The organism is Streptomyces sp. NPDC051662 (genome assembly GCF_040681655.1).
Lineage (GTDB): Bacteria > Actinomycetota > Actinomycetes > Streptomycetales > Streptomycetaceae > Streptomyces.
In genome coordinates, this window is sequence record NZ_JBFAZD010000001.1 from 172,298 (window position 1) to 287,640 (window position 115,343).

Consider the following 115,343-nt stretch of genomic DNA (forward strand, 5'->3'; position numbering starts at 1 on the left):
CGACGGGCGACGGGCGACGGGCGACGGGCGACGGGCGACGGGCGACGGGCGACGGGCGACGGGCGACGGGCGACGGGCGACGGGCGACGGGCGACGGGCGACGTACTCTTCGCCGCCCGGTCGGCGAACGCCCTGCACCGGCTCCTCGACGTGCTCCCCGTCTTCGCCGGTGACGACCGGATCCGGCGGCTCTTCACTCTCGTCCCCGGCTCCGATTTCGACGTCGACGCCCTGGCGGCCATCGAGCGGGTGCACGCCCGTACCGTCCCCTGGGACGAGGCGTGCCGACGCCCGTTCGATCTGATCCTCGCCGCCAGCCCGAAGGGCGATCTCGGTCTGCTGGGCGGTGACCGCGTGCTGCTTCCGCATGGAGCGGGGTTCAACAAGACCATCCGCGGCGAGGGCTCCGGCGACTCCGCCTCCGGTCTCGATCCGGCCTATGTGCTGCCGGGCGGTCGCCCCGTGTCCACCCTCTACGCACTGGCCCACCCCAGCCAGGTCGCGCGTCTGGCCGCCGTCAGCCCGTCCGCCGCGAGGCGGAGCGCGGTGGTCGGTGACCCCACCCTGGATCGGTTGCTCGCATCCGTCTCCCACCGCGACCGCTATCGCGCGGCCCTCGGAACCGGCGACCGCAAGCTGATCGTCCTCATCTCCACCTGGGGCCCCGAGTCGCTCCTCGCACGGCGCCCGGGACTCCCTGCCGAGCTCGCGGTCCGACTGCCCCATGACCGCTACCAGCCCGCACTGATCGTGCATCCCAACGAGCGCAGCCGGACAGGCGCCCTCGATCTCGCGGAACGCCTTGCCCCCGCCCTCGACGCCGGGCTGATTCTCGCCGGCCCGTACGAGGAGTGGGCCGCGGTGCTCGTCGCCGCCGACGCGGTCATCACCGATCATGGCTCAACGGCTCTGTACGCCGCCGCTCTGGACCGTACGGTGATCGCCGCGTACGACGGAGGCGACGAGCTGATCCCCGGCAGTCCGATGGCCGAACTCCTCGGCCACAGCCCGCGGCTGGCACAGACCGACCATCTCGGAGCCGCGTTCGAAACCACCCTGGACGCCGCACTCGACGCGCACCGTCCCGACGCCACCCGCGCGTTCGCGGATACCGCCTTCGCCGAGCGCGAGCGTGGTCACGCGCTGGAGCGGCTGCGCGAGGAGGTGTACGGGCTGCTCGGACTCGACCCGCCGCCCGATCCGGCGACCGCCCGTCCCCTTCCGCCGCCCGCCCCGCCCGCCCGCGTACCGGCGGCCTTCGCGGTACGCGTCCACATCAGCGGCACCGAGGTGCGGGTCGAGCGGTATCCCGCTCACACGGACGCGCCCGCGCATCACCTCGCCGCTGAACACGGCATGGCCAGTGAGCGGCACGCGCAGAGTGCGGGGCTGCTCTACCGCAGGGCCGAGCCGCCCGGGGCCTCCCCGCACCGCGCCGTCCCAACGGTGGCCGGGTGGACCGCCGACATTCTGGACAGCTATCCGGGGTGCCGCACCGCCTCGGTCGTCCTGTCGGCGTCGTCGCTCTGTGTGGTGCGCACCCGCTCCGGGGCGTTGCTCACCGTCCGTATCTCCCCCTGCCGGGAGACCGACCGGATCGTGCACGCCGATCCGGCCGCCGTGCTGAGCGCCGTCCACGCGTGGCTGGCCATGCGTCCCGGACCCTCCGCCGCCGATGCCACCGCCGTCGCGATCGACTGCCGGATCGGGGGGCGGCTCTTCCCGGTCCGGCTCTCCCCCACCACTTCGGACGAGGACCAACTCACGCTCTAGACAAGGCCGTTCCGCTGCCGGATCACCCGGGCTTCCGCACGGTGTCCCCGCGCCTCGGCCGCGCGCCCCTCCTCCTCGGCGAGCTGCGCGAGCGCGTCCAGAATCCCCGTCTCGTCGTGGTCGGCGCCACGCTCCCGCGCGCTCTCCAGCGCCGCCGTGTACAGCTCGTGTGCCGCGCCGCGCCGGCCCAGACGGTGCAGTACACCGCCCAGCGCGAACCCGACGCGTGCCGTGAGGCGTGCGCGCCCGAGCCGCCTCGCCAGCGTATGCGCCTCCGCCAACAGCTCGGCGGCCCGGTCCAGTTGACCGAGTTCGGCGATGGCCTCGCCCAGCCGATAGGTCTGCAGCATGACGCCGTACTCATTGCCGATCGCCCGGTGGACCTCGCGCGATGCCTCGAAATCGGCCGCCGCCGCGGCCCAGTCGCCACGCGCCGACCTCAGCATGCCGTGGAACTCGACGACCGACGCGCCCAGTTTGCGGTACCGGTCGGACTCACCCAGGGACCGTGCCGCGGTGAGCGCCCGGGCCAGCTCCCGCTCCGCCTCCGCGAACTCTCCCCGCTTCCACAGCGGGCGCGCCAGTTGGCAGCGCAGCCGTACGGTCAACGGAATGTGTCCGGCCCGCTGAGCCGCGGCCAGGGCGGTACGGAACGCCTCGATACCGTCGGCGTAGTGCGGGTGGTCGAGGTAGTGGGTCCACAGGGGCTCACCGAAAGCCGCGGCCTCGGTGTCGTACCCGCGCGCGTAGGCGAGGTCCACGCAGTCGTACAGCGCGTGACGCTCGGTCTCCAGCCAGCGAAACGCCCGTTCCTTCCCGACTGTCGCGTCGGGTGCCGCGCCGGGTGCCGCGCCCTCCTCATCCTCGAACCGGACATCGGGGGCGCCGGCGACGGGCTCGACCGGGTCCGCGAAGGTCATGCGCGTACCCGCCGCGTACCGGTCGGCGCGCTGTGCCTGCCGCAGGAGCCAGCGCACCATGCGCAGCCGCCACTCGGCCCGCTCTTCCTCCGTGCTGTCGTCGGCCCGGCGCCTCGCGTGTGCGCGCAGCAGTTCGGGCAGGCGTTTCCGGTCGTCGCCGGTGTCCGACACATCCCTGGTGTCGAGTAAGCCGGCCGTCTCCAGCTCCTCCAGCGCCCGGTCCGCGGCGTCCCGTCCCCGGCCCAGGATCGCCGTGGCCGCCTCGGGCGTGAAGGATGTCCCGGGGATGCTCGGCAGCATCCGGTAGAGCAGCGCCGCCTCGGGGCCGAGCCCTCGATAGGCGGCGTCCCACAACACCTCCACCATCGGGATCCCCTTCCCGTGCAGTTCGTCGGTGAGCTCGTCGATCAGCCTCGGGAGACGACTGCGCCGGTGCTTGCGGATCCACCGGCCGGCGACATGCAGGGCCGCGGGCAGACCGCAGCAGAGACGGATCAGCCGGTCGGTGGCCTCCGGTTCCGCGTCCAGCCGCGCGTCGCCGGCGATACTGCGCAGCAGCTCCATGGCATCGGGCGGATCCAGCGGGGGCAGGGCGAGATCGATCGCCGCGCCGTTGTCAAGGTCGTACAGCGGCCCATGACTTGTGGCGATCACCACGCTGTCGCCGGACGCGGGCAGCAGCGGTACGACCTCGGCCGCGTAGCGCGCGTTGTCGACGACGATGACGAGGCTCTTGCCTTCCGTCTTCGTCCAGTACTGCTTGCACCGGGCCTTGAACGACGGCTTCAGCCAATCCGGTTCCACCCCGAGTGAACCGAGCAGATCCCCGAGAGCGTCGCCGATCTCCACCACGCCGCCACGCCTGAGGTCGTCGAGGTCGACATAGAGGACCCCGTCCGGGTGGCGTGGCCGCAGCGTACGGGCCAGCCGGAACGCCAGCTCCGTCTTCCCCGTGCCGCCGAGCGCGCTCAGCGCGAACAGCAGCGGGCGGGACTCCCCGTCCCGCTCCGCGACAGCCGTGGCGGCCAGGGCCTGTTCGCGCCGCCGCCCGACGAAGTGCGGTACCGGCGGGGGGATCTGATACGTCATGGTCCATGTGTACCAGCCGCCTCGGCCGCGCCATGGGCCGATCGCGAAGACCTCGGCGGAATCGGACCAGTCCAGCGGGGACCGCCGCACCGGGCGGCGAGGCGGACTCCGCCGGTTGTCCCTGCCCCGTCTGCCGATATCGTGCGTGCGCCGACAGCCGGTGGAGGAGTGTCGTCCGACGAGGGTGCGAGGAGCGAGTGATGGGTACGTCGGCGGGACCTGCCGGAGCGGGCGGGCTGAAGCGGCATCTGGGTGTGTTCGACGCCGTGGTGATCGGGCTCGGAGCGATGATCGGCGCGGGGATCTTCGCCGCGCTCGCGCCGGCCGCGTCGGCGGCCGGGTCCGGGCTGCTGCTGAGCCTGGCGGTGGCCGCGGTCGTCGCGTACTGCAACGCCACCTCCTCGGCGCGACTGGCCGCCCGCTATCCGAAGTCGGGCGGTACCTACGTCTACGGCCGCGAGCGCCTCGGTGACTTCTGGGGCTATCTGGCCGGCTGGGGCTTCGTGGTCGGCAAGACCGCCTCCTGCGCGGCGATGGCCCTGACGGTCGGCGCCTACGCGTGGCCCGGCCAGGCGCACGCGGTCGCGGTGGCCGCGGTGGTGGCGCTGACCGCGGTGAACTATGTCGGCGTACAGAAGTCCGCGTGGCTGACACGGGGCATCGTCGCGGTCGTGCTGGCGGTCCTGGCCGCCGTGGTCACGGCCTGTCTGACCGGTGGCACGGCCGAGTCCGCGCGGCTGGACCTGGGCGCGGACGCCACCTTCGGCGGGGTGTCGCAAGCGGCGGGGCTGCTCTTCTTCGCGTTCGCGGGCTACGCGCGCATCGCCACCCTCGGCGAGGAGGTACGCGACCCGGCCCGGACCATTCCCCGCGCGATCCCGCTCGCCCTGGGCATCACACTGGCCGTCTACGCGGCCGTCGCCCTCGCGGTCCTCTCGGTGCTCGGGCCGGACGGCCTGGCCGGGGCCGCCGCGCCACTGGACGAGGCGGTGCGGGCCGCCGGGGCCCCCGGGCTGGTCCCAGTGGTGCGGGCCGGGGCCGCGGTGGCGGCGCTCGGCTCGCTGCTCGCGCTGATCCTGGGTGTCTCCCGTACCACGCTGGCCATGGCCCGTGACCGCCAGCTGCCGCACGCCCTGGCCGCCGTCCACCCGCGCTTCGAGGTGCCGCACCGCGCCGAACTCGCGGTCGGCGCGGTCGTCGCCGTGCTGGCCGCCACCGTCGATGTGCGCGGCGCGATCGGTTTCTCGTCCTTCGGTGTGCTGGTCTACTACGCCGTCGCCAACGCCTCCGCCTGGACGCTCACCCCGGCCGAGGGGCGCCCCGCCAGGATCGTGCCCGTCGTGGGCATGGTCGGCTGCCTGGGACTGGCCTTCGCGCTGCCGGCGGACTCGGTCCTCTGGGGAGTGGTGGTACTCGCGCTCGGCGCCGCCACGTACGGCCTTCGCAGGGCGGCCACCCGGCGCTGACCAGAGTCTTGTGGTCCGTTCGCTCCGGCCCGGTGTTCTCGCGGGCGGGCGGGGCCGCTCGGACGGGGGTCAGGGCCGGTCAGCCCTTGGAGCGTCGCGTCCGGTGGGCCCACGCTTGACGTGGGGCGGCACGGCCCTGCCCTCGACACGGCCGTGCCCGGATTCCGGAGCGCAGGAGGGACCATGCACCACACACCGCACACCGTGAGCGAGGTGATGACGCGCCCCGTGGTCGCGGTGAGCCCGCGGGCCGGGTTCAAGGAGATCGTGGCGACCATGGCGCGGTGGAAAGTGAGCGCCGTGCCCGTGCTGACGGGCGACGGGCGCGTGGTCGGGGTGGTGTCGGAAGCCGATCTGCTGCCCAAGGAGGAGTTCCGGGACGCGGACCCGAGCCGTCTGGAGCAGCTGCGCCGTCTCGACGATCTGCGGAAGGCCGGCGCGCTGACCGCCGAGGAGCTGATGAGCGTGCCCGCGGTCACGGTCCGGGAGGACGCCCCGCTGGCCGGGGCGGCGCGGACCATGGTCCGGGGGAGGCTGAAGCGGCTGCCCGTCGTCGACGGCGAGGGCATGCTCCGGGGGATCGTCAGCCGTCGCGACCTGCTGAAGGTGTTCCTGCGGTCCGACGAGGACCTGGCCCAGGAGGTACGCACGGAGGTGGTCGACCGCCTGTTCCTGGTGGCCGGAGAAGAGGTGCGGGTCAGCGTGGCGGACGGCGTCGTCACGCTCAGGGGCCGCGTCGGCGACACCGCGCTGGTACCGGTGGCGGCCCGTATGGTGCGGGCCGTCGAAGGGGTCGTCGATGTCGAATGCGATCTGGTGGGGCCGGGTGCCCCGGCCACGGCGCCCCCTCAAGCGGGAGCCGGGCCCTGAACACGGAGACGGATCAGCACGGGCCATAACGGATCAGCACGGACCGGAACGGATCAGCACGGAACGGATGGGGTCTGACAGGGCCCGGCCGACCGCCCGGATAACCCGGCGCGCGTAGCCGACGGCGTCTCGCCGGGGAATCCGCTAGTGCGCCATGTCCCGCCGTCCGGTGTCACCGCGAACCCCTCGTACCCGTCGAGGGATTCCAGCCAGTCCCGCGCGGTCTCCCCCATGGCGAAGGCCGCGGTCGCGTACGCGTCGGTCATGGTGAGCCGGGCGCCGACCACCGTGACGGACGCCGGGCCGACCGCCGGTGTGCCGTGGTGGGGGTTGAGGATATGGGCTCCGCGTTCCGTCTCGCCCGAGGTGGCGATGGCCAGGCCGCGGCCGGTGACGACGGTGCAGAGCTCACCGGGGCGCAGGGGGTGCGCGATCCCGATGCGCCACGGGGAGCCGGGCGCCGCCTCGCCGCCGAGTTGCAGGTCCCCGCCGCCGTTGACCGAGGTGTTGTGCGCGCCCGCCTCGCGCAGGATGCGCGACGCGCGTTCGATGGACCACCCCTTGACCAGCCCGGACGGGTCGAGGACGCCGCCCGCGAGATGGCTGAACCAGCCGCCGGTGTGCCGTACGGCCCGCTTGCAGAGGTTGAGGACCTCCCGTACCTCGGGGGAGCACTCGTCGAGTCCGATCTCACCGCGCGAGAGACGGCAGATGACGCTGTCGGGCCGGTAGGTGGAGTACACCTCGTCGACATGGTGCAGCCAGCGCACCGCCTCGCGCAGTGCGACCTCGATGGCGGGTGTGTGCGGGTCACGTATGTCGAACGAGAAGACGGTGCCCATCACGTGCTCGACATGGCGCCATCCACCACGCCCGGGCCGTGTGCCCGAACGCGAACCCGTACCCGTATCCGTATCCGTACCCGTATCCCTAGCTGTATCCGTGCCTGTTTCCCTGCCTGGATCGGAGACCATCAGACACCGGCCCTGTCGAGTGCGCTCTGCAGGGACTGGGTATAGCCCTGACTGGTGTAACTGGCGCCCGAGACCGCGTCGATGTGCGCGCTGTGGGCGGTGAGCGCCTCTTGCGTCAGACGTGGCACCGCGTAGGCGGTGATCTGCTGGTCGCGGCCGGACCCGGAGGGCACCTGGAGCACCTTGACCGCGCTGAGTTCGCCGCCCCGGACGGTCGCGGCGACCTGCACCGTCCCGTACTGGGTGTCGACGGGGTCACCGGTGTAGGTGCCGTCGACCGGTCGCGCGCCGTTCGCCGGGGGCGCGGACCGAGTCGGCGACGGAGCTGTCGCGGCCGGCGGTGTGCCGCCACCGAGCACGGAGGCCGGAGTGGTGTGGTGCGGCTTGAGTGCGAGCAGGAGGACGACCAGGGAGCAGGTCGACGCGGCGGTCAGAACGGCTCTGCGCACGGTGTTCTCCTCAGAACTCGAACGATTCGTGATGGATGTGACGGCGCGGCACACCGGCGCCCCGCAGGGCGTGTGTGGCGGCGTCGGTCATGCCGGGCGGGCCGCACAGATACACCTCGTGCGCGGCGAGACCGGGCACCAGCCGGCTCAGCGCACGGGCCGTCAGCGGCGAGAAGTACGCGGCCGGTTCGTCCACCACGTAGTGCACGACTGCGCCGGGGGCCGCGGCTATCGCGTCGAGTTCGCCGCGCAGGGCGAGGTCCTCCGGGCGGCGGGCCCGGTAGATCAGCGTCACCTCGCCCGGGAGCGTCTCGAACAACGCCCTCAACGGCGTGATCCCGACACCGCCCGCCAGCAGCAACACCTTCCGCGACGCGCTCCGGGCCGCGGTGAGCGAGCCGTACGGTCCCTCGGCCCACACCCGGGTCCCCGGCCGCAGCCGCGCCAGCGCCGCGCTGTGCCCGCCCGCTTCCTTCACCGTGATCCGGAGACGGCGGGCGAGGGGCGGCGCGGAGAGTGAGTACGGATTGGCGGTCCACCACAGGCCCGGTGCCAGGAAGCGCCAGCGGAAGAACTGCCCCGGCCGTGCGCCCAGTTCGTCCAGGCGCTCGCCGGCGAGATGGACGGATACGACGCCCGGCGCCTCGTAACGGAGGTCGGCGACGCGCAGCCGGTGGCGCAGCGCCCGCCGTACCGGGACCAGGAAGCGGTACCAGCCGATGAGCGCGGCGACTCCGAGATACAGCGTGTACCAGGCCGCCTGGGCCGGCCGGTTGGCGACGAAGTCGGCGCCGTTGCTCAGCTGGTGGAAGAAGGCGAGGAAGAGGGCCAGATAGGTGGCGAAGTGCAGGTAGTGCCAGACCTCGTAACGCATCCTGCGCCGCGCGGCCCGCGCCGAGACGCATCCGGTGCCCACCAGGAGCAGGAACGCGGCGGTGGCCTTGAGCATGTCCGGGTAGGCGCGCAGGAGTGTGGTCGTCTGGTCCACCACGCCGGAGTGTGCGGTGAGGGAGTAGCCCCAGATGATCAGCAGGGTGTGGGCGAGTACGAGTGAGATGGTGTACCGCCCGCCCATCGCGTGCCAGCGCGCGAGCCGGTCGCTGCCGACGCTGTGGTCAAGGAGCGGTATCCGGGCCATCAGGGCGACGAGAACGGCACAGGCGTAACCCGCCAGGAGTCCGGTGATCCGGCCCGCGTCGGTCAGCCACTCGCCCGCGCCCACGACCGACGCGGTATCACTCCACCACAGGGCGAGGACACCGGCGGCGCCGATCCAGATGGCTCCCAGCGTCACCGCGGGGACGGCCGAACGTGGCCGCCGCGGCAGCGCGCGTTCCGTGGTGCGGCGCGCGTGGGTCGCGCTGGTCATGGGCCCTCATTTCGCCGGTGGGCCACCGGCCGTCGTTCCCGCCGGTGACCGCCCAGCCTGGCAACCCAACCTCTGAGGACCTTCTGAGTGGACGCGCTCCGGGCATATTCAGAGGAAACTCAGAGCGAGCCCTGAGCCACCTGCTCCGTGGCACGGGGGATGCTGTACGGACCATGGACAACCACAGCCACCCGCCCCGTCTGTACGGCAGCGACGGCGGCCCGGTGCGAGTCCTCGTCGTCGATGACGAGCCGGATCTCACCGAGGTCCTCGCCGGCGTGCTGACGGGCGAGGGCTGGGATGTGCGCACCGCCGCCGACGGCACCTCGGCGGTCGCCGTCGCCCGCGCGTTCCGTCCGCACGCCGTCATCCTGGACTGGATGCTGCCCGACATGGACGGTCTGGGGGTGCTGCACCGGCTGCGCGGGGAGCTGGAGCACGTGTGTGTCCTGTTCCTGACCGCGCGCGACTCCGTCGAGGACCGGATCGCCGGGATCACCGCGGGCGGCGACGACTATGTCACCAAGCCCTTCAGCCTGGAGGAGGTACTGGCCCGGCTGCGCGGACTGCTGCGGCGGGCCGGCATGGCGCGCGAGACGGACGGTGACCGGCTCCTGGTCGTGGGGGACCTGGTGATGGACGAGGAGGCCCGGGAGGTCACGCGGGGCGGCGATCTCGTCGAGCTGTCCCGCACGGAGTTCGAACTGCTCAGGTTCCTGATGCGCAACCCCCGCAGGGTGCTGTCGAAGGCGCAGATCCTCGACCGGGTCTGGTCCTACGACTTCGGTGGCCGCGCGCACGTCGTCGAGCTGTACATCAGCTATCTGCGCAAGAAGATCGACGCGGGGCGCCCCGCGATGATCCACACCGTGCGCGGCGTGGGCTACGTACTCAAGCCGGAGTCCTGATGGCCTCTCCCCCGCGACGGTCGCTGTCGAACGTCTCCCTGCCGCCGCGTACTCTGCGCGGTCAGCTGACCGCCGGGCTCGTCGTGCTGCTCGCCCTGGCCTGCCTGGCGGTGGGCGTCACCACGGCCTTCGCACTCGAAGGCTTCCTCGTCCGCCGCCTCGACCAGCAGCTCTCCGCGTCCGGGGGAAAGTTCGCGGCGAGCCTGGAACACGAGGCCACTCCGGACAGCGACAACCGCCCCGACACCCGCGGCCAGTCGAAGGGCACCTTCGGGGCCCGCCTGCTGCGGGGCACGACCACCCAGGCGGCCGTCGTCAGGAGAGAGGGCGACGTCTCGGAGGTACGGCTCACCACGGGCGACCGGCGGGCGCTCGCCGAGCTGCCCATCGACGGAGAGGGTCATACGCTCCGGCTGTCCGCGCTGGGGCACTACCGGCTCGCCGCCTTCAAGGGCGACGACGGCGATGTGCTGATCACCGGACTGCCGCTGCGCCCCGTCGAGGAAACCCTGCACCGGCTGGAGTGGGTGGAGGGAGCGGTCTTCGGCGCGGCCCTGATCGTCACCGGCACCCTGGCGGCGCTGTGGGTACGGCTGTCGCTGCGCCCGCTGCGCCGGGTGACCAGCACCGCGGCGAACGTGGCCCAGCGCCCCCTCGCCAGCGGCGAGGTCGCCATGCCGGAACCCGTACCGGTCACGGACCCGCACACCGAGGTGGGTCAGGTCGGAACCGCGCTCAACCGCATGCTCGGCCATGTCGGCAACGCCCTGGAGCGACGGCAGGCCAGTGAGGAACGTCTGCGCCACTTCGCCGCGGACGCCAGCCATGAACTGCGCACGCCCGTGGCCAACATCCGCGGCCACGCGGAGCTCGCGCTCCGGCACAAGGGCCCCGTACCGGCCGAGGTCCGGCGGGCGCTCGACCGTATCCAGTCCGAGTCGGTGCGGATGAGCCGCATGGTGGACGACCTCCTGCTGCTGGCCCGTATCGATGCGGGACGGGCCCTTGAGCGCGGGCCCGTGGACCTCACGCGGCTGGTACTCGACGCGACGGACGACGCGCGGGCCACCGGACCCGGCCACCGGTGGCTGCTCGATCTGCCGGAGGAGGCCGTGACCGTCACAGGCGACGAGCACCGGCTGCACCAGGCCGTCGGCAACCTCCTCGCCAACGCCCGCTCGCACACACCCTCCGGTACGCGGGTGACCGTCCGGCTGACGCCCGACGAGGACGGCATCCGGCTGAGCGTGGCGGACGACGGCCCCGGCATCCCCGAAGAACTCCAGCCCGAGATCTTCGGCCGTTTCGTACGCGCGGACATCAGCCGCTCGCGCGCGGCGGGCAGCACGGGACTGGGGCTCGCCATCGTGTACGCGGTGGTCTCCGCGCACGGCGGCACGGTCGGTGTGGAGAGCGCCCCCGGGCGCACCGTGTTCACGGTGACTCTCCCCGTGTCGCCGCCCACGACTCATGGTCCGGAGAACCGGGAGCGTGACGCCGGCGCCTGACGGGCGAGCGCGAGGCGGGTGAGCCCGGGAAGGGAGCCCCGAGGGACCTGGACGGCCCATGCGCGGGCCCCGTTCGGCCCTGGTCCGCCCGCCGGAGCCCGCGCCACGATGGTGGGGTGGCGCCACGATGGAGGGGGCGCGGGCCCACGACGGCGTGGAGGACTGGCATGGACAAGGCACGGGACTTCTCGGCGCGGCAGCCGATCCGGGTGTTTCTGCTCGACGATCACGAGGTCGTCAGGCGCGGGGTGCGGGATCTGCTCGACGCGGAGCCGGACATCGAGGTGGTCGGTGACGCGGGCTCGACGGACCACGCCCTGGCCAGGGGCCCGGCGCTCCGGCCCGACGTCGCCGTTCTCGACGTACGGCTGCCGGACGGTGACGGGATCACGGTCTGCCGGGAGCTGCGGTCGCGGATGCCCGGCCTGGCGTGTCTGATGCTCACGTCGTTCGATGACGACGACGCGCTGCTCGACGCGATCATGGCCGGGGCGGCGGGCTATGTGCTGAAGGAGATCAAGGGGTCGGATCTGGTGGACGCCGTGCGTACGGTCGCCTCGGGCCGGTCCATGCTCGACCCGGCCACGACGGCCCGGCTGATGAGCAGTCTGCGTGGCGAGGACACGGCGGAGGAGCCGCGGGAGCCCGACGCGCTGTCCGGGCTGTCCCCCCGCGAGCGCGAGATCCTCGGGCTGATCGGCGAGGGGCTGACCAACCGGCGGATCGGCGAGCGGCTCTATCTCTCCGAGAAGACGGTCAAGAACCATATTTCGCGGCTGCTGTCCAAGCTCGGTGTCGAACGGCGGATCCAGGCCGCCGTCCTCGCCACCCAGGCCGCCCCGCACTCCGCGGGCCCCACCCGCGAAGGCCACTGAGCGTTCAGCAGGGGTCGACGGGCACGGTCCATACGAGGCGTGTGCCGCCTTGGCCGCCCTGGTGACCAGCCGCTTCGACCGTCATCCGGCCGCCCAGGGTCTCGGCCCTCCCGGCCAGGTTGTCCAGGCCGCTTCTGGGACTGTCCGGTGCGATGCCGATCCCGTTGTCCGAGACGGCCAGCGTCAGCCGGTGATCGCGGACGACGAGGGACACCTCCGCGCCGGTGGCGCGCGCGTGACGTGCGACATTGCTCAGCGCCTCGCCCAGGACGGCGACGACATGGTCGGCGACCGCCGATGGCACATCCGTGTCGATGAGCCCCTCCATACGCAGCGACGGGGTGAAGCCGAGAGCGCGTACGGCCTGTTCGACCACCTCCGTGGCGCGGACCCGTAGCCCCTGCCGGGTACGCCCCGTGTCATGGGCGCGCAGACCGAAGATCGTCGAGCGGATGATCTTGATGGTCTCGTCGAGATCGTCCACGGCGCGCAGCAGCCGTTCGCGCGCCGCCGGATGGTCCACGAACCGCAGGGTGCTCTGGAGGGTCATGCCGGTGGCGAAGAGCCGCTGGATAGCCAGATCATGCAGATCGCGGGCGATCCGGTCACGGTCCTCCAACAGGGTGAGCTGCTCGGCGGAGCGCCGTCGCCCGGCGAGTTCCATGGCGAGCGCCGCCTGTCCGGCGAAGGCCAGCAGGGGTGCCGTCTCGGCCACGGTGAACGGGACCTTTCCCCGGAGCCTGGCCAGCAGCAGCACCCCGCGCACACCGTCCCGGGCGACCATCGGCACCGCGACGGCGGGCCCCAGACCGCCCCACCGCACGGGACCGGCGGCGCTCCTCGGATCCATCTCGACATCCACGCTGATCAGCGGCTGTCCCGCGTGCAGGGCGGCCCCCACGAACGAGCCCTTCCGGGGCAGCACCAGTCCGTTGTGTGCCTCGGCGTCGACTCCGGTGGCGAACGCGATCCGCAGTACGTCCCCGGTCTCGTCCGGCAGTGCCAGCGCCCCCAGGTCGACGGAGAGGATACGGCGCGCGTGATCGACGACCAGGGGAAGCACCTGGGTCTCGTCCGCTCCGGAGAGCAGCCCCGCGACGATCTCCGCGTTGGCCTCCAGCCAGTGCTGCCGGTCCCGGGCCTTCTCGTACAGCCGCGCGTTCTCGATGGCCACCCCGGCGGCCACGGCGAGGGTGGACAGGACGGTCTCGTCCTCGTCGTCGAAGTCCTCGCCGCCCCTCTTCTCGGTGAGGTAGAGGTTGCCGAACACGGTGTCACGCACTCTGATCGGCACTCCGAGGAACGAGTGCATGGGCGGATGGCTGGACGGAAACCCGTATGACTCCGGGTGGTCCGAGATCTCGGAGAGCCTCAGGGACTCGGGGTGACGGATCAGCTCACCCAGGATTCCATGGCCCTCGGGCAGCCGGCCGATGGCGTCCATCTCGTCCGGGGTGAGGCCGACGGGCAGGAAACGGGAGAGCGTCATCCCCTCGCCGATGACGCCGAGCGCGCCGTACTCGGCGTCCACGAGCACCACCGCCGCTTCCACGATGTGCCGCAGCACCTGTGACAGGTCCAGCTCGCGCCCCACCGACAGGACGGCTTCCAGCAGGCTCTGCATCGACTGCGGCGTCCCGTGCTGGACAGCGTCGAGCTGGGCCTGCAACTCCTCCGGGAGGACGTCCAGCCGTCTCGGGGCACCATCGGCCCATCTGTTCCCGTCGTCGCCCACGGTCCCTCCGTCGCGGCCGGGCCTCGAACCGCTGACCGGCCGCACTTCCACCGTAAGCGCTGACCGGGGGGACGGCCCGGACGGAAGGACTCAGACCCGGTGGCCGTGGTGCACCTGGATCCGGCGCCCGGTGACCTGCGTGGGGCTGATGGCGATCCACAGACCCCGGTCGCCCCCGGCCCAGGCGGTGGTGTGTGCCAGCTCCTCCAGCCGCCGTACCCGCTCGGCCTCGGTGACCGACTGTGCCGCACCGACCACGAGAACGCTCCAGCCCTGGCTGAACGCCTCGTCGATATGGTCCACCTCGAAGGCGACCTCGTGGCCGGCGGCTGCCGCCGGGGCGGCGTCCGGAGCGGTTCTGTACGCCACCAGCTCACCGTCGACCGTGTAGTTCACGGGAAAGATCGCGGGCTCGCCCTCCCGGGTCACCGCCACTCTTCCCACCCCGTGGGTGGACAGCAGCGTCCGGGACTCCTCGGCGCTCAGCGTGATCATCTCGGGGTGGTATCCGGCCCTGCCGATTCCGGGCGGGAGATCCGTCGTCGCGCCGGTCAGCTCCGGGACGGTGGTCTCCAGCGCGTCGGCGAGGCGCAGCAGGAAACCGATTCCCGGCGCCGCGGAGTGCTCCTCCAGATACTGGATGTAGCCGGGTGCCGAGCCCGCCCGTACGGCCACGTCCTCGCGCGTCAGCCCCAGTTCCTGCCGCCGTGCCAGGACCCGCCGGCCCAGGTCGGCGCGGTGCGGGACCTGGCCCCCGGGCTGGAACCCGTCGTCCGTCGTCCTGCCCGTCGTTCTGTCCGTCATGGTGGCTCTCCCGGGGGTCGGTGGTGTTCCTCGTACGCCCGGCCTGTGGCACTGGGGGCTGTGCGCGTCGGGGTTCCGGCGTCGGGGTGTGCGCGTCGGGGTCTCGGCGTCGGGGTCTCAACGGTCGCTCCGGTGCGACCACTTGGGCTCGACCTCGGCCCATTCCTTCTCCCACCGCGCGTCGAGCCGACGGTCGAGCGACCGGTGGAACCCCACCGCCGCGCCGCTCACGAGTACGGCGGCCGTGCTCGCGGCCACGATCCCCGCGGTCACTCCGGAGGTGAGGCCCACGGACGAGTTCTCCGGGGGCAGGGTGATCCGGTCGGACCGGTCCACCCAGACACGGATGGCCGCCCCCTTCTTCTGCCCCTCGATCACCACGGTCCTGCCGGTGTGTTTCCCGCTCCCGTCTGTCCAGGTGACCGGTGCGCTGCCCACCGCGCCTCCTGGGACCGCACCCGGTGCGAGACGGCTCGCGTTCGCCGTCAGATGGGCCGTGACCTGGTGCTTCTCCAGGTTCTGGGCGTGTGTGATCCCTTGGTAGTGGTCATAGGTGAGGGTGCCTGCCCCCCATCCCGCGAGCGGGAGGCCAATGATCAGTACGACGATCAGAAGCATATGGACGAAGACCCGCAGCCGGTCGGCAGGCCGACACAGCGGATTGTCCTTCCTGGCAGTTCGCGGTGGTCCCGGCCGGCGCTTCCGGTGGTGCCCGGGGTCCCGTGGATCCGGTGTCCGCATGGTCCGGCCTCCTGAACTCGCGCTCATTGCCCGGCGCGCTGCGCACTGGGGGACAGATGTTCCGTGAGCCACGCACGGGCCAGATCCGCCACGGCTTCGAGCGCGCCCGGCTCCTCGAAGAGATGGGTCGCCCCCGGCACCACATCGAGACGGTGCTCGCAGCGCATACGCTCGGCGGCCCGGCGGTTCAGGTCGAGCACCTGCGTATCGGCGCCGCCCACGATGAGCAGGGTGGGTGCCCGTACGTCGGCGAGCGCTTCGGCGGCCAGATCGGGACGGCCACCGCGGCAGACCACGGCCTTGATGTCCGCGTGCGGTTCCGCGGCGGACAGGAGCGCCGCCGCGGCGCCCGTACTGGCACCGAAGTAGCAGACCGGCAGGGCGTGTTCGGCTGCCAGCCACGCGGTGACCAGGGTGAGCCGCCGGGCCAGCAGCGGGATGTCGAAGACATTGGCCCTGTCGCGTTCCTCCTCGGGGGTGAGCAGGTCGAACAGCAGGGTGCCGAGGCCCGCCCGGTTCAGCCGTGCGGCCACCGACCGGTTACGGGGACTGTGCCGGCTGCTGCCGCTGCCGTGGGCGAAGACCACCACGCCCGTTGCACCGTCCGGCAGGGTCAGATTTCCGGGCAGCCCGCGGCCGTCGACGGTCATCTCGACTTCCCGTTCGAGGACGGGTCCGGCTGGGACGGGTCCGGCTGGGACGGGTCCGACGGGCGGGGCGTCATCCGTGCGACCGCCGCCTGCCTCCGTACCCCCACTCCCCTCCATGGCGCTCTTGGTGGCGCCCCCGGAGGAGGCCAGGAGGTCGTTGAGCAGCTCGATGACCTCGGCGTCGCTGGTCTGGGAGAAGTCCGTGTACCACTGGCCGACCGACCCGAAGTAGTCAGGCGAGTACAGGCACACCACCTCGTCGGCCTCCCCGCTCAGCTCCGCCACCGCTCCGGGCGGGGCCACGGGTATGGCCAGCACCACCTGGGCCGCACCGCGTGCCCGCGCCACCTGGCAGGCGGCGGAGGCGGTGGAGCCGGTGGCGATGCCGTCGTCGACGATCACCACGGTCCGCCCGGTGAGCGCGGTGGGCGGTCGCTCCGCGCGGTAGGCACGAAGGCGCCCCTCCAGCGCGGTCCGCTCGGTCAGCTCCACCGCGCCGCGCTCGCGCGGCCCGAGCCGGGCGGCCCTGACCACATCGTCGTTCAGGATGCGTACCCCGCCCTCTCCTATGGCGCCGAACCCGAGTTCGGGCCTGGACGGCACTCCGAGCTTGCGTACGGCGATGACATCCAGTGGCGCGCCGAGCGCCCGGGCCACCTGGTACGCCACGGGGATCCCGCCACGCGGCAGCCCCAGCACCACAGGGTCGTGGAGCCGCAGCCTCGCCACTTCTCCGGCGAGCTGTATCCCGGCGGTCGTTCGGTCGGCGAAGCGCATGCCCGCCTCCTCTCCCGAAGCCCCGCTACCACCGCACCACGCGGACCATCCGCGCCGACAGGGGCCAAGAGACCCATGGCGGTACCGTCCGGCCCTGTCCCCGGGTCCCCGGGCAGGAGCGCTCGGGACCGGGCGGTGACCGCGGTTGCCGATGGGGAAGCGCTCGCCGATGCTCGGACTCAGGGGCGCCCGCGCGGCCGGCCGGGGCCCGGAGGCCTGCCGGAACGACGCCGTCATGGAGGCAGGACGCCATGAGTGATCGTGAGCGACCATGAGTGACACGGACCCGGCCGACGACACGGGCGGGGCCCGTCCCCTGCGGGCCGGTCTCCTGGAGACGCTGCCGGCCGCCGAACGCCGGCGGCTGACCGAGGCGCGGCCGGGCGTCGAGCTGGCGTCCCGGCCGATGCTGGCGACCCTGAGCGACCGCCGGGAGTTCGACAACGAGTGGATCTTCGAGCGCAAACTCGACGGGGTCCGGGTGCTCGCGGTGCGGGACGCGGGCGGTGTACGCCTGCTGTCGCGCAATGGAGTACGGCTGAACAGCACCTATCCGGAGATCGTGGACGCCCTCGCCGCGCAGGACCGGACCGATTTCACCGTGGACGGCGAGATCGTCGCCTTCGCCGGCGGCCGTACCGACTTCGCCCTGCTCCAGAAGCGGATGGGGCTCTCCGACGCCCGTCGGGCCCGTGCCACCGGAGTCGCCGTCACCTACTGTCTCTTCGACCTCCTGCGGCTCGACGGCGCCGATGTCACCGGACTCCCCCTGCGCTCACGTAAATCCCTGCTCCGCAGAGCCCTGGTCCACCGGCCCCCGCTGCGCTTCATCACCCACCGCAACCACGGCGGCCAGGAGTTGCTCGACGAGGCGTGCGCCCGGGGCTGGGAGGGGCTGATCGCCAAACGGGCCGCCGGCCGCTACCAGCCACGCCGGTCCCCCGACTGGCTGAAGCTCAAGTGCCTGCGCGCCCAGGAGTTCGTCGTCGGGGGCTTCACGGAACCAGCCGGTTCGCGCGTCGGCTTCGGGGCGCTGCTCCTCGGGTACTACGACGGCGGCCGGCTGCGCTACGCGGGCAAGGCGGGTACGGGGTACGACCGCCGCACCCTGCTGAATCTGCGGCGTCGGCTCGACGAACTGGCCGTGGACCACTCGCCGTTCGTCACCCCGGTCCGCGAGCGCGCACCGCACTGGGCGCGCCCCTCACTCGTCGCCGAGATCGAGTTCACCGAATGGACACGGGACGGGATGCTGCGCCACCCCCGGTTCCGCGGGCTGCGCGACGACAAGGATCCGGCCGAGGTGGTACGGGAACGAGCCGCCTGACCGGCGACGGCCGCTCACGCGCCCGGTCCCGCCCCGCCCGGTCACCTCACCGTCGACAGGGGCGCGGCGATGTCCTCCAGCGACCGGCCCTCGGCCCGTACCGCGAGGAACGCCGCCACCAGCCCCGCCGCGCACATGAGTCCGGCGCCGATCCGGAAGGCCAGCGCCGTGTCCCCGACCACCCCGGACGCCGTGAGCTCCGCGAAGACCAGCGGGCCGCTGATACCGCCCGCCGCCGTACCGAGCGCGTAGAAGAACGCGATCGCCATGGCGCGGGTCTCCATCGGGAAGATCTCGGAGACGGTGAGATACGCGCTGCTGGCGCCCGCCGAGGCGAAGAAGAGCACCACGCACCAGCACGCGGTGAGTGTCGTGGCCGTCAGTGAGCCGCGGTCGAAGAGCCAGGCGGTCCCGAAGAGCAGCACGCCCGACAGCAGATAGGTGCCGGAGATCATGATGCGGCGGCCGACCGTGTCGAAGAGCTTGCCGAGCAGCAGCGGGCCGACGAAGTTCCCGGCGGCGATGACCGCGAAGTAGTAGCCCGTGTGTCCCGTCCCGACGCCGAAGAACGTGGTCAGGATCGCGCCGAAGCCGAAGGTGATCGCGTTGTAGAGGAACGCCTGCCCGATGAAGAGCGACAGGCTCAGCACGGCCCGCCTGGGGTACCGGCGGAAGACCGTCCTGGCGATCAGACCGAAGCCGACGGTCTCGCGCTCACGGATCGTGATCTCGCCGGCCGGCGGGGGAAGTTTTCCGTGTTTCTCCGCCTCGATGCTCCGTTCGACGGAATCGACCAGCTTCTCCGCCTCCTCGCCGTACCCGTGGATGAGCTGCCAGCGAGGGCTCTCCGGTACGTGCCGTCGTACGAGGAGGATGACCAGCCCGAGGACGAAGCCGAGCCCGAAGGCGAGGCGCCACCCCAGGTCCTCGGGGAGCAGCCCGGTGTTCAGCATCAGGATGGACAGCAGCGAACCGCCCACGGCCCCCAGCCAGTAACTGCCGTTGATGATCAGGTCGACACGTCCCCGGTACGCGGACGGGATCAGCTCGTCGATGGCCGAGTTGATGGCCGCGTACTCGCCGCCGATACCGAATCCGGTGAGGAAGCGGAAGGCGAAGAACCACCAGGCGTCGAAGGACAGCGCGGTCATCGCGGTCGCGCCGAGGTAGACCGCGAGGGTCACCATGAAGAGCTTCTTACGGCCGTAGCGGTCGGTGAGCCGGCCGAAGAACAGCGCGCCCGTGCACGCGCCCGCCACATACAGCGCGGCGGCGACGCCCGTGACCTGCGCCGATGTGATCGCCAGACCGCTGCCGGGCTCGGACAGACGCCCGGCGATATTGCCGACGATCGTTACTTCGAGGCCGTCGAGAATCCAGACCGTGCCGAGACCGACGACGATCATCCAGTGCCAGCGCGACCAGGGCAGCCGGTCGAGCCGTGCCGGTACGGCCGTGGTGATGGTCCCCGGCTCCGGTGCGGCAGGCGGCGTCATCGCTTCCCTCCCGCCGTCGCGTACGTCCGTGCGTCGCGTCACGTACGTCGCACTGCACCACTATCCGACGGCCGTCCCCGTCGCGCCGGTTCTACCGGCGGACGGACAGCCAGCGCAGGGACGCCAGTCCGAGCCCGGTCATCATGCCCTCCAGCCTCGGGTCACCGGTGGAGTCCATGGAGCAGGCCGCGGCCAGGAGGAACCCCGCCTGTGCCGAGATGAGCACATCGACCGCCTCGGGGTCGACACCGGTCAGCAGCGGATGGCGCGCGGCGTACGGTTCCGGGTTGATCCCCGAGAGCGCCACGCTGCCGAGCAGCATCACCACGTCGGCGTACGCGGGCCCGATCCAGGCGTGCGGCCAGTCCACGACGACGACACGGTCGTCGGCGAGCAGCACATTGAACGGGTACAGATCTCCGTGCGTAAGGGTTTCTCCCGCGGTGGCCTCGCCGAGCCGCGCCTCCAGCGACAGGTGCTTCTCCAGTTCGCGGGCGGTCCCCGGCGCGATCTCGGTCAGCTTCGCCAGCGCGCGGGGATGGTTCACCAGCCGCTCCCAGCCGCCCAGTCGTGGCGCCGGGAGGGCCGTCGGGAGCCGTGGCGCGGGGGTGAGCCGGCCGGAGAGATCGGTGAGGGCGGCGAGGACCCGCTCCAGTTCGCTCTCGCGCCACGGCTGCGCGGGAAGCGTTCCCTCGATGTCCTCGAAGACGAGCGCCACCCATTCACCGTCGTCGTAGGAGCCCAGCAGCCGCGGCACGGGCACCCCGGGCGGCAGCGCGGCCGACACCGCGCCCTCCCGGCGGTGGAACGCGCCCACGGCGGTCGCGGCGACCGTATCGACGGCCTTGGCGAACGCCCTGCGGCCGTCGGACAGTTCCAGCCGGACGGCGAGGCCGTCGGAGAACCCACCCCGCTGGCTGGTGGCCGCGGTCACGGTGCCGCCGAGTACGTTCTCGATCCCGGCTTTCACCGGTCGCGGCAGGCTCTCCCACGGAATGCGCCGGCTGCCGGTGTGCGAGGGAAGGGGCCGCTCGGAAAGAGGCATGGGTGTGCCCCAGGAGGTGTGGTTGGTTGGCATGTACTCAGCTTAGGGGGTGCCCGGTCGGTCATCCGCTCTCCTCGTCTCCCTCCGGCTTTCCCTCCAGCGGCCTCAGCCTCGCCATCTCCGCCGGGGCGAGCCGCTCCACCACCTCCGCCAGCGCTACGCACGCCTGCTCGATCTTCACCCGGGTCTTCATCTGCTCGGTGACCACCGCCGCCACCAGCAGCGAGGTCAGTGCCACCGTCCCATTGAGCACCTGAAGGCTGACCAGCCGTTCCGTGAGGCTGTGGTGGGCGAAGGCACCCCGGCTCCTGTTCGCCTCCAGGATCACCATGACGGAGACGAACAGCGCGTACGGCGCGCTCCCCGCCAGCTGGAAGCGCAGCGCCGCCCAGATGAGGACGGGGAAGAACAGGAAGATCAGGGTGAGGGAGTTCGTGATGGCCAGCGGGGTGATGATGAGGGCGGCGAGCACCACGGCCGTCCCCTCCACCCAGCGGTCGGTCCGCAGGGGCAGCCGAATACGGGGGATGAGCAGCAGGAGGGGCGTGACCAGCAGAACCCCCATGGCGTCGCCCGCCCACCACGCCAGCCAGGTCGGCCAGAAGCCCACCGGGAGTCTGCCGTTGAGCACCAGCATGCCCGTACCCAACGTCGCGCTGATCAGCATCCCGGCGAGGGCGCCCAGGAACACCAGCGCCATCCCGTCCCGCAGCCGGTCCAGCTCGATACGGAAGCCCACCCGGCGCAGCAGCAGATAGGAGCAGAGCGGTGCGAGGGTGGCGCCCGCCAGGACCCCGGGGGTGACAACGGTCAGCGGGTCGAGCGTCACGAGATGAAAGAAGACGCCCAGGGTGATCCCCGGCCAGACCCCGACGCCCATCAGGAACAGACAGGCCAGGGCGATGCCGGTGGACGGCCAGAGCGGTGAGACGTCCGCGCCCTCGACCCGTACCACGCCTTCCATCCTGCCGACGCACGCGCCCGCGTAGTAGGCGACAGCGACGCCGAGGATCCGGAGAAATGCCACCGACAGACCCCGGATCTTCTCGCTGCGCGCCACAACAGCCATCAGACAACGCCCGTCGCCCGCTCCCGCCATGACACGCACCGTCGGCGCGCAGACGTCACCCTCCGCCGGGTCAGCTCTGCTCGAATACCCGTTCGTCCTCGTAGACGAGGCTGCCCGAGTCGGTATAGGTCGCCACCGTGACGGTGGATACGACGCGCAGGCCCAGCTGCTCCGCGCACTCCCCCAGTTCGGCGCCGCCGCAGTCCGCGAGCACAAGGGTGAACGCCTGTCTCTCGTCCATGATGTAGGGCTCTCCATAGCCCAGTTCCGCCGCCGCCTCGGGGTCGCTCCGCGCGATCTGCCACGCACGGTGCATCAGGAGTCCGGGGTCCTCGATCACGAGCTGCCGGGTCTCGTTGACGGTGATGGCCGGCCGGGCCGCGGCGGCGGGGGTACGGACCGGGCGGCAGGTGACGCGGGCGGGGTCGATGGCATGGGCGGGGCCGGGGAGGCTCGCACCGGCACCGGATACCCGGCGTGACAGAGCGGACATGGGTGGCTCCTGTCGAGGAGGATCAGCGGTCGCCCGTGGTGAGGGTGGCCCAGGACCGGGCGCGGTACGGGCAGGGGAGTGCGGTGGTGCGCCCGTGGTCGGCCGCCAGCGCGGAGATGACGTCGAGGCCCCTGCCGTGATCACCGGCCAGCTCATGCGGACGGCTGCTCTCGGCCGGTCCCCCGTCGTCCACGGCGATATGAACGCTGCCGTCGGGACGGCGTTCCAGATGAGCGCGGATGGGGCCGCAGGCGTGCAGTACGGCGTTGGTGACCAGCTCCGACATGACCAGCAGGGCGTCATCGACGATGCCGTCGGCGGCCGGATGCGACCAGTCGGCCAGCGTGGCGCGGACCCACTGCCGGGCGCGCCGGCACGAGTGGTCGCCGCGGTCGAGGCTCAGGGACGTACGGCGGGCGTCGTTCCCGGCGTCACGGGGAGACCCGTCCTGTGAGGACCGGTCGTCCCGTGACGTCTGGTGCGCGACCCAGGCGGTCCCCCGGGCCGGGACGGCGTCGAGCAACCGTACGCCGCTCATACGGGCACACAGCCCGCCTCGGGCTTCGATCGGTTCGCTCCCGGAGGATGCGGCTGGGGCAGATGGGGACATACTCATCACTGTCGGAGCACCGTGCCGGATATGCAACGTGCGGAGTGTGCACGGTGAGCAAAATGCGCACGGTGTCGCACACCCACTGGATCCGGGAGCACCGGAGAGGAGAGGGGGCCGATCATGAGACCGAGGTCCGGCCCCACGGTGCACCACGCGGTCCTGGCCGCCCGGCTCCTGTCGCTGCGTGTGGGCGCCGGTCTGTCCGTGACCCAGGCGGCGGCGTCACTGGGCGCGCACCGGACGACGGTCATGAGGATCGAACGGGCCGAGACGGCGCTCGACGCGGGCCAGGTCCGGACACTGCTTGAGCGTTACGGGGCCGGCCAGGAGGAGATCAGGCAGTTCCTCAGCGAGCTGGCCACCGCCAATCTGCCGGGATGGTGGCACCCCTGGCGCGACGTGATGGACCCGTGGGACCTCGACTTGATGAACGTGGAATCCGCGGCCCGTCTGGTCCGTGTCTGGCATCCCGCGCTGGTGCCCCCTCTGCTGCGCACCCCCGCGTACGCCAGGGCGGTGGAGGACACGCTCGGGCCGGACCGTTCACCGGCCGATCGCGCCAGACGGGTCGAACTGCTGACCGAGCGGCGGGCCCGACTGGCGGAGCGGGGGGCACGGATCTGGTCACTGATGACAGAGGCGGCTCTGCGTACGCGCGTGGGCGACGGGGGCATCATGGAGGAGCAACTCGCCGCGCTGCGTGAGGCCGCCGACCGCCCGGACGTCATCCTTCAGGTAGCACGGCTGACCGATCCACCGCATCCGCTCAGCGGCGTGGCCGCGCTGACGCTGTACCGGGTGGATGTGCCCGAGATCCCTGACCATGTCGTCCGGGACAGCCCTGTCGGACCGGCCGACGTCTGGAGTGACACACGGACCGTGACGGCGTACCGGACCCTCATCGACCAGGCGTGCGCCGCCGCCCCGCATCCGTCGACGCCGCTGCCGTATCCCGTGCCCCTTGGCTGAGTCCGACCCGAGTCCCCCCGCCGAACCTGAGCCCCCATATCTGACCTGACCTCCCGTTTCTGACCAGTGACCGAAGGGATCCACCGTGCCGGATGAGACTCCGCGTCGTATCGACACCTCCGTTCCGCACTCCGCGCGCATCTGGAACTACTGGCTGGGCGGCAAGGATCATTTCTCGGCCGACCAGGAGGCCGGGGACGCCTATCGTGAGGCCTATCCCCTGATCGAGTCGTTCGCGCGGGAGTCGCGCGGCTTCCTGCGGCGCTCCGTCACCTATCTCGCGGCGGAGGCGGGGATGACGCAGTTCCTCGATCTCGGCGCCGGGCTGCCGACGGTGAACAACACGCACGAGGTCGCGCAGCGCATCGCCCCCACGGCGCGCGTCGTGTACGTGGATCACGATCCGCTGGTCCTGCTGCATGTACACGCGCTGCTCACCTCGACCGCCGAGGGCGCGACCGCCTATATCGAGGCGGACATGCGGGACACGGACGCGGTGCTTGAGGGGGCGGCGGAGACCCTCGACATGTCACGGCCGATCGCGCTGGTCATCTCGGACGTGCTCGGCCACATCGTCGACTTCGACGAGGCCCTCGCCCTGGTCAGGCGGCTCGTGGACCGGCTGCCGGCCGGCAGCTATCTGGCCCTGAGCCACGCGGCCGCCTCGGACGAGGGACACGCGGCGGCGCAGGACGCGTACAACGCGTCCGGGGCCGTCCCCTACATCCTCCGCACCCCCGAGCAGATCGTGAGGTTCTTCGACGGGCTGGAGGTGGTCGAACCGGGGGTGGTGTCCTGGCCGAACTGGCACCCCGACGCCACCACCACGTCGGTCGCCGAGCGGGGCGGCTGGGGAGGCGTCGCCCGTATCCCCTGACCGCCTGCCCCTGACCGTGTCCAGCGCATGCGCGCGTACCCCGTCTCGCCGAAGCTGTACGGATGGACAATGACGGGCTGGTCGCGCGCCGGCTGATCGAGGCGGCGGCCCGCTCGGGCGCCGCGCTGATCGCGGAGACCGCCGCCGCGGTCTCGGGATGGGCAGTCCTGGTGGACCCGACCGCGGGTGCCGTCTACAGCTCGCCGGAGCGCGCCGCCGCGGCGGGGATCAGCGCCGTGGCAGGCGCCAGGAACACGGCGGCGCGGTCCGCTGACGCCGACAGCGATACGACGGTCCGGCAGGTGGTGGGCGCCGCGCTCGTGGTCCACGCCGGCCCGGACGTCTCCGCCCGCCGGGTGGAGCTTGTGACCCGGACCACGGCCGGGCTGCTGGAAGTACGTGCCCGCCGCGCCGAAGAGCTCACGAGCACGGAGATGCGGCTGCACGCCGTGGTGACACGTCTGCTGCTGCGGGGCGAGATCGGTCTCGTGGCGGAGGTCGTCGGCGGTCTGGCCTCGCACGCCACCGTCTACCGGCTCTCCGCCGGGGCGGATCCGCAGGCCGCGTACCAGGCGGTGTGGCGCGCGCTGCTGCCCACCGGTGCCCGGCTGGGCGCGGCCAGGCTCATCACCCTGCTCGACGGTGAACTGGTCGTCGTCGCCCTCCATGACGCCGCGCGGGACGACGGACGGGTCCTGCGGCTCGTCGCCCGCTCGGCGGAGCGGCACGGGCTGCTCGGCGGGGTCGCGGACCCCGCGCCGCTCGACATGCTGGCCGCGGCCTTCACCGAGGCCGGGCAGGCCCGCGCGGGGGCGGCGGTGGGCCGCCGGCTGGTCCCCGCGGCCGGGCTCGGAGACCGTGCCCTGCTGCGGATCATCCCGCCCGACCGGCTCGCCGCCTGGGCATCGTCCCTGCTGGGCCCGCTCACACCGCCCCAGCGCCAGGCACTGGAGGGGTGGCTGCGTACCGGTTCGGTCGGGGCCACGGCACAGATGCTGGGGATCTCCCGCGGCACCACACGCTCACGGCTGCGGACGGCGGGCGAGCGGCTGGGAGGTCTGGACACACCACTCGCCCTGGCGCGGCTCTCCCTCGCGCTGCGCGCCCCGGCCGCCGGGCCCATGGAGTCGGCCGGGTCCCCCGACGCGGGCCCGCCCGCCGCGCTCCCCACGGAGCTCGTGGACGCCGCGTCGGCGCGCCGTTGGGCCACCGAACTGACCCGGCCGCTCGACACACCGCAGCGGATCGCCCTGCGCGTCTGGCTCAACCATCTCGGCAGCATCGCCCCGGCCGCCGAGGAGTTGGGCCTGCACCGTACGACGCTCGGGCGGTGGCTGGAGCGGATCGGCCGGCTCCTGGACGTGGACCTGTCGGCCGCCACCGTCCGCGCCGACCTCTATCTGGCGCTGGAGACCCTCGCCGGCCCGGATGACACCGCCGGCGCGCTGCCACGCCGGGGAGGCCGTACGTACCGGCGGCCGGGGGATCTCTGAGGAGGGCACGACTCCCACCGGCGGGGCGCCGTCGACACGGCGATGGGGCGCCGGACATAGCATTCGCGTCCATGACGACGTCGGCACCTGAGATCATCCGCCCCTTCCATCTCGACATCCCCCAGAGCGAACTGGACGATCTGTGCGATCGCCTGGACCGCACCCGCTGGCCCGACGAACTGCCAGGAGTCGGCTGGGCCTATGGCGTCCCCCTCGACTACCTCAAGGAACTGGCGGGTTACTGGCGGCACGAGTACGACTGGCGGGCCGCGGAAGCCGCACTGAACACCTGGCCGCAGTTCACCACGACCATCGACGGTGCGAACATCCACTTCGCCCATGTCCGGTCACCGGAGCCGGACGCGACCCCGCTGATGATGACGCACGGCTGGCCGGGCTCGATCGTCGAATTCACCCGGATCGTCGGTCCGCTCACCGATCCGCGCGCGCATGGCGGTGACCCCGCCGACGCGTTCCATCTGGTGCTGCCGAGCATCCCCGGGTTCGGGCTGTCCGGCCCGACGAGGGAGACGGGCTGGGAGTTCCGGCGGGCGGCCGGCGCCTTCGCCGAGCTGATGCGGCGCCTCGGCTACGAGCGGTACGGAGTGCAGGGCGGGGACTGGGGAGCGGCCATTTCCCGGGAGATCGGCCGGACCCGGCCCGAGCTGGTCATCGGCGTCCATCTGAACCTGCTGCCGAACGCGGCGGCGACACGGGAACCCGCCCCGGACGAACTGGACGCCCTGCCCCCGCGGGAGCGCGAGCGCATACTCGCCTCCTGGGAACGGGCCCAGGAGTGGAGTCGGAACCGCCAGGGGTACGCCGACATCCAGTCCACCCGGCCGCAGACTCTGGCGTACGGCCTGACCGACTCACCGGTGGGTCAACTGGCTTGGATCGCGGAGAAGTTCAAGGAGTGGACCGACTCCCGGGACCGCCCCGAGGATGCCGTCGACCGCGACCAGCTGCTCACGAACGTGATGCTGTATTGGCTGACCGGCACGGCCGGTTCGTCGGCCCGTATCTACTACGAGCGGACACACGCCGACTACTGGGGCACACCGCCCGAACCGTCGACGGCGCCGACCGCGCTGGCCGACTTCGCGCGGGAGAACTCCATCCCGCTGCGGCATATCGCGGACCGGACGAACAACATCGTGCAGTGGACGGAGTACGACCGGGGCGGGCACTTCGCGGCCATGGAGCAGCCGGATCTGCTGGTCGGCGACGTACGGCGGTTCTTCCGGACGGTCGGCGGGGCGCCCGTCGCGTGACGGCCGGCCCCATGGTCGGGGTCACCAGGGCAGGGGGCCATCGATGTCGAAGTAGCCTCCGGTCGGTCCGTCGGGGCCCACCCGCGCCATACGGACGATGATCTCGGCGCCCTCCTCGACGGTCTGCGTGCCGCTGTGCCTGTTCAGGTCCGTCGCGGTGTAACCGGGCTCCACCGCGTTGATCCGCATGTCCGGGAACGCCTTCGCGTACTGCACGGTGACCATGTTGAGCGCGGCCTTCGACGCCGGGTAGGCGACCCCGGGATAGGCGTATGTCGGTGTGCCCACCGCGGAGACCAGCGTCTTCGAGGCCAGGCCGCTGCTGACGTTGACCACGACCGGCGCGGCCGACCGGCGCAGCAGCGGCAGGAACGCGTGGGTGACGCGCACGACGCCGAAGACGTTCGTGTCGAACAGCGGTCGCAGCATGTCCGCGGTCACCTCCGCGGCGCCGACCGCGTTGCCTTCGATGCCGGCGTTGTTCACCAGCACGTCCAGCCCGCCGTCGGCCTCGACGGTGTGCGCCGCGGCGGCGACGGAAGCGTCGTCGGTGACATCGATGACGACCATGCGCGCGCCCAGCCGCTCGGCGGCGCGGCGCCCGCGCTCCGGGTCCCGGCTGCCCACGTAGACGGTGTGGCCGGCCTCGATGAGACGGCGGGCGGTCTCGAAACCGAGACCCTTGTTCGCTCCGGTGATCAGTGTTGTTGTCATGCTTCCAGGTTCCGGCCGGACGGCGCGGTCGGCCAGTGGTCCTGCCTTCGGGCAGCGGCCCCTCCCGACATGCGTATCAGGGAGGTTCGGGGTTCTCTTGAGGTGCTGTCCGGCCGCGTACATCCATCAGCCACCCCCGTGTCCGGGGCCGGACAGCTCGACCGGCCGGCGGAACACCGCGCTGCGTCCGGGATGCGGCGGCACGTCGTACCGGGCAGACTGACGGCGCGGGGGACGACGGTCCAATGAGGCAGCCGACTGCCCTCACTGGACCGTCCCCCGTCCAAATGACGGACGAGACCTCGATCGCGACGCTGGCGGGCGAGGTGGGCAGCGTCCATCATGTGGTGTCCACGGCGTCGGCCAGGGCGCGCGGCGCCGTCCGGGACCTGACTCCGGAGGCGATCCTGCTGTCCTTCCACACGAACGTCGTGGGTCCGATCATGCTGGCCAAACACTTCGCGCCGAAGATGCCGAGGACAGGATCGTTCGTACTGTTCTCCGGGGTGGCCGCTCTCGAACCGGACCCCGGATATCTCGGGGTGGCGGCGACCAACGGCTCGGTGAACGTGGTGATCCGGTCACTGGCCGTGGAACTCGCCCCGCTGCGGGTGAACGCCATCTCCCCGGGAACCGTCGACACCGGGGCGTGGGACGGGCTGGGCGAGAAGAAGGACGCCTTCCTGGAGACGAAGTCCGCGACCAACCCCGCGCGCCGGATCGGCACACCCGAGGACATCGCCCAGGCCGTGCTCTTCGCCATGACCAACACCTTCATGACCGTGTGTCAGCGGCGGCCGGAGACCGACAGGCTATTCCTCGCGTTCGAGCTCGGCCCGGGCACGCTCCGCGTCGAGGTCCTCCTGCGCGGCACGGTAGATATCGCCGGCCAGCTTGCGGGCGGCCTGGGGATCGTGCGCCGAGGAGACCGTCCGGATCCGGTCGGCCCATTCCTCTATGTCGCGAGAGTGTTCGGGTTTCTTGCTCACCTAACCTTTGTACCTTTTAGTGGGCTTCTCTGCCTGTCGTGGCGGCGGGCGGACCTGGTGTGCGGCGGCGGCCGCGCTGGGAGGATGGCGATGGCGACCCTGCTGTCAGTCAATGTGGGACTGCCGAAGGATGTGCACTGGCAGGGCAGGACCGTACACACGGGAGCGTGGAAGTATCCCGTCGACGGGCCTCGGATGGTGCGCCGCCTCAACATCGACGGCGACGGCCAGGGCGACCTTCAGGGCCATGGCGGGGAGCAGCGGGCGGTCCTTGTCTACCAGACGCAGTCGTACGCGTACTGGCGCGAGGTTCTGGAGCGGGACGATCTCGAATTCGGCCGGTTCGGGGAGAACTTCACCGTGGACGGGCTGGCGGACGACGAGGTGTGCGTCGGCGACCGGTACCGGATCGGCGAAGCCGAGTTCGAGGTGACCCAGCCGCGTGTCACCTGCTACCGGGTCGGCATGCGGCTGAACGAACCGCGTATGGCCTCCCTGCTGGTCGCCCACCACCGCCCCGGCTTCTATCTCCGTGTCATCACCGAGGGCCGGGTCCGTGCGGGAGACCGGATCACACGGACCCGCACCGGCAAGGGGTCGCTCAGCGTCGCCGACATCGACGCCCTTCTCTATCTCCCGGGGGCCGATCCGGCCACGCTGCGCACCGCCCTGAGCATCGAGGCGCTCAGCCCCGGCTGGCGGCAGTCGTTCGAGGACATGAGCCGCCGGCTCGACCAGCCGCCCGGCCCCGCGCCCGCCGCGCCGGGCTGGCAAGGCTTCAAGCGGCTGCGTGTGAGCCAGGTCGCCACCGAGACCCCGGTGGTCTCCTCGTTCTACCTGCGGTCCACGGACTCCCAGCCACTGCCGACGGCCATGCCGGGCCAGTACCTGAGTGTGCGGATCCCCCGAGAGGGGCGGCAGAGTCCGGTGCGTTCGTATTCGCTGTCCTCCGCTCCCGGCGCCGCCGAGTACCGGATCAGTGTCAAACGCGAGGAACACGGCGAGGTCAGCACCTACCTCCACACGCGTCTCAAGAGAGGCGATGTCATCGAAGCCGCCGCCCCGCGCGGGGCGTTCGTGCTGACCGAGGAGCGCACGCCCGTGGCGCTGTTCTCGGCGGGCATCGGCATCACCCCCGTGCTGGCGATGCTGTACGAGCTGGCCGGCGAGCGGAGTTCCCGCGCCGTGTGGTGGGTGCACACCGCGCGCGAACCCGGGCAGTACGCCTTCGCGGAAGAAACCCGGCAGCTGCTCGCGCGGCTGCCCGGCGCCCGCGCCTTCGTCTACTACACCGCCCCGGATCTCAAGGTCACCGAGGGGCCCTACGTCACCCACGGTCGTATGACCAGCGGAAACATCCGGGAACTGGGCATCCCCGGCGACGCGCACGCGTACCTGTGCGGACCCACGGGCTTCATGTCGGACGTGACATCCGCCCTCCAGCTGGCCGGGCTGAGCGGTTCGAACATCCACACCGAGGTCTTCGGCGCGCTGACGGCCATCAATCCGGGCGTCACCGATCGGGTCACCGGACGCCCCCACCAGCCGCCCGGCCCCCAGGGCACGGGGCCGTCCGTCACCTTCGCCCGCAGCGGACTGTCCACCCGCTGGTCGGACCGGTACGGAACGCTGCTGGAGCTGGCGGAGGCCTGCGACATCCCCACCCGCTGGTCCTGCCGCACCGGGGTGTGCCACACCTGTACCACTCCCCTGCTCACCGGCCAGGTCCAGTACACAACACAACCCCTGGAGGATCCCGCCTCGGGTGAAGCGCTGCCGTGCTGCAGCATCCCCGCCACCGATGTGGTTCTTGATCTGTGAGCCGACCGGACCGCGGACGGCGCTGCTCCGGTCTGCTGGAGGCCGGCCCAGGTCAGCACCGACTCAACCGCCGAACGACGCGCCTCGGCTGCCTGAAGGGACCATTCGAGCCTCCCGCCCGAGAGGTCGGGAACGCTGCTGACGCCCTGAAGGAATTCGCCCAGGCACGCCGGGGTGTCGCGTGCTGCACTGTAACCGACCGTTCAAAGCGACCTTGGAGGTTGGCATGAGCAGCGTTGTGCATCACCGCACCGCCACCGTCGACGGCATGGATGTCTTCTACCGGGAGGCCGGAGACCCGCGGGCGCCGGCGCTCGTACTGCTGCACGGCTTCCCGACCAGCTCGCACATGTTCCGGAACCTGATTCCGGCTCTCGCCGACACCTACCGTGTGATCGCGCCCGACATGATCGGCTACGGGCAGTCGGCCATGCCGACGGTCGACGAGTTCGACTACACCTTCGACTCCCTCACCGAGGTGACCGCCGCCCTGCTGGAGCAGCTGGGTGTCGACCGGTTCGCGGTCTACGTGCACGACTACGGAGCGCCGATCGCCTGGCGGCTCGCCACACGGTCGCCCCGGAGCATCACCGCGATCATCACGCAGAACGGCAACGCCTACACCGACGGGTTCGTCAAGGCGTTCTGGGACGGGCTGTTCGCCTACGCCGAGCACCCGACACCCAAGAACGAAGCCCCTCTCCGTAGCGCCCTGACCCTCGAACTGACCCGCTGGCAGTACCTGAACGGGGTCGCGGATCCGAGCCTGGTCAGCCCGGACGGCTGGACCATCGACCAGTCGCTGCTGAACCGCGCGGGCAACGACGCCATCCAACTCGCGCTGTTCCGCGACTATCCGGCCAATGTCGCTCTCTACCCCCGACTGCAGCAGTACTTCCGCGACAGCCAGGTGCCGCTGCTGGCCGTGTGGGGGGCCAACGACGAGATCTTCGGCCCCGACGGCGCCCGCGCCTTCCAGCGCGACCTGCCGGACGCGGAGATCCACCTCGTCGAGTCCGGGCACTTCGCCCTGGAGAGCCATCTGGGCGAGATCACCGGCCATATCCGCGACTTCCTCGCACGCGTCATCTCCTGACACGTACAGCCCGCGCGCCCCGACGCGACCACACGTCGGCACGGAACGCGAGCGACTACATCGCCGCGGTACGGGCCGGAAACCTGACCATCTCCCGGGCCCGAACGCGGAAAACCCCACCGAAGTGGGGTCTCAGCTGGTGTCCGAGGGGGGACTTGAACCCCCACGCCCGATAAAGGGCACTAGCACCTCAAGCTAGCGCGTCTGCCATTCCGCCACCCGGACGAGTGGTCGAACCGCGGTCTGTGGCCGCGGCGACACAGACAACGATACCAGGGGTTCGAGGTGGCTCTCACCCGTATATCCGGTGGTCAGGGGTCCGTGGCCGGTCACGCTTCGGGGCTTCGAACCCCTCGTACGAGGCGCCGGACACGGAACGTCGTGGACTCCGCACAGAACGTCGCGGAGGGGGCGGAGTGGTGCCGAGCGCTCCCCTCGGGGGTGATGGGGAGCGCTCGGCACCGTAGGGGTTATGGCATCAGGTGGTAGTCCGGGAAGTTGCCCGGCGGGCGCTCTCCCGGGGGACCGTCCGTCACCGCTCGTACGAGGAGTTCACCGCCGACGAACGCGCCGCGCCAGGAGTGGCCGAAGCCGCCGAACAGTTCGTCGCGGTCCCCGCGGGAACGGGGTTTGCCGTGGCCGGTCTTGAAGGCGCGGATCTGGGTGGAGAGCCGGGCGTAGGTGTCCGGGTCGTCGGTGGAGAGGGTCGCGACGAGGGCGCCGTTCGAGGCGTTCATCGCGGCCAGCAGTTCCGCCTCCGTATCGACCAGGACGATCGTGTCGACCGGGCCGAAGGGTTCCGCGTGGTGCAGCGGGGAGGACGGGGGCGGGTTGAGCAGGGTGACGGGCGGGAGGTAGGCGCTGGTGTCCTGGCCGGGCAGGAACAGCCCCTCCTCCAGTGCTCCCTGGTGCAGTGGGACGGCGCCGCGGCTGATCGCCTCGGACACCTGGTCGTTCAGTTCCTTGGCCTTGGCCGCGTTGATGAGTGGTCCGAAGTCCAGTTCCGGCAGCGGGTCATCCGGCCGCTCGACCGCGAGGGGATGGCCCAGGCGGATGGAGCGTACGGCGGGGAGATACGCGGCCAGGAAGTCCGCGAACAGCGAGCGTTGGACCACGAAGCGTGGATACGCCGTGCAGCGCTGCTTGCCGTAGTCGAAGAGTTTCGGGATGACCGCGGTCAGTGACGGCCAGTCGCTGAAGTTCCAGATGCCCCAGGTGTTCAGGCCCTCCTGTTCGAGGATATGCCGTTTGCCCAGGTCAGCGACTGCTGTGGCGATTCTGGCGCCGGTGTCGCGACCTCCGACGAAGGAGACGCAGCCGATCTCGGGCGCGCGCACGAGCGCCTCGGAGAGTTCGCCGCCGCTGCCGCTGACCAGCGTGAGGGGCACACCCTCACGGACGGCGAGCGCGCAGGCCAGGGTCAGACAGGCCACTCCCCCGTCGGTCGGCGCCTTGGCGATCACCGCGTTGCCGGCCAGGGCCTGCACCAGCATCGCGTGGATCAGGACGGACATCGGATAGTTCCAGCTGGCGATGTTGGAGACGGGGCCCGCCAGCGGGGTCCGGTCCGTGAGCATCGGTTCGATGCCGTCCACGTACCAGCGCACGCCGTCGATCGCACGGTCGACGTCGGCCTGGGCGAGCCGCCACGGCTTGCCGATCTCCCAGACGAGCAGGAGGGCGAGCAGTTCACGGTGTTCGGTGAGCGCGTCGAGCGTGGCGGTGACGCGTGCCTTGCGCTCGGACAGTGGGACATCACGCCAGGCGCGGTGTGCGTCCAGACAGGCGCGCACCGCCCGCTGGGCGGTTTCGGAGTCAAGCCGGGGCGGACCGGCGATGGGGCCCCCGTCGACCGGGCTGGTCGCGGGCACGGCGCGGCCGTCGGACTTCCAGGACGCTGCCCAGAGGTTACGCACACGGTCGTCCTGGAACGCCTCGGGCGCCACGGCGAGGCAGCGGTCCCATGCGTCCGACCAGGCTGTGCCCGGCTTGAGTATCAGTGAGGAAGTGGTGAGGGTGGGTGCCATTGAGGGTCTCCGCTCTAGCGTGGCGGGAGTTGCATGGCTCGGCTCTCGTCCGTAGTCAATCGTGATCCGGATGGGGGGAGGCACACACTCCCTTCAATTATGAGCGACGTCACGTGACATCGCGAGACGGTCGAGTACCAGCCGCGCGGTCTCCGAGGGGGTGGAGCCGACCCGCACGCCGACCGCCTCCAGGGCCTTCTTCTTGGCCTCCGCGGTACCGGAGGAACCGGAGACGATCGCGCCGGCGTGCCCCATCGTCTTGCCTTCCGGCGCGGTGAATCCGGCGATGTAGCCGATGACCGGCTTGGTGACGCGCTCGGCTATGTACGCCGCGGCGCGTTCCTCCGCGTCGCCGCCGATCTCCCCGATGAGAACGATCAGTTCTGTGTCCGGGTCGTCCTCGAAGGCGGCGAGGCAGTCGATATGGGTGGTGCCCACGACGGGATCGCCGCCGATGCCGACGGCCGAGGAGAAGCCGGTCTCCCGCAGCTCGTACATGAGCTGGTAGGTCAGGGTGCCGGACTTGGAGACGAGTCCGATCCGGCCGGGCTTGGCAGCGATGTCCGCCGGGATGATGCCCGCGTTGGACTGCCCGGGGCTGATCAGTCCGGGACAGTTGGGGCCGATGATCCGGGTGCCCCGCTTCTTGGCGTACGCCTGGAAGGAGACGGCGTCATGGACGGGGATGCCCTCGGTGATCACGACCGCGAGCCCGATCCGCGCGTCCGCGGCCTCGATGACGGCGGCCTTGGCGAACGGTGGCGGTACGAAGACAACGGTGACGTCCGCGCCCGTCGCCGCCATGCCCTCGCTCACCGAGCCGAAGACGGGTACGGCACAGGGGGCACCTCCCCGGCCCTCAGGGCCGTGGGGGACGTCGAAGTCGACGGTACGGCCTGCCTTGCGCGGGTTCACACCGCCGACGATGTCGGTCCCGGCGGCGAGCATCCGCCGGGTGTGTTTCATGCCCTCGCCGCCGGTCATGCCCTGGACGAGGACCTTGCTCTCCTTGGTCAGGAAGATCGCCATGGTCTGTCGCTCTCCTTATCCCACGTATCCCACATATCCGATCGCTATCCGACGTTCGCCAGGACGGCGGCCTGCCGGGCCGCTCCGTCCATGGTGTTGACCTGCTCCACGAGTGGATGCGCGCGGTCCGCGAGGATCACACGGCCACGCGCCGCGTTGTTGCCGTCGAGGCGCACCACGAGCGGTTTGGTCAACCGCACGGATTCCAGGGCCTGGACGATGCCCTCGGCGACGGCGTCGCAGGCCGTGATGCCGCCGAAGACGTTCACGAACACGGACTTGACCGCCGGGTCGGAGAGGATGACCGTCAGACCGTCCGCCATCACCTGGGCGGACGCCCCTCCCCCGATGTCGAGGAAGTTGGCGGGGCGGGCGCCGCAGCCGGCGACCACATCGAGGGTGGACATGACGAGGCCCGCGCCGTTGCCGATGATGCCGACCTCGCCGTCGAGCTTGACGTAGTTGAGCCCCTTGGCCGCCGCCGCTGCTTCCAGCGGGTCGCCGTGCTCCTCGCTCGCACGGTCGCCCCAACGCTCTTGCCGGAAGCGCGCGTTGTCGTCAAGGGTAATTTTTCCGTCGAGGGCGAGAATCAGCCCTTCTTCGGTACGGACCAATGGGTTGACTTCGACCAGAAGGGCATCCTCCCGGACCACCACCCGCCAGAGCGCCCGGAGTACGGGGACGGTCTCGGGGGGCAGCTGAGCGGCCCTCGCGATCTCCGCCGCCTTTGCCTCCGTAACCCCTTCCGCGGGGTCGACGGGGACCCTCGCGACCGCCTCCGGGCGGCTCGCCGCGAGCTCCTCGATATCCATGCCGCCCTCGGCGGAGGCGATCGCGAGGAAGGTGCCCGTGGCCCGGTCGAGGACGTAGGAGACGTAGAACTCAGATGCAATATGCACTGGTTGGGCCAGCATCACCTTCCTGACGGTGTGGCCCTTGATATCCATGCCGAGCATCTGACGGGCGGTCAATTCGGCCGCGGCCGGGTCGATCGCGAGCTTCACCCCGCCCGCCTTGCCCCGGCCTCCGGTCTTCACCTGTGCCTTGACGACCACCCGGCCACCGAGCCGTTCGGCGGCGAACCTGGCCTCCCTCGCCAGCTCCACCACCTCGGCCTCAGGCACCGCGATGCCATGGTCCGTGAAGAGTTCCCTTGCTTGGTGCTCGTACAGATCCATGCCGGCTCCCTTTTTGACGAAAGTGCCGCACGCCCCCTGGACACCATCCGCAGGATGCGGGATAACAAGCTTCATACAGTATTCGTCGACTGTATGCAATGTACCGCGAGGGCGATGGCCCTCCCGTATGCGAAGGGACAGGGGCCTCCTCATGCCGGACAGAAGCGAGCGAAGCGCACGCCCCCGTACCCATGGACCACACCAGGTACAAGTAGAGGAGCCCCTCGATGACTCAGGCTCTTGAGACCGCCCGGACGACCGCGTCGGCCAAGGCACTCTCCGGCGTACGGGTACTGGACATGACGCATGTTCAGTCCGGCCCCTCCGCGACCCAGTTGCTCGGCTGGCTCGGCGCGGACGTGCTGAAGCTGGAGGCTCCGACCGGCGACATCACCCGTAAGCAGCTGCGCGACATCCCCGACGTCGACTCGCTGTACTTCACGATGCTCAACTGCAACAAGCGGTCCATCACCCTCAACACCAAGACCGAGCGCGGCAAGGAGATCCTCACCGAGCTGATCCGCCGCTCCGATGTCATGGTGGAGAACTTCGGCCCGGGCGCCGTGGACCGCATGGGTTTCACCTGGGAGCGCATCCAGGAGATCAACCCGCGGATCGTCTACGCCTCCATCAAGGGCTTCGGCGATGGTCCGTACACCAACTTCAAGGCGTACGAGGTCGTCGCGCAGGCCATGGGCGGCTCGATGACCACCACCGGCTTCGAGGACGGGCCCCCGCTCGCCACCGGCGCGCAGATAGGCGACTCCGGCACCGGTGTCCACGCCGTCGCCGGCATACTCGCCGCGCTCTTCCAGCGTGAGCACACCGGTCGCGGCCAGCGTGTCAATGTCGCGATGCAGCACGCCGTCCTCAACCTCTGCCGGGTCAAACTCCGCGACCAGCAGCGGCTGGCGCGCGGGCCGCTCGCCGAGTACCCCAACGAGGACTTCGGCGACGACGTACCGCGCAGCGGCAACGCGAGCGGCGGCGGACAGCCCGGATGGGCCGTCAGATGCGCGCCGGGCGGCCCCAACGACTATGTGTATGTGATCGTCCAGCCGGTCGGCTGGCGGCCGGTCACCGAGCTGATGGGCCGGCCCGAGCTGGCGGACGACCCCGACTGGGCGACCCCGGAGGCCCGGCTGCCCAAGCTCGGCAAGATGTTCCAGCTCATCGAGGAGTGGACGAGCACGCTCCCCAAGTGGGAGGTGCTGGAGAAGCTCAACGCGCACAACATCCCGTGCGGCCCGATCCTCTCCACCAAGGAGATCATCGAGGACGACTCCCTGGCGGCCAACGAGATGGTCGTCGAGGTCCCGCACCCGCAGCGCGGCACGTTCACCACGGTCGGCAGCCCGCTGAAGCTCTCCGACTCCCCGGTTGACGTGGTCACCTCACCTCTGCTCGGTGAACACAACGAGGAGGTGTACGTCGGCGAGCTCGGTCTCGACGACGAGGAACTGCGACTGCTCAAAACGAACGGAGTCATCTAGCGGTGGACATCACTGAGGAGCGTCAGAAGGCCGTACGCGCTGTCCTGGACGCCGCATTGGCCGAGGGACGTACGGCCCTGACCGCGCCCGAGGGCAAGAGCGTCACCGACGCCTACGCCATCCCCACCCCGGCGGAGGGCCTCGCCGAGAACGCCGACGAGGCGGTGGCCCTCGCCGACCGGATCGGGTTCCCGGTCGCGCTGAAGATCGTCTCGCCGCAGATCACGCACAAGACGGAGGCGGGCGGCGTCATGACGGGCCTGCGCTCGACCGCGGAGGTGCGCGGGGCGTTCACCGGAATCGTCTCCAACGCGCGGGCGTACGACCCGCAGGCGCGGATCCTCGGCGTACAGGTGCAGCAGATGGTGCCGGCCGGCACCGAGGTGCTCGTCGGTACGGTCACCGACCCGACCTTCGGCCCGATCGTGGCCTTCGGTCTCGGCGGTGTCCTGGTGGAGGTGCTCAAGGACGTCACGTTCCGGCTCGCACCGGCGTCCAGGGACGACGCGCTGTCGATGCTCGACGGGATCCGCGCGGCGGAGATCCTGCGCGGGGTGCGCGGCGGCGCGGCCGTCGACCGGGACGCGCTCGCCGATCTGGTGGTGAAGGTATCGCGGCTCGCGGCCGACTTCCCGGAGATCGCCGAGGTCGATCTCAATCCGGTGTTCGCCTCGGCGACCGGGGTGACGGCCGCGGACGTGCGCATTCTGCTGGCCTCCGAGAAGCCGGTCAGGCGTCGTACGTACACCCGCGAGGAGATCCTCGTCTCGATGCGGCGGCTGATGAAGCCCGCGTCGGTGACGGTGATCGGGGCCTCCGGCGAGCCGGGCAAGATCGGAAACTCGGTCATGCGGAACCTGATCGACGGGGGCTTCCCGGGAGAGATCCATCCGGTGAACCCCAAGGCCGATGACATCCTCGGCCGTAAGGCGTACAAGAGCGTGATGGACGTTCCGGGCCAGCCCGATGTGGCCGTCTTCGCGATCCCCGCGGCCTCTGTCCCCTCGGCCCTCGAAGAGGTCGGCCGCCGGGGCATCCCGAACGCCGTGCTGATCCCCTCCGGCTTCGCCGAGACCGGCGAGCACGAACTCCAGGCGCGGATCGTGGCGATCGGCGAGGAGTACGGCGTACGGCTGCTGGGGCCGAACATCTACGGCTACTACTCCACCTGGCAGGACCTCTGCGCCACCTTCTGCACCCCGTACGACGTCCGTGGCGGTGTGGCGCTGACCTCGCAGTCCGGCGGCATCGGGATGGCGATCCTCGGCTTCGCCAGGAGTACGGGAACGGGTGTCTCGGCGATCGTCGGCCTCGGCAACAAGTCGGACCTCGACGAGGACGATCTGCTGACCTGGTTCGGCGAGGACCCGAACACCGAGTGCGTCGCCATGCACCTGGAGGACCTGAAGGACGGCCGGGCCTTCGTGGCGGCGGCGCGCGCGACCGTACCGAAGAAGCCGGTCGTGGTCCTCAAGGCGGGGCGTACGGCGGCCGGCGCCAGAGCGGCGGGCTCGCACACGGGCGCGCTCGCGGGTGACGACGCCGTCTACGACGATGTGCTGCGGCAGGCGGGCGTCATCCGGGCGCCGGGCCTGAACGAGATGCTGGAGTACGCGCGGGCGCTGCCCGTGCTCCCCACTCCGCTGGGCGACAACGTCGTCATCATCACCGGCGCGGGCGGCTCGGGCGTACTGCTCTCCGACGCCGTCGTCGACAACGGCATGTCGCTGATGGAGATCCCGCCGGACCTCGACACGGCGTTCCGCGCGTTCATCCCTCCCTTCGGCGCGGCGGGCAACCCGGTGGACATCACCGGGGGCGAGCCCCCGGCCACGTACGAGGCGACGATCAGGCTCGGCCTTGAGGACTCGCGGATCCACGCGCTGGTGCTGGGCTACTGGCACACGATCGTCACTCCTCCCATGGCCTTCGCTGAACTAACGGCCCGGGTGGTCGAGGAGTTCCGCGCGAAGGGCATCCAGAAACCGGTGGTGGCGTCCCTCGCGGGCGACATCGAGGTCGAGGAGGCCTGTCAGTACCTCTTCGAGCGCGGAGTGGTGGCCTATCCGTACACCACCGAGAAGCCGGTCGCGGCGCTCGGTGCGAAGTACGCGTGGGCGCGGGCCGCGGGGCTGCTGTGACACATCCACCAGACTTCCACCGGCCGGTCCTGGGGCTGCACCCCGGACATGACACCGCCGTGTGGACGCGAGCGGCGGGGCTGTTGACCGCCACTCGGAAAAAGATCATGACACACCGTCAGAAAGATTCGGTGTTAAGCCCGTTGGGAGGAAGTCGATGACCTGACCAAGTCGGGTGGCACGAAAGTTCGGACAGGGGGCGCTGGCCAGTTCTTTCGATGCAAGGGGTGTCTACACCGCATGACTACCACTCAACTCTCCAGCACCGTCCCCTTCAAGGAGGTGACGGATGCCAACGGCCGTGTGTTCCGGATCGGTGAGTCCGACCGGGACATCATGGGCCGTGCGCGATGGACGATGGTGCTCTTCCCGTGGATCGGGATGATGGGCATCAGTTCGTCGGAGTACGCGTTCACCTCGGCTGAGGACACTCTGCACGAGGCCCATCTATGGAGCAGCGGGCACATATTCTGGCTGATGGGCGTCTGGATATTCTTCCAGGCGGCCGTGGCCTTCCCCGCGGGGCAGCTCCGTGAGAGCGGCAAGCTGCCCGCCCGGTACGCCATGATGCTCGGCGCGCTGGGTACGCTCCTCGGCTATCTCTCACTGGCCTACGCGCCGCATGTGATCGTGGCGTACATCGGCTTCGGTATGTTCAGCGGCATCGGCGCGGGTCTCGTCTATGCCACCTGTGTGAACATGGTCGGCAAGTGGTATCCGGAGCGCAAGGGAGGCAAGACCGGCCTCGTCAACGGCGGTTTCGCCTACGGCTCGGTGCCCTTCGTCTTCCTGTTCACCTCGTACATGGACCTGAGCAACTACCAGACGGTTCTGGTGGCTGTCGGTGTCATCTGCTGTGCTGTCGTCGCGGTCTCCGGCTGGTTCTTCAAGGACCCGCCGAAGTACTGGTGGCCCTCCGAGGTCGACCCGCTGAAGACGTCGGAGGACCCGAGGATCCGGCGTGCGCTGGAGAAGAACCCGCCGGCGGTGAAGCAGTACACGCCGAAGGAAGCGGCACGTACACCCGTGCTGTGGATGATGTGGTTCTGCCTGCTCTGCACGGCGGGTATCAACATCTTCGGAATCGCGTTCCAGGTGCCCTTCGGCAAGGACATGGGGTTCGCGGGCGGGATCGTGGCCACCGCGATGTCGCTCAAGGCGATCGTCAACGGCACGGGTCGCGGTGTCATCGGCTGGATCTCCGACCGGTACGGACGCCGTAACACCCTGATCTTCGTCTGCCTGGTCCTGGGCACCGCGCAGTTCGGTGTGCTCGTCTCCGGGTCCATGGGCAGCATGCCGTTCTTCCTCTTCTGCTCGATGGTCTCCGGCTTCGGTGGCGGCGCGATCTTCCCGCTGTTCGCCGCGATGACGGCGGACTACTTCGGAGAGAACAACAACGCGTCCAACTACGGCATGGTCTACAGCTCCAAGCTCATCTCCGGTCTGGTCGGTTCCGGTATGGGAGCCGTCGTGGTGGCCGCCTGGGATTACGAAGGCGCGTTCATCATCGCCGGAAGCATCGGACTCGCCTCAGCGGTACTGGCACTGTTCCTCAAGGCGCCAGGAAGGCCGGACAGCAAGAAAATCGAAGCAAACCCGAACCCGATTGGCCGTGAAATCGCTTAATGTCAGCAGAACCTCTTTCCGGTGGGTCCGCGTCGGCTACGGCCGACGCGGGCTACCGCGAAATCACAGATGATCGTGGCCGCGTCTACCGCATCGGCGAGACCGACCGACAAATACTCGGACACTCCCGAAAGTTCATGGTGTACCTGCCATGGGCGGCCATGATGGCCATCAGCGTCTTCGAGTACGCCTTCGGCTCAGCCGAAAGTGTCCTCTCCGCGGCGCATGGCTGGTCCCAGAGCAACACCTTCTGGATCCTCAGCATCTGGGTGTTCTTCCAGGCGGGTGTCGCCTTCCCGGCAGGCTGGCTGCGGGAGAAGGGGATTCTGACAGCGCGCGCCGCCACACTGATCGGCGCCGCTCTCTCCTTCGTGGGCTTCCTCTCCATCTCGCACTTCAACAACGTGTCGGCCGCGGTCCTCGGATTCGGCCTGCTCGGCGGTGTCGGATCCGGTCTCATCTACGCCACCTGCATCAATATGGTGGGCAAGTGGTTCCCGGAACGCCGTGGTGGAAAGACGGGATTCGTCAACGGCGGATTCGCCTATGGCGCGGTGCCGTTCATCTTCATCTTCAACTACGCGTTCAACCTCGGTAACTACCGGACGGTGCTCGACCTGATCGGGGTCTATGTGCTGGTCATCGTCGCCGTCTGCGCCCTGTTCTTCAGGGATCCCCCGCAGAACTGGTGGCCGGCGGATATCGACCCGCTGAAGATCGCGGCGAACAGCAAGAACGCGAAGACCCTCGCCAAGAACCCTCCGGCGGCGAAGCAGTACCGGCCCATGGAGGCCATCAGGACGGGCATGCTCCCGCTGATCTGGGTGCTGCTGGTGATCACCGCCGGGGTGTCCATCTTCGGTATCTCCTTCCAGGTGCCGTTCGCCAAGGACGTCGGGTTCGGACCACTCGTCGCCGCCTCGTCGGCCGGTGTGCTGTCCGTCGTCAACGGCGTCGGGCGAGGAGTTGTCGGCTGGCTGTCGGACCTCTGGGGCCGCAAGAGCACACTGATCTTCGTGATCACGGTGCTGGGACTCGCACAGTTCGGCGTCCTGTGGGCGGGAAACACGAAGAACGAGATCCTGTTCCTGGTGTTCGCCTTCATCTCCGGCTTCGGCGGCGGGGCGTTCTTCCCGCTGTTCGCGGCGCTCACACCGGACTACTTCGGTGAGAACTACAACGCCACCAACTACGGTCTCGCCTACAGCGGCAAGCTGATCAGCGGGCTGTTCGGAGGCGGGCTCGGAGCGATGGCGGTCCACTCCTGGGGCTACAACGGCGCGTACATCCTCGCCGGCGGACTGTCCCTCGTAGCCGCGGCCATGGCCATGCTGTTGCGTAATCCCGGTCAATCGCCGGACAAGAGCGCTCCCCCCGTGCCGCAACCGGCCGGCGGGTGACCGTTCGCGAGTAAGCGGCCCTCCTCGCGGCTCACTACCGAGCCGCGAGGAGGGCCGCCGCCGTGTGATCACACCACTGTGCCGTCACACTGACATATGTGCCGTATGGACTACCGGCGTTCGCGCAGGGAGTGCAGATGCGCGGACGACTTCTTGGCGAAGAGGAGGGAGTCCACCGGCTGGTCGTGCTCCACCTGCCAGTGGTGGTCACGGCGTCCGCCGCGGGTCTTGTTCACCGCCGATATGAAGCGCTGGTAGTCGATGTCACCGTCACCGACGTCCACCATGCGGTAGCCGTCGCGGGCGGCGATGTCCTCGATGCCGTCCTTCACGTGGAACAGCGGGTAACGGTGCGGCTGCTTGAGCACATAGCGCAGCGGGTCGAAGGGCGCGGGCTTGCCCTCGGGGGTCTTGCTGAAGCGGAACTGCTCCGCGAACGCCCAGTAGATGTCCATCTCCAGATAGACCAGGCTGGGGTCGGTCTCGGCCAGCAGAACGTCGTAGAGACGGACGTTGGGCTGGTCGGAGGCGAAGGAGAACTCCTCCGCGTGGTTGTGCTGGTAGAACTTCATGCCACGCCGCTTGGCCGCGGCCCCATAGGCGTTGAAGTCCGCGGCTGCCCGCTTCCAGCCGTCCACGGTCGATCCGTAGCGCCACGGGCCCGACGCCGTACCGATGTGGTCAAGACCCAGCTCCTGGGCGTCGTCCAGGACCTTGGTGAGGTTCTGGGCGAAGCTGTAGGCGTTGGGGTTGTTGTCGTCGTAGTAGTTGACATGGCTGCCGATGCCCTTGAGCCCGTGATTCCTGGCCAGCCGCTTGAGCTGGGGCAGGGTGATCGCGCCCGCGGATCCCTGGGTGTATCCGGCGAACTCGACCTCGTCGTAGCCGAAGCGCTCCAGCTCCTCGAAGACCTTCGCGAAGCCGATCGTGGAGACCTTGTCACGCAGTGAGTAGAGCTGGATGCCGAGCCGGCCGGGGGGCAGGACGGGCTGGCCATGGCCGTGGCCATGCCCGTTTCCCTTGCCCTGGGCGGCGGCGGGGGTCGCCGAGGCGCCGAGGACGGCGGCGGCGGTCGCGCCCGCGGCGACGCCGAGCATATTGCGTCTGCTCAGCTTCTGGGCGAGCTCTGGGTCGGCTGACTTCTTGCGGCTCATTGCGGAACTCCTTCTTTCAGTGCAGTCCGGCAAGCTGGAGGAGAAGGGATTTGACGTCGGTGGCCGCGACCCGGTCACCGACAGCGCGGGGGGTGGAGCACAGGATGAGCGGACCTTCGTCGTCGCTCTGCGGCAGCCGGCCATGGCTGCCGCGGATGGGCGAGGCGTCCAGGGGGACGACCGCGAGGCGGTAGCGCATACCGAGCTTCTTGCGGGCGATCGCCTTGGCCGCCTTGAGGCGTACATACGGATCGAGGGGGTCCATGAACAGCTCGACGGGGTCATAGCCCGGTTTGCGGTGGATCTCGACCAGCTGGGCGAAGTCGGGGGCCCGGTCGTCGTCGAGCCAGTAGTAGTACGTGAACCACGCGTCGGGCTCGGCTATGGCGACCAGCTCACCCGAGCGGGGGTGGTCCAGGCCGTGCGCCTTCTTGCCCTCGTCGTCCAGGAGTTCGTCGATCCCGGGGAGATCCTTCAGTGCCTCGCGCGTGGCGTCAAGGTCCTCGGGGCGGCGTACATAGACATGGGCGAGCTGATGGTCCGAGACGGCGAAGGCCCGGGAGGCCATCGGGTCGAGATACTCCATGCCGTCCTGGGTGTGCACCTCAAGGAGCCCGGCCCTGCGCAGGGCCCGGTTGATGTCGACGGGCCGTGAGACACGCGTGATGCCGTATTCGGAGAGCGCGACGACCGTACGGCCCTCCGCCCTGGCGTCGTCCAGCAGCGGGGCCATGGCGGTGTCGAGTTCCGTCGCCGCCCGGTGCGAGCGCGGGTCGTCGGGGCCGTAGCGCTGGAGGTCGTAGTCGAGATGCGGCAGATAGCAGAGCGCCAGATCGGGCCGCCGGGTGGTGACGATATGGCGGGTGGCGTCGATGATCCACTGCGAGGAGACCAGATCGGCGCCGGGTCCCCAGAAGTGGAAGAGGGGGAACGTACCGAGCTTCTCGGTGAGTTCGTCGTGCAACGCGGGCGGCCGGGTGTAGCAGTCGGGTTCCTTGCGGCCGTCCGCGTAGTAGACCGGCCGCGGGGTGACTGTGTAGTCGGTGTCCGCGCCCATCGCGTACCACCAGCAGATGTTGGCGACCGTATAGCCCGGGTGCGCGCGGCGCGCGGCGTCCCAGAGCTTGTCGCCGGAGACGAGGCCGTTGTGCTGGCGCCAGAGCAGCACATCGCCCAGCTCGCGGAAGTACCAGCCGTTGCCGACGATGCCGTGCTCGGCGGGGAGTGTGCCGGTGAGGAAGGTGGACTGCGCGCTACAGGTGACGGCGGGCAGCACTGTGGAGAGCGGTGCCTGGGAGCCGGACGCCGCCAGCCCGCGCAGGTTCGGCATATGAGCGAGCAGCTGGGGCGTGAGCCCGACGACATCGAGAACCAGCAGCGGGTTCGGGGCCGGAGTCTCGGCCTGGGTCTCTTTCATGGCAGCTCCTTCAGGCCGAGGTCGGTCAACAGATCACGCGCCAGGGTGAGTTCGGCCGCGATCCCGTCGGCGAGCTGTCCGCGCGAACGGGGCCGCAGCTCCTGCGGCAGCGCCTGCCAGGTGTAGGTCTCGACCTCCAGATGACGGGTGCGCGGATGCGGGCCGCCGACGAGCCGGGCCAGGGTGTCGCGGAGCACCGGAAGGGTGGAGGTGAGCGGCGCGGCGGGCGGCGCGTGCAGCGGGACATGGAAGTGCGCGCGCCAGGGGGCTCCGTCGGGCAGCACATCGCCGGCCAGCGCCTCGGCCAGATCGTCCGTACCGCGCAGTCCGGCGGCGGTGCGGGTACGGGTCTGGTGCAGGAAGCGGGGCTCGGCGAAGGAGGCCAGCGCCTCCCGTACCTCCGGCAGATGCGGCTGCTCGGCGTGCAGGGCGGCGGAGAGCTGGGCCTTGGGGATGGCGATACGCGCCGCCTCCAGGGCGCCGAGCGCGCCGGCCGGGTCCTCGAAGGAGGTGGCGAGATGGCAGGTGTCGATACAGATGCCGATGCGGTCACCGGCGATGTCAGTGAGCGGGCCGATCGCGTCCGCGGTGGTCTCGACGGTGCAGCCGGGCTCCGGTTCCAGCGCGATCCTGATGGACTTGCCGGTCAGTTCCTCCAGCGCGTCCAGCCGCTCGGAGAGCGCGGACAGCGCCTGCTGGGCGGTACGGGCCGCGGCGTCGTCCCAGGGGGTACGCCAGCCGAGCGGGAGGGTGGAGACGGAGCCCTCGGTGACATCGTCGGGCAGCAGCGCGGCCAGCAGCCGGGCCAGATCGCTGGTGTGGGCGAGCCGCTCGGGGTCGCTCCAGTCCGGCTTGTACACGCGGTACTTGACCTCTTCGGCGCCGAAGCCCTCGTACGGGAAGCCGTTGAGCGTGACGACCTCAAGACCGCGCCTGTCCAGTTCGGCGCGGAGCCCGCGCAGCACCGCCGGGTCGTTGATCAGGGCCTGGGCGGCGTCCTTGGCGAGCCACAGGCCGATGCCGAGGCGGTCCCGGCCGAGGCGTCTGCGTACCGGCTCGCAGTGGTCGCGCAGTTGGGCCAGTACGCCGTCCAGGGTCTCGGCGGGGTGGACATTGGTGCAGTACGAGAGGTGGACGGTGGAGCCGTCGGGGTGGCGGAAGCGCATGCTCTCACTCCCCTCCGCGCAGCACGGAGTTGCCCTCGTGCAGGGCCTCGGGCGCGGGGACGTCCAGCTGGAGTCGGCCGCTGAGCCCGTAGAAGGCCACGGGGTTGCGCCACAGGACCTGGTCGACGTCGTCCTCGCTGAACCCGGCGGCGAGCATCGCGTCGCCGACCTTCCGGGTCTTGAGCGGATCGCTGTTGCCCCAGTCCGCGGCCGAGTTGACGAGAACCTTGTCGGTGCCGTGCTCCTTGAGGACGGCGACCATCCGGCTCTCGTCCATCTTGGTGTCCGGATAGATCGAGAAGCCGAGCCAACTGCCGCTCTGCGCGGCGTCCTTGACGGTCGTCTCGTTGAGATGGTCGAGCAGCACCCGGTCCGGGGCGAGTGCGGATTCCCGTACGACGTCGATGGTGCGGCGCAGCCCCGACAGCTTGTCGCGGTGCGGGGTGTGGACGAGCGCGGGCAGCCCGTGATCGGCGGCCAGCTGCAACTGCGCGGCCAGGGCGGTGTCCTCGGCCGGGGTCATCGAGTCGTAACCGATCTCGCCGACGGCGACGACTCCGTCCTTGACCAGATAGCGCGGCAGTTCGTCGAGGACGGGGGTGCAGCGCGGGTCGTTCGCCTCCTTGGGGTTGAGGGCGAGCGTGCAGTGGTGGGCGATGCCGTACTGGGCGGCGCGGAACGGCTCCCAGCCGAGCAGCGCGTCGAAGTAGTCGAAGAAGCTCTCGGGTGAGGTGCGGGGCTGTCCGAGCCAGAAGGACGGCTCGACCAGGGCGCGGACACCGGAGTCGTACATCGCCCGGTAGTCGTCCGTGGTGCGGGAGGTCATATGGATGTGGGGGTCGAAGATGCGCATCAGGACTCCTCGCCGGTCAGGGTCAACGCATGGTGCAGGTCGGCGGGTACGGGACGGCCGGCGGCGGTGCGCTCCGCCGCGAAGTCGGCGAGCATCCTGGCCAGTTCGGTGTCTCCGTGGGCGCGTGCGGCCAGGCCCTCGACGGCGTCGACCGGCACACCGGTGAAGAGGCACTTGAGGACGGCGTGCCGCCAGGCGTGGGGGTCGAGATGGGCGGCGGCGTACGGACCGACGGCGGCGGCGACCAGCCGGGTGTCATTGGTCCGCAGGGCGTCCTCGACCAGCGGCAGCCCGCCGGGTCCCGTGACGCGGTGGGGCAGGGCGAGCAGGACGGCGCGCCGCTCGGCGGCGGTGCCCCGCTGGTAGAGCCGGGTCAGGGTGGCGAGTCCGGCGCCCGCCTCCTGGAGCAGCAGGATACGGACGGCGTCGGCGTGGTCCCGGCCGCAGTGCCGGCCCGCGGCGGCGAAGCGCAGCTCCCAGGGAGCGGCGGCAACGTTGTCGTCGTCAGGGGCGGCGGTGGCCTCGGCGAGGGCGTCGTCCAGCCAGGACCTGGCGGGCGCGTCGAGCGCGAGGAGCAGTTCCTCGCGGGCGGGGGTCATCAGGACACCCCCTGTGCGCGCAGGAAGTCCAGCGAGGTGCGGGCCAGTTCGGGTCCTGCGTGGGAGTGACGGGGCAGCTCCACGACGGTCAGGCCCTCGTAGCCGGTCGCGGCCAGCGCGGCGAGCACGGGCGGGAAGTCGATCTCGCCGTCGCCGAACGGCAGATGCTCATGCACACCGCGTCGCATGTCCTCGATCTGCACATGCCGCAGCCAGGGCGCCGCGTCCCGTACGCAGTCGGCGGGCGACGCGGGCTCCAGGCACTGGCAGTGGCCGATGTCGAGGGTGAGCCCGAGTGGTTCCGGGTCGCCGAGCAGCTGTCTGAGCCGGTGGAATCCCGCGATGTCCGAGACGAGATGGCCGGGTTCGGGCTCGACGGCGAGGGGGATGTCGGCGGCCTCCGCCGCGTCGAGGACCGGGCCCATCGCCTCTTCGAGCCGCTTCCAGGCGGTGTCGGTGTCAGTGGGGCCAGGGACGACTCCGCTGAAGCAGTGGACGGCGTGCGCGCCGAGGTCGGCCGCCACCCGCACGGCCGTGACCAGCAGGCGCGTACGGGCGGCGCGGTCGTCGGGGTCCGGGTCGAGCAGTGTGGGGCCGTGCTTGCGGCGCGGGTCGAGTATGTAACGGGCGCCGGTCTCGACGGTGACCCCGAGGCCCAGCTCCGCCAGCCGCCGGGCGACCCGCTGGGTGCGGGCGGTGAGATCGGGGGCCAGCGGGTCGAGATGCATATGGTCGAGGGTCAGCCCGACGCCGTCGTACCCGAGATCGGCGAGCAGTCCGAGAGCGTCGTCGAGGCGCAGATCGGTGAGCCCGTTGGTGCCGTATCCGAAACGCAGACTCATGTGGGGCTCACTTTCCGTGCGAACGTGCGGGCCAGCGGTACGAGTCCCATGACACCGAGCGCGACCCCGGCCGACCCGCCGCGCGCGGCCAGCGCGGCCTGGAGCGGGATCATCGCCCGGATACCGCCGCCGACGGCACGCTGGGTGAGCGGTGGCGACGGGTTGAGCGCGGCGTGCAGCAGGGGCCGCCCGGCGGTCCCCGCGTAGACGAGGGCGAGCGCCCCGGCGAGCGCGGGGCCGGCCTGGGGGCCGGCGACCGGGGCGGGGGCGGGGCCCGTCGCCCGGCCCGCGCCGGTGGTGGCGCGACGCAGGGCTTCGCGCGGACCGCCGCGCGACGGGCCTCCGGCGGGCGACCTGCCCGCCAGCGTGCCCAGCACGCCGGTGGCGACCAGCGCGGCGAGTGGCGCGGCCGTCGAACCGCCCTGCGCCTCGCGGCGCGAGACGGTGGTGACGGCGACGGTGTGCGCGCCGACGAGAGTGGCCGAGGGAAGCGCGGTACGGAGAGCGGCCCAGCGGCCGGTGGCGCGCACGGCTCCGGCGCCCGCGCCCACGCCGCCGGTCGGCGGACGGCCCTCTGTACGGGACGACGTGTGCGTGGGGCCGCCGGGCGACGGGGGCGACGCGGCGTACGCGGGCCCCCGGGCCGGCGCCGCGGCGCGCTCGCCTCCGCGTACCGTCGCCGCGGCGCGCTCGCCCCCGCGTACCGTCGCCGTCGCGCCGAGCAGCACGTCAAGCGCCCTGGCCGCGCCCATCGCCACCGGGCCCGCCGCCGTGTGTTTCAGGCGCAGGTCGTACGCCCAGACCGTGGCCGCCAGGGCCGTGCCCACCGCCAGGGACGGACGGCCCGCGCGGGCCGCGAGGGCGAGGCCCGCGGCCGTCAGGGCGCCCGCCGCCGCGAGGGCCGCCGGCGGGGAGACGCGGCCCGACGGGATGGGGCGGTGCGGGCGGTCGATCGCGTCTTCCTCGCGGTCCGCCCAGTCGTTGAGAGCCATGCCCGCCTCGTACAGGCAGAGCGAGGCGCCCACGGCGAGCGCGGTGGAGCGATTGGGGCGTACGCCGAGGGCCGCGGCCCCGGCCAGCGCGTCGCCCGGGACGGTGAACAGGGCCGAGACACGGAGCAGTTCGGCCCAGGCCCGCATGCGTCCGCGCAGGCTCACCTGGTCTCCTTCAGCCGCTCGGCGAAGGCGAGCAGCGCGTCGAACTGTTCGGCGAGCGCGGCGGGACCGCCGTCCGGATCCTTGAAGTAGAAGCCGAGTCCGGGCAGCGGTCCGCTCAGCCCGGCCTCGTGCGCGCGGGACACCAGCCGGGCGAGGTCGAGTACGAGCGGCGCGGCCAGCGCCGAGTCGCACCCCTGCCAGATGGTCTGGAGGATCATCCGCGAGCCGAGGAAGCCGTCGAACGCGATGTGGTCCCAGGCGGTCTTCCAGTCGCCGAGCGCCGGGACGTCGTCGATATGGACCTCTCCCTCGGGGGCCGTGCCGAGGGTGTCGGCAAGTACGCGTTCCTTGCCCGCGTTCTTGGCCGCCGCGGCGGCCGGGTCGGCCAGCGCCGCTCCGTCCCCGCCGCCCAGCAGGTTCGTACCCGACCAGGCCCGTACGGTCAGGGCGCGCTGGACGAACATGGGGGCGAGCACGGAACGGAGCAGCGTCTGGCCTGTCTTGCCGTCGCGGCCGGCGTGGGGAAGTCCGCCGGCCTCGGCGGCCGCCGTGAGGGCTTCGGTGCGCAGCCCGGTGGAGGGCGTGAAGTTGACATACGAGCAGCCGGCCCGGATCGCCGCCGCCGCGTAGAGCGAGCTGGCGGGGAGCCGTGGATCGTCCGGGGCGGGCTGGGGTTCGGTGGAGGAGACGTTGATGACGACGGTACGGGCCACGCCGGTGCGGCGCGCGAACTCCCGGAGGTCGTCGGCGAAGGAGTCGATGATCTCCTCGTCGCTCCTGGTGTCACCCGGCTGGGGGCCGCCGGCCCGTATCTCCCGGTCGGCGGCGGCCAGTTCGGTGTGGATCGCGGTGGGCAGACCGTGCGGCAGGACGCCCGCCGCGGTCAGCGCCTCGGCGCGTTTGGGCAGCGGACAGCTCGCCGTGTCATGTCCGCCGAAGACGAGCGAGGAGAGCGCGGGCAGGCCCGTGCCCGCGAAGGGCGCGGTCTCGGTGACCATGCCCGTCGCGGGGTGGAGCCCGGCGGTGACCGCCGCGCATCCCGCGACGGCCGTCGTGGCGACGGAGCCGCGTGCTCCGACGAACCAGACTCCGGTGCGTACTGCAGTCGATTCTGTGCTGGTCGTCGTCGCGGGACTGGTCGTCGTCACGGGGCTGCCTCCCTGCCGGTGGTGTGGTGGTTGGTGGACGGCGGGCGGGGGGTACGGCGCCTCCCCGCCCGCCGCCGGCTGACGGGCCGCCCCGTCCCAGAGGCCTCTGGCTCTTAGAGGTCTCTAGGCGGCAGGCAGCTCCTTGAGCTGGATGTCACGGAAGGACACCTGGTCATCGGCGCCGTGGTTCTGCAGGCCGATGTAGCCGTCCTTGAGACTGCGCTCCGGGTCGGTGTTGGTGAAGTCGTTGATCTTCACGCCGTTGAGGAAGATCTGCAGACGCTCACCCTGGACCTTGATCTCGTAGTTGTTCCACTGGCCCGGGGGCCGCAGAACCTGGTCCCTGGCCTTGATGTTGGCCGACTTGAAGCCGTAGACGGAGCCGGTGGTGCGGTCGGCGGAGTCGGTGGCGTCGATCTGTATCTCGTACCCCTTGTTGACCGCGGACCACGGGTCGTCGGAGGCCGGGAAGCCCACGAAGACACCGGAGTTGTCGTCCCCGTCCATCTTCCAGTCCAGCTTCAGGGAGTAGGACTTCAGCTCCTTGGCCTGGTACCACAGCAGACCCATGCCGCCCTCCGTGCGCAGTTCACCGTCCACGACGTTGAACTTGCCCGGTCCGGCCTGCTTCCAGCCCTCCAGGGTCTTGCCGTTGAAGAGATCCCGGTAACCGGTCTTCGGCTTGCAGTCCGCCTTCACCTGGCCGGCCGCGTACCGCAGGCCGCCGAGCAGGTGCTGACGGAAGGCGTCGTCCGCGTACGACTCCTTGGTGTGGCCGCCGCCGGTGTAGAAGGCACGGCCGCCCTCGTAGGTCTGGCACCAGGCGATCGGGTGGTCGCCCTTCATATTGCCGCCCTGGTAGGTGGTCTCGTCCAGGGTGGCGAGGACGCGGGCCTGATCCCGGGGGTTGGTGCGGTAGTTGTACCACTCGTCGGTGCGCTGCCACTCGTCGCCCAGATGAGCGGTCGACGGGTGGTCATGGTCCTCGACGCGTACGGTGGCGGGCTGGATCTGCGGGTGGGAGTCGAAGTAGGCCCCCACCAGACCGCCGTAGAAGGACCAGTCGTACTCGGTGTCCGCCGCGGCGTGCACGCCCATGTAGCCGCCGCCGGTGGCGACATAGTTCTCGAACGCCTTCTGCTGGTCGGCGTTGAGGACATCACCGGTGGTGGAGAGGAAGACCACCGCGTCGTACCTGGCCAGGTTGTTGGTGGTGAACTGGCCGGCCGCCTCGGTGGCGTCGACGGTGATCCCGGTGGTCTTGCCGAGCTCCTTGAGCGCGGCGATGCCCGCGGGGATCGAGTCATGACGGAATCCGCCGGTCTTGGAGAAGACCAGGACCCGCTTCTCGGTCTTGCCGGGTACGGCCGTGGAGAGCTGGAAGTCGTCCAGGTCGTACAGCGCGCCGGCGCCGCCCTTGAAGACCAGGAACAGCTCGGTGGTCTGCTTGGGTACGGAACGCAGCGGTACGTCGATGTCCTGGAAGGTCTCCCAGCCGCCGGTGACCGGGATCGGCGCGGAGCCGAGCAGGTTGCCCGTGGCCGATCCGGTACGTACCTCAAGGAATCCGCCGGCGCCGCCGGAGGAGATCCGGGCGGTGAGCGTCTTGGACCCGGTCAGGTTGTACGGCTTGAAGGAGATCCAGTCACCGTTGTCGATGTCGCCGACGGTCTTGCCGCCGTTGGCCGGTGCCTTGTCGTAGATCTTGATGCCGGAGGAGGCGTTGAAGTGCTCGGCCTGCCGGTGGCGCGGCTGGAGCTGCGCCTGGTCGTGCGTGGTGAGCGCCGCCTGGCCGCCGCCCCCGCCGTCGGTGTACTCGGCGTCGATCACACCGAAGATATTGGCGTTGGGGTCGTGCTCGGTGTCGGCGGGCGCGGTGATGGTGCCCTCACAGCCGTTGGCCGAGGTGATCGGGTGGCCGTGGCTGTCGTGGCCGAGGATGTAGCGGACGACGACCTTGGAGCAGTCGATCGGCCCGTCCTCGGGGTCGGTGACCTTCACCTTGAAGGGGATGGTGTCCCCGAAGTTGAAGAGGTGCCCGTCGTTGGGGAGTTCGAGTGTCACCTTCGGCGCGGTGTTGCCGACGACGATCCGGACGGACGCGCTCGCGGTGCGCTCGGTCGGGTCGGTGACGGTGAGCCGCGCGGTGTAGGTGCCGTTCTTCTTGTACGTGTACGAGGGGTTGGCCTCGGTCGAGGTGCCGCCGTCGCCGAAGTCCCACGCGTAGGCGAGGGTGTCGCCGTCGGGGTCCTGGGTGCCCGCGGAGGAGAAGGTGACCTTCAGCGGGGACTTGCCGGACGTCTTGGAAGCCGCCGCCTCGGCGATCGGTGACTTGCCGCCCGTCGAGTTCTCGATGCGGTAGAGCGCGGAGTGCTCGTCACCGCCGAACCAGGACAGGCCGTAGTCGAGTACGTAGAGCGCGCCGTCGGGGCCGAACTCCATGTCCATGGGCTGGGTGCCCGACCACGGGAACGGGTTGATCTTGCTGACCGTGCCGTCCTCGCCCTGCTCGATCCGCTTGATCCACTGGCGGCCGAACTCGCCGGCGAAGAAGTCGCCGTCGTACTCCTCGGGGAACTTGACCGGGGAGTCGAGGTCGGCGTCGTACCGGTAGACCGGTCCCGCCATCGGGGACTCGGAGCCGCTGCCGAACTCGGGCAGGCTGCCGCCGTCGTACGGGATCCAGGCCGGCTGGGCCGGCGGCAGGTCGGTGAGGCCCGTGTTGTGCGGCGAGGTGTTCTTGGGCGCCGCGCAGTCGAAGGCCGCGCCGGATGCCTTGGTGGCGAAGTCGTAGTCGATGAACGGGTCGTTGTCACCCGTGCAGTACGGCCACCCGAAGTTGCCCGCCTCGGTGACCCGGGCGAACTCCACCTGGCCGGCCGGACCGCGGGTCGGGGAGGCGGCGCCGGCGTCGGGTCCGTAGTCACCGACGTAGACGATGCCCGTCTTCTTGTCGACGGAGATACGGAAGGGGTTGCGGAAGCCCATGGCGTAGATCTCGGGCCGGGCCTTCTCGGTGCCCGGGGCGAAGAGGTTGCCCTCGGGGATGGTGTACGAGCCGTCCTCGGCGACCTTGATGCGGAGCACCTTGCCGCGCAGGTCATTGGTGTTGCCGGAGGAGCGCTGGGCGTCGAACGCCGGGTTGCGGTCCGGCCGCTCGTCGATCGGCGTGTAGCCGTCGGAGGCGAACGGGTCGGTGTCGTCGCCGGTCGACAGATACAGATTGCCGTCCGCGTCGAAGGCTATGTCGCCGCCCACGTGGCAGCAGGTGCCGCGCGAGGTGGTGACATCGAGGACCTTCTTCTCGCTCGCCTTGTCGAGCGTGCCGTCCTCGTTCAGGGTGAACCGGGAGAGGCGGTTGTAGCCGTCGAACGGGGCGAAGTCGGCCGCCGTGCCGTTCTCGGGGGCGTCGCCCGCCGGGGTGTCCAGCTTGGGCGCGTAGAAGAGGTAGATGGCCCGGTTCTCGGCGAAGTCGGGGTCGACTCCGACGCCCTGGAGACCCTCCTCGTCATGGCTGTAGACATCCAGCGTGCCGGAGACCATGGTGTCGCCGCCGGCGTCGGTGATGCGCAGTGTGCCGTCACGCGAGGTGTGCAGCACCCTCCGGTCGGGCAGGACCGCGAGCGACATGGGCTCGCCGACCGCGTCGGCGCCCTTCGCGAGGGTCACCTGCTGGAAGCTCTCTTCCGCGTGCGGCTCATCCGGATGCGCGGCGGCGGGTACGGCGCTGAGGCTCGATCCTGCGAGCAGGGCGCCCGTCAGGAGTGCGAGGAGGGTTCTGGCTCGGGGGCGTTTTCTGTGCACGAAAGTCCTCCACAATGGGCTGTTCGTACGTGCGGGTTGCCAAGGGAGCGCGGAGGAGCGCTCTCGCCTCCCGGGGGCGGTGCTCGTCCTGCACCGGATCCCCGGGGGGAGGTGGCTGTGTCACCGACGTGCGCCGTCACATCGGAGACCACCTGTGTCCTGTACTTATGCGGTGTGTCTATGTCCTGTACATCTCAGTGGACCGTAGCTGTGTTCGTCCGTGTCCGAAAGACCTTGCGCAGAGGAGAAGTTGCCTTTTTCCTCCCTGAGGACAAAGCCCTTTCCGGGCAGGACTGACCGCCCGGTGGCGCTTTCCGCCACCGGGCTGCCCGCCCTCTCCCCGGAGCCCGATCCGGAGAGAAGCAGCTACTCGCCGCCGCCGAAGGCCGCGTCGAACGACGCGGTCGGCGGGTCGAAGTCGAAACGCTTCAGGTCCGCGAGGGCCTCGGGCGCACCGGCCAGCCGGTCCATGCCCGCGTCCTCCCACTCGACCGAGATGGGGCCCTCGTACTTGATCGACCGCAGCATCCGGAAGACGTCCTCCCACGGGACATCTCCATGGCCCGCCGAGACGAAGTCCCAGCCGCGCCGCGGATCGCCCCAGGGCAGATGCGAACCGAGCCGGCCGTTGCGGCCGTCCAGGCGCTTACGGGCCTCCTTGCAGTCGACGTGGTAGATCCGGTCCCGGAAGTCGTAGAGGAAGTTGACCGGGTCCAGGTCCTGCCAGACGAAGTGGCTCGGGTCGAAGTTCAGCCCGAACGCGGGCCGGTGGCCGACGGCCTCCAGCGCTTGGTGCGTGGTCCAGTAGTCGTACGCGATCTCGCCGGGGTGCACCTCGTGGGCGTAGCGCACCCCCTCGGCGTCGAAGACGTCGAGGATCGGGTTCCAGCGCTCCGCGAAGTCCTCGTACCCCCGCTCGATCATGCCGGGCGGCACCGGCGGGAACATCGCCAGCAGATGCCAGATGGACGAGCCGGTGAAGCCGATGACCGTATTGACCCCGAAGGCCGCGGCGGCCCTGGCGGTGTCCTTGATCTCGGCGGCGGCGCGCTGCCTGACGCCCTCGGGATCGCCGTCGCCGAAGATCCGGGACGGCAGGATGCCCTGGTGGCGTTCGTCGATGATGCTGTCGCAGACGGCCTGGCTCACCAAGTGGTTGGAGATGGCCCAGCACTTGAGCCCGTACTTGTCGAGCAGCTGGTGGCGGCCGTCCAGGTAGCCCGGATCCGCGAGTGCTTTGTCGACTTCGAAGTGATCTCCCCAGCAGGCGAGTTCCAGCCCGTCGTAACCGAAGTCACGGGCGAGCCGGCACACCTCCTCCAGGGGCAGATCGGCCCACTGGCCGGTGAACAGCGTGAACGGACGTGGCATTCGGACCTCCTCCTCGATGTGATGACCTAGGACTGCGGCACAGGCGTGTACACGGCGTTCTTCGCCGCGCTGTCCTCCACCGCGGCGAGCACCCGTTGCACCTGGAGCCCGTCCGCGAAGGACGGCACCGGATCGGTCCCGGCGGCGACCGCCTCGACCAGATCGCGGGCCTGGTGGACGAAGGTGTGCTCGTAGCCGAGCGCGTGGCCGGGCGGCCACCACGCCTCCAGATAGGGATGTTCCGGCTCCGTGACCAGGATCCGGCGGAAGCCGGAGGAGGCGGCGGGCTCGGTGTGGTCGTGGAACGACAGCTCGTTGAGGCGCTCCAGATCGAAGGCGAGCGAGCCGCGCTCACCGTTGATCTCCAGTTGGAGCGCGTTCTTGCGCCCCGAGGCCATCCGGGTGGCCTCGAAGGAGGCCAGCGCGCCCGAGGCGAGCCGGCCGGTGAACAGCGCCGCGTCGTCCACGGTCACCGGGCCCGTCTCGCTGCCCGCGGTTCCCGAGAGACCGGCGGTCGACCCGCTGAGCACGGGCCGCTCCTTGACGAAGGTCTCCGCGAGCGCCGAGACCCCGACCAGCCGCTCCCCCGTCAGGAACTGCGCCAGGTCGACGATGTGCGCCCCCAGGTCGCCGAGCGCCCCGGACCCCGCGCGCTCACGCTTGAGCCGCCAGGTGAGCGGGGCGGCCGGATCGGCCAGCCAGTCCTGGAGATAGGTGACCCGGACATGGCGCAGGGTGCCGAGCCTGCCCTCCGCGATGAGCTGCCTCGCGTACGAGATGGCGGGCACTCGGCGGTAGTTGAAGCCGACCATGGCCAGCTGACCGCGCGACCTGGCGTCGGCCGCGGCCCTGACCATGGCCTCGGCCTCGGCCACCGAGTTGGCGAGGGGCTTCTCGCACAGGACGTGCTTGCCCGCCTCCAGTGCGGCGATGGCGATCTCCGCGTGGCTGTCCCCAGGGGTGCAGATATCCACCACCTGCACGTCGTCGCGCGCGATGAGCCGCCGCCAGTCGGTCTCGGCCGCCGCCCAGCCGTGTCTGTCCGCCGCGGCGCGGACCGCGTCCGCGTCACGTCCGCAGACGGCGGCGAGCACGGGGCGCATCGGCAGGTCGAAGACGTGTCCGGCCGTGCGCCACCCCTGTGAGTGTGCGGCGCCCATGAACGCGTAGCCGACCATGCCGATGCCGAGTGTCGGTGGTGCACCGGCTTCTTTCTCCGACGCTTCCCTGGGGGTCATACGGAGTACTCCTCGTCTCTCGCTGGTGGGGGCGGCCATGACTGGACCGGTCAGCTGAAGCCCTGAGGCAGGTAGTCGTCGATGTTCGTCTTGTCGACCACGGCCGAGAACAGCGTGACCTGGGCCGGGATCTCCAGCCCTGACAGGCCGCTGATGCCCTTGCTCTGTCCGAGAGCGCGGGCCAGGTCGATGGCGGACGCGGCCATGATCGGCGGGTAGAGGACGGTGGCCTTGAGCACACCGTTGTCCGCCTTGATCGCGTCCATCGCGGCCTTGGCACCGGCCCCGCCGACCATCAGGAAGCCGTCCCGGCCCGCCTGGTCGATGGCGCGCAGGGCGCCCACGCCCTGGTCGTCGTCGTGGTTCCAGAGGGCGTCGAAGCTGGACTGCGCCTGGAGCAGCTGGGCCATCTTGGCCTGGCCGGACTCGACGGTGAAGTCGGCGGCCTGGCGCGCGACCTTCTTGATGTTCGGGTAGTTCTTGAGGGCGTCGTCGAAGCCCTGGGTGCGCTGCTGGGTCAGCTCCAGGCTGTCGGGCCCGGACAGCTCGATGACCTTCGCGTCGGGCTTGTCCTTGAGCTTCTCGCCGATGTAGTTGCCGGCGTTGAGACCCATGCCGTAGTTGTCGCCGCCGACCCAGCAGCGGTACGCCTGCGGGGAGGCGAAGATGCGGTCCAGGTTGATGACCGGGATCCCGGCGCGCATGGCCTTCAGCCCGACCTGGGTGAGCGCCTTGCCGTCGGCCGGCAGGATCACCAGGACGTCGACCTTCTTGTTGATCAGGGTCTCGACCTGGCCGATCTGGGCGGCGGTGTCGTTGGAGCCCTCGGTGATGTCGAGCGTCACATCGGAGTAGGTCTCCGCACGCGACTTGGCGTTCTCGTTGATGGCGTTGAGCCAGCCGTGGTCGGCCTGGGGGCCGGCGAAGCCGATGGTGACGGGCTTGCCCGGCTTGTCGTCGGAGGCGGGCTGGTCGTTGGCCGCGGGCTCCTTCTTCGCCGGCTCGTTGCTGGTGCAGGCGGTGAGGAAAGCACCCGCGCCGATGGCGGCGGTGCCGAAGAGCATTCCTCTGCGGCTGGTTTCTGGCATGACGGTTCAACCCTTCAGGTAGGGCGGTACGACAGTAAGCGGGTGCGAGACCGGAATCAGGACTCGCCGTTGCGCACGGTGCGGCGCTGGACCAGTACGGCGGCGACGATGATCGCGCCCTTGGCGATCTGCTGGACGTCGCTCTGCAGGTTGTTGAGGGCGAAGATGTTGGTGATCGTGGTGAAGACCAGAACACCGAGTACGGAGCCGACGATCGTGCCACGGCCGCCGCTGAGGAGGGTGCCGCCGATGATCGCCGCGGCGATGGCGTCCAGCTCGTAGAGGTTCCCGTTGGTGTTCTGGCCCGAGCCGGCCAGGACGATCAGCAGGAACGCCGCGATACCGCAGCACAGGCCGGAGAGCAGATACAGATAGAGCCGCTGCCTGCGTACGTCGATACCGGCGAGCCGCGCGGCCTCCGCGTTGCCGCCGACGGCGACGGTGCGCCGGCCGAAGGTCGTACGGTTGAGGATCAGCCAGCCGATGACCGTGACGGCCGCGAAGACCAGGACGAGCGGCGGGATGCCCAGGATGTACGAGTCACGGACCCCGAGGTCGAGGACCGAGTCCACGGTGACGATCTGGGTCTTGCCGTCGGTGATCTGGAGGGCCAGACCGCGGGCGGAGGCGAGCATCGCGAGAGTGGCGATGAACGGCACCATCCCGCCGTAGGCGATCAGCACCCCGTTGACCAGTCCGCAGGCCAGACCCACGATCACCGCGGTGAACAGGATGCCGGCGAATCCGTATTCCTGGGTGGCCAGGGTGGTAGCCCAGACGGATGCCAGCGCCACGATCGCGCCGACCGACAGATCGATCCCGCCGCTGGTGATCACGAACGTCATACCGACGGTGACCACACCGATCACGGACGCCTGAGTGAGCACCAGTTGGAGGTTGTTGGTGTCCAGGAACTGATCGGGCTTGGTGATACCGCCGACGATGATCAGTGCGGCGAGCACCCCGAGCAGGGAGAGGTTACGGACGTCGAGACGCAGCCCGAGAGCGCGCCAACCGCCCTTCTCCTCCGTGGACTTGGCGGACGCGTGGGTCGTGGCGGGCGGCGTGGGCGGCTGGGGCGTGGCCGCCGCGTCGGGCCCGCCCTGCTGCGCCTCGGAGGCAGGCTGTTTCATGACGTCGGGCTCCCTTCCATCACAAGGTCGAGTACACGGTGCTCGTCGAGCTCCTGGGCGGGCGCCCGGTGGACGACCTGTCCCTCGCGGAGCACCAGCACCCGGTCGGCGAGGCCCAGGACTTCGGGTACCTCGCTGGAGACGAGCAGTACGGCAAGGCCCTCGTCGGCCAGCCGGCGGATCACGGCGTACAGCTCGGCGCGGGCGCCGACGTCGACTCCGCGCGTCGGCTCGTCGAGCAGCAGCACCCGGCAGCCGCGCAGCAGCCAGCGGGCGAGGACCGCCTTCTGCTGGTTGCCGCCGGAGAGGGTACGGATACGGGCGTCCGGGTTGTCGGGGCGCAGGGAGAGTTCCCTGGTGGCCTGCTGGGCCGCCGTCCGCTCCGCCGAGTGGTCGAGCCAGCCGGCCCGGGAGAAGCGCGACAGCGATGACACCGACACATTGCGGGTGACGGATTCGAGCATCAGCAGGCCCTGGGCCTTGCGCTCCTCGGGTGCGAGGCCGAGCCCCGCGCGGACGGCGGCGCGCACACTGCCGGGCCGCAGCGGGGTGCCGTTGACGAGCACCCGGCCCGCGGTCGCCTTGCGCGCCCCGTAGATCGTCTCCAGGATCTCGGAGCGGCCCGAGCCGACGAGTCCCGCGAGTCCGACGATCTCGCCGGGCCGCAGTTCGAGATCGACGGGGGCGAACTCCCCTTCCCTGGCCAGCCCTTCGACCTTCAGTACGGGCTCGGTCCGCGCCGCGTCCGCCGTGGCGGGTGCGGGCCGCTCGGGGAAGACGTACTCGACGTTCCGGCCGGTCATCAGCGCGACGACCTCGCGGGTCGGGGTCTCCTTCGCGGGCAGGGCGACGGCCACGGTCCTGCCGTCCTTGATGACGGTGACCCGGTCGCCGATGCGCCGGATCTCCTCCAGCCGGTGGGAGATATAGATGACGGCCACGCCGTCGGCGGTGAGGGTGTCGACGATACGGAAGAGGTTGTCGACCTCGTCGGGGTCGAGGGCCGCTGACGGCTCGTCCATCACGATGAGCCGTACGTCGTGCGAGAGGGCGCGGGCCATCGACACGATCTGCTGCTGGGCGGCGGAGAGCGAGCCGACGGTCCGGTGCGCCTGGATCTCGGGGTGGCCGAGCCGCTTGAGCAGCGCCGTCGCGCGGGTCCTCGCCTCCCGGCCCTTGACCACGAAGCCCGCGGTGGTGGGCTCGTGTCCGAGGAAGATGTTCTCGGCGACCGTCAGCCCCTCGACCAGGTCGAGTTCCTGGTAAATGGTCGCGATGCCGAGCCGCATGGCGGCGATGGGCGATTTCAGTGTGACGGCCTCGCCGCGCCAGGTGATCACACCGCCGTCGGGCTGGTGGGCCCCGGCGAGCACCTTGATGAGGGTGGACTTGCCGGCGCCGTTCTGGCCGAGCAGGCAGTGGACCTCGCCGGCCTCGACCTCCAGGTCCACACCGTCGAGGGCGCGGACACCGGGGAACAGCTTGGTGATGCCGGACATGGTGAGCAGAAGATTCTCGGGTGGTGCAGGTGTTGGTGCCATGGCGTATCCCCTCGGCGGATGCGGCCGTAGAGCGGGCAGGGCAGAAAGTGAACAAAAGGTAGAAAGCGGGGCGGAGTTGGGCAGGGTGGAACCAGGTGTGGCGCAGCGGTGTTGGTGCGGCGTACGGATACGGCTCGTGCGGCTGACGCGGCCCGTGCCGGTACTGCGGCTCGTGCGTACTGCTGTTGTCACGGGTCGTGCGGCTCGTGCGTGGTACGGGTTCGTGCGGTGTCACGGATCGTGCGTGTCACAGGTCTTGCGTGTCACAGGTCTTGCGGTGTGCGGTTGGCGCGGATGGAGCGGTGGTGTCGCGTTGGTGTCCGGTGGTGCGCCGCCGGCCCTGGACGGGCGTCAGGCCGGCGAGAACAAGTGGTCGCTGATGAGCCGGGCCGCGCCGGTGACTCCGGCGGTCGGGCCCAACTCCCCCAGGACTATGGGGAGATTGCCGGTGGCCAGCGGCAGGGACTGCCGGTAGACCTGGGTACGTACGCTGGCCAGCAGCGTGTGACCGAGACCGGTCACCCCGCCGCCGATCACCACGAGGCCCGGGTTGAAGAAGCTCACGAGCCCGGCGATGACCTGGCCGACGCGGTTGCCGCCGGCCCGGATGAGATCGAGTGCGGCGGGGTCACCGGCGGCAGCGGCGGCGGCGACATCCACGGCGGAGAGCCGGTCCGCGGCCTCCAGCCGGGCGGCCAGCTCGGGCGAACGGCCGGAGCGCGCGGCCTCCTCGGCGTCCCGGGCGAGGGCGGCGCCGCTGAAGTAGGCCTCCAGACAGCCCTTGTTGCCACAGGCGCAGGCGCGGCCGTCCGACTCGACCTGGATATGGCCGATGTCACCGGCGCTGCCGGTCGTGCCGCGGTAGACCTCGCCGCCGACGACGATCCCGCAGCCGATACCGGTACCGATCTTGACGCAGAGGAAGTCACCGACCGAGCGTGCGACGCCCGCGTGCTGCTCCCCCATCGCCATCAGATTCACATCGTTGTCGACCATGACCGGGCAGCCGAGCTCCTGGCTGAGCGCCTCCCGTACGGGGAAGCCGTCCCAGCCCGGCATGATCGGCGGCGCGACGGGGACACCCTCGGGGAAGCGGACGGGCCCCGGTACGCCGATCCCGGCGCCGTCGAACTCGTCGGCGAGCCCGGAGACCTTGAGCTTGGCCGCCATGACGAGCACCTGCTCGAAGACGGCGACGGGGCCCTCGCGGACGTCCATGGGGTGGTTGAGATGTCCCAGCACCTCCAGCTCCGCGTTGGTCACCGCGACATCGATGGAGGTGGCGCCGATGTCGACACCGAGGAAGCGCAGGGCGGGCGCCAGCCGGATGTTGTGGGAGCGCCGGCCGCCGCGCGAGGCGGCGAGTCCGTCGGCGACCACCAGGCCGGTCTCCAGCAGCCGGTCCACCTCGACGGCGAGCTTGGAGCGCGAGAGATCGACCTGGTCACCCAGTTGCGCACGGGAGTTGGGGCCACCGTCGCGCAACAGCCTGAGCAGTCGCGCCTGATGCGCGTTCGCGGGTCGTGCGGTCATACGTCTCACGCGCCCCTCCCCGCCTTCTCGGCCTATGCGTCGGGCTTTCGAGGGAACGTAGCAGCGCTTGCCCGCAGGGGGAAGAAGTTGAGCGGGAATCGGTCCCAACTTTCTCCACACCGAGGACAAAGCCGTTTTGAGGCGTCGCTTTCGCGGCCCTTCGCACCTACTTTTCGAATAAGGGGGGAATGCCCGGACTTGGGGCGATCAGGACTCTTGCCGGTGGTGGTACGTGTTGCGCGTGTGCTCCGTGTGCGCCTTCATGACTTCCGTCGCGCGCTGTTCGTCGCGCGTAGAAATCGCGGCGATGAGCTCCCGGTGCTCGATCCAGGACTGCTTGCCGCGCTGACGGGCGACCGGCGTGTAGTACCAGCGCACCCGGCGGTCCACCTGCGCGGCCAGCTCCGCCAGTACGACATTGCCCGCCAGCTCCATGACCTTGGCGTGGAAGGCGGCGTTGGTGGCGACCGTCAGATCCCTGTCGTCGTCGGCCACCGACTGCTCGCCCTTGGCGCACAGCGCCTCCAGCTCGGCGATCCCCGCCGCGCCGGAGTTGGCCGCCGCCAGCCGGGCGGCCTCCGCCTCCAGGAGCGTACGGACCGACAGGAGCTGGTCCGCCTCATCCTCGGTCGGCTCATGGACGAAGGCGCCCTGCGCCGGGCGCAGATCCACCCAGCCCTCGGTGTTGAGGCGCTGAAGGGCCTCACGCACCGGCTGCCTGGAGACCCCCAGATGACGCGCGAGTTCGCTCTCGACGAGGTGCTGACCGGGCTGGAGCGCCCGGGTCGTGATCAGTTCGAGCAGGGCCTCGTACACACGTTCACGCAGTGGTCCCGGTCGTTCGAGTTTAGGCACGGCACCTTGCGCCAACTTCGCGGACAACATCGCGTCCCCCTCCTGGCCGGCAGTGTCATTGACTGTAGCGATGGACCGATGTCACCAGGGGTGATGAGCATCAAGACATTGGCTATCGTCTACAGTCTACCGAGAACAGGGGGATTTATGGGCAACGGATGACTTGACCCGCGTAGGACAGGTTCCCCCCGAAGCCGAAGAGCAGTACAGGCGCACCCGATGGAATCTCACCGCGGTCCACGAGTTTGGACAGGGCCATCGGGATCGACGCCGCGGACGTATTGCCGGAATCCACGACATCACGGGCGATGACCGCGTTGACGGCGCCGATCTTCTGGGCGACGGGCTCGATGATCCGCAGATTGGCCTGGTGCAGCACGACCGCGGCCAGCTCCTCGGGGGTGACACCCGCCCGTTCACAGACCTGGCGGGCGATCGGCGGCAGCTGGGTGGTCGCCCAGCGGTAGACGGACTGCCCCTCCTGGGCGAAGACCGGCGGGCTGCCCTCGATCCGTACCGCGTGGCCCATCTCCGGCACCGAGCCCCAGAGCACCGGGCCGATGCCCGGCTCCTCGTCGGCGCCGCCCGCCACGACGACCGCCGCGCCCGCGCCGTCTCCGACCAGGACGCAGGTCGAGCGATCGGTCCAGTCGGTGATCGCGGTCATCTTGTCCGCCCCGATCACCAGGACCCGGGACGCGGAGCCCGCCCGTACGGCGTGATCGGCGGTGGCGAGGGCGTGGGTGAAGCCCGCGCAGACGACATTGAGGTCCATGACGGCGGGCGAGCCCATGGAGAGCCGGGCGGCGACCCGGGCCGCGGTGTTCGGGGAGCGGTCGATCGCCGTGGAGGTGGCGACCAGTACGAGATCGATGTCCGCCGGGGTGAGCCCGGCGGACGCCAGGGCCTTGGCGCCCGCGTGCGCGGCCAGCTCGTCCACCGGCTCATCGGGCCCTGCCATATGGCGGGTTTTGATACCCACCCGGCTGCTGATCCAGGTGTCGCTCGTGTCGACCATGGCCGCCAGGTCGTGATTCGTGAGCACCTTGGCGGGCTGATAGTGCCCGAGCGCGGCGATACGAGTGCCGGTCATGCCCGGGACCCCCTCTGGTTCGACGTCAGGAGTGCTCCAGTCTCGTCAGCGACTCACCGGTAAGGGTGCAAGTAAACCAACAGGATTCGGCCGCGCCGCTTGGAGAGTCCATATCATCCGGTGAAAAGCTGGGCCGCCTTCAGTACCAGCTCATACACACCGTACGCGAGGGGGATCCCGACCCAAAGCCAGGCGAAGACGATCAGACCGGTACGCCGGGGCTCAGGCCGCATGGTGCTGTTCGGTGGTGACATGGTCATCGGCGGCCTCCCTGGGGGCGGGGACGTGGTGGCGCGGGTGGACGGGCCTGACCAGTTCATTGGCGACGAAACCGATGACCAGCAGCCCGATCATGATGGTGAACGAGAGACCGTACAGGCCGGATCCGCTCCTGCCCGCCGCTTCCTGGCTGTCGGCGACCCGGTTGACGATCAGCGGGCCGAGCACACCGGCGGTGGACCAGGCGGTGAGCAGCCGGCCATGGATGGCGCCCACCTGATAGGTGCCGAAGAGGTCCTTGAGATAGGCGGGGATCGTGGCGAAACCGCCTCCGTAGAAGGACAGGATCACCAGCGCGCAGAGGACGAACAGCGGCTTGGAGGAGTCGCCGAACCGGGCGATCAGCAGATACATCACCGCGCCGACGCCGAGGTAGACGCGGTACATGTTCTTCCGGCCGATCAGGTCCGAGGTGGAGGACCAGCCGATCCGGCCCGCCATATTGGCGGCGGAGAGCAGCGCCACGAAACCGGCGGCGGCCGAGACGCTGACGGGCGCGTCGGTCTCCGCGAAGAAGTCGGTGATCATCGGGGCGGCCTTCTCCAGGATGCCGATCCCCGCGGTCACATTCATGCACAGGACGACCCAGAGACACCAGAACTGCGGGGTGCGCACGGCGGACTTGGCGGACACCTGCGCGGTGGAGATCAGCGCGGTCGCCGCGGGCTTCGCCGCGGCGGCGGCCGGCCGTGCCCCGCCGTCCCCGCCCTGCCGGTAGCCGGGCGGAGGTACCCGGATGAGCAGGACACCGAGCGCCATGAACACCGCGTACACCAGCCCGTGCACCAGGAACGCGAGCGCGATCCCCTTGCTCCGCGCGCCGAACGAGTCCAGCATCTGCGCGGACCACGGCGAGGCGATGAGCGCGCCACCGCCGAAGCCCATGATGGCGATGCCGGTGGCCATGCCCGGCCGGTCGGGGAACCACTTGATCAGGGTGGAGACGGGCGAGATATAGCCGATGCCCAGGCCGATACCGCCGACGAAGCCATAGCCGAAGACGATCAGCCAGTACTGCTCGGTGACAGCGCCGAGCGCGGCGAGCAGAAAGCCCGAGGAGAAACAGCACAGAGCGACGGTCATCGCCCAGCGCGGCCCCTTGCGTTCGACGAGGGTGCCGCCGAAGGCCGCGGACAGGCCGAGCATGACGATGCCCAGCTGGAATGGGAGCGCGCTCGCGGTGCCGGAGAGACCGAGTGCCGATTCGAGCGGTGGCTTGAACACGCTCCAGGCGTAGGCCTGGCCGATCGACAGATGCACCGACAACGCTGCGGGGGGCACCAGCCAGCGGCTCCAGCCGGCGGGCGCTAGTGGTGGCGTCATGGTCGCGACTCTAAGAACCGATCAACCCTCTTGGGAAGATCCGCAGCGGAGTTTGCCGACTGCATACCTTTCCGGAGCCTTGTCGACCAGAACTACATACTGTAGACAATATATCGTCAACGCGAAGTGTGATCAACAGCACAGAAAGCAGCGAGCGGAGTGTGACCCTTCCCTCGGTCTCCCTCAAACCGAACGGAGAGCCCCACAGTGAAAGTCGCAGTTGTCGGCGCCGGAGCGATCGGCGCCTATGTCGGAGCCGCGCTCGACCGAGCGGGCGCCGACGTCCATCTCATCGCCCGTGGCCCGCATTTGTCGGCCATGCGGCAGCACGGAGTCCGGGTGCTCAGCCCACGCGGTGACTTCACCGCACGGGTGCACGCCACCGACCGGCCGGAGGACATCGGTCCGGTCGACTATGTGTTCCTCGGGCTGAAGGCCAACTCCTACGCGGCGTGCGGGCCGCTGGTGACGCCTCTGCTCAAGGACAGTACGGCGGTCATCGCCGCTCAGAACGGCATCCCCTGGTGGTACTTCCACGGCCACGGCGGTCCGCATGACGGCCGGCGGGTCGAGAGCGTCGACCCGGGCGGCTCGGTCAGCGCCGTACTCCCACCCGAACGTGCGATCGGGTGTGTGGTGTACGCGGCGACGGAGCTGGAGGGACCGGGCGTCGTCCGGCATCTCGAAGGCACCCGGTTCTCGATCGGCGAACCCGATCGCTCGGTCTCCGCGAGGTGTCTGGAATTCAGCGATGCCATGCGGACGGGAGGTCTCAAATGTCCCGTCGAGGCCGAGTTGCGCGAGGACATCTGGATCAAGCTTCTCGGCAATATCTCGTTCAATCCGATCAGCGCCCTCACCCGCGCCACCATGCGGGAGATGTGCCTGCACCGCTCCACCCGCGAGGTCATCGAACTGATGATGTCGGAGGCCCTGCGGGTCGCCGAGGCGCTGGGCTGCCGTCCCGACATATCCGTTGAACGGCGGCTGGCGGGGGCGGAACGGGTCGGTGACCACCGGACATCCACTCTCCAGGACCTGGAGAAGGGCAAGCCGCTGGAGCTGGATGTCCTGCTCGCCGCTGTCGTGGAACTCGCCACGATCAGTGACGTTCCGGTGCCGACGCTCCGCACGGTGGACGCGATCTCCGATCTGCTGGCGCGCGGTGTGACCGCGGCGGCCTGACCACTCGTCACCGATCCCTGGAGGGGGCGGGTACGCGTCAAATCCCCGCACCGGGGTTCCCCCGCGTACCCGCCACCGGGATACTGTATGCAATGGGGCGCGGCCATCACTCCCAAAGGAGAGCGCAGCGTGAAGAAGCGAGACCGAACGCCGAAAACGTATGCCCGCATCACCCACCCCCTGGTGCGGGACGAGAAGGGCGGCCCCCTCCGCAGGGCGACCTGGGACGAGGCGCTGGACCGCGCGGCGGAGGGCCTGCGCGCCGCACACGGCGCGTTCGGGATGTTCTCCTGCGCCCGCGCCACCAATGAGATGAACTATGTGGCCCAGAAGTTCGCCCGTGTGGTGATGGGCACCAACAACGTGGACTCCTGCAACAGGACCTGTCACGCGCCGAGTGTGGCCGGCCTCTCCGCCGTCTTCGGATCCGGCGGCGGCACCTCCTCGTACGGGGAGGTCGACCACACGGATCTGATCGTGATGTGGGGCTCCAACGCTCGCTTCGCGCACCCGATCTTCTTCCAGCATGTGCTGCGGGGTATCAGGAACGGCGCGCGGATGTACGCCGTCGACCCCCGCCGCACCTCCACCGCCGAATGGGCCGAGAGCTGGCTCGGACTGAACGTCGGTACGGACATCCCGCTGGCCCACGCGGTCGGCCGCGAGATCATCCACGCGGGGCTGCACAACCGCTCGTTCATCGAGCGCGCCACCACCGGGTTCGAGGAGTACGCCGCCGAGGTCGAGCCGTGGACGCTCTCGGTGGCCGAGCAGGTGACCGGCGTACCGGCCGAGGCGATCCGCGAGCTCGCACACGCCTACGCCCGCGCCGAACGGGCCCAGTTGTGCTGGACGCTGGGCATCACCGAGCACCACAACGGCACCGACAACGTACGGGCGCTGATCAATCTCTCCCTGCTCACTGGGCATGTCGGCCGGTACGGCTCGGGCGTGCAGCCGCTGCGCGGCCAGAACAATGTGCAGGGCGGCGGCGACATGGGCGCCATCCCCAACCGGCTGCCCGGCTTCCAGGACATCCTGGAACCCGATGTCAGGCGGAAGTTCGAGACCGCGTGGGACACCGTCATCCAGCCGCACTACGGGCTCAATCTCACGGACATGTTCGAGGCGATGGAGACCGGCGAGCTCAAGGCGGTCTACTGCATCGGTGAGAACCCCGCCCAGTCCGAGGCCGACAGCGAGCAGGCCGTGGAGCGGATGAAGCGGCTCGACTGTCTCGTGGTGCAGGACATCTTCCTCACCAAGACCGCCGAACTCGCCGATGTGGTGCTGCCCGCCACCGCCGCCTGGGCGGAGACGGACGGCACCACCACCAACAGCGAGCGCCGGGTGCAGCGGGTGCGCAAGGCCGTCGAGCCGCCGGGCGAGGCGCGTGAGGACATCGACATCATCTGCGAACTGGCCGGCCGGCTCGGGCACGCCTGGAAGTACGCGGACGCGGAGTCGGTGTGGAACGAGCTGCGCTCGGTCTCCCCCGACCACTACGGCATGACCTATGAGCGGCTGGCAGAGCACCAGGGCATCCAGTGGCCCTGCCCGGACACCGAGAAGCTCGAACCGACCTATCTGCACGGCAGGTTGTGGGAGACCGACCCGGCCAAGCGCGGCCGGCTCGCCCCCTTCGGTCTGGTCAAGCACGACCCGCCGGTGGATCTGACGGATGATCAGTATCCGATCAGGCTCACCACAGGCCGTCGGCTCGACTCGTACAACACCGGGGTGCAGAGCGGGAGTTTCGCCTCACCGCTGCGGCGCGGCGAGTATGTCGAGCTCTGCCCGGAGGACGCCGAGCGGTACGGGGTGACGGTCGGCGAGGAGGTCCGTATCTCGTCGCGGCGCGGCACCGTACAGGCACCGGTCTGGGTCGATCCGGGGCTCCGTCCCGGACTGGCCTTCATGACCATGCACTTTCCCGATGAGGTGGACACCAACCAGCTGACCATCGAGGCCAATTGCCCGATCGCGGGCACCGCCGAGTTCAAGGCGTCGGCGATCCGGATCGAGAAGCTGCCCGCAGCGGCGTCAAGGAGCTGAGACCCAGTGGACCTGCACTTCGGCGACAGCAAGCCGACCGACGAGGAACGGGCGGCGGTCGACGCCCTGCTCGGCCCGCCGGCCTCGGCCTGGGAGGGCGCGGACGACCGTACGGACACGGATCTGCGCTGGGCCCGCGGCGGTCGCGAGGCACGGGCGCGCCGGGACCTGCTGTTGCCGGGGCTGCACGCGGTCAACGACCGCGTCGGCTGGATCAGCGAGGGCGCGCTTGACTACCTCTGCCGACGGCTCACGGTGCCGCCGGCGGAGGCGTACGGCGTGGCCACCTTCTACGCGATGTTCGCGGTCAAACCCCGCCCCGCGAAGGTGCTGCATGTCTGCACCGATCTGGCCTGCGCCGCCCATGGCTCCCAGACGCTCTGCGCGAGCCTGGAAGAGCGCCTGGCACCCGCGGGCGCGCCCACGGCCGGCGCCGTCTGGCAGCCGAGTCCCTGTCTCGGCCTCTGCGAGCGGGCCCCGGCGGCGCTGCTCATCCAGGCGGGTGCGGCGGAGGGTGCCGGGGCGACGGAGCCGCCGTCCCGGCCGTACGCCACGGCCGTCATCGCCCCCGCCACCGCCGAGGAGCTCGTCCTGGCCACGGCCGCGCCCGAGGCGGCGCCCGCGGAGCCCGCCGCCTCGATGGCCGTACCGCAGGCCGGGCAGCCGGGGCTGACGCTGCTCCGCCGCGTCGGGGTCGTCGACCCGTACAGCCTCGACGACTACCGGGCGCACGGCGGCTACGCGGCGCTGCGGCGGGCCTTCGACATCGGGGCCGCCGGTGTCATCCGGGAGGTCACCGACGCCGGTCTGGTCGGTCGCGGCGGCGCGGCCTTCCCCACCGGCCGCAAGTGGCAGGCCACCGCCTCGCAGCCGGCCCACCCGCACTATCTGGTCTGCAACGCCGACGAGTCGGAGCCCGGCACCTTCAAGGACCGGGTGGTCATGGAGGGCGATCCGTACTCCCTGATCGAGTCGATGACCATCGCCGGATACGCGGTCGGCGCGCACCACGGCTATCTCTATCTGCGCGGCGAGTATCCGCGCGCCCTGCGCCTCCTCCGGAACGCCATCGAGCAGGCGCGCGCCCGCGGACTGCTCGGCGACGACATCCTCGGCCAGGGATATGCCTTCGACATCGAGATCCGGCGCGGTGCGGGCGCGTATATCTGCGGCGAGGAGACCGCCCTGTTCAACTCCATCGAGGGCTACCGTGGCGAGCCGCGTTCCAAGCCGCCCTTCCCCGTGGAACAGGGCCTGTTCGGCAAGCCGACGGCCGAGAACAACGTCGAGACACTGATCAATGTGCTGCCGATCCTGACCGAAGGCGCCCAGGCGTACGCGGCGATCGGCACCGAAGGGTCCACCGGGCCGAAGCTGTTCTGTGTCTCCGGCAATGTGTCGCGCCCCGGTATCTACGAACTGCCCTTCGGCGCCTCGCTGGGCGATCTGCTCGATCTGGCGGGCACACCGGGCGTGGTGCGGGCGATCCTGCTCGGCGGGGCCGCGGGCGGGTTCGTACGGCCCGACGAGCGGGACATCCCGCTGACCTTCGAGGGGACCAGAGCGGCCGGCACCACACTCGGATCCGGTGTGGTGCTGGTGCTGGACGACACCGTCCGGCTGCCGCGGATGCTGCTCCGCATCGCCGAGTTCTTCCGCGACGAGTCGTGCGGGCAGTGTGTGCCCTGCCGGGTCGGCACGGTACGGCAGGAGGAGGCCCTGCACCGGATCCTGGACCGTACGGGCGCCGAGGCCGCCGGGGACATCGCGCTGCTGCGCGAGGTCGGCCGGGCGATGAAGGACGCCTCGATCTGCGGTCTCGGACAGACCGCGTGGAGCGCCGTCGAGTCCGCCATCGACCGTCTGGACGTCTTCGAGTCAAGGGGTGCCGAGTGACCGCGATACCGCTTCAGCCGCCGCGCCGGCTGATCGAGTTCACACTGGACGGCCAGGAGACCCGGGTACCCGAGGGATCCACGCTGCTGGATGCGTGCCGGGCGGCCGGCAAGGACATCCCGACGCTCTGCGAGGGCGACACGCTCACCCCGAAGAACGCCTGTCGGGTGTGTGTCGTCGAGGTCGAGGGCGCCCGTACGCTGGCGCCCGCCTGCTCGCGCCGCGCGGAGCCGGGCATGGACGTCCGTACGGACACCGAGCGCGCCCGGCACAGCCGAAAGATCGTCCTCGAACTCCTCGCCTCGTCGACCGATCTCTCGACCACTCCGAGGGCCGCCGAATGGATCAAGGAGTACGACGCGAAGCCCGCGCGCTTCGGTCCCGACGCGGCCCGGCTGAACGAAGAGCCGAAGATCGACAACGATCTGTACGTCCGCGACTACGACAAGTGCATCCAGTGCTACAAGTGTGTCGACGCGTGCGGTGAGCAGTGGCAGAATTCCTTCGCGATCTCCGTCGCGGGCCGCGGGTTCGACGCCCGTATCTCCACCGAGCACGACACCGCGCTCACCGATTCGGCCTGTGTCTACTGCGGCAACTGCATCGAGGTCTGCCCGACCGGAGCGCTCAGCTTCAAGTCGGAGTTCGATATGCGGGAGGCCGGTACATGGAACGAGCAGGCCCAGACGGAGACCACCACGATCTGCGCCTACTGCGGTGTTGGCTGCAATCTGACACTGCACGTGCAGGACAATGAGATCGTGAAGGTCACCTCGCCGCACGACAACCCGGTGACCCACGGAAACCTCTGTATCAAGGGGCGGTTCGGCTACCAGCACGTACAACAGCACTGACAACAGCACTGACAGCGGCCCTGACAGCGGCAACCGACAGCAGCACCGACGAGTAGGACTGGATCACCATGGGACGGGTCACCGAGCGCCGCCGCACCATCCGTATCCGGGACGGAGCCGTCTCGACCCGCCCCGACACCCTGGTGGCCGAAGAGCCGCTGGAAATCCGGCTGAACGGCAAGCCCCTCGCCATCACCATGCGCACCCCGGGCGACGACTTCGCGCTCGCGGCGGGCTTCCTCGTCAGCGAAGGGGTGCTGGCGGCGGGGTCCGACGTCCAGTCCATCGTGTACTGCGCCGGAGCGAAGGACGACGGCTCGAACACGTACAACGTGGTGGATGTACGGCTGGCGCCGGGGGTACCCGTGCCGGACATCACGCTGGAGCGCAATGTCTACACGACCTCCTCGTGCGGACTGTGCGGCAAGGCGAGTCTGGACGCCGTACGGACCACGGCGCGGTTCCCGATCAGTGACACTCCCCCGGTCCGTGTCGAACCCGCGCTGCTCTCCGGCCTCCCCGACCGGCTGCGAGCGGCCCAGCAGGTCTTCGACCGGACCGGGGGCCTCCACGCGGCCGCGCTGTTCTCCGAGGACGGCGAGATGCTGGACATCCGGGAGGATGTCGGCCGGCACAACGCGGTCGACAAGCTCGTCGGCCGGGCGCTGCGGCAGGACCTGCTGCCGCTCTCCCGGGCGATCCTGCTCGTCTCCGGCCGCGCGTCCTTCGAACTCGCACAGAAAGCCGTGATGGCGGGCATTCCTGTGCTGGCGGCGGTGTCGGCGCCTTCGTCGCTCGCCGTCGATCTCGCCGCGGAGACCGGGCTGACGCTCGTCGGCTTCCTCCGCGGCACCTCCATGAACGTGTACGCGGGGGACGAGAGGATCGCCCTGCATACCGGGGTCTGACCACCCCCGCTGCACGGAGCTGGGCCCGGCCGGCGGGGAGCGCCCCCTGCGTCGGCCGGGTCCGTTCTTACTTTCTTTGGGGCTCGGTTCGCCTCCGGGGCGCCTGATGCCCCTGTCGACGGTCGACCGTGCTCGCCCCCTCGTTCCTCGGGGCCTGTGCGCGCTCTCCCTTTCGACAGCGGCGCGCCCCTTCGGCTCACTCGCCGGCGGGCGTGGAGACGGGCGTACGAGTCGAGGCGGGCCGCTTCCTGGGCCCTGGGACATCCGGTTGCCGCGGCGGCTCGGGAGCCTTCGCCCGGCGCTTCGCGATCACCGCGCACACCATCAACTGCATCTGGTGGAACAGCATCAGCGGCAGTACGGCCACGCTCGCCTGCGCGCCGAACAGCACGCTCGCCATCGGCAGCCCCGCCGCCAGGCTCTTCTTCGATCCGGCGAACTGGATCGCGATCCGGTCCGGGCGCCCGAAGCCCAGGCGCTTGCCGCCGTACCAGCTCAGCGAGAGCATCGCGGCGAGCAGCAACGCCTCGACGCCCAGCAGCGCCGCCAGCCTGGCGGGGGTCACCTGGTGCCAGATGCCCGCGGCCATGCCCGGGCTGAACGCGGTGTAGACGACCAGCAGGACCGAGCCGCGGTCGACCAGACCGAGCAGCGTGCGGTGGCGGGTGAGGAAGCCGACGATCCAGCGGCGCAGCAACTGGCCCGCGAGGAAGGGCAGCAGCAGCTGCGCGACGATCTTGAACAGCGAGTCGGCGGAGATACCGGCCGTCCCGCCGCCGATCAGCAGCGCCGCGAGCAGGGGGGTGATCACGATGCCGACGAGGCTGGAGAACGATCCGGCGCAGATCGCGGCGGCCACATTGCCCCGGGCCATGGAGGTGAAGGCGATGGACGACTGGACCGTGGACGGCACCAGACAGAGGAAGAGCAGTCCGCTGTAGAGCTGGGGGGTGAGGACGAACGGTACGAGTCCTCGCGCGGCCAGCCCGAGCAGCGGGAAGAGCAGGAACGTACAGGCGAGGACGGTCAGATGGAGCCGCCAGTGCTTCAGCCCGTCGACCATCTCGCGGGTGGAGAGCCGCGCCCCGTAGAGGAAGAACAGCAGCGCCACCGCCCCGGTCGAGGCCCCGCCCGCGATATCGGCGGGCGTCCCGGAGGCCGGCAGCAGCGCGGCGAGGGCGACGGTTGCGATGAGCGCCAGGATGTAGGGGTCGACAGGCAGCCAGGACGGGATCCGGATGCGCGGGGAAAGGCGGCGATTCATGTGCTCCACTACTGACTGTCGGTACAGCGCGTGCCTCCCCATGCTCCCCCTGTTCTCCATGATCGGGAATCCCGCATACCACTCTGACTGTCATCGTGCTTTGTGATAACGCTCTAACCTGGTGGTATGTACGACCCACGACAGCTGCGCACCTTCCTGGCCGTGGCCCAGACCCTGAGTTTCACGCAGGCCGCGCACCGGCTGGGGCTGCGCCAGTCCACGGTGAGCCAGCACATCCGCCGTCTTGAGGAGGCGACGGGGCGGCTCCTGTTCACCCGGGACACCCACAGCGTGGAGCTGACCGAGGACGGCGAGGCCATGCTCGGCTTCGCCCGGACGATCCTGGCGGCCCACGACCGGGCGGCGGCCTACTTCACCGGCACCCGGCTGCGCGGCCGGCTCAGATTCGGCGCCTCGGAGGACTTCGTCCTCACCCGGCTCCCGGAGATCCTGGAGACATTCCGGCTCGACCATCCCGAGGTCGACCTGGAGCTGACCGTGGAGCTCTCCGGCATCCTGCACGAGCAGCTGGCGGACGGCCGGCTCGATCTGGTGCTGGCCAAACGCCGCACGGGCGACCGCCATGGCGAGCTGGTCTGGCAGTCCACCCTGGCCTGGATCGGGGCGCCGCAGCTGCGCCTCGACCCGGAGCGCCCGGTCCCGCTGATCGCCTTTCCGCCGCCCGCCCTCACCCGTGCCCGGGCGCTGGAGGTGCTGGAGGCGCACGACCGGCGCTGGCGCATCGCGTGTACAAGCGGCAGTCTGAGCGGGCTGATCGCGGCGGCCCGCGCGGGGCTCGGCGTCATGGCGCACACGCGGGGGCTGATACCTCCGGGCCTGGTCCCGGTCCCGGCGAAGGCGGGGCTGCCCGAGCTGGGCAGGGTGGACTTCGTCCTGCTCCACGGCCGGCGCCGCGGCCGGTCCGAGACCCAGGAGGCCGCGGACGCGCTGGCGGCGGCGATCCTGGCGGGCGGTGACCGGCTGCACCGTCCGGCGGCGGACAACTGACCGCGGGCGGAGCACCGGCGCGGCCCTCAGGTACGGACCAAAGGCCCGGCTCGGTAGAGCGTGCGTGACAGCGGCGTACGGATTCGGTGGAGATTCCCCCACCGACCACTTACTCCAGGGTCGGATGTCCGTCACGAGCCTGCGAAAGCGGTCCGGAATCAGGTCCTGACCTGCGCTGATATGGCTTCGTTCCGGTTCCGTGGACGCTCTCACCCGGGAGCACCCGTTGGGGTACCGTCACCCGCGCTGTGCGGAGCGCCACAAGGAGCAAGTCATTGCGCGAGTTCACCGTCCCCCCTCTGCCGGCCGCCCCCCACATCGGTGGGCTCGCGGACGCCGTGTTCGATCATGCCGTCGACGATCCGCGACGGGTCGCGCTCGGCCGCAAGGACGAGCAGGGGATCTGGCGGGACATGACCTCGGCCGCGTTCCGTGACGAGGTGCTCGGGCTGGCCAAGGGGCTGCTCGCGCACGGCGTACGGTTCGGTGACCGGGTCGCGATCATGTCCCGTACGCGCTACGAGTGGACGCTCTTCGACTTCGCGCTCTGGACGGTCGGCGCGCAGTCCGTACCGGTCTATCCCACATCCTCGGCCGAACAGGTCTACTGGATGCTGTCCGACGCCGAGGTCTCGGCCTGTCTGGTCGAGCACGAGGACCACGCCATGACCATCGGTTCGGTCATCGACCGGCTGCCCAGGCTCAAACGGCTCTGGCAGCTGGACACCGACGCGGTGGGCGAGTTGTTCGCGGCGGGCGCCGGCATCGACGACGAGGTGGTGCACCGGCACCGCAGGGCGGTGACACCGGACTCCGTGGCCACGGTGATCTACACCTCGGGCACCACCGGACGCCCCAAGGGGTGTGTGATCACCCATGGCTGCTTCATGTTCGAGGCGGACACGGTCCTCCACCGCTGGGAGTCGGTCTTCCGCGCCAAGCCGGGTGACGAGACGTCGACCCTGCTCTTCCTGCCGCTCGCGCATGTCTTCGGGCGCATGATCGAGATCGCGGCGATCCGCGGCCGGGTGAAGCTGGGCCATCAGCCCGTCCTTCAGGCGAGAGCGCTGCTGCCCGATCTGGTGACGTTCCGGCCGTCCTTCATCCTGGCCGTGCCGTATGTCTTCGAGAAGGTCTTCCACGCGGCGCGCCGCAAGGCCGAGAGTGAGGGCAAGGCCGCGCCCTTCGACAAGGCCGTGGAGGTGGCGGTGCGGTACGCGGAGGCGCTGGAGCACCGGGCGTTCGGTCTCGGTCCCGGCCCCTCCGCGACGCTGCGGGTACAGCACCAGTTCTTCGAGAAGGCCGTCTACAGCAAGGTCCGTGAGGCGATGGGCGGCCGGGTACGGCATGCCATGTCGGGCGGTTCGGCGATGGACCGGCGGCTCGGGCTGTTCTTCGCGGGCGCGGGCGTCACCGTCTACGAGGGGTACGGGCTCACCGAGTCCTGCGCGGCGGCCACCGCCAACCCGCCGGAACGCACCCGCTACGGCACGGTCGGCCGGCCGATCCCCGGCACGTCGGTGCATATCGCGGCGGACGGTGAGGTGTGGCTGAGCGGCGGCCAGATCTTCTCCGGCTATCTCAACGACCCCAAGGCCACCGACGCCGTACTGCGGGACGGCTGGCTGGCCACCGGCGACCTCGGCTCGCTCGACGAGGACGGCTATCTGACCATCACCGGACGGAAGAAGGACATCCTGGTCACCTCGGGCGGCAAGAGTGTCTCGCCGACGGCCCTGGAGGACCGGGTGAGGGCGCATCCGCTGGTGTCCCAGTGCATCGTGGTCGGCAACGACCGGCCGTTCATCGCGGCGCTGGTGACCGTGGACCAGGAGGCCGTCGACCACTGGCTGTCCCTTCAGGGCAGGCCCCCGCTCAAACCCACCGATCTGGTGCGGGACAAGGATCTGGAGAGGGAGATCCGGCGCGCGGTGGTGGCCGCGAACACGGCGGTGTCCCAGGCCGAGTCGATCCGTACGTTCCGGATCCTCGCCCATCCGTTCAGCGAGGAACTGGGTCTGCTGACGCCGTCGCTGAAGCTCAAGCGCAAGGCGATCGAGGCCGCCTACGCGGTCGAGGTGGACGCGCTCTACCGTTGAGGCGCCACTGGCGTCCACGAGCGCGGGAATCCGCCCGCCGCCGTGACCGTTGTACTCCGGAGCAGCAACCGACGACGTTAGGATCGACCGCTCGTGAGCAAGGTCCCCACCCTCACTCTCAACAACGGCATCGAGATGCCCCAGCTCGGCTTCGGCGTCTGGCAGGTCCCGGACGACGAGGCGACACGGGCCGTCGGCGCCGCCCTGGAGGCCGGCTACCGCAGCATCGACACCGCCGCCGTCTACCGCAACGAAGAGGGCACGGGCAGGGCCGTCACGGCCTCCGGGATCGCCCGCGAGGAACTGTTCGTCACCACCAAGCTGTTGAACGCCGAGCAGGGCTACGACTCGACGCTGCGTGCCTTCGACACCTCGCTGGGGAAGCTCGGCCTGGAGTATGTCGACCTCTATCTGATCCACTGGCCGCTGCCGGCCCGCGACACCTATGTCGACAGCTACAAGGCGTTCGAGAGGATCCTGAGCGAGGGCCGCGCCAAGGCCATCGGCGTCTCGAACTTCTTTCCCGAGCACCTGGAGCGGCTGCTCGGCGAGACCTCCGTGGTCCCCGCCGTCAACCAGATCGAGCTGCACCCGCAGCTCCAGCAGGCGGCGTTCCGGGCGTTCCACGCGAAGCACTCCATCGCCACCGAGGCATGGTCGCCGCTCGGCCAGGGCAAGGGGCTGCTCGATGTCCCGACGGTGGTCGCCATCGCGCGCAAGCACGACAGGACCCCGGCGCAGGCGGTGCTCCGCTGGCACCTCCAGCTGGGGAACGTGGTGATCCCCAAGTCCGTGACCCCGTCCCGGATCCAGGAGAACATCGACGTCTTCGGCTTCGAGCTGGACGCCGACGATCTGGCGGCGTTCGCCGCGCTGGACGAGGGCAGGCGCCTCGGTCCCGACCCGGCGGAGGTCAACGGCTGAGCCCTGACACCGCGGCGCCGTCGGCCGGTTCCGGCCGACGGCGCTGTCGTCCGGGCCGGGCTACGAGCCGACCGGCAGCGCGCCGGAACGGTACTCCTGGGGGCTGACACCACGTACCCGCTTGAAGGCCGCGCTCAGCGCGAACGAACCGCTGTAGCCGACCTTCCTGGCCACCGACTCGACCGTCGCGTCCGTGCCGCGCAGCAGATCCCCGGCGAGCGCGAGCCGCCAGCCGGTGAGATACGCCATCGGGGGCTCCCCGACCAACTCGGTGAAGCGGCGGGCGAGCCCGGCCCGTGAGACCCCGCACGCGGTGGCGAGCGAGGCGACCGTCCAGGCTCGGGCCGGCTCGTTCTGCAGCAGCCGCAGGGCGTTGCCGACCGCCGGATCGGCCATGGCGCGGTACCAGCCGGGCGCCTCCGCGCCGGGCCGGGCGAACCACGCCCTGAGCACGGCGATCAGCATCAGATCCAGCACCCGGTCAAGCACCACGCTCTGGCCCGGCTCGTCCCGGGAGATCTCGTCGTCGAGGACGGGCGTCAGCGGGGAGTTCCAGACGTCGGCCGGCAGATGGAGCAGCGGCGGCAGCGCGTCCAGCAGCCGTCTGCTGACCTCGCCGTCCATCTGGTACGTACCGGTGAGGACGGTCGTCCCGCCGTCGGGGGCGTTGCCCCAGGTCCGTACGCCCAGGTGCATGGACTGGGCGAGCGGCTCGCCCTCCAGCGTGCGGCAGGCGCCGCCGGGGCCGATCAGCGCGCGTGGCGCGGTGCCGGGGCTGTCGGCGGTGATGTACGGCTCCGGGCCGCGGGCGATCGCGACGTCCCCGGGGCGCAGCAGCACCGGATCACCGCCACCGTCGGGGACGATCCAGGCCTCACCGCGGGTGACACACATCAGACAGAGCGGGGCCCGGTCCTCGATCCGGACGGACCACGGCGGCTCCATCACCATGCGCAGCAGAAAAGCTCCGCGCGCCCGAGGTCCGTCGAGGAGTCCCGCCAGTACGTCCATGTCACCAGCGTAAATGGACCGGCCGGAGGGCAGGCCGCGGGACCGGCGACGCGCGTCAGGCGGCGCCGTGCGCGGGGGCGAACGCCTCGACGCGCCGCGCCAGTTCGAAGTCGCGTGTTGTGAGCGCGCCGCCCGCGTCATGCGTACTCACCGCGAGGGAGACGGTGTTGTAGCCCAGGGTGAGCGCGGAGTGGTGGTTCAACTCCTCCTGGGTCTGGGCGATATGGACGACCATCGCGGTCGCCGCGAAGTGCGTGCCCAGCCGGTAGGTACGGGTCAGCAGGCCGTTCTCCACGGACCAGCCGGGAAGCTCCCGCAGCAGCTCCTCGATCTCGTTCTGCGACAGCGGCTCGGTGGCCATGGCCGGGGCTCCTTACGGGGACGGGCAGCGACGCGGCCGACGATACGTCGTCACTCCGCGCCGCCGGGCCCGCCGTGCCGCGCGCACCCCGTACGCCCCTGCCAGGACCGGTGCATTACGGTCCTCGTATGGCAGCTCGCGGAAGGACGGCTCAGGTCACGGCCGGGGTCACGGCGGCTCGTGCCGCCGAGCAGCCGGCTGTCGGTCCCCTGCTGCGCGACTGGCGCAAGCGGCGTCGGGTCAGCCAGCTGGAGCTGGCGATCCGGGCGGATTCGTCCGCCCGGCACATCAGCTTCATCGAGACGGGCCGCGCCCGCCCCAGCGAGGAGATGGTGCTGCGGCTCGCCGAGCGGCTCGATGTGCCGGTGCGGGAGCGCAACACCCTGCTGCTGGCGGCGGGTTACGCGCCCCGGTTCACCGAGACGCCGCTGGACGATCCGGCCATGCACGCCGTGCGTGAAGGGCTGGAGCGGCTGCTCCGGGGGTACGAGCCGTATCCGGCGGTCGTCGTGGACGCGACGTACACCGTGGTGGCGGCCAACCGGGGCATCGCCATGCTGATGGAGGGACTGCCCGCGAAGCTGCTCGCGCCCCCGCTCAACGCGATGCGGCTCACCCTCCATCCGGAGGGACTGGCTCCGCGTATCCGCAATCTGCCGGAGTGGCGCGGGCATCTGCTGGACCAGATGGAGCGCCAGCTCGCACTGGACCGCTCCGCCGCGCTGCGCGCCGTGTACGACGAGGTCGCGGCCTATCCGCTGCCGGACTCCGGGGCGCGGGAGGGCGCGGGGGCGGCCGGGGAGACGGTGGCGGCCGGGGAAGCGGTGGTCGCTGGGGAAGCGGTTGCCGCTGGGGACGGGGCGCCGGGCGGGGACGCGGGTGTGCTCCGTTCCGTCGCGGGGCCGAGCTTCGCGCTGCCGATGGTCATCGAGCACGACGGGCGGGTGCTCTCCTTTCTCTCGTCCATCTCCACCTTCAACACCCCGATGGATGTGACGGTCGCCGAGCTGGCCATCGAGACATTCCTCCCGGCGGATCCGGCCACGGTCGCCTATCTGATCTCGCGCGCCCGGTGACCGACCGCGCCGGAAGCGCGAGCTCCGGTCCGATGAGTTCGCGCGGCGCCGGGAGTCTGCCCTCTGATCGCACACGTGATCGCGTACTCGGGAAGGTGGACCGATGACCACGCTGCACGACACCCTGGAGAAGCACGTCGGCAATGGCTCGATGCCGGGGGCGGTGGGCCTGGTGGCCCGCGGCGACCGGATCGAGGTGGCGACCGTCGGTTCCACCGATATCGAGGGCACATCCCCGATGGCCAGGGACTCGATCTTCCGCATCGCCTCGATCACCAAACCGGTCACGGCCGCGGCGGTCATGATGCTGGTCGATGACGGTCTGATCGCGCTGGACGACCCGGTCGGGCCCTGGCTTCCGGAGCTGGCGGCACCGAGGGTCGTCAGGACACCGGCCGGTCCGGTCGATGACGTGGTCCCGGCCGTACGGGCGATCACCCTGGCCGATCTGCTCACCTTCCGCGCCGGGTACGGGTTCCCGGCCGACTTCTCGCTGCCCGCGGTCGGACTGCTGTTCAGCGAGTTGCGGCAGGGATCGCCACAGCCGGGGCGCGTGGCGGCGCCCGACGCCTGGATGGCGGCGCTGTCCCGTATTCCGCTGCTGCACCAGCCGGGCGAGGTCTGGCTGTACAACACCTGCTCCGACATCCTGGGTGTGCTGATCGCCCGGGTCGCGGGCCGTCCGCTGCCCGAATTCCTGGCGGAGCGGCTGTTCGAGCCGCTCTCCATGGCCGACACCGGATTCGAGGTACCGGCGGGCAAGCTCGACCGGTTCACCGGCTACTACGGGACGGGTCCGACGGGCGGCCCCGAGCTGATCGACGCCCCCGACGGTCAGTGGAGCAGCCCGCCCGCGTTCCCGTCCGGCGGCGGCGGACTGGTCTCGACCGCCGACGACTGGTACGCCTTCGCCCGGATGCTGCTCGCCGAGGGGACGGCCGACGGCGGCCGGCGGCTGCTGTCGGCCGCGTCGGTCCGGCTGATGACCACCGACCAGCTGACCCCGTCCCAGCGCGAGGCGAGCACGCTGTTCCTGGAGGGCCAGGGATGGGGGTTCGGCGGCTCGGTCGATGTCGCGGAGACCGATCCCTGGAATGTGCCGGGACGGTACGGCTGGGTCGGCGGTACGGGGACGGCCGCGCATCTCACCCCGTCCACCGGGACGGTCGCGATCCTGCTCAGCCAGCTGGCGATGACCGGTCCGACCCCGCCGCCGCTGATGCGGGACTTCTGGCGGTACGCGGCCGACGTCTGAACCGGGGCCCGCCGCGCGGGCCCGGGGCGCGCGCGGCGGTCACCAGCTCGTCAGCAGCAGATGGTTGACGAGGAGAGCCAGACAGCCCTGGGCCGCGAGCCAGCCTCGGTGGTCGCGGGCGGGCAGCAGCGCGGCGGCGGCCGGAAGCCAGAGCGTGAACGGCAGCCAGATGCGCTCCGTCTCGGCCTTGCTCATCCCCGACAGATCCGCGACCAGCAGCGCCAGAAGCACGGAGGCGACCAGCAGGGCGACGGTCCGGTCGGCGTTCCCGGGCCCCCGGGCGGACCCCTGGGCCCCGCGGACGGCGGCCGGGAGACGCCGGATCCCGGCGACCGCGGCGAGTCCCGCCGCGATCACCACACAGGCTCCATTGGCCCATACCCAGTAGCCGTACGGGCGTTCCCGGGCCACGCCCTGGTAGTAGCGCTCCACCAGCAGTTCGTACGCCTCCCACCAGTGAAACCCGGCCAGCAGGAAGGCCACCGCCACGGCCGCGAACCCCAGCACGGCGAGCCCCACCACCGGCAGCGCCCGATGAGCGAGGACCAGCACCGCGATGGCCGGGACGACCATCAGCGTCAGCCCGTACGACAGATGGACCGTCGCCCCGAACAGCAGGCCGGAGCCGAGCGCCGCCGCCCAGGGCGCGCGGACGCCACGGCCTGCCGCGAGCGCCAGCAAGGCGAGTGCCCAGGCGGCGACGGCCGCGAAGTAGCCGTCGGCGGAGGCGCCGACCCATACGGCGCCCGGGGCGAGTACGAGGAAGGGGGCCGCCGCCCGCGCCGCGCGCTCGGCGCCCAGCGCGCGCAGTGTGACAAGAACGGCGGCGGCCGTCGAGGCGCCGGTGACCACACAGAACGCGGCGGCCCACGCGCCGCCGCCGAGCCCGATCCGGTCGAGTCCGACGAACGTCAGGATGGCGCCCGGCGGATGGCCCGCGATATGGGTCGGCCAGTTGTCCGGCGGGCCGATCAGGATGTGCCGGGTGAAGTCCCGCAGCGTGGCGGGGATGTCGTCGAACCGGTCGACACCGCTCAGATACTCGTGCCGGGTGGTCAGCCGGCCGACCAGACCGCGCTGCCAGCCGTCCACCAGCGCCAGCGACCAGGTCCAGGCCAGCGCGGCGGCCCAGCTGGCCCAGGTCAGCCGGCGCCAGGACAGCCGGGCGGCGAGGGGCGGGCCGTACGCGATCACCGCGACGGCGGTCAGGAGCGCCGGGAGCGTGCCGGGGCCGAGATGCGGCATCCACTGGGCCAGCAGAGGCGGCCAGCTGACATGGAGGGTCCCGTCGAAGTGCTCGATCAGGGTGCCGGACACGGCGGCGACGGCGAAGAGCAGCGCGCCCGCTCCGGCCGCCACCCGGTCGAGTCGGCGGCCCGGGCGGTGTGCGGGGTCGGGCGGTGTACCCGCGGCGTCCGGGGTCTGCGCGGTCTCGGAGCCCGTGCCGGGGCGGGGTAGCAGGGTCACGGCGTCACGTTAGGCACGCGATCACCCGTACCGGGGCGATCGACAGGCCGCGTCATCGAACCGTCAGATCTCCGCCGTTCGGGGCGAATGGCGGACGTCAGCGTTTCGTCATGAGCCGAAAGGCACGTCGGGCGCGTCCCGCGCCCTACGGTCACCGGTATGAACGTCCCCGCCCGTCTCACCCCGTCGTGGCGCAGCCCGCTGCGTGGCCCCTGGCTTACGTCCGTCTTCGCCGTGGTGCTGCTGATCGGCATCCCCGTCCTCTTCCTGACGGGGCTGGTGTCCTATCTCGCGTACAACCCCGATCTGTCCCCGGTCAATGACAAGACGCCGGACAAGGGGCTCCTCGGCTTCTATGTCTTCGCCTGGCCGACCGACCCCTACTGGCTCTACCGCGTCACGCAGGGCGTGCATGTGACGCTCGGGATCGTGCTCGTACCGGTGCTGCTCGCGAAGCTGTGGTCGGTCGTGCCGAAGCTGTTCGTGATGCCGCCGGTACGCTCGCTCGGCCACGCGCTGGACCGGCTGTCCCTGCTGTTCCTCGTCGGGGGCGCGCTGTTCGAGTTCGCCACCGGCGTGCTCAACGTCCAGTTGGAGTACATCTTCCCCGGCTCCTTCTATCCGCTGCACTTCTACGGCGCGTGGGTGTTCATCGGGGCGTTCGTCGCCCATGCGGCCTTGCGGTTGCCGCGTACGGTGCGGGCGCTGCGCGGCCGGGATCTCCGCGCGGAGCTGCGGACTCCGGTGGGGCGGACCGTACCCGAACCGCTGGACGAGACCGGTCTGGTCTCCCGCGATCCGGCGCCGCCCACCCTCTCGCGGCGCGGGGCGCTCGGGATAGTGGGGCTCGGCTCGCTGGCGCTGCTCGTGGTGACGGCCGGTCAGAGCATCGGGGGCTCGCTGCGCGGTACGGCGCTGCTCGCCCCGCACGGCCGGAATCCCGGGTCCGGTCCTGACGGCTTCCAGATCAACAAGACGGCGAGGTCCGTCGGGATCCGGACGCGGGACATCGGTCCCGACTGGCGGCTGACCGTACGGGGCGGCAGCCGGGAGACCGTACTGACCCGGGCCGAGCTGGAGCGTATGCCCCAGCACACCTCCGCGCTGCCGATCGCCTGTGTGGAGGGCTGGTCCACCTCCGACCAGCACTGGGAAGGGGTCAGGCTGCGCGATCTCGCCGCCCTGGTGGGGCTCGGGGACGCGCCGCCGAGCGTGTTCGTGGAGTCGGTGCAGTCGCACGGCTCCTTCCGGGAGGTGGCCCTGCGGGACAATCAGGTACGCGATCCGCGCTCGCTGCTGGCCCTGCGGGTCAACGGCGCCCAACTGTCGGCGGATCACGGCCGTCCGGCGCGGATCATCGTGCCGGGCGCGCCGGGTGTGATGAACACCAAGTGGGTCCGGCGGCTGAGCTTCGGGGAGTCGTCATGGCCCGTATGAGAGTTCCCAGGGTGAGCCTCCGGGAGCTGCGCCGTCATCTGGACGTGCGACGGCGCTTCCGCCGGCTGTACGGCGAGTCGCCCGCCCAACTCCTGATTCTGCTGGCTTCGTTCGCGGTCTGCGGATACGCCGGGGTCCGGCTGCTCGCCGGGGACTGGCCGCTGATCGTGCTCTGGTTCGTGGGCGCGGCGGTGCTGCACGATCTCGTGCTGGTGCCGCTGTACACGCTCGGCGACCGGGCCATCAGGACCGCCCTGGCCCGGCGCCGGCGGCCGGTGCCGCGCGCGGGCGTCAACTACGTACGCGTGCCGGCGTTCCTCTCGTCGCTGTTGCTGCTGGTGTACTGGCCGCTGGTGCTGCGGACCCCGGAGCCGTACGAGCCGGCCACCCGGCTCGATATCGATGTCTTCCTGGGACGTTGGCTGCTGATCACCGCCGCGCTGTTCGCGATGTCCGCGGCCTGGCTGCTGGTCAGGACCTGGCCGGAGCTGTGGTCCCGGCGCCCGCGGGCGCCATGGCGGCGCCCGCGGCCCGGCCGCTCGTCGGGCCGGTTGTCAGACCCATGACCGAGACTTGAGGGTCCGACAGATCCATCGAGAGGAAGCCGGGATGACCACCACCACGTCCCTTACGTCGAGCACGTCGGATGAGTGCACCGCGGCGCGGGCCTATCTGCGTCTTCTGGCGGCCGTACGCGCCGTGCTGGACGACCCGTTGCAGGCGTCCCTCGCGGCGCCGCTGCTCGCCGCCCCGATCGCCGAGGCGGACGAGGCGCTCAACGCGGCGGGCCTGGCGGGCAACGAACGGGAGTTCCTCCATCTGGTGGCCGCGCAGGCGCTGGATCACCGGCCCCACACATGACGGCACGGCGGCGGACGCCCCCTTTCTCCCGGGCGCCCGCCGCGTGTGCCGCCCCGCGGTCAGCCGCGCGTCAGCCGGAGCGTGACCAGTTCGAACGGGCGCAGCGCCAGCTGGACCGATCCGTCGGCCAGCACCGGCGGCTCCACATCCGCCAGCGGACGCTCCAGCAGATCGGTCACGGCCAGTCCGGTGGCCTCGCGGCCGACATCGACCCGTACCTTGGCCCGTCCGCCGGTCGACTCGTAGAGCCGTACGACCAGATCGCCGCTCTCGTCGTCGGCCAGCTTCACGGCGCTGATGACGACGGCGTCGTTGTCGACGCTCACCAGCGGGGCCACCTCGGCGTCGCCGGGGATCCGGCGCTCCGGCAGATTCACGCGGTAGCCCTCGCGGACCGCGTCACCGATCGACGCACCGGGCGCCAGGGCGTGCCGGAAGCGGTGGACGCCCTGGTCGGTCTCGGGGTCGGGGAAGCGCGGGGCCCGCAGCAGCGAGACCCGGACGGTCGTGGTCGTACCGGCGTCCGAGGAGCGGACCGTACGGGTCACGTCATGTCCGTAGGTCGAGTCGTTGACGAGTGCGATGCCCCAGCCCGGCTCCTCCAGATGGACGAAGCGGTGGTTGCACGCCTCGAACTTGGCCGCCTCCCAGCTGGTGTTGGTGTGGGTGGCCCGGTACACATGGCCGAACTGGGTCTCCGACGCGTACCGCTCGGCGTGGACATCCAGCGGGAAGGCCGCCTTGAGGAACTTCTCGGTCTCGTGCCAGTCGACCTCGGTGTCGATGTCGAGCCGCTTGACCCCGGGGGCGAGCGTCAGCAGCTGGGTGACCTTCGAGGAGCCGAAGCCGCGTACGACACGGACACCGACCGCGCCGGCCGGCAGCGCGCCCGCCGGGGCGTCGCCCTCCTCGACCGGGGTGAGCGTGTCGAGGTCCGTCAGATCGGTGACGGTGTTCCGGTAGAACTCATCCACGTCCCACGCGTCCCACTGGTTGGGGAAGTCGGGGTGGATCTGGAGGAGGTTGGCGGCCTCGCCGGGGGCGACGGTCTCGCGCTCCGCGCTGATGTCGTAGACGGACACCACCAGGCCCCGGCCGTCGATCTCCACCTCCAGCAGCCCGTTGCTGAGGGCGTACCCGCCGCCCTCGCGCGGCGACAGCTGCGCGCTGCCGCTCCCGCCGACCGGTCCGGCGCCGCCCGCCGGGACGCCACCGCGCGCGTGCGGCGCGGAGTTGAAGAGCAGGGTCGTCCCGCCGGACGGGTCACCCGCCAGTGCGCGCTGCGCCGTGTCCACGATCCCGTTCAGCTCGGCCGCGACGGCCGCGTAGGTCTTCTCCGCCTCGCGGTGCACCCAGGCGATCGACGAGCCGGGCAGGATGTCATGGAACTGGTGCAGGAGCACGGTCTTCCAGATCCGGTCCAGCCGCTCGTACGGATACGGCGCGCCGGTCCGTACGGTGGCGGTCGCGGCCCACAGCTCCGCCCCGCGCAGCAGATGCTCGCTGCGCCGGTTTCCCTGCTTGGTCTTCGCCTGGCTGGTGAGGGTGGCGCGGTGCAGCTCCAGATACAGCTCGCCCACCCAGACCGGCGGGTTCGGGTACTCCGCCTCGGCCTTGGCGAAGAACTCCCCGGGTGTCTCCCACTCGACGGTCGCGGAGCCTTCGAGACTGCGCAGCCGGGCCGCCTTGGCGATCATCTCGCGGGTGGTGCCGCCGCCTCCGTCGCCCCAGCCGGTCGGTGCGAGGGAGTGCCTGGCGACGCCCTTCTCCTTGAAGTTCTTGGCGGCGTACGCGATCTGCTCGCCCGTCATCGAGCAGTTGTAGGTGTCGACGGGCGGGAAATGGGTGAAGACGCGGGTGCCGTCGATGCCCTCCCAGCGGAAGGTGTGGTGCGGGAACTTATTGATCGTGGACCAGCTGATCTTCTGGGTGAGCAGCCACTTGGACCCGGCGGCCTTGATGATCTGCGGAAGTCCCGCCGCGAAGCCGAAGGTGTCGGGCAGCCACGCCTCGTCGTTCTCGATGCCGAACTCGTCGAGGAAGAAGCGCTTGCCGTGCACGAACTGCCGGGCCATCGCCTCGGAGCCGGGCATATTGGTGTCGGACTCCACCCACATACCGCCGGCCGGTACGAACCTGCCCTCGGCCACCGCCCGCTTGACCTTGGCGTAGACCTCGGGCCGGTGCTCCTTGATCCAGGCGAACTGCTGCGCCTGCGACATCGCGAAGACGAACTCCGGCTCGTCCTCAAGCAGCGCGGTCATATTGGCGGTCGTACGGGCGACCTTGCGTACCGTCTCGCGCAGCGGCCACAGCCAGGCGGAGTCGATATGGGCGTGGCCGACCGCGCTGAGGCGGTGGGCGGTCGGCGGCGCGGGGGTCGCCAGCACCTCGGCGAGCCGCTCCCTGGCGGCCCCCGCGGTGCCGTTCACGTCCTGGAGGTCGACCGCGTCGAGCGCGCGGCTGATCGCGCGCAGGATCTCCCAGCGGCGGGCGCCGTCCACGGGCAGTTCGGCCATCAGCTCGCCCAGCACCTCCAGGTCCTGGATCAGCTGCCAGACGGTCTCGTCGAAGACCGCGAGATCCATCCGGGCCAGGGTGTACTGCGGCTCGCTGCCCGCGGTCTCCTTGTCACCGAGCCGAGTCGGCAGGAAGGGGTGGTAGTCGAGGATGACCGGGTTGGAGGCGGCCTCGACATGGAGCAGGACCTCTTCGCCGCCCGCGACGGGCGCTCCGATCCGTACCCACTGGTTGCGCGGGTTGAGGCCCTTCACCGGGGTGCCGTCGGGCCGGTAGACCAGGCCCTCGCACTGGAAGCCGGGCATGTTCTCGTCGAAGCCGAGGTCGAGGATCGCCTCGACCGTACGGCCCGCCCAGTTCTCGGGCACGGTCCCCGAGACCCGGAACCAACTGGTGCCCCAGGGCGCGCCCCACCGGTCACCGGTCCTGACCGGCTCGGTCGGGCCCGCCAGGCCCTCCTCGACGGGTACGGGTTCGCCCGGCGCGTTCCAGACCGCGACGTCCAGCGGTATCGATTCGGGGTATACGGCGGGCCGGATGCGCTCGTCGAGGACGCGCTTGAGACGGGCCTCCACCAGGCTGCGGTCGTCGTGCATGAAGGGGTGCTCCTGAGATGCGTATGGGTGCGGGTTACCGGTAGGGATCAGGACTACTCGTACACGGGTCGGGGGATCCGGGCCATGGGTTTCAGGGCCTGTCCGTCTCCCCTGGCACCGGACTCACCTGACTCGTCCGGCTCACCGGACCTGGTCCGGGTGGACGACCTCGGTGATACCGCGGGCGGCCAGATGCTCCCTGTCCTCGGCGCGGCTCGCGAGGACGGCGGTGGGACGGGCGCCGGCCTCGGTGAGCCGTGCGAAGGCCTCGAAGAACGCGCCGCCGGGACGGCAGGTGCTCCGGGCGGGCGCCCGCTCACCGTCCCCGGTCGGGTAGTCCGCGGTCTCGTCGTCCCCGATGTCGACCACCAGCGCGGTGGTGCGGGGCGCCGGGCGGTACGTTCTGCCGCGCCACTCCTCGACGATCCGGGCGATGGACTCCCCGGCCGGCTTGACCTTCCGGTCGTTCGTCAGCAGACCGAGGCTGTATTCCAGTTCGGGGAAGTCGGCGAGCGAGCGCGACACATCGTGCGAGCACCACCAGGTGACGCCCCAGACATCGGGGCAGTCCAGCGCGTTGGCCACGGTCGCCTCGGTGAAGGCGGCGGCGTGCTCGGCCGGGATCAGCGGCGCCGGGGCGCCGACCTCCTGGAGCCAGACGGGCCGGTGCGGTTCCAGCGCCCATGCCTTGGACAGCTCGATCAGATAGGCGGCGTGGTGCTCGGTGGCGGTGCCCGTCCTGCCGTGCCGCTGCGCGGTGCCGTTGAAGACCCAGGAGTGTACGGCGGTGACGGCGCCGATCCTGGCCGCGTGCGCGGGGGTGAAGGCGTGCTCGTCCTGATACCAGGCGGCGTCGTACTCGGCGTGCAGATGGAGCTTGCCGGGCGCCCCTTCCTCGCAGGCGTCCAGCAGCCGCCGGAGCCAGTCGGCGGCCTGCGCGGGGGTGATGGGGTCGGGATCGGGGTGCGGCGGCCCGGAGAACTGGTTGATCTCGTTGCCGATGGTCATGCCGAGGAAGTTCGGCCGGTCGGCGAGGGCGGCGGCGAGCGTACGGAGATACTCGGCCTGCCCGGCGACGACATCGTTGTCAGTGAAGATGTTCCGCCGGTGCCAGGTCTGGGTCCAGGCGGGCAGGAAGTCGAAGCTCGACAAGTGCCCCTGGAGTCCGTCGACATTGACGTCCAGACCGCGTTCGGCGGCGGCGTCGGCGAGCTGGACGAGCTGCTCGACGGCGCGGGGCCTGATCAGCGTCCGGTTGGGCTGGAAGAGCGGCCAGAGCGGGAAGACCCGGATGTGGTCAAGGCCGAGTCCCGCGATCGAGTCGAGGTCGGCGCGTACCTCGTCGAGATCGAAGTCCAGCCAGTGATGGAACCAGCCCTGGCTGGGCGTGTAGTTGGCGCCGAAGCGGGGCGCGGGAGTGCTCATACTGGCAACGATGTCCTGGTTCTGTGGTGCGTTGGACAGCGGGCGGGGGGTGCGAGGAGTACGGGCGGGGGGTACGGGATCCATGGGCCGGGCCGGTCAGCCCTTGACGGCGCCTTCGCCGACGCCTCGGAAGAAGTAACGCTGGAGACAGGCGAAGAGCACGATGAGCGGTACGACGGCGATGACCGTACCGGCCGCGACCAGCCGTGGGTCCTGGGCGAAGGTGCCGTGCAGATAGTTCAGTCCGATGGTCAGGGTGAAGTTCTCCGGGTCGCTGAGGACGATCAGCGGCCAGAGGAAGTCGTCCCAGGCGCCCATGAAGGCGAAGATCGCCACCACCGCGAGGGTGCCCTTGACCGACGGCAGCGCGATCCGCAGGAACCGCTGCCAGACGTTGGCCCCGTCGACGAAGGCCGCTTCCTCCACCTCTTGCGGGAGGTTGAGGAAGGCGTTGCGCATCAGCAGGACGTTCATCGCGCCGATCGATCCGGGCAGCAACACCCCGAGCAGGGTGTTGTTCAGACCGAGATCACGCATGGTGGTGAACTGGGCGATGATGATGCCCTCGACGGGCACGAGCATGGCGAGGATGAACGCCAGGGTCGCGGCGCGGCGGCCCCGGTAGCGCATCCGGGCCAGCGCGTAGCCGGCCAGCGCGGCGCCGACGCAGTTGGTGATCACATTGGCGGAGGCGACCTTGAGCGAGTTGAACGCGTAGTCCCAGACGGGGATGATCTCGGCGACCCGGCCGAAGTTGTCCAGGGTGGGGTCGCTCGGGAAGAACTTCGGCGGGGAGCTGTAGATGTCCTCGTGCATGCCCTTGAGCGAGGTGGACAGCTGCCACACGAACGGCCCGATCAGCACGACCAGCATCACGAGCAGCAGGGCGTACCGCAGCGCGAGCTGCCAGGGCGCGATACGCCGGCCGTCGGCGTCGATGGTCTTCGGGAAGCTCACGCGTCCTCCTTGCGGTCGGCGCGGAGCACCAGCAGCATCAGGGCGACGGTGACGACGAAGACCACCACGGAGATGGCGGAGGCGTAGCCGACCCGGCCGCTCAGTCCGGTCCCGACGCGCTGGACGAGCATCACCAGTGTGGTGTCCTCGCCGGCGGGACCACCGCTGGGCCCGGCCATCAGATAGACCTCGGAGAACACCTTGAAGGCGGCGACCGAGGACAGCGCGCCGACGAGGACCATGGTGGAACGGACCGCCGGTACGGTGACGGTGACGAAGCGGCGGATGGCGCCCGCCCCGTCCACGGCGGCGGCCTCGTGCAGCTCACGCGGTACGTTGGCCAGCGCGGCCAGGTAAATGATCATGTAGTAGCCGAGGCCCTTCCAGACCGTGACGGCCATCGCGCTGAACAGCAGCAGCCACTGGTCGCTGAGGAAGCCGATCCTGCCGACCCCCACCGCTTCGAGCACCGCGTTGATCAGCCCCCGGTCGTCCAGCATCCACACCCAGATCAGCCCGACCACCACGATCGAGGCGACCACGGGGGTGTAGAAGGCGGAGCGGAAGAAGGTGATGCCGGGGATGTTGCGCTGGACGAGCATGGCGAGCAGCAACGGCAGGATGATCAGCGCCGGGACGACCCCGACGACATAGAGCGCGCTGTTGCGCAGGCCGATCCAGAACATCTCGTCCTGGATCAGTTCCCGGAAGTTGGCCAGCCCCACGAACTCGCCGGGGACCAGGGTCCGCCGGTCGGTGAAGGAGTTGACCAGCGTGCTGAGGAACGGATAGAGGCTGAAGGCGCCGACGATCAGCAGTCCCGGCGCGGCGAACAGCCAGGGACTGGAGGGCAGTTGGCGTCTGATGGCGGTCGCGGGGCCGCGGCGGGGCCCACGGCCGGAGCCGGAGCTCCGGTGCGTGGGCCCCGCCGCGGCGGCGTCCGGAGGGAGCGCCCTGGGGGCGGTGGTGCTCTTCATGGTGCGGGGCTCGGCTCTCAGCTCTGCTTGAGCAGGGTGTCGCAGGCCTCGACCGCGCGGTCGAGCGCCTCCTGGGGGCTCTGCTTGCCCTGGAGCGCCTTGGCGACCTGATTGCGCAGCTCGGTCTTCATCTGCTCGCTGAACAGGACGGGCGTGTAATTGACTGCCGTCTTCAGGGACTTGGCGGCGGCGACGCGTACGCGCGTCTCGTCGGTGCCGTCCTCCTTGGTGAAGTACGGGTCGTCCAGGGAGCCCTTGGTGCTCGGGAAGATGGCGACCTGCTTGGCGAAGGACATCTGGCGGGTCGCGTCGGTCACGAAGTGGGCGAACGCCACGGCGGCGGGCTTCTGCTGGGTCTTCGCGTTCACCATGACGCCCATGACGTACATGTTGACCTTGCCGGTGCTGGTGACCTGGTCGGTGATCCCGATGTTCTTGTAGAGCGTCGGGGCCTTGGTCTTGAAGTTCTCCAGGTCCAGCGCGCTGCCCGGGTTCATGGCCACGGACTCGGTGAGGAACTTGGTTCCGGAGGACTCGGGCGTGGCGGTCAGCGCCTGCGGGTCGAGCGCCTTCTTGTCGAACAGCTCCTTGTAGCGGGTGAGCATTTCCACCCCCTTGGCGTCGTTGAAGGCGAAGCCGGTGCCTTCCTTGTTCATCAGCTGGACGCCGTAGCGGCCGAAGTCCTCGATGGTGGGCACCTGCGCGAGCGTGGCTATCTCGCCGTCGCTCTGCTCGGCCAGCTTGAGCCCCTGGTCGAAGACCTCGTCGTAGGTCGTCGGCGGCTTCTCGGGGTCGAGTCCGGCCTCCTCGAAGAGCCGCTTGTTGTAGAACATCGGGCCGGTGTTGAGGTACCAGGGGAAGCCGAACGTGCCGTCCATGCCCGGGAGCTGGTGGCTCTGCCACGCGCCCGGCAGATACTCGTCGCGGAACGAGGCCGCCGTCTCGTCCTTGTCGAGGTCGAGCGCGAGCCCGGCCTTCGCCAGCGGGGCCACCAGGTCCGGCGAGACATTGACGACGTCCGGCAGCGTGCCGCCGGCGGCGTCGGCGCTCAGCTTGTCGGCGTAGCCCTCGGCCGGCCGGTCGACCCACTTCACCTCGGTGTCGGGGTACTTCTTCTCGAAGTCCTTGATGACTCCGTTGAAGTAGTCCTTGAAGTTGGCCTGGAGGTTCCAGGTCTGGAAGGTGATCTTGCCCTTGACGGGGCCCGAGGCGTCGGAGGAATCGTCACCCGAACCGCCGCTGCAGGCGCTGAGTGGCAGTACGGAAGCGAGAACAGCGGCGACAGCGACTGCTCTTCGGGAGATGCGCACGGAGAACGGCTCCTTTGCTCGGACCAGGCGTGCGTACGGCCAGCCGGAGCTCCGGGCCACGGCTGTGAATTTCAACAGACCTTGCAATGTGTTGGCGTGAAAGTCAACACATTCGTGCGACAAAGACCCATCTTCCTGGTATCACAGCAGGTCAGAGCGGTCCTTTTGCTCTTCTTGCGGTATGCCACTAATGCGCTTTAGGATGCGAGGACTCAAGCGCATTAGTACGGGGTCCACATGGCTCGTCCGGTACGGCCGGAAGGCCTGCGATGCCCCCGTTGCACACCCGGGAGCGGGAGCGTGGAACGCGACCGGGAACGCCGGGGACGCGACGGGGAAGGCGAGAAGAGAGAGGCACACGGGTGGCAGCGAACCCGCCGTCGGACAGGGACACGCCCACGGCCAGACGTACTCCCCCGCGCCGTCCGACCATGAAGGACATCGCCCAGCGCGCCGGGGTGTCGGAGAGCGCGGTCTCCTTCGCGCTCAATGACCGCCCCGGGGTCTCCGAGGTGACCCGCGACCGGGTACGCCGGGTCGCCGAACAGCTGGGCTGGCGGCCCAGTACCGCCGCCCGCGCGCTGTCGGGCGAGGGCTCGGCGACGGTCGGCCTGGTGCTGGCCCGTCCGGCGGCGACCCTCGGTGTCGACTCGTTCTTCCTCCAGCTGATCTCCGGCATCCAGGAGATCCTGTCAGAACGTCAACTCGGCCTGCTTTTCCAGGTGGTGGAGGATGTGCACGCCGAGTGCGCGGTCTACCGGCGGTGGTGGGCCGAGCACCGCGTCGACGGCGTACTGGTCGTGGACCCCAGGACCGACGACCCCCGCCCCGATCTCCTGGACGAGCTGGGGCTCCCCGGTGTCGTCATCGGCGCGCTGCCCGCCGGCGACACGGGCCGCCACCCCGGTCTGTCACAGGTACGGGCCGATGACGCGGGCGCGATGGCCGCCATCGTGGGCCGGCTGCACGCGTTGGGGCACCGCCGCATCGTGCATATCGCGGGGCTGCCCTCACTCGCGCACACGGAGCGCCGTATCCGCTCGCTGCGGATCGAGGCCGACCGGCGCGGGCTGCCCGAGGCGCGCTCGCTGACCACGGACTACTCCGACACCCAGGGCGCGGCGGTGACCCGCCGGGTGCTGGAGGAGGACCGCCCGCCGACCGCCCTGATCTACGACAACGATGTGATGGCCGCGGCCGGGGCGGCGGTGACGGCCGGGCTCGGTCTCTCCGTACCCGGCGATGTCTCCGTCATCTCCTGGGAGGACTCGGCCCTGTGCCGGCTGGTGCGCCCCTGGCTCACCGCGCTCTCCCGCGACTCGGTGGCCTTCGGCCGGATCGCCGCGACGGAGCTGGCCGCGTTGCTCGACGGCGGCGGGGCCCGCACCGTACAAGTGCCGCTCCCCCGGCTGATCGAGCGGGAGAGCCTGGACCGGGCGCGGCCGTAACGCGTCGGAAATACATCGGCGCACGACCATTGACACCCGAAGAGATCAAGTGATCTATTCACTTCATGAGTCGCAGTGAACTGTCACTGTCCGAGCATCTGGCGGACAGCATCGTCGAGATCATCCGCACCGAACGGCTGGTCCCCGGGGACGCCCTGGCGTCCTCGCGTGACCTCGCCCGCCGGTTCGACGTCACCACGCCCACGGTCCGCGAGGCCCTGCGCAGACTTGAGGCCACGGGCGTGGTGGAGTTCCGGCACGGCTCGGGGACCTATGTGGGGCCGGGCAGCGAGCGCCGGCTGCTCGCCAACCCGCATCTGCCGCACGGCAGTCGCCAGTCGGTGCTCGAACTCGTCGAGGCGCGACTGGTCCTGGAACCCGCCATCGCGGCCGCGGCGGCACGTACCCGAGTGCCTGAGGCGGTGGAGCGGTTGCGGACCGCGTCGGCCAACGCGCTGCATCCGCCGCGCGAGTCGCCGGGGGCCTGGGTGCACTTCCATGTGGCGCTGGCCGCCGCGAGCGGCAACGCGCTGCTGCGCGAGGCCGTCGAGGCGCTGCTCCAGGTCAGGGCGCGGGAGCAGGTCGAGATCCGGCATCGCTACAACGACCGCGCCCGGGACCACGCGGAGCATGTGGAGATCTTCGAGGCGGTACGGGACGGGGACGCGGCCACGGCCGAGCGGCTGACCAGGGAACATCTGGGCTTCATCCGCGAGGCGGTCCTCGCCGCCGACTTCCCGGACACCGGGACGGCCCACACCGACGCGGCGACCACGGAAGACGGCGCCGCGACCGATCTGGAGAGCCACCGATGAACGCCGCCCGGCCACCGCGACTCGCCGAGATGACCACCGAGGAGGCGGCCACCGCCGTCACCGCGAGCCCCGTGGTGATCATCCCGGCCGGCGCGTTCGAACAGCACGGTCCGGCGATGCCGTTGGCCACGGACACGATCCGGGCCGAGGGTGTGGCCGAGCGCGTGGCCGCCGCACTGGCCGGCCGCGCGGTGATCGGTCCCGCGCTGCCGGTCGGGGTCTCACCGCACCATCTCGCCTTCGCCGGAACGGTCACGCTCACCACCACGACCCTGGCCGCCGTGGTGCGCGAGTACGTCGAGAGCCTGTACCGGCACGGCTGGCGGAAGGTGCTCGTCATCACCGGCCACGGCGGCAACAACGCCACCCTGTCCACGGTGGCGCAGGATCTGCTCACCACCCACCCCGATCTCCAGTTCGCCTGGACCCCCGTCACCCCGCTCGCGGCCGATGTCGTGTCCGGGATGGGGGTCAGCGAGGTGCACGGTCACAGCGGCGAGGCCGAGACCGCGCAGATGCTCCATCTCGCGCCCGAACTGGTGCACACCGACCGGCTCACCGCCGGTACGACCTCCACCGCCCAACTCGACCCGCTCTCCCGGCTCTCGCGGCACGGCGCCCACCCCGCGCTCGTGGTGCGCTACGACCGGCTCAGCCCCAATGGCATCCTCGGTGACCCGCGCCGGGCGACCACCGAGGACGGACAGGCGGTCGTCGACGCCGTTGTGGTCCGTGTGGTCGCCTTCGTCAAGGAGTGGCTGGACGCCTGAACCGGGCGCCCGCGCCCGCCACTTCCCCGCAGCCGGCACCACGCCGCCCGCGCCACCGTAACGGCGCGCGTGGTGCCGTAGGCAGCACCCCGCCCGCACCGCCGGGTCCGTCACCACACCCCTCGCGTACCGCCCCGCGCCTGAGCGCTCCCCATCGGCCCTCACGCCGCGCGCGGTACGTGTCGCACAGCGCACCCCGGGTGTCACCACACCTCAGGTGCCATGCGTCGCGCGTCCGAGCCGCGACCCCCGCCCCGCCGCACGGGGCACCCCTGCCGAAATCCAGTGAGCCGTCCGCCCCGAGGCGTCCGGCAGAAGGAGCCTGTCATGAATTCCCTCCAGCGGATGGCGACCGCCGCCGTGGGCCTCGTCCTGTGCCTCACGGCGACCGGCGCGACGACCGGGACCGCGACCGCCGCCCCCGGTCCGCGCGGCGCGTCCAAGGCCGCCTGCCGGCTGCCCGCCCCGCAGCCGGCCGGCACCAGCGCGGCGCACACGATCAGCAGCGACGGCCGGGAGCGGACGTATCAGCTCCATCTCCCGGACGGCTACGCGAAGAAGCGTGACTGGCCGGTCGTCCTCGCCTTCCACGGCCGGGGCAACACCGGTGCGGGGACCGAGGAGTTCTCCAAGCTCTCCACCCTGCCGGCCGTCGTGGTCTACCCCAACGGGGTCATCGGCACCGGTGACGGCGACCGCCAGGCGTGGCAGGGCGCGCCGTACGCGGCGGCGGGGGTGGACGACGTCCGGTTCACCGAAGACCTCCTCGACCGGCTGGAGTCCACCCTCTGTGTGGACGAGCGGCGGGTGTACGCCACCGGGAAGTCCAACGGGGCGGGGTTCGTCTCCACCCTGCTCGCCTGCCGCATGGCGGACCGGATCGCCGCCATCGCGCCCGTCGCCGCAGCCCTCTATCCCACCGGTGAGCCGTGTGAGCCGTCCCGTCCGGTGCCCCTCATCGATTTCCACGGCACGGGTGACGTCACCATCCCGTACACCGGGGACGCCGACCGCGGACTCCCCGCCATCCAGGACTGGGTGGCGCAGTGGGCCGAGCGCAACGGCTGCGACGCGCGCGCCCGTGACCGGGTGACCGAGCCCGACATCACCGTCTCCCACTGGCGCGGCTGCGACCGCGGTGCCGAGGTACGGCATGTCGCGGTCACCGACGGCGGACACACCTGGCCCGGCGCCGACAGCTACAGCGGCGGCGGCTACACCACCCGGACCATCGAGGCGCACGAGGTCATGTGGCAGTTCCTGCGCCCGTTCCGTACCCCCGCGTCCCCCCGTCACTGAGACCCGCCCCGCCCCCCGTCCCCGCTGATCGCAGGAACCGAGCAAGGAGCCCGCTCCCATGACCACGCCGACACCCGCACCACCAGGCAGACCCTCCCCACCACCCGACGCGAGCCGCGGAGGGTCCGACGACGGGACCCGACTCCCGCGCGTCGTCCGCGCGATGGCCGTCATCGAACGGGCGGGCAACGCACTGCCGCACCCGTTCTGGCTGTTCTGGATCCTCTCCGGCCTGCTCGCGGTCATCAGCGCGATCCTGGCCGCCGCCGATGTCTCCGTCGTCTCCCCCAGCGACCACAAGACCGTCACGGTGCAGAACCTGCTCAGCGGTGACGGGCTCGCCATGGCCGTCTCGACGATGATCGAGAACTTCGCGACCTTCCCGCCGATGGCCACCATCGTCGTGGTGATCATGGGTGTCGCCGTGGCCGAGCGCACCGGCTTCCTCGCGGCGCTGATGCGGGTCGGCGTCTCGCGGGTACCCGCCTCCTGGGTGGTGTTCGCCGTCGCCTTCGCCGGCACGGTCTCCCATGTCGCCTCGGCCGCCGCGTACATCATCCTCGTACCGCTGGGCGGGCTGGCCTTCCGGGCCGTCGGGCGCTCCCCGATCCTCGGCATCGTCGTCGCGTACACCTCCATCGCCTCGGGGTACGACGCGAGCCCGGTCCCCACGCCCAACGACGCCATCTTCGCCGGGATCACCACCGCCGCGGCGCGGATCGTGGGCGGTGACGACGCGTATGTGTCGCCGCTGAGCAACTGGTTCTTCAATATCGCCTCGTCGCTGCTGCTGGCCCTCGTCATCACGCTGGTGACGAAGTTCGTCCTGAGCAGGCGGCCCGATCTCGACGCGGATCCCGACGCCGATCTGGAGGACCTGGGCACGCTCACCCTCAGCGCGCGGGAACGCTCGGCGCTGCGCGCGGCCGTACTCGCCCTGCTGGCGGCGCTCGTGGTGCTCGTCGCCGTCATGGTGCCCCCGTCGTCACCGCTGCGTGGTGAGGGCGGCAGCATCGTGGAGTCGCCGTTCCTGGACGGCATCGCGGCGGTCGTCGCGCTGGTCTTCGGGCTGGTGGGCATCGTGTACGGATACCGCTCGGGCTCGGTCACATCGGCCGGTGACGTACCGAGGCTGATGGGCCGGGGCATCATGCAGATGGCGCCGGTGCTGGTGCTGTTCTTCGCGATCGCCCAGTTCCTGGCGTACTTCGACTGGACGCATATCGGCGATGTCCTCGCGGTCAGGGCGGCGGAGGCGCTGGAGCAGAGCGGGATGCCGATCGTCCTGGTGTTTCTGCTGATCCTCGTCCTGCTGACGCTGGTCAATGTCATGGTGACCAGCGGGTCGGCGATGTGGGCGATGTGCGCGCCCGTTCTGGTGCCGATGCTGATGCTGGTGAGCGTGCCGGCCGAGACGACCCAGGCGCTGTTCCGGATCGCCGACTCGGGGTCGACCGCCATCACCCCGATGAGCCCGTACTTCGTGATGGCGCTGGGCTTCCTCCAGCGCTACCGCAAGAGCGCGGGGATCGGCACGCTGGCCTCGTACACGCTGCCGCTGGCCCTGGCCATGACGGTCGCGTGGACCCTGCTCTTCCTCGTCTGGTGGGCGGTGGGCATTCCGCTCGGCCCGGGGGCTCCGGTCCGCTAGGACGTGTGGCCGGGCGGGGAGGGTGCCGGTGGCCCTCCCCGCCCGGCGGCCGTGCCGTGGGCCGACGGCGGCGGGTCAGTCCCAGCGGTAGCCGTCGCCCAACAGGAGCGTGTGCTCCAGCACATCCTCCATCGGGTCGTCGATCTGGCCGGTGTTGATCAGTGTGAACCGCGACCCGTTGTGCGAGTTGTGATGTGTCTCGTCCGCGCTCGCCGCGCCCACGGGTACCCCCGTCACCACCGCCGTCGCCGCGATGCCGACCGCCCATCGGGAGATGGTCCTCGTCGTGCCGTTCATCGTTGGCTCCTCACCCTCGTATCCCTCGAACAGCGGTACCTTCCATCCCGTTCATCTGTTGAGCGGGTCAAAAGGTCACGCCGTTCATCGGAGAATCTTCCGGCCCCGTGGAAAAGGCGGTTATTGCGACGGGATGAAATACCTCGCGCCGTGGTTGACGCGGCATTTGGGCCACTGCGACTCTCCCGGCATGTCCGTGGCACCCGTTCCTCCGGCCGAATCCACCGAATCCACCGAATCCGACGAATCCGCGTACGACCGCGTGCGGCTGCGCCAGTGGCGGCGCGGTCTCGCCCGCTCCGCCGGGGTCGAACGCAGAGATCTGTTGCGGCTGTTCGCGACGGCCGCTGCCGCGGGACCGCTCGCCGCGGCGGCGCCGGGCATGGCGCGGGCCGCCTCGCGGGCGCCCGCGAGCCCTGCGGCGCCCGCGGCCCCCGGCGCGGCTCCCGGCATCGTGAAGCCGCTGCCGTCCGAGGTGTTCACCATCCGGGGCACCAACGCCGAGACCAATTTCGCGGCGCTGCGCGGCACCGGACCGCACACGCCCGCGAGCCACTTCTTCGTCCGTAACCACACCGTCACACCCCGGATCGACGCCGCCGACTGGACATTGAGGATCTGGGGGAACGGACTGCGCGGCGGCGCGGTGGACTTCGGCTACGACGATCTGCGCGCGCTCCCGTCCGTGACCCGTACGGCGTTCATCGAGTGCGCGGGCAACGGTCGCAGTTACTACGCCACCCAGCAGAACCAGCAGGTGTCCGGTACGGCCTGGACGCTGGGCGCCATCGGGGTCGGACAGTGGCGCGGGGTGCGGCTCGCCGAGGTGCTGCGCCGCGCGGATCTGAGCCCCGACGCCGTCGACATCCTGCCGCGCGGCCTGGACGACGAGGTCATCAGCGAGGGAACGAATCTGGGCCGGGTACGCCGGCCGCTGCCGGTGGCGAAGGCGCTGGACGACGTACTGCTCGCGTACGAACTGAACGGCGAGCCGCTGCCGCCCGACCACGGGTATCCGGTCCGGCTGATCGTCCCGTCCTGGGTGGGCATCGCGAACATCAAGTGGCTCGGTGACATCGAGGTGAGCGCCGAGCCGTTGTACAGCCCCTGGAACACCACCCTCTACCGGTTGTTCGGCGCCGGCTATCCGCCCGAGGGCAGTGCGCCGCTGACCCGGCAGATCCTCAAGAGCGCCTTCGAACTGGCGGACGGCGCCACTGTCACCGCCCATCGGCCGCGCGTGCTGACCGGGCGGTCCTGGTCGGGCGGAGCGCCGGTACGGTCGGTGGAGATCAGTACCGACGGCGGGGCACGCTGGAGGCGGGCGCGTCTGCACGACACGCCCCGGCGCGGCAGTTGGGTCCGCTGGTCCGCCGAGTGGACACCGGGCGGTCCGGGCCCCGCCGTGCTGCTGGCGCGCGCGACGGACAGTTCGGGTCACGTCCAACCCGAGGTGGCTGTCCACAACACGCAGGGGTATCTGTTCGACGCGGTGGTACGCCACCGCGTGACCGTCATCTGACGGAGAGCGTGCCGGGAGCGCCGGACGGCCGGCCGCGCGCGGGCGGCCGGCCGTCGTCAACAGCGCACGAGGGCGCGGGAGATGTTACTGAACGGTACCCCGCTCACCTCGTTCCTCGTCCTTGGCACGTCGGCCGACCGGACGCCGGTCGAGGGAACGCCGCTCGGCGAGGCGCCGGTCGGCGGTGGCGATGGGTTCGGAGTCCCACCCGGAGTCGTCCGAGCCACCGCTCGGACTCGGGGCGCGGCGACGGAGGTTCGACGCGTCGGAGCGCGCGGCCTCGGCGCGGATCATGGCGTTGAGCGCGGCGAAGGGGTCAAGCGGCATGGCTGTGTCCTCACGGTGAGAAGGTGCTGATGAAAGCGACTGCTGTGGTCCGAGAGGCACTTCAGGGCCCCGCGAGGCACTGAAGGGCCGGACCTGTCAGCAGCGCAGCACCACACAGCGCGTGATGACCGGAGTGCGCGGCGGCCAGACCGGGACGCACCGTCCGACGTAGGGAACCGGTGCCCGCTCACCGAACAGTCCGCTCTGGGTCAGGGGCGGTTGGGGCTCCCTGCCCGTCCGCTCGTTCCTCACCGGGGCGGACTGCTCGGACTCGGCGGTGTCCTGGTGTCCCTCGCCCGCCGGGTCCCGGGAACCGGACGCGGGCGGCAGGGACTCGGCGTCCCGCATCGCCGCCGAGGACGGCGCGATCGACATGCCCAGGAAGGCGATCAGCACCAGCACCGCCACCAGGGCGGCCCGGCGCGCGGCGGCGGCGCGGGCAGCCGCGGCGCGGGTGGGAACGGACGTGGCACGCTTCATGGGCACGACCTCCTGGACAACGCACCTCTGCCCAGAAACACACGCCCGCCGTCCTGCTACCGGCGGAAACCGCTCACACGGGGGACGCGACCTACGCCGGGTCCCGCTCCTCCTCGGCGGTTCGTGCCTCGTCGGAGCGCGCTTTCGCCACGGAGAGGGACACCGTTCCCAGCGGCACCTGCGGTCCGCTGCCCTCCCTCAGCCACCGTCTGAGGACCTGGTGCACCCGCTCGGCGCCCACGAGTTCACCGCTGTCGGGGACCGGCGCGGAGAGCACGAGCGGTGACAGCAGGAAGGCCCGCGACTGCTCGCCGCCGAGCCCGCCGTGCGAGCCGATCTGTTCCTCGAAGGCGTGCACGCGGCCCGTCGCCGGGTCGTACATCGAGTTGACCATGATGTCCGCGACATGCGGGAAGGAGTCCGTGCGCCGTACGGCGTCGGCCGCGCCGGGACCCAGGCCGGCCAGCGGACCGCTGTCGTCGAGTGCGTCGACCGGCACCTCCGCCCCGCCGGGGCCGAGCACCACCGATCCGTGTTCCTCGCTCCGTACCAGCAGGAAGCCGATCCCCGGATGGCTGGCGAGGGTCCGCAGCAGCGCGGGATGGCGCCGGTCGATCTGCTCGCGGCTCATCCGCTCCGGCACATCGGGGAACGAGATCAGGCCGAGGTTCCCGGACGCGAGCACGACCGGGTCGGAGCCGTGCGCGGGTTCCTCGCCCGCGCCTTCGGGCTCCGGCCGGTGCAGCGCGCCGCGGACGGCGTGCCTGGCCGCCTCGCGCGCCTCCGCGCCGCTCTTCGTACGCTCGGCCCGGCGGGACACGGGCAGTCCGCAGCCGGCCCTGACCAGGTCCCTGAGGGTGAGTCCGTACGCGCTCTCGAAGGTCTCGCCTGGGCTCTGACCGTGGTCGGAGAGCAGCACGATCCGGTACGTACGGGGTGCGTGCTCGGCGGCCCTGGCGATCAGTCCGACCGAGCGGTCGAGCCGGGCGAGGACCCGCTCGGCGTCCCGGCTGTGCGGTCCCGAGTGGTGGGCCACCTCGTCGTACGCGACGAGGTCGGCGTAGACGGCGGTGCGTCCGGCCAGCATGTCGCCGATCACGGCCGTGACCACCACATCACGCTCGACGACGGTCGCGAAGGCCCGGATGAACGGATAGAGCCCGCCCCTGCCGACCCGCGGCAGGTCGCCGCGCAGCCGCGCGCGGGTCGACTCACCGATCTCGCGGCCGACGTCGGCGACGAACGAGACCGCGGTACGGACGGCGTTGGCGGGGTCGGAGAAGTAGGCGAAGTAGCCGGCGCGGGAGCGGTTGGCCCTGCCGCGTCGCGCGGCGATCGACAGCACCAGCGCGAGCTGGTCGGCACCGCCGCTGAAGAGATTGCCGCGGCTGGCGCCGTCGAGGGTGAGCAGGCCCCCGTCGTTGGTGCGGTCGATGGCGCGGCGCTGGAGTTCGGCGGCGCTGGCGGGCCGGTTGCTGACCATGATCCGGCCGGTGTCCTTCTCGTACCAGCGGAAGGCGGGGACATCGTGGTTGGAGCCGTGCAGGATGCCGAGCTGGCTGGCGCCCGTCTGGCTGGACCAGTCGGTGCGCCAGGGCGTGAGCCGGTGGGTCGGCCGCGGGCTCCCGGCCAGGCTGTCCGCCATGCCGTCCAGCGCGACGGCGGCCAGGGCGCGTGCCGGGCCGTCAGGCGTACCGCGGCCGTCGTCCTGGGCCGGTGGCGGCACGCCCAGCCAGTCGGCGACATGCGGCATCACTCCGGCGGCGACCGCGTCCAGCAGCACCTGGTGCCCGACCCCGTCGAGTTGGAGGAAGACCGTGCCGGGCGGTCCGCCGCGCCCGCCGTCCTCGCCGCTCCTGCGCCGTCGCCGGTCCGCGAGACGGGAGAGCCGGCGCCGGTAGGCGTCGTCGTCGCCGACCGCGAGCGCCGTCGAGGTCGCGGAGGCCACGGCGGACATCACGGCCGCGACCACCACGGCCGTCTCCGGATTGGCCGCCCCGCGCCCGTCGGGGATGAGCCGGAGCGCGATCAGCAGCAGCGAGCCGTTCAGGAAGAACACCAGCAGACCGAGGACCAGCGCGGGGACGAGCAGCAGGGCGCGTACGAGCAGGGGCCAGACCAACGCGCTGAGCAGCCCGAACGCGCCCGCGCCCCAGGCCGCGGCGAGCGCGATCCTGGTGATGCTGTCCTGGTTGTCCGACTGAAGCTTGAAGTCCGGCAGGATCCCGGCCAGCGCCAGCATCGTGAGCGTGGAAACCGCCCATACGATGATCACCCGCAGCAGGGCTCCGCCTGTCGTACGCCACCGCCCCTTGAACACGTCGCTCCGTCACCTCACGTCCAGGCCCGTACGCACTCACGGGCTCGGGCCTGTCCTTCGGATCAGGCCGTCGGCCCAGCCTCGCACAGAGCACCCCTGACTCACCCGGGGTACCGGAGGTCTCACGGTGGGTCAGCAGCCGTCGTACCCCGCCGTCGGCATCGAGAGCCTGCGGTGGACGTCGGCCTTCATGGCGGCGTCGTACAGCGGTTCGTCGAGTCCGACGGTCTCCAGCGGTACGCCCCGGCGCGCGCACTCCGCGGCGAAGGCGGGCACCGAGCTGAGTGCCCGTTCGAGTACGCGCTCGTTCGCCACGACGAAGAGATCCACCAGCCCCGCTTCGACATCCGTCCACAGTCCGCAGTGGTCGGCGCGCAGCCCGTACAGGAGCAGCAGCCGGCTGACGAGATACCCCTTGTCCTCGGCCCAGCGCGCGCACATCGTGTGCTGGCCACGGGTGTCCACGAGGAAGGGGTCGCTGTCCAGCTCCTCCAGCGGAGTCAGGCTGGCGATCACGGCCACTCGTACCTCACGCATGCCTGCCCCCGCTCCCCGGCACTCGTCTCCGTCCGCAGACCCTACTCGGCGCATGCCGCCGCAAGGCAGGCGCGTGCCCGGCGGTCAACGGCGCGCGACCAGCGCATCCGGCTCCGCCCGCACGGGTATCCGCCGTACGCTGAGTACGAGACGGGCCCGGGGCGGGAGCGCGGTCCATGGGCGGACGGAGCTGAGGTCGGGTTGGGAACTGTCATCACGTGGTGGGGCCATGCCACCTGCACGGTCGAGGACTCCGGGGTACGGGTGCTGACCGACCCGGTCTTCGTCCGCCGACTGGCCCATCTGCGCCGCCGGCGCGGTCCGGTACCGCCGCCCGAGGCGTCCGTCGCCGATGCCGTGCTCGTCTCGCATCTGCACTCCGACCATCTCCATCTGCGGTCGCTGGCCAGGCTCGCGCCCGGCACCCGGCTGATCGTGCCGCGCGGCGCCGAGCGGTCGGTGCCGGGGCTGCGCAGGCTGGACGCCCGCAGAAACCCCTCCGGGCTGCGGATCACCGAGGTCGAGCCGGGCGACGAGGTGGAGATCGGGGCGTTGCGGGTACGGGCCGTCCCCGCGCGCCACGACGGACGGCGGCTGCCGGTCGGACCGCACCGCTCCCCCGCTCTGGGCTTTGTGATCAGCGGCGCCGCACGGACGTACTTCGCCGGGGACACCGGACTCTTCGACGACATGGCGGACGCCGTGGGCCCGGTGGATGTGGCCCTGCTGCCGGTGGGCGGCTGGGGGCCGCATCTGGGGCCCGAGCATCTGGACGCCTGCCGGGCGGCGCGGGCGCTGGCCGATCTGGCGCCGAGCGCGGCGGTACCGGTGCATTTCGGTACGTACTGGCCGATCGGTCTGGACGGGGTCCGTCCCCATGAGTTCTACGCGCCGGGCGACGAGTTCGTACGGCACGCGGCGCGGCTCGCGCCGAAGGTCACCGTCCATCTGCTGCGGCACGGCGAGAGCGCCCGGCCGGAGGCCGGCCTGTGATCGACCGGCTCATCACCCAGCTCTCGGAGCTGCCACCCGAGTCGACGCAGCAGGCCGTCGGCTATCCGTCCGTCTTTCTGCTGGTGGCGCTGGGCGCGCTGGTGCCGGTGGTACCGACGGGGGCGGTGGTCAGTTCGGCGGCGGTGGTGGCCTTCCACCAGACCGCGCCGCTCGCCATGGTCTATGTCTTCCTGGTGGCGTCGTGCGCCGCCTTCCTCGGTGACATATCCCTCTACTGGCTGGGGCGGCGCGGTGTCGGCTCCAGGAACGGGTCGCGCTGGCTGGCGGCGATACGCAGACACGCCCCGCCCGACCGGCTCGAACAGGCGCAGACGAAGCTGCGCGAGCACGGGGTGACGGTGCTGGTGCTCTCCCGGCTGGTGCCCGCCGGGCGGATCCCGGTGATGCTGGCCTGTCTGCTCGCGGAGTGGCCGCTGCGCCGGTTCGCGCGGGGCGATGTGCCGGCCTGTCTGGCCTGGGCGGCGACGTACCAGCTGATCGGGGTGCTCGGCGGCTCGCTCTTCGACGAGGCGTGGGAGGGGGTGCTCGCCGCGGTGGTGCTGACGCTGCTGCTCAGCGGCGCCCCGGCGCTCTGGCGCAGACTGCGCGGGCCGGGCCGGCCGGAGAGCCCGGAGAGCCCGGACTCGGAGGGCAGGCCGACCTAGGGATCCGAGCCGGCCCGGCCCGCTCGTCCGGGTCCGCTCAGCGCAGTTCGTCGAAGACCGCCGCGAAATGCTCCAGCGCCCGTACGACATGCGGCAGTTCCAGTGGCGCTGTCGCGGTGAGGGACTTCAGCCGCTGTTCCGGGGTCACCCCGAGCAGGGGTCCCGTCGACAGCCGTACGCGCAGCGCCCCCAGTTCGTCCCCGAACCGGTGGCCGCCCGGTACGGGGACCTCCAGACGCCGGCTCAGATGGTTCTCCAGCTCCATGGAGTCGGTGACGCCCAGCCCGGCCAGCTGTCCGCGCAGCGGTCCGAGGTCGGCGTAGAGATGCCGGCCCGCCCGTGGCACCACGGCGAGGGCCCCGGAGGCGAGCACCACATGGTGGGCGGCGGCGGCCAGCCGCCCGTGCAACGCGGCGGTGGCCCGCGTCCTGGCCGTGACGGCGTCCGGCTCGTCGAGCGCGTGGGCGGCGGCAGCGGCGACGGGTCCCGCGACCAGCGCGCCGAGCGCGGTGAGGATATCGAGCGTCCTGGCGCGCAGCGCGGTTCCGGCCCCGGTGGCCGGGTAGCGGGCGACGGCCATCGGCCAGGCGGCCGGGAGCAGCGCGCCCGCCAGGTCGGAGAGGACGACGACCTCGTCGGGCCACATCTCGGCCGGGCTGAGCAGCACCGTCTCGTGCGGCCGGTGCAGCGTGTCGCGCCAGGTCTCGTCGCTGACGATATGCAGTCCCTCGCCGACCGCGGCCTCACAGGCCTCGCGGACCAGTTCCGGCGGGGCGACCGCCGCGGTCGGGTCGTCGGCGACGGAGAGCAGCAGCACCCGTGGCCGGCCGCCCTCGGCCCGTACCCGCCGTACCGTCTCCAGCAGGGCGAACGGATCGGGTACGCCGCCCGCGTCCGCCGCGGCCGGCACATGGTAGGCGGGCCGGGCCAGCAGCCGGGTCTGTGGCGTCCAGGAAGCGGGGCACGGCCGGGGCATCAGGACGTCCCCGTCGTACGCCGCGAGCAGCGCGAACAGCAGGGGCTGCGCGGCGGGCGCGGCGACCACGTCATGGGGAAGGGTGCGCAGGCCGCGCCGCGACCAGTAGCCGGCCGCCGCCTCCCGCAGGACCGCGTCACCGCCGGGCGGCTGCGGCGCGGTGTGCCCGGCCGCCCCCGCGCACTCGACGACCAGCTCGGGCAGCGCGGGCAGCCCCGCGTCGGGGGCGGGCGGGCCGAACCGTACGGAGCCCCGGCCCTCGGGAGCCGTCCGCCGCATACCGCCACACCTCCCGCAGTCGCCGTCCGCCCGGGTCTCTTGTTCTGACCCTTTATACGGAGGTTTGACACACATTGCCCTCCGGAGTCCGTTCGGCCAGCTTCCCCGGGCGGTCTGCTTGGGGCGACCGCTCGCGGGGTACCCGCGTTCCATGTCAGAGACCTCTGCGAGCTACGGTCAGGCCACCCCGGGCACCCGTGCCCGGATCACGGCGCTGCTCGACACCTGGGACGAGCGGGTCTTCCGCTCCGTCGCCGACCGGCGCTGGCCCGGCGCGGACCCCGTACTGCCCCGGCTGAGCCGGTCCGCCAACCACGGACTGCTCTGGTTCGGCGCCGCCGCGGGCATCGCCGTGCTGGGGCGCGGGGCGCGCTCGCGCCGGGCGGCCCTGCGGGGCGCGGCGTCGCTGGCGCTCGCCTCGGCGGCCATCAACACCGTGGGGAAGCGGGCGGTACGCCGGCAGCGGCCCCTGCTCGATGTCGTCCCGGTGATACGGCGGCTGAAGCACCAGCCGTTCACCACCTCCTTCCCGTCCGGGCACGCGGCCTCGGCCGCCGCCTTCGCGACCGGGGTCGCGCTGGAGTCGAAGGGCTGGGGCGCCGTCGTGGCTCCGGTGGCCGCCGCCGTGGCCCTCTCCCGCGTCTACACGGGCGTGCACTATCCGAGCGATGTGCTGGTGGGCGCCGCGCTCGGGGTGGGGGCGGCCCTCGCGGTACGCGGGGTCGTACCGACCCGTTCCCAACTGCCCTCACCGGGACGTCCGTACGCCGAGGCCCCCGAACTGCCCGGCGGGCGCGGACTGGTGGTCGTGGTCAACCTCGCCTCCGGATCGTCGGACACCGCCGCACTGGTCCGGGACGCGCTGCCGGCCGCGGATGTCGTGGAGTGCGCTCCGGAGGAGGTGGACACGGAGCTGGCGAAGGCGGCGGACCGCTGTGTGGCCCTCGGTGTCCTCGGCGGCGACGGGACGGTCAACCGGGCGGCGTCGTGCGCCGTACGGCACGGGCTGCCGCTGGCCGTCTTCCCCGGTGGCACGCTCAATCACTTCGCGTACGACCTGGGCATCGAGAGCGTCCAGGACACCTGCCGGGCGCTGACGGCGGGTGACGCCGTACGGGTCGACCTGGGGCGTTTCACCCCCGGGCCCGGCGGGGCGACGGCGGGGCACTTCCTCAACACCTTCAGCCTGGGCGTCTATCCGGAGCTGGTACGGGTGCGGGAGCGCTGGGCGCCGCGCGTCGGCGACTGGCCCGCCGGGATCCTGGCCGCGCTGAAGGTGCTGCGGGGTGAGCACCAGTTGGAAGCCGAGTTCGAGGGCAGGCAGCGGGCGCTGTGGCTGCTGTTCGCGGGGAACGGCATCTACCAGCCGATGGGACCGACCCCCGGCCACCGGCTCGATCTGGCCGACGGGCTGCTGGACGTACGGATCGTGCACGGCGGCCGGGCCCCGGGGCTCCGGCTGCTCGCCGCCGCGCTCGCCGGTCCGCTGAGCCGTTCTCCGGTGCACGCCGCGGAGCGGATGCGGCGGGTCAGGATCGCCCGGATCGCACCGGGTACGCCGCTCGCGTTCGACGGTGAAGTGGCCGAGGCCCCGGCGGAATTGACTCTGGACAAGGCGGAGGAGGCGCTGACGGTCTACCGGCCGAAGGCGCTGCTGTAGGCCGCTGCTCCAGGCGCGGCCGTGGGGCTGGACGGGTACGTCCGAAGTCCCGTCCGCCCGGGAATCCCGGTGGACGGGCGGGAACGGCACGGCCGAGGATCGCGCCATGGACACGCACTACTTCCTGGAGACCCCGCGGCTGCGGCTGCGTCCGCTCACCGAGGACGACCTCGACCGGGTGGTCGCTCTCGACAACGACCCCGGCGTACGCCGGTTCATCGACGGCGGTCGGCCGGTCTCGCCCGACACGGTACGGGCCGAGACGCTGCCGCGGCTCCTCGGGCGGGGATTCTGGGCCGCGGAGGAGAGCGCCACGGGTACCTGGCTGGGGTGGTTCTGTCTGGAGCCGGAGAGCGAACAGGGCTGGCGGGTCGTCGAGTTGGGATACCGGCTGCGCCGGGCGGCCTGGGGCCGGGGGTACGCCACCGAGGGGGCCCGCGCCCTGGTCCGCGCGGCGTTCACCGACCTCGGCACGGAGCGGGTGACCGCGCAGACCATGACGGTCAACAAAGCCTCGCGGCGCGTACTGGAGAAGGCGGGACTGACCTACGTCCGTACGTTCTTCGAGGAGTGGCCCGAGACGATCGAGGGGTCGGAACAGGGCGATGTGGCATATGAGCTCACCCGGGAGGCATGGAAAGGTTAGGCTCGCCTAACAAACCTGGGAGGCGTCTTGAGAGCACAACCCACCCTCGAACCAACGGATGTCGAACAGCCGAGTATCGAACAGCCGGAGTTCGACCATCTGGTGCACTGCGTACCGGACGTCGAGTCCACCGTCCGCGGCTACACCGAAGCCGGACTGCCCGCCCACGCCAACCCGGAGTATCTGGGCTATCGCAACGGCGCCTGGCGGCTGGACACCCGCTATATCGAGCTGTCGAGCATCGTCAATCGCCTGGTCTTCCTCGACTCGCCCTACGGAAGGGCCATGAAGGGCTGGCAGCCCCGGGCCGACGAACTCGTCGCGCGCGGCGGCGGCGCGCTCACCTTCTGCGTCCATGTCACCGACGCCGGCGCCACGGCGGAGCGGCTGCGCGCGCGAGGACACGGCGTGGAGCTGCTGACCTTCGCCCGCGAGGGCTCCCCCGTCTCGTTCCGTGAGGCGATACTGACGGACGGGCCGCCCTGGGCGCCGTTCTTCGTGACCTACGAGCCCGACCGGCAGACGATTCTGGCCAAGTACAGCGCGGGCCGGGTCAACCGGGGCCCGCACGACCTCGCCGGGATCCTGGTCGAGACCCCCGATCCGCGCGCCTCGGCGGCCTGGCTGGGCGGGCTGCTCGGTATCCCGCCCGGGGCGTCGCCCACGGTGGTGCCGCTGCCGCTCGGCCAGGTGCACTTCACGGAGGGCCCCGCCGACGCGATCACCGCCCTGCTGCTCTCCGGGGGCAGCCCGCCGACGACGGTGATCGACGGGCTCGCGGTACGGCCGGTGGAATCGGTAGACGGATCGGCGCGGGCCTGACCATGTCCGCATAACAAGACGCGGGTCTCATCATGCGACATGACGGCGTACGGTGGCCGTACCACGTCACGAGAGGGAGTCCCGCCATGCCGAAGGAGACCGCGGTCTACACCCACGGGCACCACGAGTCGGTGCTGCGCTCGCACCGCTGGCGCACCGCCGCCAACTCCGCGGCGTACCTCCTCGCCGAACTGCGGCCGGGCCAGGACCTGCTGGATGTCGGCTGCGGCCCCGGGACCATCACCGCCGATCTGGCCGCGCTCGTCGCCCCGGGCACGGTCACGGCCGTCGACGCCGCCGAGGACGTCCTGGACAGGGCCCGGGAGGCGGCGGCCTCCGCCGGAACGGACAACGTCCGCTTCGCGGTCGCCGATGTCCACGCCCTGGACTTCCCCGATGACTCCTTCGACATCGTCCACGCCCATCAGGTCCTCCAGCATGTGGGCGATCCCGTGCGGGCGCTGAGCGAACTGCGCCGGGTGTGCCGGCCCGGTGGGATCGTGGCGGCGCGCGACGCGGACTACGGCTCGTTCACCTGGTTCCCCGACGTACCGGCGCTGGACGGCTGGCAGGAGCTGTACCGCCGGGTGGCGCGCGCCAACGGCGGGGAGCCGGACGCCGGGCGGCGGCTGCTCTCCTGGGCGCGGCGGGCCGGCTTCACCGACATCACCTCGACCGCGACCACCTGGTGCTTCGCCACCCCCGACGAGCGCGCCTGGTGGAGCGGTCTGTGGGCGGAGCGCACGACCGCCTCGGGCTATGCCGGTCTGGCGGTCGAGGGCGGTCATACGACACCGGAGCGGCTGGCCGGGATCGCCGGGGCGTGGCGCGAGTGGGGCGCCGCCGAGGACGGCTGGTTCATGGTCCCGCACGGGGAGATCCTCTGCCGGGCATGAATCCGGTACGTCCAGGACGTACGCGCCCACCCCCGGCCGCCCGAATCGATCACGTGTCCCGGCGCGGCCAACTACCCTGATGCCCATGGAAATCCTGGGAACCACGTTGCGCATCTGCGTCGACGACCTGGAGACCTCGGTGGTGTTCTACGAACGCCTCACCGGAAGCCCCGCGCTCCGCTTCGAGCGCGGTGGGGTCTCCGTCGCCGCCGTCGGCTGCTTCCTCCTCATGACCGGCCCCGCGTCGGAGATCGATGTCCTGCGCAAGGTCACGGCGACCATCGCGGTCGAGGACGTCGACGAGGCGATCACCGTCCTCACCGGCGTCGGCGCGCATATCGTCGCGGGCCCGGTGCCGACGCCGGTGGGGCGCAATGTGATCGCCCTGCACCCCGACGGTTCGGTCTTCGAGTACGTCGACCGCAAAGCCGTCCCGACGCCGGGCTGATCAACCGGGCTGAATCAACCGGGCGGGTCGCCCGGGCCGGTCGCCCGGGCGGTCAGCCGACGGCCGGGGCCCCCTCGCCGGTGAAAGCCCCCACCACCAGATCGGCGAGCAGCGCCCCCGCCGTCCCGTCCGGGTCGAGGTCCGGGTCGTAGATGGTGACGTTGAGACCGACGCAGCGCTCGGAGCGCACCAAGGTCCGCAACAGTACGGAGAGTTCGTCCGGCAGCAGGCCACCCGCGTCCGGGCTGTCGACCGCGGGCATCACCTCGGGGTCGAGCACATCCGCGTCCAGATGGACCCAGAACCCGTCGGTGACCGGCGTCTCCAGCGTCTGGAGCACGGCTCCGGCCAGCTCGGCCGCGCCCCATTGACGCAGCTCGCCGACCGACACGGTGGAAATCCGCAGCCGGGCCAGCTCTTCGCGGTCCTCGTCGTCGTCCCGGATCCCGAAGAGCCGTACGTCCTCGTCCCGCAGATACGGACGCAGCCCCTCCAGGTCGGTCAGATCCCGCTGGCCCCGGCCGGTGCCGATCGCCAGCTCCTCACCGCCCGCCGCGCCGATGTTGTCGGAGTTGCCCGGGTGCCGGAAATCGGCCGAGCCGTCGATGGCGGCGAGCCCGTACCGTCCCATGCGGCGCAGCGCGAGGGAGGCACCGAGCTGGATGGAGCAGTCGCCGCCCAGCACGAGCGGGAAGTCCCCGGCCCTGACATGGTGTTCGATCCGGTCGGCGAGCCTGGGTGTGTACGCGGCGATCGCCGCCGCGTTGAAGACCCCGTCGCCCTCCTGCCAGTCGCCGCGGTCGTAGCGCGGCGGGACGACGACGCCGCCCTCGAACGCGCCGAGCCGCTGGACGATCCGCTGCTCGCGCAGGGCGCCCGCCAGTTTGTAGCACCCCGGCACGACACCAGGGGCGGGGGGCCGCAGCCCCAGGTTGGAGGGCGCGTCGATCACCACGATATTCCGCATGCGCACCATCCTCACCGCCGTGGGGTTGATCCTCAAATGAGTTCGCGGACAGCGAGAACGCCGGGACGGCGGCCCGCGGGCCGACCGCTCGGCGGGCCTACCGGGCGATCGTGCGCGGCGGATGGGACGGGTCCCGGTCCACCATCTCCGCCGTGATCGCCCAGCGTTCGTGGTCGCGCCACGCGCCGTCGATATGGAGGAAGTCGGGCGAGTACCCCTCCAGCCGGAAGCCCGCGCGCCGGACGAGCGCGAGGGACGCGGTGTTCGTGGGCCGCACATTGGCCTCCAGCCGGTGCAGCCCCAGCGGACCGAACGCGTGCCGTACGACGAGCCCGAGCCCTTCCGTCATCAGGCCCCGGCCCGCGGTGTGCGCGAAGGCGCCGTATCCGATCGCGCCGCTCCGGAAGGCGCCATGGACGATGTTGTTGATATTGACGAAGCCCGCGATCCCGCCGTCCTCGCGCGCACAGACGAGATAGCCCTCCCTGGTGGGGTCCTCGATGAACCGGCCCGCGTAGGCGGCGTAACCCTCCGCGTCGGTGGGCGGGAACAGCCAGGGGCTGTGCAGCGCCTGGCTCTCGCGGACACGCGCCGTGAACTCGTCGGCGTCCTCGTGCCGGTACGCGCGGACGAACGTGCGGGAGCCTTCGGCGAGGCGTTCGGGAAGGTCGGGCATCGCGTCAGCCTAGCGTGATCGTGACTCGGACGATCATGGTGGCTCGGAAGCGGGTTCACCAAACGTTCCCGGCGCCCCGGCCTCGCGTGTTGATCATCACATCGGACGTCACTGTTGGCTGGGTTAGCGTTCCGCCCTGTGACTATGGTGACTTCCGCTTCTCCGCTTCCTCCTGTCCAGGACTCCCCGGCCACCGCCGCACTGACCCGGGCCCTCTTCGGCGAACGGTTCGAAGAGATCCACCAGCCGTGGCGCAAACTCTTCAGCACCGGGCCATTCCGTTTCCGTGAGGGGCTGACACCACAGGAGCGGGCCGCGCTGTCCTACGAGCGGCTGCGGCTCGTCAATGACGAGATCGACAGCCCCGAGGATCTTGTCGTCGACGTGGAACGGCTGAGCGCGCTCCACGAGTGGGCCGGCCCGGTGGACGCGGGATTAGCGACGGTCGCGAGCATTCACTACAACCTCTTCCTCGGCAGTCTCCTCGACCACGGTCCCGACGGGGAGCGTGATCTGCGGGCCTTCACGGAACTGCGGCGTACGGGTACGTTCCTGTGCACCGAGGCCGGACACGGCAACAGCGCCTCCCAGTTGGAGACGACCGCCACCTTCGACCCCGCGACCGGCGGCTTCGTCCTGCACACACCGTCACCGGCCGCGGGCAAGTTCATGCCGAACACCAGCTCCACCGGCGGCCCCAAGACCGGTGTCGTCGCGGCCCGGCTGAT

96 protein-coding genes and 1 tRNA gene (1 of these 97 cut by a window edge) are annotated in these 115,343 nt (G+C 70.7%); 44 read left to right on the top strand and 53 right to left on the bottom strand.

From position 1 onward, the window contains the following. Positions 1 to 1,773 (top strand): hypothetical protein (locus tag AB0M67_RS00820; protein ID WP_365741109.1); only part of this gene is annotated, 1,773 nt, incomplete at its 5' end. Here the strand turns inward: AB0M67_RS00820 and AB0M67_RS00825 are convergent. Further along, the gene (locus tag AB0M67_RS00825) at positions 1,770 to 3,782 is read right to left on the bottom strand and encodes a tetratricopeptide repeat protein (protein WP_365741111.1); all 2,013 of its coding nucleotides are present in this window, start codon (positions 3,780 to 3,782) and stop codon (positions 1,770 to 1,772) included. The two genes, AB0M67_RS00820 and AB0M67_RS00825, sit on opposite strands and share 4 nt — an antisense overlap. 200 nt (positions 3,783 to 3,982) lie before the next feature. Between AB0M67_RS00825 and AB0M67_RS00830 the strand changes: the two genes are divergently transcribed. Together AB0M67_RS00830 and AB0M67_RS00835 are read left to right on the top strand one after the other, a co-directional pair. Then, positions 3,983 to 5,248, top strand: coding sequence for an APC family permease (locus AB0M67_RS00830; protein WP_365741113.1), 1,266 nt, complete (start codon positions 3,983 to 3,985; stop codon positions 5,246 to 5,248). A 183-nt stretch (positions 5,249 to 5,431) separates the two neighbouring features. Then, the gene (locus AB0M67_RS00835; RefSeq protein WP_365741115.1) at positions 5,432 to 6,118 is read left to right on the top strand and encodes a CBS domain-containing protein; all 687 of its coding nucleotides are present in this window, start codon (positions 5,432 to 5,434) and stop codon (positions 6,116 to 6,118) included. Positions 6,119 to 6,171: 53 nt separating this feature from the next. Here AB0M67_RS00835 and AB0M67_RS00840 read toward each other — a convergent pair whose 3' ends face one another. The 3 genes from AB0M67_RS00840 to AB0M67_RS00850 all read right to left on the bottom strand — a co-directional run bounded on the left by AB0M67_RS00840 (position 6,172) and on the right by AB0M67_RS00850 (position 8,910). Beyond that, a complete protein-coding gene (locus AB0M67_RS00840) occupies positions 6,172 to 6,960 on the bottom strand; it encodes an FAD:protein FMN transferase (RefSeq protein WP_365741117.1) in 789 nt (262 codons plus the stop codon). 131 nt (positions 6,961 to 7,091) lie between these two features. Further along, positions 7,092 to 7,541, bottom strand: coding sequence for an FMN-binding protein (locus AB0M67_RS00845; protein ID WP_365741120.1), 450 nt, complete (start codon positions 7,539 to 7,541; stop codon positions 7,092 to 7,094). 10 nt (positions 7,542 to 7,551) lie between these two features. Continuing rightward, entirely contained in the window at positions 7,552 to 8,910 is a 1,359-nt protein-coding gene (locus tag AB0M67_RS00850) for a ferredoxin reductase family protein (protein WP_365741122.1), read from the bottom strand. A 173-nt stretch (positions 8,911 to 9,083) separates the two neighbouring features. On the opposite strand from AB0M67_RS00850, the gene AB0M67_RS00855 reads away from it, so the two are divergent. From AB0M67_RS00855 to AB0M67_RS00865, 3 genes are all read left to right on the top strand, one after another. Then, positions 9,084 to 9,818 (top strand): response regulator transcription factor, encoded by a 735-nt coding sequence (locus AB0M67_RS00855; RefSeq protein WP_365741124.1) that lies wholly within the window; start codon positions 9,084 to 9,086, stop codon positions 9,816 to 9,818. After that, positions 9,818 to 11,326, top strand: coding sequence for a HAMP domain-containing sensor histidine kinase (locus AB0M67_RS00860; RefSeq protein ID WP_365741126.1), 1,509 nt, complete (start codon positions 9,818 to 9,820; stop codon positions 11,324 to 11,326). Before AB0M67_RS00855 ends, AB0M67_RS00860 begins: the two co-directional genes overlap by 1 nt. 167 nt (positions 11,327 to 11,493) lie before the next feature. Beyond that, positions 11,494 to 12,201: a response regulator transcription factor gene (locus AB0M67_RS00865; protein ID WP_365741128.1), complete on the top strand. Its 708-nt coding sequence runs from the start codon at positions 11,494 to 11,496 to the stop codon at positions 12,199 to 12,201. A 4-nt stretch (positions 12,202 to 12,205) separates the two neighbouring features. Here the strand turns inward: AB0M67_RS00865 and AB0M67_RS00870 are convergent, their stop codons facing one another. From AB0M67_RS00870 to AB0M67_RS00885, 4 genes are all read right to left on the bottom strand, one after another. Continuing rightward, entirely contained in the window at positions 12,206 to 13,936 is a 1,731-nt protein-coding gene (locus AB0M67_RS00870; protein WP_365741130.1) for a GAF domain-containing protein, read from the bottom strand. A 90-nt stretch (positions 13,937 to 14,026) separates the two neighbouring features. Next, positions 14,027 to 14,740 (bottom strand): pyridoxamine 5'-phosphate oxidase family protein, encoded by a 714-nt coding sequence (locus AB0M67_RS00875; RefSeq protein ID WP_365741132.1) that lies wholly within the window; start codon positions 14,738 to 14,740, stop codon positions 14,027 to 14,029. A gap of 117 nt (positions 14,741 to 14,857) precedes the next feature. Next, positions 14,858 to 15,481, bottom strand: a complete 624-nt coding sequence (locus tag AB0M67_RS00880; RefSeq protein WP_365741134.1) for a hypothetical protein — start codon at positions 15,479 to 15,481, stop codon at positions 14,858 to 14,860. 23 nt (positions 15,482 to 15,504) lie between these two features. Beyond that, positions 15,505 to 16,908: an alpha/beta family hydrolase gene (locus AB0M67_RS00885; protein ID WP_365741136.1), complete on the bottom strand. Its 1,404-nt coding sequence runs from the start codon at positions 16,906 to 16,908 to the stop codon at positions 15,505 to 15,507. Positions 16,909 to 17,179: 271 nt separating this feature from the next. Here AB0M67_RS00885 and ligD point away from each other — a divergent pair, with 271 nt between their 5' ends. Then, positions 17,180 to 18,235, top strand: a complete 1,056-nt coding sequence (gene ligD / locus AB0M67_RS00890) for a non-homologous end-joining DNA ligase (protein WP_365741138.1) — start codon at positions 17,180 to 17,182, stop codon at positions 18,233 to 18,235. 41 nt (positions 18,236 to 18,276) lie between these two features. Here ligD and AB0M67_RS00895 read toward each other — a convergent pair whose 3' ends face one another. The 5 genes from AB0M67_RS00895 to AB0M67_RS00915 form a co-directional block, all read right to left on the bottom strand. Beyond that, a complete protein-coding gene (locus AB0M67_RS00895) occupies positions 18,277 to 19,731 on the bottom strand; it encodes an MFS transporter (protein ID WP_365741140.1) in 1,455 nt (484 codons plus the stop codon). 91 nt (positions 19,732 to 19,822) lie between these two features. Continuing rightward, positions 19,823 to 20,809, bottom strand: coding sequence for an aminoglycoside phosphotransferase family protein (locus AB0M67_RS00900; RefSeq protein WP_365741142.1), 987 nt, complete (start codon positions 20,807 to 20,809; stop codon positions 19,823 to 19,825). Between the two features lie 28 nt (positions 20,810 to 20,837). Then, positions 20,838 to 21,875 (bottom strand): MASE1 domain-containing protein, encoded by a 1,038-nt coding sequence (locus AB0M67_RS00905; protein WP_365741144.1) that lies wholly within the window; start codon positions 21,873 to 21,875, stop codon positions 20,838 to 20,840. Between the two features lie 40 nt (positions 21,876 to 21,915). Then, positions 21,916 to 22,338 carry a hypothetical protein gene (locus AB0M67_RS00910; RefSeq protein WP_365741146.1) on the bottom strand — a complete coding sequence of 141 codons (423 nt, stop codon included), beginning with the start codon at positions 22,336 to 22,338 and terminating at the stop codon, positions 21,916 to 21,918. Between the two features lie 22 nt (positions 22,339 to 22,360). Further along, complete coding sequence (locus tag AB0M67_RS00915; RefSeq protein ID WP_365741148.1) at positions 22,361 to 22,876, bottom strand: ATP-binding protein; 516 nt, start codon at positions 22,874 to 22,876, stop codon at positions 22,361 to 22,363. 195 nt (positions 22,877 to 23,071) lie between these two features. Between AB0M67_RS00915 and AB0M67_RS00920 the strand changes: the two genes are divergently transcribed. The 4 genes from AB0M67_RS00920 (at position 23,072) to AB0M67_RS00935 (ending at position 27,564) form a co-directional block, all read left to right on the top strand. Next, the gene (locus tag AB0M67_RS00920) at positions 23,072 to 23,920 is read left to right on the top strand and encodes a helix-turn-helix transcriptional regulator (RefSeq protein WP_365741150.1); all 849 of its coding nucleotides are present in this window, start codon (positions 23,072 to 23,074) and stop codon (positions 23,918 to 23,920) included. 85 nt (positions 23,921 to 24,005) lie between these two features. After that, entirely contained in the window at positions 24,006 to 24,797 is a 792-nt protein-coding gene (locus tag AB0M67_RS00925) for an SAM-dependent methyltransferase (protein ID WP_365741152.1), read from the top strand. 62 nt (positions 24,798 to 24,859) lie between these two features. Continuing rightward, positions 24,860 to 26,290, top strand: a complete 1,431-nt coding sequence (locus tag AB0M67_RS00930) for a helix-turn-helix domain-containing protein (protein WP_365741154.1) — start codon at positions 24,860 to 24,862, stop codon at positions 26,288 to 26,290. A gap of 71 nt (positions 26,291 to 26,361) precedes the next feature. Beyond that, a complete protein-coding gene (locus AB0M67_RS00935) occupies positions 26,362 to 27,564 on the top strand; it encodes an epoxide hydrolase family protein (protein WP_365741156.1) in 1,203 nt (400 codons plus the stop codon). Between the two features lie 21 nt (positions 27,565 to 27,585). Here AB0M67_RS00935 and AB0M67_RS00940 read toward each other — a convergent pair whose 3' ends face one another. Continuing rightward, entirely contained in the window at positions 27,586 to 28,278 is a 693-nt protein-coding gene (locus AB0M67_RS00940; RefSeq protein ID WP_365741158.1) for an SDR family oxidoreductase, read from the bottom strand. A 287-nt stretch (positions 28,279 to 28,565) separates the two neighbouring features. Here AB0M67_RS00940 and AB0M67_RS00945 point away from each other — a divergent pair, with 287 nt between their 5' ends. Beyond that, positions 28,566 to 31,088 (top strand): SDR family oxidoreductase, encoded by a 2,523-nt coding sequence (locus AB0M67_RS00945; protein ID WP_365741160.1) that lies wholly within the window; start codon positions 28,566 to 28,568, stop codon positions 31,086 to 31,088. A 226-nt stretch (positions 31,089 to 31,314) separates the two neighbouring features. Beyond that, complete coding sequence (locus AB0M67_RS00950) at positions 31,315 to 32,184, top strand: alpha/beta hydrolase (protein ID WP_365741161.1); 870 nt, start codon at positions 31,315 to 31,317, stop codon at positions 32,182 to 32,184. Between the two features lie 137 nt (positions 32,185 to 32,321). Here the strand turns inward: AB0M67_RS00950 and AB0M67_RS00955 are convergent. The 4 genes from AB0M67_RS00955 to sucC all read right to left on the bottom strand — a co-directional run bounded on the left by AB0M67_RS00955 (position 32,322) and on the right by sucC (position 36,418). Beyond that, positions 32,322 to 32,409, bottom strand: a tRNA-Leu gene (locus tag AB0M67_RS00955). Between the two features lie 245 nt (positions 32,410 to 32,654). After that, positions 32,655 to 34,211, bottom strand: a complete 1,557-nt coding sequence (locus AB0M67_RS00960) for an aldehyde dehydrogenase family protein (protein WP_365741163.1) — start codon at positions 34,209 to 34,211, stop codon at positions 32,655 to 32,657. A gap of 93 nt (positions 34,212 to 34,304) precedes the next feature. Further along, the gene (sucD, locus tag AB0M67_RS00965; RefSeq protein ID WP_365741165.1) at positions 34,305 to 35,240 is read right to left on the bottom strand and encodes a succinate--CoA ligase subunit alpha; all 936 of its coding nucleotides are present in this window, start codon (positions 35,238 to 35,240) and stop codon (positions 34,305 to 34,307) included. Positions 35,241 to 35,284: 44 nt separating this feature from the next. Next, entirely contained in the window at positions 35,285 to 36,418 is a 1,134-nt protein-coding gene (sucC, locus tag AB0M67_RS00970) for an ADP-forming succinate--CoA ligase subunit beta (protein ID WP_365741167.1), read from the bottom strand. Between the two features lie 227 nt (positions 36,419 to 36,645). Between sucC and frc the strand changes: the two genes are divergently transcribed. From frc to AB0M67_RS00990, 4 genes are all read left to right on the top strand, one after another. Further along, positions 36,646 to 37,911 (top strand): formyl-CoA transferase, encoded by a 1,266-nt coding sequence (gene frc / locus AB0M67_RS00975; RefSeq protein WP_365741169.1) that lies wholly within the window; start codon positions 36,646 to 36,648, stop codon positions 37,909 to 37,911. Positions 37,912 to 37,919: 8 nt separating this feature from the next. Continuing rightward, positions 37,920 to 40,052: an acetate--CoA ligase family protein gene (locus tag AB0M67_RS00980; RefSeq protein ID WP_365741818.1), complete on the top strand. Its 2,133-nt coding sequence runs from the start codon at positions 37,920 to 37,922 to the stop codon at positions 40,050 to 40,052. A 240-nt stretch (positions 40,053 to 40,292) separates the two neighbouring features. Beyond that, the gene (locus tag AB0M67_RS00985) at positions 40,293 to 41,681 is read left to right on the top strand and encodes an OFA family MFS transporter (protein WP_365741171.1); all 1,389 of its coding nucleotides are present in this window, start codon (positions 40,293 to 40,295) and stop codon (positions 41,679 to 41,681) included. Further along, complete coding sequence (locus tag AB0M67_RS00990) at positions 41,681 to 43,081, top strand: OFA family MFS transporter (RefSeq protein ID WP_365741173.1); 1,401 nt, start codon at positions 41,681 to 41,683, stop codon at positions 43,079 to 43,081. Before AB0M67_RS00985 ends, AB0M67_RS00990 begins: the two co-directional genes overlap by 1 nt. Before the next feature lie 110 nt (positions 43,082 to 43,191). Here the strand turns inward: AB0M67_RS00990 and AB0M67_RS00995 are convergent, their stop codons facing one another. The 18 genes from AB0M67_RS00995 to AB0M67_RS01080 form a co-directional block, all read right to left on the bottom strand. Next, complete coding sequence (locus tag AB0M67_RS00995; protein ID WP_365741175.1) at positions 43,192 to 44,235, bottom strand: sugar phosphate isomerase/epimerase; 1,044 nt, start codon at positions 44,233 to 44,235, stop codon at positions 43,192 to 43,194. A gap of 16 nt (positions 44,236 to 44,251) precedes the next feature. Next, the gene (locus AB0M67_RS01000) at positions 44,252 to 45,652 is read right to left on the bottom strand and encodes a nucleotide pyrophosphatase/phosphodiesterase family protein (RefSeq protein ID WP_365741177.1); all 1,401 of its coding nucleotides are present in this window, start codon (positions 45,650 to 45,652) and stop codon (positions 44,252 to 44,254) included. Beyond that, positions 45,649 to 46,818, bottom strand: a complete 1,170-nt coding sequence (eboE, locus tag AB0M67_RS01005; protein ID WP_365741179.1) for a metabolite traffic protein EboE — start codon at positions 46,816 to 46,818, stop codon at positions 45,649 to 45,651. The genes AB0M67_RS01000 and eboE overlap by 4 nt, the downstream gene beginning before the upstream one ends. Positions 46,819 to 46,822: 4 nt before the next feature. Next, the gene (locus AB0M67_RS01010) at positions 46,823 to 47,671 is read right to left on the bottom strand and encodes a TatD family hydrolase (protein WP_365741181.1); all 849 of its coding nucleotides are present in this window, start codon (positions 47,669 to 47,671) and stop codon (positions 46,823 to 46,825) included. Next, positions 47,671 to 48,270, bottom strand: coding sequence for an EboA domain-containing protein (locus AB0M67_RS01015; RefSeq protein ID WP_365741183.1), 600 nt, complete (start codon positions 48,268 to 48,270; stop codon positions 47,671 to 47,673). The genes AB0M67_RS01010 and AB0M67_RS01015 overlap by 1 nt, the downstream gene beginning before the upstream one ends. Then, positions 48,270 to 49,112: a sugar phosphate isomerase/epimerase family protein gene (locus AB0M67_RS01020; protein ID WP_365741185.1), complete on the bottom strand. Its 843-nt coding sequence runs from the start codon at positions 49,110 to 49,112 to the stop codon at positions 48,270 to 48,272. The genes AB0M67_RS01015 and AB0M67_RS01020 overlap by 1 nt, the downstream gene beginning before the upstream one ends. Beyond that, entirely contained in the window at positions 49,109 to 50,251 is a 1,143-nt protein-coding gene (locus tag AB0M67_RS01025) for a UbiA family prenyltransferase (RefSeq protein WP_365741820.1), read from the bottom strand. The genes AB0M67_RS01020 and AB0M67_RS01025 overlap by 4 nt, the downstream gene beginning before the upstream one ends. A gap of 14 nt (positions 50,252 to 50,265) precedes the next feature. Continuing rightward, positions 50,266 to 51,417, bottom strand: coding sequence for an inositol-3-phosphate synthase (locus tag AB0M67_RS01030; protein ID WP_365741187.1), 1,152 nt, complete (start codon positions 51,415 to 51,417; stop codon positions 50,266 to 50,268). A gap of 123 nt (positions 51,418 to 51,540) precedes the next feature. Next, positions 51,541 to 55,221, bottom strand: coding sequence for a ThuA domain-containing protein (locus AB0M67_RS01035; protein ID WP_365741189.1), 3,681 nt, complete (start codon positions 55,219 to 55,221; stop codon positions 51,541 to 51,543). 366 nt (positions 55,222 to 55,587) lie between these two features. Beyond that, a complete protein-coding gene (locus tag AB0M67_RS01040) occupies positions 55,588 to 56,592 on the bottom strand; it encodes a sugar phosphate isomerase/epimerase family protein (protein ID WP_365741192.1) in 1,005 nt (334 codons plus the stop codon). A gap of 26 nt (positions 56,593 to 56,618) precedes the next feature. Next, positions 56,619 to 57,830, bottom strand: a complete 1,212-nt coding sequence (locus AB0M67_RS01045) for a Gfo/Idh/MocA family oxidoreductase (protein ID WP_365741194.1) — start codon at positions 57,828 to 57,830, stop codon at positions 56,619 to 56,621. A 50-nt stretch (positions 57,831 to 57,880) separates the two neighbouring features. Continuing rightward, a complete protein-coding gene (locus AB0M67_RS01050; RefSeq protein WP_365741196.1) occupies positions 57,881 to 58,918 on the bottom strand; it encodes a substrate-binding domain-containing protein in 1,038 nt (345 codons plus the stop codon). Positions 58,919 to 58,974: 56 nt separating this feature from the next. Then, positions 58,975 to 60,051, bottom strand: a complete 1,077-nt coding sequence (locus AB0M67_RS01055) for an ABC transporter permease (protein ID WP_365741198.1) — start codon at positions 60,049 to 60,051, stop codon at positions 58,975 to 58,977. Beyond that, on the bottom strand, positions 60,048 to 61,592 hold the full coding sequence (locus AB0M67_RS01060; protein ID WP_365741200.1) for a sugar ABC transporter ATP-binding protein: 1,545 nt from the start codon (positions 61,590 to 61,592) through the stop codon (positions 60,048 to 60,050). The genes AB0M67_RS01055 and AB0M67_RS01060 overlap by 4 nt, the downstream gene beginning before the upstream one ends. Positions 61,593 to 61,943: 351 nt before the next feature. Then, the gene (locus tag AB0M67_RS01065; protein ID WP_365741202.1) at positions 61,944 to 63,125 is read right to left on the bottom strand and encodes an ROK family transcriptional regulator; all 1,182 of its coding nucleotides are present in this window, start codon (positions 63,123 to 63,125) and stop codon (positions 61,944 to 61,946) included. Positions 63,126 to 63,332: 207 nt separating this feature from the next. Further along, the gene (locus AB0M67_RS01070) at positions 63,333 to 64,010 is read right to left on the bottom strand and encodes a GntR family transcriptional regulator (protein ID WP_365741204.1); all 678 of its coding nucleotides are present in this window, start codon (positions 64,008 to 64,010) and stop codon (positions 63,333 to 63,335) included. 115 nt (positions 64,011 to 64,125) lie between these two features. Continuing rightward, a complete protein-coding gene (locus AB0M67_RS01075) occupies positions 64,126 to 65,073 on the bottom strand; it encodes a beta-ketoacyl-ACP synthase III (RefSeq protein ID WP_365741207.1) in 948 nt (315 codons plus the stop codon). 222 nt (positions 65,074 to 65,295) lie between these two features. After that, positions 65,296 to 66,675 (bottom strand): OFA family MFS transporter, encoded by a 1,380-nt coding sequence (locus tag AB0M67_RS01080; protein WP_365741209.1) that lies wholly within the window; start codon positions 66,673 to 66,675, stop codon positions 65,296 to 65,298. Positions 66,676 to 66,882: 207 nt separating this feature from the next. Between AB0M67_RS01080 and AB0M67_RS01085 the strand changes: the two genes are divergently transcribed. The 5 genes from AB0M67_RS01085 to fdhD all read left to right on the top strand — a co-directional run bounded on the left by AB0M67_RS01085 (position 66,883) and on the right by fdhD (position 73,573). Next, complete coding sequence (locus AB0M67_RS01085) at positions 66,883 to 67,860, top strand: 2-dehydropantoate 2-reductase (RefSeq protein WP_365741212.1); 978 nt, start codon at positions 66,883 to 66,885, stop codon at positions 67,858 to 67,860. 129 nt (positions 67,861 to 67,989) lie between these two features. Beyond that, positions 67,990 to 69,915, top strand: a complete 1,926-nt coding sequence (locus tag AB0M67_RS01090) for a molybdopterin-dependent oxidoreductase (RefSeq protein WP_365741214.1) — start codon at positions 67,990 to 67,992, stop codon at positions 69,913 to 69,915. 6 nt (positions 69,916 to 69,921) lie between these two features. Further along, positions 69,922 to 71,811, top strand: a complete 1,890-nt coding sequence (locus AB0M67_RS01095; protein ID WP_365741216.1) for an NAD(P)H-dependent oxidoreductase subunit E — start codon at positions 69,922 to 69,924, stop codon at positions 71,809 to 71,811. Beyond that, complete coding sequence (locus tag AB0M67_RS01100) at positions 71,808 to 72,665, top strand: 2Fe-2S iron-sulfur cluster-binding protein (RefSeq protein ID WP_365741218.1); 858 nt, start codon at positions 71,808 to 71,810, stop codon at positions 72,663 to 72,665. Before AB0M67_RS01095 ends, AB0M67_RS01100 begins: the two co-directional genes overlap by 4 nt. A 68-nt stretch (positions 72,666 to 72,733) precedes the next feature. Then, positions 72,734 to 73,573, top strand: coding sequence for a formate dehydrogenase accessory sulfurtransferase FdhD (gene fdhD, locus AB0M67_RS01105; protein WP_365741220.1), 840 nt, complete (start codon positions 72,734 to 72,736; stop codon positions 73,571 to 73,573). 196 nt (positions 73,574 to 73,769) lie between these two features. Here fdhD and AB0M67_RS01110 read toward each other — a convergent pair whose 3' ends face one another. Next, on the bottom strand, positions 73,770 to 74,837 hold the full coding sequence (locus AB0M67_RS01110) for a bile acid:sodium symporter family protein (RefSeq protein WP_365741222.1): 1,068 nt from the start codon (positions 74,835 to 74,837) through the stop codon (positions 73,770 to 73,772). A 126-nt stretch (positions 74,838 to 74,963) separates the two neighbouring features. On the opposite strand from AB0M67_RS01110, the gene AB0M67_RS01115 reads away from it, so the two are divergent. From AB0M67_RS01115 to AB0M67_RS01125, 3 genes are all read left to right on the top strand, one after another. After that, positions 74,964 to 75,845 carry a LysR substrate-binding domain-containing protein gene (locus AB0M67_RS01115; RefSeq protein ID WP_365741224.1) on the top strand — a complete coding sequence of 294 codons (882 nt, stop codon included), beginning with the start codon at positions 74,964 to 74,966 and terminating at the stop codon, positions 75,843 to 75,845. A 275-nt stretch (positions 75,846 to 76,120) separates the two neighbouring features. Then, positions 76,121 to 77,944, top strand: coding sequence for an AMP-binding protein (locus AB0M67_RS01120; RefSeq protein ID WP_365741226.1), 1,824 nt, complete (start codon positions 76,121 to 76,123; stop codon positions 77,942 to 77,944). Positions 77,945 to 78,037: 93 nt separating this feature from the next. Continuing rightward, positions 78,038 to 78,868, top strand: a complete 831-nt coding sequence (locus AB0M67_RS01125) for an aldo/keto reductase (protein WP_365741228.1) — start codon at positions 78,038 to 78,040, stop codon at positions 78,866 to 78,868. A 60-nt stretch (positions 78,869 to 78,928) separates the two neighbouring features. Here the strand turns inward: AB0M67_RS01125 and AB0M67_RS01130 are convergent, their stop codons facing one another. Both AB0M67_RS01130 and AB0M67_RS01135 read right to left on the bottom strand, forming a co-directional pair. Beyond that, positions 78,929 to 79,879, bottom strand: a complete 951-nt coding sequence (locus tag AB0M67_RS01130; protein WP_365741230.1) for an AraC family transcriptional regulator — start codon at positions 79,877 to 79,879, stop codon at positions 78,929 to 78,931. Positions 79,880 to 79,934: 55 nt separating this feature from the next. Continuing rightward, a complete protein-coding gene (locus AB0M67_RS01135) occupies positions 79,935 to 80,240 on the bottom strand; it encodes a 4a-hydroxytetrahydrobiopterin dehydratase (RefSeq protein ID WP_365741232.1) in 306 nt (101 codons plus the stop codon). Positions 80,241 to 80,368: 128 nt separating this feature from the next. Between AB0M67_RS01135 and AB0M67_RS01140 the strand changes: the two genes are divergently transcribed. Together AB0M67_RS01140 and AB0M67_RS01145 are read left to right on the top strand one after the other, a co-directional pair. Continuing rightward, positions 80,369 to 81,316, top strand: a complete 948-nt coding sequence (locus tag AB0M67_RS01140; protein ID WP_365741235.1) for a helix-turn-helix transcriptional regulator — start codon at positions 80,369 to 80,371, stop codon at positions 81,314 to 81,316. 103 nt (positions 81,317 to 81,419) lie between these two features. Next, positions 81,420 to 82,571 carry a serine hydrolase domain-containing protein gene (locus AB0M67_RS01145; RefSeq protein ID WP_365741237.1) on the top strand — a complete coding sequence of 384 codons (1,152 nt, stop codon included), beginning with the start codon at positions 81,420 to 81,422 and terminating at the stop codon, positions 82,569 to 82,571. A gap of 39 nt (positions 82,572 to 82,610) precedes the next feature. Here AB0M67_RS01145 and AB0M67_RS01150 read toward each other — a convergent pair whose 3' ends face one another. Further along, positions 82,611 to 83,909, bottom strand: a complete 1,299-nt coding sequence (locus AB0M67_RS01150) for a hypothetical protein (RefSeq protein ID WP_365741822.1) — start codon at positions 83,907 to 83,909, stop codon at positions 82,611 to 82,613. Positions 83,910 to 84,197: 288 nt separating this feature from the next. Here AB0M67_RS01150 and AB0M67_RS01155 point away from each other — a divergent pair, with 288 nt between their 5' ends. The 3 genes from AB0M67_RS01155 to AB0M67_RS01165 are packed head-to-tail and all read left to right on the top strand — an operon-like array spanning position 84,198 to position 86,336. Then, positions 84,198 to 85,475, top strand: coding sequence for a molybdopterin-dependent oxidoreductase (locus tag AB0M67_RS01155; protein WP_365741239.1), 1,278 nt, complete (start codon positions 84,198 to 84,200; stop codon positions 85,473 to 85,475). A gap of 11 nt (positions 85,476 to 85,486) precedes the next feature. After that, positions 85,487 to 86,041, top strand: a complete 555-nt coding sequence (locus AB0M67_RS01160) for a hypothetical protein (protein ID WP_365741241.1) — start codon at positions 85,487 to 85,489, stop codon at positions 86,039 to 86,041. A 43-nt stretch (positions 86,042 to 86,084) separates the two neighbouring features. After that, on the top strand, positions 86,085 to 86,336 hold the full coding sequence (locus AB0M67_RS01165) for a hypothetical protein (protein ID WP_365741243.1): 252 nt from the start codon (positions 86,085 to 86,087) through the stop codon (positions 86,334 to 86,336). Between the two features lie 59 nt (positions 86,337 to 86,395). On the opposite strand, the gene AB0M67_RS01170 is transcribed toward AB0M67_RS01165, so the two are convergent. The 5 genes from AB0M67_RS01170 to AB0M67_RS01190 form a co-directional block, all read right to left on the bottom strand. Continuing rightward, positions 86,396 to 89,452 (bottom strand): glycoside hydrolase family 38 C-terminal domain-containing protein, encoded by a 3,057-nt coding sequence (locus AB0M67_RS01170; RefSeq protein WP_365741245.1) that lies wholly within the window; start codon positions 89,450 to 89,452, stop codon positions 86,396 to 86,398. Between the two features lie 141 nt (positions 89,453 to 89,593). Further along, the gene (locus AB0M67_RS01175; protein ID WP_365741247.1) at positions 89,594 to 90,877 is read right to left on the bottom strand and encodes a glycosyl hydrolase; all 1,284 of its coding nucleotides are present in this window, start codon (positions 90,875 to 90,877) and stop codon (positions 89,594 to 89,596) included. 96 nt (positions 90,878 to 90,973) lie between these two features. Beyond that, positions 90,974 to 91,834: a carbohydrate ABC transporter permease gene (locus AB0M67_RS01180; protein ID WP_365741249.1), complete on the bottom strand. Its 861-nt coding sequence runs from the start codon at positions 91,832 to 91,834 to the stop codon at positions 90,974 to 90,976. Then, positions 91,831 to 92,811 (bottom strand): sugar ABC transporter permease, encoded by a 981-nt coding sequence (locus AB0M67_RS01185; protein ID WP_365741251.1) that lies wholly within the window; start codon positions 92,809 to 92,811, stop codon positions 91,831 to 91,833. Before AB0M67_RS01185 ends, AB0M67_RS01180 begins: the two co-directional genes overlap by 4 nt. 17 nt (positions 92,812 to 92,828) lie before the next feature. Then, on the bottom strand, positions 92,829 to 94,121 hold the full coding sequence (locus AB0M67_RS01190; protein ID WP_365741253.1) for a sugar ABC transporter substrate-binding protein: 1,293 nt from the start codon (positions 94,119 to 94,121) through the stop codon (positions 92,829 to 92,831). A gap of 431 nt (positions 94,122 to 94,552) precedes the next feature. Here AB0M67_RS01190 and AB0M67_RS01195 point away from each other — a divergent pair, with 431 nt between their 5' ends. The 5 genes from AB0M67_RS01195 (at position 94,553) to AB0M67_RS01215 (ending at position 100,104) form a co-directional block, all read left to right on the top strand. Further along, entirely contained in the window at positions 94,553 to 95,569 is a 1,017-nt protein-coding gene (locus AB0M67_RS01195; protein ID WP_365741255.1) for a LacI family DNA-binding transcriptional regulator, read from the top strand. A gap of 65 nt (positions 95,570 to 95,634) precedes the next feature. After that, positions 95,635 to 96,384, top strand: coding sequence for an FCD domain-containing protein (locus tag AB0M67_RS01200; protein WP_365741257.1), 750 nt, complete (start codon positions 95,635 to 95,637; stop codon positions 96,382 to 96,384). After that, entirely contained in the window at positions 96,381 to 97,154 is a 774-nt protein-coding gene (locus AB0M67_RS01205) for a creatininase family protein (protein WP_365741259.1), read from the top strand. The genes AB0M67_RS01200 and AB0M67_RS01205 overlap by 4 nt, the downstream gene beginning before the upstream one ends. 327 nt (positions 97,155 to 97,481) lie before the next feature. Next, positions 97,482 to 98,453, top strand: a complete 972-nt coding sequence (locus AB0M67_RS01210; protein WP_365741261.1) for a ferulic acid esterase — start codon at positions 97,482 to 97,484, stop codon at positions 98,451 to 98,453. A 58-nt stretch (positions 98,454 to 98,511) separates the two neighbouring features. Further along, positions 98,512 to 100,104, top strand: coding sequence for an AbgT family transporter (locus AB0M67_RS01215; protein ID WP_365741263.1), 1,593 nt, complete (start codon positions 98,512 to 98,514; stop codon positions 100,102 to 100,104). A gap of 75 nt (positions 100,105 to 100,179) precedes the next feature. Here AB0M67_RS01215 and AB0M67_RS01220 read toward each other — a convergent pair whose 3' ends face one another. Then, positions 100,180 to 100,401: a hypothetical protein gene (locus tag AB0M67_RS01220; RefSeq protein ID WP_249947624.1), complete on the bottom strand. Its 222-nt coding sequence runs from the start codon at positions 100,399 to 100,401 to the stop codon at positions 100,180 to 100,182. A 190-nt stretch (positions 100,402 to 100,591) separates the two neighbouring features. Between AB0M67_RS01220 and AB0M67_RS01225 the strand changes: the two genes are divergently transcribed. After that, positions 100,592 to 101,923 (top strand): sulfite oxidase, encoded by a 1,332-nt coding sequence (locus tag AB0M67_RS01225; RefSeq protein ID WP_365741266.1) that lies wholly within the window; start codon positions 100,592 to 100,594, stop codon positions 101,921 to 101,923. An 84-nt stretch (positions 101,924 to 102,007) separates the two neighbouring features. Here the strand turns inward: AB0M67_RS01225 and AB0M67_RS01230 are convergent, their stop codons facing one another. The 4 genes from AB0M67_RS01230 to AB0M67_RS01245 form a co-directional block, all read right to left on the bottom strand. Next, entirely contained in the window at positions 102,008 to 102,250 is a 243-nt protein-coding gene (locus tag AB0M67_RS01230) for a hypothetical protein (protein ID WP_365741268.1), read from the bottom strand. Between the two features lie 96 nt (positions 102,251 to 102,346). Further along, on the bottom strand, positions 102,347 to 102,730 hold the full coding sequence (locus tag AB0M67_RS01235) for a hypothetical protein (RefSeq protein WP_365741270.1): 384 nt from the start codon (positions 102,728 to 102,730) through the stop codon (positions 102,347 to 102,349). A 91-nt stretch (positions 102,731 to 102,821) separates the two neighbouring features. Continuing rightward, the gene (locus tag AB0M67_RS01240) at positions 102,822 to 105,050 is read right to left on the bottom strand and encodes a phage holin family protein (RefSeq protein WP_365741272.1); all 2,229 of its coding nucleotides are present in this window, start codon (positions 105,048 to 105,050) and stop codon (positions 102,822 to 102,824) included. Between the two features lie 132 nt (positions 105,051 to 105,182). Further along, positions 105,183 to 105,587 (bottom strand): hypothetical protein, encoded by a 405-nt coding sequence (locus AB0M67_RS01245; RefSeq protein WP_365741274.1) that lies wholly within the window; start codon positions 105,585 to 105,587, stop codon positions 105,183 to 105,185. Positions 105,588 to 105,788: 201 nt separating this feature from the next. On the opposite strand from AB0M67_RS01245, the gene AB0M67_RS01250 reads away from it, so the two are divergent. Beyond that, a complete protein-coding gene (locus AB0M67_RS01250) occupies positions 105,789 to 106,580 on the top strand; it encodes an MBL fold metallo-hydrolase (protein WP_365741276.1) in 792 nt (263 codons plus the stop codon). Next, a complete protein-coding gene (locus AB0M67_RS01255) occupies positions 106,580 to 107,245 on the top strand; it encodes a VTT domain-containing protein (protein WP_365741824.1) in 666 nt (221 codons plus the stop codon). The genes AB0M67_RS01250 and AB0M67_RS01255 overlap by 1 nt, the downstream gene beginning before the upstream one ends. A gap of 37 nt (positions 107,246 to 107,282) precedes the next feature. Here the strand turns inward: AB0M67_RS01255 and AB0M67_RS01260 are convergent, their stop codons facing one another. Then, positions 107,283 to 108,500 carry an aminotransferase class I/II-fold pyridoxal phosphate-dependent enzyme gene (locus AB0M67_RS01260; RefSeq protein WP_365741278.1) on the bottom strand — a complete coding sequence of 406 codons (1,218 nt, stop codon included), beginning with the start codon at positions 108,498 to 108,500 and terminating at the stop codon, positions 107,283 to 107,285. 151 nt (positions 108,501 to 108,651) lie between these two features. Here AB0M67_RS01260 and AB0M67_RS01265 point away from each other — a divergent pair, with 151 nt between their 5' ends. The 5 genes from AB0M67_RS01265 to AB0M67_RS01285 all read left to right on the top strand — a co-directional run bounded on the left by AB0M67_RS01265 (position 108,652) and on the right by AB0M67_RS01285 (position 112,972). Beyond that, positions 108,652 to 110,160: a phosphatase PAP2 family protein gene (locus AB0M67_RS01265; RefSeq protein ID WP_365741281.1), complete on the top strand. Its 1,509-nt coding sequence runs from the start codon at positions 108,652 to 108,654 to the stop codon at positions 110,158 to 110,160. A 106-nt stretch (positions 110,161 to 110,266) separates the two neighbouring features. Then, on the top strand, positions 110,267 to 110,806 hold the full coding sequence (locus tag AB0M67_RS01270) for a GNAT family N-acetyltransferase (protein ID WP_365741283.1): 540 nt from the start codon (positions 110,267 to 110,269) through the stop codon (positions 110,804 to 110,806). A 27-nt stretch (positions 110,807 to 110,833) separates the two neighbouring features. Beyond that, positions 110,834 to 111,628: a VOC family protein gene (locus tag AB0M67_RS01275; protein WP_365741285.1), complete on the top strand. Its 795-nt coding sequence runs from the start codon at positions 110,834 to 110,836 to the stop codon at positions 111,626 to 111,628. A gap of 86 nt (positions 111,629 to 111,714) precedes the next feature. Then, entirely contained in the window at positions 111,715 to 112,524 is an 810-nt protein-coding gene (locus AB0M67_RS01280; RefSeq protein WP_365741287.1) for a methyltransferase domain-containing protein, read from the top strand. A gap of 85 nt (positions 112,525 to 112,609) precedes the next feature. Further along, entirely contained in the window at positions 112,610 to 112,972 is a 363-nt protein-coding gene (locus tag AB0M67_RS01285; RefSeq protein ID WP_365741289.1) for a VOC family protein, read from the top strand. 52 nt (positions 112,973 to 113,024) lie between these two features. Here the strand turns inward: AB0M67_RS01285 and AB0M67_RS01290 are convergent, their stop codons facing one another. After that, the gene (locus AB0M67_RS01290; protein WP_365741291.1) at positions 113,025 to 113,939 is read right to left on the bottom strand and encodes an arginase family protein; all 915 of its coding nucleotides are present in this window, start codon (positions 113,937 to 113,939) and stop codon (positions 113,025 to 113,027) included. 97 nt (positions 113,940 to 114,036) lie between these two features. Further along, complete coding sequence (locus AB0M67_RS01295; RefSeq protein WP_365741293.1) at positions 114,037 to 114,615, bottom strand: GNAT family protein; 579 nt, start codon at positions 114,613 to 114,615, stop codon at positions 114,037 to 114,039. 144 nt (positions 114,616 to 114,759) lie between these two features. Here AB0M67_RS01295 and AB0M67_RS01300 point away from each other — a divergent pair, with 144 nt between their 5' ends. Beyond that, positions 114,760 to 115,343: the 5' end (the start) of an acyl-CoA dehydrogenase gene (locus AB0M67_RS01300; protein WP_365741826.1), read on the top strand. Its footprint extends 1,231 nt past the window's final position; 584 of the gene's 1,815 nt are visible here — the first part of the coding sequence; it begins with the start codon at positions 114,760 to 114,762; its stop codon lies off the right edge, out of view.

Bases quoted from the DNA above. Each gene is read 5' to 3' on its own strand.
- AB0M67_RS01205 (WP_365741259.1), top strand. From the start codon at position 96,381: ATGAACGCCGCCCGGCCACCGCGACTCGCCGAGATGACCACCGAGGAG.
- AB0M67_RS01000 (WP_365741177.1), bottom strand. From the start codon at position 45,652: ATGAAAGAGACCCAGGCCGAGACTCCGGCCCCGAACCCGCTGCTGGTT.
- fdhD (WP_365741220.1), top strand. From the start codon at position 72,734: ATGGGACGGGTCACCGAGCGCCGCCGCACCATCCGTATCCGGGACGGA.
- AB0M67_RS01050 (WP_365741196.1), bottom strand. From the start codon at position 58,918: ATGCCAGAAACCAGCCGCAGAGGAATGCTCTTCGGCACCGCCGCCATC.
- AB0M67_RS00935 (WP_365741156.1), top strand. From the start codon at position 26,362: ATGACGACGTCGGCACCTGAGATCATCCGCCCCTTCCATCTCGACATC.
- AB0M67_RS00830 (WP_365741113.1), top strand. From the start codon at position 3,983: ATGGGTACGTCGGCGGGACCTGCCGGAGCGGGCGGGCTGAAGCGGCAT.
- AB0M67_RS01140 (WP_365741235.1), top strand. From the start codon at position 80,369: ATGGCAGCTCGCGGAAGGACGGCTCAGGTCACGGCCGGGGTCACGGCG.
- AB0M67_RS01185 (WP_365741251.1), bottom strand. From the start codon at position 92,811: ATGAAGAGCACCACCGCCCCCAGGGCGCTCCCTCCGGACGCCGCCGCG.
- ligD (WP_365741138.1), top strand. From the start codon at position 17,180: ATGAGTGACACGGACCCGGCCGACGACACGGGCGGGGCCCGTCCCCTG.
- AB0M67_RS01225 (WP_365741266.1), top strand. From the start codon at position 100,592: ATGTCCGTGGCACCCGTTCCTCCGGCCGAATCCACCGAATCCACCGAA.
- sucD (WP_365741165.1), bottom strand. From the start codon at position 35,240: ATGGCGATCTTCCTGACCAAGGAGAGCAAGGTCCTCGTCCAGGGCATG.
- AB0M67_RS01130 (WP_365741230.1), bottom strand. From the start codon at position 79,879: ATGGACGTACTGGCGGGACTCCTCGACGGACCTCGGGCGCGCGGAGCT.
- AB0M67_RS00885 (WP_365741136.1), bottom strand. From the start codon at position 16,908: ATGCGCTTCGCCGACCGAACGACCGCCGGGATACAGCTCGCCGGAGAA.
- AB0M67_RS00940 (WP_365741158.1), bottom strand. From the start codon at position 28,278: ATGACAACAACACTGATCACCGGAGCGAACAAGGGTCTCGGTTTCGAG.
- AB0M67_RS00930 (WP_365741154.1), top strand. From the start codon at position 24,860: ATGGACAATGACGGGCTGGTCGCGCGCCGGCTGATCGAGGCGGCGGCC.
- AB0M67_RS01145 (WP_365741237.1), top strand. From the start codon at position 81,420: ATGACCACGCTGCACGACACCCTGGAGAAGCACGTCGGCAATGGCTCG.
- AB0M67_RS00910 (WP_365741146.1), bottom strand. From the start codon at position 22,338: ATGTCCGCTCTGTCACGCCGGGTATCCGGTGCCGGTGCGAGCCTCCCC.
- AB0M67_RS00905 (WP_365741144.1), bottom strand. From the start codon at position 21,875: ATGGCGGGAGCGGGCGACGGGCGTTGTCTGATGGCTGTTGTGGCGCGC.
- sucC (WP_365741167.1), bottom strand. From the start codon at position 36,418: ATGGATCTGTACGAGCACCAAGCAAGGGAACTCTTCACGGACCATGGC.
- AB0M67_RS01280 (WP_365741287.1), top strand. From the start codon at position 111,715: ATGCCGAAGGAGACCGCGGTCTACACCCACGGGCACCACGAGTCGGTG.
- AB0M67_RS00900 (WP_365741142.1), bottom strand. From the start codon at position 20,809: ATGCCAACCAACCACACCTCCTGGGGCACACCCATGCCTCTTTCCGAG.
- AB0M67_RS01290 (WP_365741291.1), bottom strand. From the start codon at position 113,939: ATGCGGAATATCGTGGTGATCGACGCGCCCTCCAACCTGGGGCTGCGG.
- AB0M67_RS01215 (WP_365741263.1), top strand. From the start codon at position 98,512: ATGACCACGCCGACACCCGCACCACCAGGCAGACCCTCCCCACCACCC.
- AB0M67_RS00880 (WP_365741134.1), bottom strand. From the start codon at position 15,481: ATGCGGACACCGGATCCACGGGACCCCGGGCACCACCGGAAGCGCCGG.
- AB0M67_RS01070 (WP_365741204.1), bottom strand. From the start codon at position 64,010: ATGTTGTCCGCGAAGTTGGCGCAAGGTGCCGTGCCTAAACTCGAACGA.
- AB0M67_RS01135 (WP_365741232.1), bottom strand. From the start codon at position 80,240: ATGGCCACCGAGCCGCTGTCGCAGAACGAGATCGAGGAGCTGCTGCGG.
- AB0M67_RS01230 (WP_365741268.1), bottom strand. From the start codon at position 102,250: ATGCCGCTTGACCCCTTCGCCGCGCTCAACGCCATGATCCGCGCCGAG.
- AB0M67_RS01165 (WP_365741243.1), top strand. From the start codon at position 86,085: ATGACCACCACCACGTCCCTTACGTCGAGCACGTCGGATGAGTGCACC.
- AB0M67_RS01260 (WP_365741278.1), bottom strand. From the start codon at position 108,500: ATGCGGCGGACGGCTCCCGAGGGCCGGGGCTCCGTACGGTTCGGCCCG.
- AB0M67_RS01020 (WP_365741185.1), bottom strand. From the start codon at position 49,112: ATGAGTCTGCGTTTCGGATACGGCACCAACGGGCTCACCGATCTGCGC.
- AB0M67_RS01270 (WP_365741283.1), top strand. From the start codon at position 110,267: ATGGACACGCACTACTTCCTGGAGACCCCGCGGCTGCGGCTGCGTCCG.
- AB0M67_RS00895 (WP_365741140.1), bottom strand. From the start codon at position 19,731: ATGACGCCGCCTGCCGCACCGGAGCCGGGGACCATCACCACGGCCGTA.
- AB0M67_RS00825 (WP_365741111.1), bottom strand. From the start codon at position 3,782: ATGACGTATCAGATCCCCCCGCCGGTACCGCACTTCGTCGGGCGGCGG.
- AB0M67_RS01080 (WP_365741209.1), bottom strand. From the start codon at position 66,675: ATGACGCCACCACTAGCGCCCGCCGGCTGGAGCCGCTGGCTGGTGCCC.
- AB0M67_RS01175 (WP_365741247.1), bottom strand. From the start codon at position 90,877: ATGAGCACTCCCGCGCCCCGCTTCGGCGCCAACTACACGCCCAGCCAG.
- AB0M67_RS01110 (WP_365741222.1), bottom strand. From the start codon at position 74,837: ATGAATCGCCGCCTTTCCCCGCGCATCCGGATCCCGTCCTGGCTGCCT.
- AB0M67_RS01055 (WP_365741198.1), bottom strand. From the start codon at position 60,051: ATGAAACAGCCTGCCTCCGAGGCGCAGCAGGGCGGGCCCGACGCGGCG.
- eboE (WP_365741179.1), bottom strand. From the start codon at position 46,818: ATGCGCTTCCGCCACCCCGACGGCTCCACCGTCCACCTCTCGTACTGC.
- AB0M67_RS00995 (WP_365741175.1), bottom strand. From the start codon at position 44,235: ATGAGCCGCAAGAAGTCAGCCGACCCAGAGCTCGCCCAGAAGCTGAGC.
- AB0M67_RS01245 (WP_365741274.1), bottom strand. From the start codon at position 105,587: ATGCGTGAGGTACGAGTGGCCGTGATCGCCAGCCTGACTCCGCTGGAG.
- AB0M67_RS00945 (WP_365741160.1), top strand. From the start codon at position 28,566: ATGACGGACGAGACCTCGATCGCGACGCTGGCGGGCGAGGTGGGCAGC.
- AB0M67_RS01285 (WP_365741289.1), top strand. From the start codon at position 112,610: ATGGAAATCCTGGGAACCACGTTGCGCATCTGCGTCGACGACCTGGAG.
- AB0M67_RS01060 (WP_365741200.1), bottom strand. From the start codon at position 61,592: ATGGCACCAACACCTGCACCACCCGAGAATCTTCTGCTCACCATGTCC.
- AB0M67_RS01015 (WP_365741183.1), bottom strand. From the start codon at position 48,270: ATGACCCCCGCCCGCGAGGAACTGCTCCTCGCGCTCGACGCGCCCGCC.
- AB0M67_RS01210 (WP_365741261.1), top strand. From the start codon at position 97,482: ATGAATTCCCTCCAGCGGATGGCGACCGCCGCCGTGGGCCTCGTCCTG.
- frc (WP_365741169.1), top strand. From the start codon at position 36,646: ATGACTCAGGCTCTTGAGACCGCCCGGACGACCGCGTCGGCCAAGGCA.
- AB0M67_RS01065 (WP_365741202.1), bottom strand. From the start codon at position 63,125: ATGACCGCACGACCCGCGAACGCGCATCAGGCGCGACTGCTCAGGCTG.
- AB0M67_RS00990 (WP_365741173.1), top strand. From the start codon at position 41,681: ATGTCAGCAGAACCTCTTTCCGGTGGGTCCGCGTCGGCTACGGCCGAC.
- AB0M67_RS00985 (WP_365741171.1), top strand. From the start codon at position 40,293: ATGACTACCACTCAACTCTCCAGCACCGTCCCCTTCAAGGAGGTGACG.
- AB0M67_RS00875 (WP_365741132.1), bottom strand. From the start codon at position 14,740: ATGACGGACAGAACGACGGGCAGGACGACGGACGACGGGTTCCAGCCC.
- AB0M67_RS01025 (WP_365741820.1), bottom strand. From the start codon at position 50,251: ATGCGGGCCTGGGCCGAACTGCTCCGTGTCTCGGCCCTGTTCACCGTC.
- AB0M67_RS00920 (WP_365741150.1), top strand. From the start codon at position 23,072: ATGAGACCGAGGTCCGGCCCCACGGTGCACCACGCGGTCCTGGCCGCC.
- AB0M67_RS01115 (WP_365741224.1), top strand. From the start codon at position 74,964: ATGTACGACCCACGACAGCTGCGCACCTTCCTGGCCGTGGCCCAGACC.
- AB0M67_RS01155 (WP_365741239.1), top strand. From the start codon at position 84,198: ATGAACGTCCCCGCCCGTCTCACCCCGTCGTGGCGCAGCCCGCTGCGT.
- AB0M67_RS01200 (WP_365741257.1), top strand. From the start codon at position 95,635: ATGAGTCGCAGTGAACTGTCACTGTCCGAGCATCTGGCGGACAGCATC.
- AB0M67_RS00950 (WP_365741161.1), top strand. From the start codon at position 31,315: ATGAGCAGCGTTGTGCATCACCGCACCGCCACCGTCGACGGCATGGAT.
- AB0M67_RS00960 (WP_365741163.1), bottom strand. From the start codon at position 34,211: ATGGCACCCACCCTCACCACTTCCTCACTGATACTCAAGCCGGGCACA.
- AB0M67_RS00915 (WP_365741148.1), bottom strand. From the start codon at position 22,876: ATGAGCGGCGTACGGTTGCTCGACGCCGTCCCGGCCCGGGGGACCGCC.
- AB0M67_RS00840 (WP_365741117.1), bottom strand. From the start codon at position 6,960: ATGGGCACCGTCTTCTCGTTCGACATACGTGACCCGCACACACCCGCC.
- AB0M67_RS00835 (WP_365741115.1), top strand. From the start codon at position 5,432: ATGCACCACACACCGCACACCGTGAGCGAGGTGATGACGCGCCCCGTG.
- AB0M67_RS01040 (WP_365741192.1), bottom strand. From the start codon at position 56,592: ATGCCACGTCCGTTCACGCTGTTCACCGGCCAGTGGGCCGATCTGCCC.
- AB0M67_RS01170 (WP_365741245.1), bottom strand. From the start codon at position 89,452: ATGCACGACGACCGCAGCCTGGTGGAGGCCCGTCTCAAGCGCGTCCTC.
- AB0M67_RS00865 (WP_365741128.1), top strand. From the start codon at position 11,494: ATGGACAAGGCACGGGACTTCTCGGCGCGGCAGCCGATCCGGGTGTTT.
- AB0M67_RS01075 (WP_365741207.1), bottom strand. From the start codon at position 65,073: ATGACCGGCACTCGTATCGCCGCGCTCGGGCACTATCAGCCCGCCAAG.
- AB0M67_RS01195 (WP_365741255.1), top strand. From the start codon at position 94,553: ATGAAGGACATCGCCCAGCGCGCCGGGGTGTCGGAGAGCGCGGTCTCC.
- AB0M67_RS00855 (WP_365741124.1), top strand. From the start codon at position 9,084: ATGGACAACCACAGCCACCCGCCCCGTCTGTACGGCAGCGACGGCGGC.
- AB0M67_RS00860 (WP_365741126.1), top strand. From the start codon at position 9,818: ATGGCCTCTCCCCCGCGACGGTCGCTGTCGAACGTCTCCCTGCCGCCG.
- AB0M67_RS00850 (WP_365741122.1), bottom strand. From the start codon at position 8,910: ATGACCAGCGCGACCCACGCGCGCCGCACCACGGAACGCGCGCTGCCG.
- AB0M67_RS01295 (WP_365741293.1), bottom strand. From the start codon at position 114,615: ATGCCCGACCTTCCCGAACGCCTCGCCGAAGGCTCCCGCACGTTCGTC.
- AB0M67_RS01220 (WP_249947624.1), bottom strand. From the start codon at position 100,401: ATGAACGGCACGACGAGGACCATCTCCCGATGGGCGGTCGGCATCGCG.
- AB0M67_RS01010 (WP_365741181.1), bottom strand. From the start codon at position 47,671: ATGCGCATCTTCGACCCCCACATCCATATGACCTCCCGCACCACGGAC.
- AB0M67_RS01265 (WP_365741281.1), top strand. From the start codon at position 108,652: ATGTCAGAGACCTCTGCGAGCTACGGTCAGGCCACCCCGGGCACCCGT.
- AB0M67_RS01045 (WP_365741194.1), bottom strand. From the start codon at position 57,830: ATGACCCCCAGGGAAGCGTCGGAGAAAGAAGCCGGTGCACCACCGACA.
- AB0M67_RS01235 (WP_365741270.1), bottom strand. From the start codon at position 102,730: ATGAAGCGTGCCACGTCCGTTCCCACCCGCGCCGCGGCTGCCCGCGCC.